Annotated in this window: 94 protein-coding genes and 2 pseudogenes (1 of these 96 running past the window's edge); 64 read left to right on the top strand and 32 right to left on the bottom strand. The window is 65.3% G+C overall.

Features of this window, described 5'->3' with window-relative positions; all coding sequences use genetic code 11:
- Positions 1–487: 487 nt before the first annotated feature.
- Positions 488–976: an asparaginase domain-containing protein gene (locus ACDC67_RS09955; protein ID WP_376692752.1), complete on the bottom strand. Its 489-nt coding sequence runs from the start codon at positions 974–976 to the stop codon at positions 488–490.
- A 74-nt stretch (positions 977–1,050) separates the two neighbouring features.
- Here ACDC67_RS09955 and ACDC67_RS09950 point away from each other — a divergent pair, with 74 nt between their 5' ends.
- Entirely contained in the window at positions 1,051–3,657 is a 2,607-nt protein-coding gene (locus tag ACDC67_RS09950; RefSeq protein WP_376692751.1) for a hypothetical protein, read from the top strand.
- A gap of 7 nt (positions 3,658–3,664) precedes the next feature.
- On the opposite strand, the gene ACDC67_RS09945 is transcribed toward ACDC67_RS09950, so the two are convergent.
- The 3 genes from ACDC67_RS09945 to arsC are packed head-to-tail and all read right to left on the bottom strand — an operon-like array spanning position 3,665 to position 4,946.
- Positions 3,665–4,003, bottom strand: a complete 339-nt coding sequence (locus tag ACDC67_RS09945; RefSeq protein WP_376692749.1) for a DUF2069 domain-containing protein — start codon at positions 4,001–4,003, stop codon at positions 3,665–3,667.
- Complete coding sequence (wrbA, locus tag ACDC67_RS09940) at positions 4,003–4,599, bottom strand: NAD(P)H:quinone oxidoreductase (protein ID WP_376692747.1); 597 nt, start codon at positions 4,597–4,599, stop codon at positions 4,003–4,005. Before wrbA ends, ACDC67_RS09945 begins: the two co-directional genes overlap by 1 nt.
- Positions 4,596–4,946 (bottom strand): arsenate reductase (glutaredoxin), encoded by a 351-nt coding sequence (arsC, locus tag ACDC67_RS09935; protein ID WP_376692745.1) that lies wholly within the window; start codon positions 4,944–4,946, stop codon positions 4,596–4,598. The genes wrbA and arsC overlap by 4 nt, the downstream gene beginning before the upstream one ends.
- A gap of 82 nt (positions 4,947–5,028) precedes the next feature.
- Here arsC and ACDC67_RS09930 point away from each other — a divergent pair, with 82 nt between their 5' ends.
- From ACDC67_RS09930 to ACDC67_RS09920, 3 genes are read left to right on the top strand one after another with little or no spacing between them, the layout of a single operon-like run.
- Positions 5,029–6,279, top strand: a complete 1,251-nt coding sequence (locus ACDC67_RS09930; RefSeq protein WP_376692743.1) for a virulence factor BrkB family protein — start codon at positions 5,029–5,031, stop codon at positions 6,277–6,279.
- A 2-nt stretch (positions 6,280–6,281) separates the two neighbouring features.
- Positions 6,282–6,725: a TlpA family protein disulfide reductase gene (locus ACDC67_RS09925; protein ID WP_376692754.1), complete on the top strand. Its 444-nt coding sequence runs from the start codon at positions 6,282–6,284 to the stop codon at positions 6,723–6,725.
- Positions 6,712–6,987 carry an acylphosphatase gene (locus ACDC67_RS09920; protein ID WP_376692742.1) on the top strand — a complete coding sequence of 92 codons (276 nt, stop codon included), beginning with the start codon at positions 6,712–6,714 and terminating at the stop codon, positions 6,985–6,987. Before ACDC67_RS09925 ends, ACDC67_RS09920 begins: the two co-directional genes overlap by 14 nt.
- Positions 6,988–7,060: 73 nt before the next feature.
- On the opposite strand, the gene ACDC67_RS09915 is transcribed toward ACDC67_RS09920, so the two are convergent.
- The 16 genes and pseudogenes from ACDC67_RS09915 to rpsB all read right to left on the bottom strand — a co-directional run.
- On the bottom strand, positions 7,061–8,359 hold the full coding sequence (locus tag ACDC67_RS09915) for a DUF4785 domain-containing protein (RefSeq protein WP_376692740.1): 1,299 nt from the start codon (positions 8,357–8,359) through the stop codon (positions 7,061–7,063).
- 18 nt (positions 8,360–8,377) lie between these two features.
- A complete protein-coding gene (locus tag ACDC67_RS09910; protein ID WP_376692738.1) occupies positions 8,378–9,238 on the bottom strand; it encodes a hypothetical protein in 861 nt (286 codons plus the stop codon).
- Between the two features lie 112 nt (positions 9,239–9,350).
- The gene (rnhB, locus tag ACDC67_RS09905; protein WP_376692737.1) at positions 9,351–9,938 is read right to left on the bottom strand and encodes a ribonuclease HII; all 588 of its coding nucleotides are present in this window, start codon (positions 9,936–9,938) and stop codon (positions 9,351–9,353) included.
- Positions 9,925–11,085, bottom strand: a complete 1,161-nt coding sequence (gene lpxB / locus ACDC67_RS09900; RefSeq protein WP_376692735.1) for a lipid-A-disaccharide synthase — start codon at positions 11,083–11,085, stop codon at positions 9,925–9,927. The genes rnhB and lpxB overlap by 14 nt, the downstream gene beginning before the upstream one ends.
- 10 nt (positions 11,086–11,095) lie before the next feature.
- Positions 11,096–11,866: an acyl-ACP--UDP-N-acetylglucosamine O-acyltransferase gene (lpxA, locus tag ACDC67_RS09895; RefSeq protein WP_376692734.1), complete on the bottom strand. Its 771-nt coding sequence runs from the start codon at positions 11,864–11,866 to the stop codon at positions 11,096–11,098.
- Positions 11,863–12,330 (bottom strand): 3-hydroxyacyl-ACP dehydratase FabZ, encoded by a 468-nt coding sequence (gene fabZ / locus ACDC67_RS09890; protein ID WP_376692733.1) that lies wholly within the window; start codon positions 12,328–12,330, stop codon positions 11,863–11,865. The genes lpxA and fabZ overlap by 4 nt, the downstream gene beginning before the upstream one ends.
- Positions 12,331–12,350: 20 nt before the next feature.
- Entirely contained in the window at positions 12,351–13,367 is a 1,017-nt protein-coding gene (gene lpxD / locus ACDC67_RS09885) for a UDP-3-O-(3-hydroxymyristoyl)glucosamine N-acyltransferase (protein ID WP_376692731.1), read from the bottom strand.
- Between the two features lie 13 nt (positions 13,368–13,380).
- Positions 13,381–13,944 (bottom strand): OmpH/Skp family outer membrane protein, encoded by a 564-nt coding sequence (locus tag ACDC67_RS09880; RefSeq protein WP_376692729.1) that lies wholly within the window; start codon positions 13,942–13,944, stop codon positions 13,381–13,383.
- A 12-nt stretch (positions 13,945–13,956) separates the two neighbouring features.
- Positions 13,957–16,407 (bottom strand): outer membrane protein assembly factor BamA, encoded by a 2,451-nt coding sequence (gene bamA, locus ACDC67_RS09875; protein WP_376692727.1) that lies wholly within the window; start codon positions 16,405–16,407, stop codon positions 13,957–13,959.
- Between the two features lie 55 nt (positions 16,408–16,462).
- Entirely contained in the window at positions 16,463–17,836 is a 1,374-nt protein-coding gene (gene rseP, locus ACDC67_RS09870) for an RIP metalloprotease RseP (protein WP_376692725.1), read from the bottom strand.
- Between the two features lie 116 nt (positions 17,837–17,952).
- Positions 17,953–18,774 carry a phosphatidate cytidylyltransferase gene (locus ACDC67_RS09865; protein ID WP_376692723.1) on the bottom strand — a complete coding sequence of 274 codons (822 nt, stop codon included), beginning with the start codon at positions 18,772–18,774 and terminating at the stop codon, positions 17,953–17,955.
- Complete coding sequence (gene uppS, locus ACDC67_RS09860) at positions 18,767–19,495, bottom strand: polyprenyl diphosphate synthase (protein WP_376692721.1); 729 nt, start codon at positions 19,493–19,495, stop codon at positions 18,767–18,769. Before uppS ends, ACDC67_RS09865 begins: the two co-directional genes overlap by 8 nt.
- An 8-nt stretch (positions 19,496–19,503) precedes the next feature.
- Positions 19,504–20,061, bottom strand: a complete 558-nt coding sequence (gene frr / locus ACDC67_RS09855) for a ribosome recycling factor (RefSeq protein WP_376692719.1) — start codon at positions 20,059–20,061, stop codon at positions 19,504–19,506.
- 98 nt (positions 20,062–20,159) lie between these two features.
- Positions 20,160–20,876, bottom strand: a complete 717-nt coding sequence (gene pyrH, locus ACDC67_RS09850; protein WP_376692717.1) for a UMP kinase — start codon at positions 20,874–20,876, stop codon at positions 20,160–20,162.
- Between the two features lie 48 nt (positions 20,877–20,924).
- Positions 20,925–21,794, bottom strand: coding sequence for a translation elongation factor Ts (gene tsf / locus ACDC67_RS09845; protein WP_376692715.1), 870 nt, complete (start codon positions 21,792–21,794; stop codon positions 20,925–20,927).
- A gap of 343 nt (positions 21,795–22,137) precedes the next feature.
- Positions 22,138–22,923, bottom strand: a pseudogene (gene rpsB / locus ACDC67_RS09840) (30S ribosomal protein S2); the annotation flags it as partial.
- A gap of 349 nt (positions 22,924–23,272) precedes the next feature.
- Here rpsB and ACDC67_RS09835 point away from each other — a divergent pair.
- Both ACDC67_RS09835 and ACDC67_RS09830 read left to right on the top strand, forming a co-directional pair.
- Positions 23,273–24,385 carry a mechanosensitive ion channel family protein gene (locus tag ACDC67_RS09835; RefSeq protein WP_376692714.1) on the top strand — a complete coding sequence of 371 codons (1,113 nt, stop codon included), beginning with the start codon at positions 23,273–23,275 and terminating at the stop codon, positions 24,383–24,385.
- Positions 24,386–24,527: 142 nt separating this feature from the next.
- Positions 24,528–25,832 (top strand): hypothetical protein, encoded by a 1,305-nt coding sequence (locus tag ACDC67_RS09830; RefSeq protein ID WP_376692713.1) that lies wholly within the window; start codon positions 24,528–24,530, stop codon positions 25,830–25,832.
- A gap of 22 nt (positions 25,833–25,854) precedes the next feature.
- Here ACDC67_RS09830 and ACDC67_RS09825 read toward each other — a convergent pair.
- Positions 25,855–25,971, bottom strand: a pseudogene (locus ACDC67_RS09825) (His/Gly/Thr/Pro-type tRNA ligase C-terminal domain-containing protein); the annotation flags it as partial.
- 196 nt (positions 25,972–26,167) lie between these two features.
- Here ACDC67_RS09825 and ACDC67_RS09820 point away from each other — a divergent pair.
- Positions 26,168–27,475: a hypothetical protein gene (locus ACDC67_RS09820; RefSeq protein WP_376692711.1), complete on the top strand. Its 1,308-nt coding sequence runs from the start codon at positions 26,168–26,170 to the stop codon at positions 27,473–27,475.
- A 139-nt stretch (positions 27,476–27,614) separates the two neighbouring features.
- A complete protein-coding gene (locus ACDC67_RS09815) occupies positions 27,615–27,995 on the top strand; it encodes a hypothetical protein (RefSeq protein ID WP_376692710.1) in 381 nt (126 codons plus the stop codon).
- Between the two features lies 1 nt (position 27,996).
- On the opposite strand, the gene ACDC67_RS09810 is transcribed toward ACDC67_RS09815, so the two are convergent.
- Both ACDC67_RS09810 and ACDC67_RS09805 read right to left on the bottom strand, forming a co-directional pair.
- Entirely contained in the window at positions 27,997–29,706 is a 1,710-nt protein-coding gene (locus tag ACDC67_RS09810; protein ID WP_376692709.1) for a proline--tRNA ligase, read from the bottom strand.
- A gap of 178 nt (positions 29,707–29,884) precedes the next feature.
- Positions 29,885–30,337 (bottom strand): DUF4124 domain-containing protein, encoded by a 453-nt coding sequence (locus ACDC67_RS09805; protein WP_376692707.1) that lies wholly within the window; start codon positions 30,335–30,337, stop codon positions 29,885–29,887.
- Positions 30,338–30,453: 116 nt separating this feature from the next.
- On the opposite strand from ACDC67_RS09805, the gene pssA reads away from it, so the two are divergent.
- From pssA to rimI, 3 genes are read left to right on the top strand one after another with little or no spacing between them, the layout of a single operon-like run.
- A complete protein-coding gene (pssA, locus tag ACDC67_RS09800; protein ID WP_376692705.1) occupies positions 30,454–31,236 on the top strand; it encodes a CDP-diacylglycerol--serine O-phosphatidyltransferase in 783 nt (260 codons plus the stop codon).
- Positions 31,233–31,721 carry a hypothetical protein gene (locus ACDC67_RS09795; protein ID WP_376692704.1) on the top strand — a complete coding sequence of 163 codons (489 nt, stop codon included), beginning with the start codon at positions 31,233–31,235 and terminating at the stop codon, positions 31,719–31,721. Before pssA ends, ACDC67_RS09795 begins: the two co-directional genes overlap by 4 nt.
- A complete protein-coding gene (rimI, locus tag ACDC67_RS09790) occupies positions 31,721–32,185 on the top strand; it encodes a ribosomal protein S18-alanine N-acetyltransferase (RefSeq protein ID WP_376692702.1) in 465 nt (154 codons plus the stop codon). The genes ACDC67_RS09795 and rimI overlap by 1 nt, the downstream gene beginning before the upstream one ends.
- Before the next feature lie 18 nt (positions 32,186–32,203).
- On the opposite strand, the gene ACDC67_RS09785 is transcribed toward rimI, so the two are convergent.
- Entirely contained in the window at positions 32,204–33,823 is a 1,620-nt protein-coding gene (locus ACDC67_RS09785; RefSeq protein WP_376692700.1) for a M12 family metallo-peptidase, read from the bottom strand.
- Positions 33,824–34,002: 179 nt separating this feature from the next.
- Between ACDC67_RS09785 and ACDC67_RS09780 the strand changes: the two genes are divergently transcribed.
- Genes ACDC67_RS09780 through ACDC67_RS09770 form a run of 3 tightly spaced genes read left to right on the top strand, consistent with a single transcriptional unit; the run spans position 34,003 to position 41,464 of the window.
- A complete protein-coding gene (locus tag ACDC67_RS09780; RefSeq protein WP_376692699.1) occupies positions 34,003–35,115 on the top strand; it encodes an efflux RND transporter periplasmic adaptor subunit in 1,113 nt (370 codons plus the stop codon).
- Positions 35,112–38,417, top strand: a complete 3,306-nt coding sequence (locus tag ACDC67_RS09775) for an efflux RND transporter permease subunit (RefSeq protein WP_376692697.1) — start codon at positions 35,112–35,114, stop codon at positions 38,415–38,417. The genes ACDC67_RS09780 and ACDC67_RS09775 overlap by 4 nt, the downstream gene beginning before the upstream one ends.
- Complete coding sequence (locus ACDC67_RS09770; protein WP_376692696.1) at positions 38,414–41,464, top strand: efflux RND transporter permease subunit; 3,051 nt, start codon at positions 38,414–38,416, stop codon at positions 41,462–41,464. The genes ACDC67_RS09775 and ACDC67_RS09770 overlap by 4 nt, the downstream gene beginning before the upstream one ends.
- 10 nt (positions 41,465–41,474) lie before the next feature.
- Here ACDC67_RS09770 and gloA read toward each other — a convergent pair whose 3' ends face one another.
- From gloA to ACDC67_RS09750, 4 genes are all read right to left on the bottom strand, one after another.
- Positions 41,475–42,017, bottom strand: a complete 543-nt coding sequence (gene gloA / locus ACDC67_RS09765) for a lactoylglutathione lyase (RefSeq protein WP_376692695.1) — start codon at positions 42,015–42,017, stop codon at positions 41,475–41,477.
- A 16-nt stretch (positions 42,018–42,033) separates the two neighbouring features.
- Entirely contained in the window at positions 42,034–44,802 is a 2,769-nt protein-coding gene (locus ACDC67_RS09760; RefSeq protein WP_376692694.1) for a valine--tRNA ligase, read from the bottom strand.
- A gap of 109 nt (positions 44,803–44,911) precedes the next feature.
- Entirely contained in the window at positions 44,912–45,313 is a 402-nt protein-coding gene (locus tag ACDC67_RS09755; RefSeq protein ID WP_376692693.1) for a DNA polymerase III subunit chi, read from the bottom strand.
- A 57-nt stretch (positions 45,314–45,370) separates the two neighbouring features.
- A complete protein-coding gene (locus ACDC67_RS09750; RefSeq protein ID WP_376692692.1) occupies positions 45,371–46,867 on the bottom strand; it encodes a leucyl aminopeptidase in 1,497 nt (498 codons plus the stop codon).
- Positions 46,868–46,941: 74 nt separating this feature from the next.
- On the opposite strand from ACDC67_RS09750, the gene lptF reads away from it, so the two are divergent.
- The gene (gene lptF, locus ACDC67_RS09745; protein WP_376692690.1) at positions 46,942–48,009 is read left to right on the top strand and encodes an LPS export ABC transporter permease LptF; all 1,068 of its coding nucleotides are present in this window, start codon (positions 46,942–46,944) and stop codon (positions 48,007–48,009) included.
- A complete protein-coding gene (gene lptG, locus ACDC67_RS09740) occupies positions 48,006–49,079 on the top strand; it encodes an LPS export ABC transporter permease LptG (protein ID WP_376692688.1) in 1,074 nt (357 codons plus the stop codon). The genes lptF and lptG overlap by 4 nt, the downstream gene beginning before the upstream one ends.
- A gap of 20 nt (positions 49,080–49,099) precedes the next feature.
- Here lptG and ACDC67_RS09735 read toward each other — a convergent pair whose 3' ends face one another.
- Positions 49,100–49,570 (bottom strand): RDD family protein, encoded by a 471-nt coding sequence (locus tag ACDC67_RS09735; RefSeq protein WP_376692686.1) that lies wholly within the window; start codon positions 49,568–49,570, stop codon positions 49,100–49,102.
- A 180-nt stretch (positions 49,571–49,750) separates the two neighbouring features.
- Here ACDC67_RS09735 and ACDC67_RS09730 point away from each other — a divergent pair, with 180 nt between their 5' ends.
- The 32 genes from ACDC67_RS09730 to ACDC67_RS09575 all read left to right on the top strand — a co-directional run bounded on the left by ACDC67_RS09730 (position 49,751) and on the right by ACDC67_RS09575 (position 82,848).
- On the top strand, positions 49,751–50,518 hold the full coding sequence (locus ACDC67_RS09730; protein ID WP_376692685.1) for a DUF3450 domain-containing protein: 768 nt from the start codon (positions 49,751–49,753) through the stop codon (positions 50,516–50,518).
- A complete protein-coding gene (locus ACDC67_RS09725) occupies positions 50,518–51,873 on the top strand; it encodes a MotA/TolQ/ExbB proton channel family protein (protein WP_376692683.1) in 1,356 nt (451 codons plus the stop codon). The genes ACDC67_RS09730 and ACDC67_RS09725 overlap by 1 nt, the downstream gene beginning before the upstream one ends.
- The gene (locus tag ACDC67_RS09720; protein ID WP_376692681.1) at positions 51,857–52,381 is read left to right on the top strand and encodes a MotA/TolQ/ExbB proton channel family protein; all 525 of its coding nucleotides are present in this window, start codon (positions 51,857–51,859) and stop codon (positions 52,379–52,381) included. The genes ACDC67_RS09725 and ACDC67_RS09720 overlap by 17 nt, the downstream gene beginning before the upstream one ends.
- Positions 52,382–52,414: 33 nt before the next feature.
- On the top strand, positions 52,415–52,822 hold the full coding sequence (locus ACDC67_RS09715; protein WP_376692679.1) for an ExbD/TolR family protein: 408 nt from the start codon (positions 52,415–52,417) through the stop codon (positions 52,820–52,822).
- Between the two features lie 2 nt (positions 52,823–52,824).
- Positions 52,825–53,463 carry an energy transducer TonB gene (locus tag ACDC67_RS09710; protein ID WP_376692678.1) on the top strand — a complete coding sequence of 213 codons (639 nt, stop codon included), beginning with the start codon at positions 52,825–52,827 and terminating at the stop codon, positions 53,461–53,463.
- Positions 53,460–54,731 (top strand): tetratricopeptide repeat protein, encoded by a 1,272-nt coding sequence (locus tag ACDC67_RS09705; RefSeq protein ID WP_376692676.1) that lies wholly within the window; start codon positions 53,460–53,462, stop codon positions 54,729–54,731. Before ACDC67_RS09710 ends, ACDC67_RS09705 begins: the two co-directional genes overlap by 4 nt.
- A 34-nt stretch (positions 54,732–54,765) precedes the next feature.
- A complete protein-coding gene (locus ACDC67_RS09700; protein WP_376692675.1) occupies positions 54,766–55,419 on the top strand; it encodes a hypothetical protein in 654 nt (217 codons plus the stop codon).
- 68 nt (positions 55,420–55,487) lie between these two features.
- Positions 55,488–56,342, top strand: a complete 855-nt coding sequence (xerD, locus tag ACDC67_RS09695) for a site-specific tyrosine recombinase XerD (protein WP_376692673.1) — start codon at positions 55,488–55,490, stop codon at positions 56,340–56,342.
- 114 nt (positions 56,343–56,456) lie between these two features.
- Positions 56,457–57,191 carry a DsbC family protein gene (locus tag ACDC67_RS09690; RefSeq protein ID WP_376692672.1) on the top strand — a complete coding sequence of 245 codons (735 nt, stop codon included), beginning with the start codon at positions 56,457–56,459 and terminating at the stop codon, positions 57,189–57,191.
- Between the two features lie 94 nt (positions 57,192–57,285).
- Positions 57,286–61,122, top strand: a complete 3,837-nt coding sequence (gene purL / locus ACDC67_RS09685) for a phosphoribosylformylglycinamidine synthase (RefSeq protein ID WP_376692670.1) — start codon at positions 57,286–57,288, stop codon at positions 61,120–61,122.
- A gap of 10 nt (positions 61,123–61,132) precedes the next feature.
- Positions 61,133–61,774: an exosortase H-associated membrane protein gene (locus ACDC67_RS09680; protein WP_376692669.1), complete on the top strand. Its 642-nt coding sequence runs from the start codon at positions 61,133–61,135 to the stop codon at positions 61,772–61,774.
- Between the two features lie 38 nt (positions 61,775–61,812).
- Positions 61,813–63,570 (top strand): type II secretion system ATPase GspE, encoded by a 1,758-nt coding sequence (gene gspE / locus ACDC67_RS09675; RefSeq protein WP_376692668.1) that lies wholly within the window; start codon positions 61,813–61,815, stop codon positions 63,568–63,570.
- Positions 63,571–63,690: 120 nt separating this feature from the next.
- Entirely contained in the window at positions 63,691–64,902 is a 1,212-nt protein-coding gene (locus ACDC67_RS09670) for a type II secretion system F family protein (protein ID WP_376692666.1), read from the top strand.
- A 55-nt stretch (positions 64,903–64,957) separates the two neighbouring features.
- Entirely contained in the window at positions 64,958–65,371 is a 414-nt protein-coding gene (gspG, locus tag ACDC67_RS09665) for a type II secretion system major pseudopilin GspG (protein ID WP_376692664.1), read from the top strand.
- Positions 65,372–65,468: 97 nt separating this feature from the next.
- The gene (locus ACDC67_RS09660; protein ID WP_376692662.1) at positions 65,469–65,939 is read left to right on the top strand and encodes a GspH/FimT family pseudopilin; all 471 of its coding nucleotides are present in this window, start codon (positions 65,469–65,471) and stop codon (positions 65,937–65,939) included.
- Positions 65,932–66,399, top strand: coding sequence for a type IV pilus modification PilV family protein (locus tag ACDC67_RS09655; RefSeq protein ID WP_376692660.1), 468 nt, complete (start codon positions 65,932–65,934; stop codon positions 66,397–66,399). Before ACDC67_RS09660 ends, ACDC67_RS09655 begins: the two co-directional genes overlap by 8 nt.
- On the top strand, positions 66,396–67,187 hold the full coding sequence (locus tag ACDC67_RS09650; protein ID WP_376692658.1) for a prepilin-type N-terminal cleavage/methylation domain-containing protein: 792 nt from the start codon (positions 66,396–66,398) through the stop codon (positions 67,185–67,187). Before ACDC67_RS09655 ends, ACDC67_RS09650 begins: the two co-directional genes overlap by 4 nt.
- Positions 67,184–68,077, top strand: coding sequence for a type II secretion system minor pseudopilin (locus ACDC67_RS09645; protein ID WP_376692656.1), 894 nt, complete (start codon positions 67,184–67,186; stop codon positions 68,075–68,077). The genes ACDC67_RS09650 and ACDC67_RS09645 overlap by 4 nt, the downstream gene beginning before the upstream one ends.
- Complete coding sequence (locus ACDC67_RS09640; RefSeq protein ID WP_376692654.1) at positions 68,074–69,237, top strand: PilN domain-containing protein; 1,164 nt, start codon at positions 68,074–68,076, stop codon at positions 69,235–69,237. Before ACDC67_RS09645 ends, ACDC67_RS09640 begins: the two co-directional genes overlap by 4 nt.
- On the top strand, positions 69,209–69,814 hold the full coding sequence (gene gspM, locus ACDC67_RS09635; RefSeq protein ID WP_376692652.1) for a type II secretion system protein GspM: 606 nt from the start codon (positions 69,209–69,211) through the stop codon (positions 69,812–69,814). Before ACDC67_RS09640 ends, gspM begins: the two co-directional genes overlap by 29 nt.
- 2 nt (positions 69,815–69,816) lie before the next feature.
- Positions 69,817–70,590: a hypothetical protein gene (locus tag ACDC67_RS09630; protein WP_376692651.1), complete on the top strand. Its 774-nt coding sequence runs from the start codon at positions 69,817–69,819 to the stop codon at positions 70,588–70,590.
- Positions 70,583–72,805 (top strand): type II secretion system secretin GspD, encoded by a 2,223-nt coding sequence (gene gspD / locus ACDC67_RS09625; RefSeq protein ID WP_376692649.1) that lies wholly within the window; start codon positions 70,583–70,585, stop codon positions 72,803–72,805. The genes ACDC67_RS09630 and gspD overlap by 8 nt, the downstream gene beginning before the upstream one ends.
- Positions 72,806–72,844: 39 nt before the next feature.
- Complete coding sequence (locus ACDC67_RS09620) at positions 72,845–73,270, top strand: hypothetical protein (RefSeq protein WP_376692648.1); 426 nt, start codon at positions 72,845–72,847, stop codon at positions 73,268–73,270.
- 124 nt (positions 73,271–73,394) lie between these two features.
- Positions 73,395–74,948 (top strand): hypothetical protein, encoded by a 1,554-nt coding sequence (locus ACDC67_RS09615; protein WP_376692646.1) that lies wholly within the window; start codon positions 73,395–73,397, stop codon positions 74,946–74,948.
- Positions 74,949–75,114: 166 nt separating this feature from the next.
- On the top strand, positions 75,115–76,422 hold the full coding sequence (locus tag ACDC67_RS09610; protein WP_376692644.1) for a hypothetical protein: 1,308 nt from the start codon (positions 75,115–75,117) through the stop codon (positions 76,420–76,422).
- Positions 76,423–76,466: 44 nt separating this feature from the next.
- Positions 76,467–77,438, top strand: coding sequence for a peptidylprolyl isomerase (locus ACDC67_RS09605; RefSeq protein WP_376692642.1), 972 nt, complete (start codon positions 76,467–76,469; stop codon positions 77,436–77,438).
- Between the two features lie 10 nt (positions 77,439–77,448).
- Positions 77,449–78,225 (top strand): ABC transporter permease, encoded by a 777-nt coding sequence (locus tag ACDC67_RS09600; RefSeq protein WP_376692640.1) that lies wholly within the window; start codon positions 77,449–77,451, stop codon positions 78,223–78,225.
- Positions 78,222–79,403, top strand: a complete 1,182-nt coding sequence (locus tag ACDC67_RS09595; protein WP_376692638.1) for an ABC transporter ATP-binding protein — start codon at positions 78,222–78,224, stop codon at positions 79,401–79,403. Before ACDC67_RS09600 ends, ACDC67_RS09595 begins: the two co-directional genes overlap by 4 nt.
- Complete coding sequence (locus ACDC67_RS09590) at positions 79,388–80,209, top strand: glycosyltransferase family 2 protein (protein ID WP_376692637.1); 822 nt, start codon at positions 79,388–79,390, stop codon at positions 80,207–80,209. Before ACDC67_RS09595 ends, ACDC67_RS09590 begins: the two co-directional genes overlap by 16 nt.
- Positions 80,210–80,279: 70 nt before the next feature.
- On the top strand, positions 80,280–81,155 hold the full coding sequence (locus ACDC67_RS09585; RefSeq protein WP_376692635.1) for a class I SAM-dependent methyltransferase: 876 nt from the start codon (positions 80,280–80,282) through the stop codon (positions 81,153–81,155).
- A complete protein-coding gene (locus tag ACDC67_RS09580; protein ID WP_376692633.1) occupies positions 81,128–82,015 on the top strand; it encodes a glycosyltransferase family 2 protein in 888 nt (295 codons plus the stop codon). The genes ACDC67_RS09585 and ACDC67_RS09580 overlap by 28 nt, the downstream gene beginning before the upstream one ends.
- Entirely contained in the window at positions 82,012–82,848 is an 837-nt protein-coding gene (locus tag ACDC67_RS09575) for a Rossmann-fold NAD(P)-binding domain-containing protein (protein WP_376692631.1), read from the top strand. The genes ACDC67_RS09580 and ACDC67_RS09575 overlap by 4 nt, the downstream gene beginning before the upstream one ends.
- A 211-nt stretch (positions 82,849–83,059) precedes the next feature.
- Here ACDC67_RS09575 and ettA read toward each other — a convergent pair whose 3' ends face one another.
- Positions 83,060–84,730: an energy-dependent translational throttle protein EttA gene (gene ettA, locus ACDC67_RS09570; RefSeq protein WP_376692629.1), complete on the bottom strand. Its 1,671-nt coding sequence runs from the start codon at positions 84,728–84,730 to the stop codon at positions 83,060–83,062.
- Between the two features lie 341 nt (positions 84,731–85,071).
- Here ettA and ACDC67_RS09565 point away from each other — a divergent pair, with 341 nt between their 5' ends.
- Entirely contained in the window at positions 85,072–86,046 is a 975-nt protein-coding gene (locus ACDC67_RS09565) for an NAD-dependent epimerase/dehydratase family protein (protein ID WP_376692627.1), read from the top strand.
- On the opposite strand, the gene ACDC67_RS09560 is transcribed toward ACDC67_RS09565, so the two are convergent.
- The gene (locus ACDC67_RS09560; protein WP_376692625.1) at positions 86,041–86,694 is read right to left on the bottom strand and encodes a protein kinase family protein; all 654 of its coding nucleotides are present in this window, start codon (positions 86,692–86,694) and stop codon (positions 86,041–86,043) included. The genes ACDC67_RS09565 and ACDC67_RS09560 overlap by 6 nt on opposite strands.
- A gap of 136 nt (positions 86,695–86,830) precedes the next feature.
- Here ACDC67_RS09560 and ACDC67_RS09555 point away from each other — a divergent pair, with 136 nt between their 5' ends.
- From ACDC67_RS09555 to ACDC67_RS09545, 3 genes are all read left to right on the top strand, one after another.
- The gene (locus ACDC67_RS09555) at positions 86,831–87,145 is read left to right on the top strand and encodes an FmdB family zinc ribbon protein (RefSeq protein WP_376692623.1); all 315 of its coding nucleotides are present in this window, start codon (positions 86,831–86,833) and stop codon (positions 87,143–87,145) included.
- A 3-nt stretch (positions 87,146–87,148) separates the two neighbouring features.
- On the top strand, positions 87,149–88,912 hold the full coding sequence (gene aspS, locus ACDC67_RS09550; RefSeq protein ID WP_376692622.1) for an aspartate--tRNA ligase: 1,764 nt from the start codon (positions 87,149–87,151) through the stop codon (positions 88,910–88,912).
- Between the two features lie 192 nt (positions 88,913–89,104).
- On the top strand, positions 89,105–89,737 hold the full coding sequence (locus ACDC67_RS09545; protein WP_376692620.1) for an esterase/lipase family protein: 633 nt from the start codon (positions 89,105–89,107) through the stop codon (positions 89,735–89,737).
- 172 nt (positions 89,738–89,909) lie between these two features.
- Here ACDC67_RS09545 and ACDC67_RS09540 read toward each other — a convergent pair whose 3' ends face one another.
- Complete coding sequence (locus ACDC67_RS09540) at positions 89,910–90,944, bottom strand: hypothetical protein (RefSeq protein ID WP_376692619.1); 1,035 nt, start codon at positions 90,942–90,944, stop codon at positions 89,910–89,912.
- Between the two features lie 309 nt (positions 90,945–91,253).
- Between ACDC67_RS09540 and ACDC67_RS09535 the strand changes: the two genes are divergently transcribed.
- From ACDC67_RS09535 to galU, 12 genes are all read left to right on the top strand, one after another.
- On the top strand, positions 91,254–91,991 hold the full coding sequence (locus ACDC67_RS09535; protein ID WP_376692618.1) for a YebC/PmpR family DNA-binding transcriptional regulator: 738 nt from the start codon (positions 91,254–91,256) through the stop codon (positions 91,989–91,991).
- A 156-nt stretch (positions 91,992–92,147) separates the two neighbouring features.
- Positions 92,148–92,636, top strand: coding sequence for a crossover junction endodeoxyribonuclease RuvC (ruvC, locus tag ACDC67_RS09530; RefSeq protein WP_376692616.1), 489 nt, complete (start codon positions 92,148–92,150; stop codon positions 92,634–92,636).
- Positions 92,633–93,217: a Holliday junction branch migration protein RuvA gene (gene ruvA, locus ACDC67_RS09525; protein WP_376692614.1), complete on the top strand. Its 585-nt coding sequence runs from the start codon at positions 92,633–92,635 to the stop codon at positions 93,215–93,217. The genes ruvC and ruvA overlap by 4 nt, the downstream gene beginning before the upstream one ends.
- Positions 93,217–94,254, top strand: a complete 1,038-nt coding sequence (ruvB, locus tag ACDC67_RS09520) for a Holliday junction branch migration DNA helicase RuvB (protein WP_376692612.1) — start codon at positions 93,217–93,219, stop codon at positions 94,252–94,254. Before ruvA ends, ruvB begins: the two co-directional genes overlap by 1 nt.
- Positions 94,251–94,676: a YbgC/FadM family acyl-CoA thioesterase gene (locus tag ACDC67_RS09515; protein ID WP_376692610.1), complete on the top strand. Its 426-nt coding sequence runs from the start codon at positions 94,251–94,253 to the stop codon at positions 94,674–94,676. Before ruvB ends, ACDC67_RS09515 begins: the two co-directional genes overlap by 4 nt.
- On the top strand, positions 94,673–95,362 hold the full coding sequence (gene tolQ / locus ACDC67_RS09510; protein WP_376692609.1) for a protein TolQ: 690 nt from the start codon (positions 94,673–94,675) through the stop codon (positions 95,360–95,362). The genes ACDC67_RS09515 and tolQ overlap by 4 nt, the downstream gene beginning before the upstream one ends.
- 18 nt (positions 95,363–95,380) lie before the next feature.
- Positions 95,381–95,815, top strand: a complete 435-nt coding sequence (gene tolR, locus ACDC67_RS09505; protein ID WP_376692607.1) for a protein TolR — start codon at positions 95,381–95,383, stop codon at positions 95,813–95,815.
- Positions 95,816–95,985: 170 nt separating this feature from the next.
- Entirely contained in the window at positions 95,986–96,975 is a 990-nt protein-coding gene (tolA, locus tag ACDC67_RS09500) for a cell envelope integrity protein TolA (RefSeq protein ID WP_376692605.1), read from the top strand.
- Complete coding sequence (gene tolB, locus ACDC67_RS09495; protein ID WP_376692603.1) at positions 96,953–98,263, top strand: Tol-Pal system beta propeller repeat protein TolB; 1,311 nt, start codon at positions 96,953–96,955, stop codon at positions 98,261–98,263. The genes tolA and tolB overlap by 23 nt, the downstream gene beginning before the upstream one ends.
- Positions 98,264–98,313: 50 nt before the next feature.
- Positions 98,314–98,844: a peptidoglycan-associated lipoprotein Pal gene (pal, locus tag ACDC67_RS09490; RefSeq protein ID WP_376692602.1), complete on the top strand. Its 531-nt coding sequence runs from the start codon at positions 98,314–98,316 to the stop codon at positions 98,842–98,844.
- Positions 98,845–98,873: 29 nt separating this feature from the next.
- Positions 98,874–99,701, top strand: a complete 828-nt coding sequence (gene ybgF / locus ACDC67_RS09485) for a tol-pal system protein YbgF (RefSeq protein ID WP_376692601.1) — start codon at positions 98,874–98,876, stop codon at positions 99,699–99,701.
- 176 nt (positions 99,702–99,877) lie between these two features.
- Positions 99,878–100,162: the beginning of a UTP--glucose-1-phosphate uridylyltransferase GalU gene (gene galU / locus ACDC67_RS09480; protein ID WP_376692600.1), read on the top strand. It continues 576 nt past the right edge of the window; only the first 285 of its 861 coding nucleotides appear in the window; its start codon is at positions 99,878–99,880; its stop codon lies beyond the right edge, outside the window.

The raw sequence follows: 100,162 nt of genomic DNA, 5'->3' as shown, positions 1-100,162 counted from the left end.
CTTCACGCATCCTACGCGCCTGGATCAAGCCCCCGCGCGCGCAGCGCGCCACCTTCGAAGCCGAGCCGTCCTCGTGCGGGCTTCGTCCCATTCCCGCTAGCGCCACCGGATCCTCCGACCGAGTCTTCGCGAAGCCCGCTCCGCGAAGGGGCCAGCCACCTCGCGGTTCCAGTCCTGAAACCCCGGATCGTGGGATTTTGACGTTGAAAAGCGATTTTTCGTATCTTTTTTCGCTTTGGAAAAAAGGTACTCGCCGAAAGCGCCTGCGAAGCAGGCCGGGCGAAACAGATTTTGACGTGTCGAGCCCCCACAGCCGGCAGTGGCTCCGACCAAAGAACACGCCGGCCGACCCGACGCACCCCCAGCCAACCAGCCAACCAGCTAACCAGCTAACCAGCTAACCAGCTAACCAGCTAACCAGCCAACCAGCTAACCAGCTAACCAGCTAACCAGCTAACCAGCTAACCAACCAACCAAGCCAGCCACCTCAGCCCACCGCCTCGAACCGATTCTCCGAGCGGTTCTTGCGCACCGTCTTCGGATCCCAGATGCGGCCGTTCATGGCGATCCATACGCCGGCGGGCAGGGCCTGGACCGCGCCGACGGCGCAGCCGATGTTGAACACGGCATCCGAGTCGATGAAGCGCGCCGGATTGAGGGCTCCGGTCAAGACGATCACGCGCTCGCCGACGTCACCCAGTGCGGCGGCGGTGTCGACCATCGTGTCGGTGCCGTGAGTGATCAGGAAATAGCCGTCGGTACTGGTCATCACCGCCTGGCATATCAGGTCGCGGTCCGCCTCGCTCATGTTGAGCGAGTCCTTGCGCATCAAGGCGCGGATCTCCCAGTCGAACGCGACGTTCATGGCCTTGAGAATGCGCCCGATCTCCGGTTCGCCGATCTGGTAGTCGGATTTGTCGTCGTAGTAGATTTTGTCGATCGTGCCGCCGGTGGTGAGGATGTTGAGCTTGTTCAATGCTGATTCCTGATGTTGTTCCGGGTGGTGGGTCGATACCCGGGCCGGCCGGGCGTTCGGGTAGTATAGCGGCCATGAAAAGCGGCCCGACAAGCGCTTGCCTGTGGCTGGTTGTCGCGATCCTCGCGGCGCCGTCGCAGGCACGATCATTGCCCGAAGACGTGTTGGCCCTGCACTGGCACCCCGCCACCGCCGAAGCCGCGCGCAACCGGACGCTGGCGGCCGCCGCCTGGCTCGAGCGCGAGGCCGAGGTGGATGGATGGGGCCAGGCGGTCGATACCCTCGCCTTGCGATTGCAGCCATCGATCGACCGCATCGGGCCGGTTCGGGTTTCGCTGGTCGACGGCCTGATGGCCTGGCTGGTTGGTCAGCGCGAGGTCAACCTGGGGCCTGCCGGAACAGGCTTTCCCGCTCCCGAACTGGCCGGCGTGGCCGACTTGCTCGAGCGCGATCATGCCGCCGGCGAGGTGGCCCGCCTGCGGGTTGTGGCCGCCTACCGCGCCCATGACATCTGGCGCCGAGTGGCCGATGCACTGGGCGAGGAGGAAACCGACTCGCTGGCGGCGTTCTGGGCGCCGCTGCTCGAGCAATTCGAAGCGGCCGGAGGTGAGGAAGCGGAGGCCGTTGCAGGTCATGCGCGCGAGCAGGCTGGGCGGGTCCGCGAGCTGTCCGACACCGAATCGCCCATCGCCCGGGCCCGCGTGCTGGACGACATGCTGCGCGCCGAGGCGGCGCAGGCACAGCAGACCGGTCAACTTCTGGATGCGCTGTGGCTTGCTTTCGAAGCCCTGGCGCGTTTGACACAGATCGACGGCTCGGCCTCGGAGATGGCCGCCGAGTGGGCCGACTGGCTCGAAACCCTCGAATCGGAGCAACGCGGCGCGCTTCGCCTGATCGACATCGATCTACCCGTCGTGCTGGCGCTGCTGGGGGATGCCGCCGACGCCATGGCCGCTCCCGGCGAGGCGAGCCGATCGGCGATAGTCGAACTGGCCGACATCTATGCCCGGCTTGCGTTGTTCGCGCCCGACCTGGCCTTCTATCTCGACCAGCCGGTTCGCGAGCCCGTCCGGGGCGTGGTCTCGGCCTGCAATCCCGATCCGCTCCTGGTCGGGCCGTTGCCCAGAGACGTGTTCGAACGCTGCGCGCGCAGCCTCGAGCAGACGCTCGCCGGCGAACTCGGCAGCGAGGAGCTGGTTGGCGGTGCCCAGGGCCCATTTGCCGCGGAGTTTCTCCGGCGTGAACTGGGCCTGATCAGCTGGCAACGCGCGGCCTACCTGGACGGGCATCTCAACTGGTTGCTGGAAACGCAGTGCCAGCCGCCGGAGTGGATCAATGTCCTGGAGTGGTCCCTGCTGGCCCATCACCTGGTGCGCTGGGTATCGCAACGACCGGTGTTTTTCACCGGCAGCGGGTGGCGCGACACGGTCGATCGCCTGTCGGTGCAGATGCGCGGGCAGGCCGCCGCGCACGTGGAGTGGCTCGACTGCCTGACCGGACGCGGAAGCCAGCGGCGCGATCCCGTGATGCGTCTGCTGAGTCTGCATCGAGGGGCCCTGGCGGAAGTCGACCGCCGACTGTCGCAGGCCCGCGACGCCTTCTACGAAGCCAGCACGCGGCCCGGTGCGGACGTCGACCTGGACGGCCCGCCCGACCAGGTGACGGCCTATCGTCCGCAGGATCTCGTGGTCGGACCCTGCCCGTCGTCCAATACCTGCGGCGCAAAGATCGAGCTGCCGGCCAGCCGAGCCCTGCTGGGCCAGTTTCCGAATGCGTTCCTTCTGGCCGACCAGGTGGGAATGGGCGAACTCGGTCTTTGCTATGAGCAGGTGCGCTGGGTCGAGCGCTCGATGGAGCCGGCACGGCGGCGTGCCAGCGGGGTCGCCAACTACCACGGCCGCTTGAGTTTCGACCTGGTCGGCACGTTCCGGCGCGGGGGCGAGAATCAAACCGTTTTCCGCGATCGCCTGACTGACGGTGAAACGCACCAGTATCTCTTCGCCGCCGAGGATGAAGCGCTGCTGGCCAGCGATTGCCCCATCGGCATGGTCGGCAAGTCCGTGGCCAGCAGCCTGCCGGATGACCAGCCCGGCCTGGTGCCCAACCGCTTGACTTATTTCACCAGTACCCCGACGACGGCGGAAGCCGAGTTGCTGGCCAACTGGGATCGGGGGGCGGAATGGCGCGACTGGTTCGTCACCGGGCGACGCGTGGCGCGCGTCGAGTCTGCTGATTCGACGGATATGGAGCGAGCGGTTCAGGCCGAACTGGCCGATCTCGTTGCCCGACGCGAGCGGCAGCTGGTGGCGCCCTTGATCAATCCGCCGCGCGCCGGCGACGAAGACCCGCTGGTCATGGCAATGGCCGGGGTGGCCGACTCGGCCGCCCTGCTGCGCCGTGTCCTGGAGTTGCACTATCCGCGCATTGTTCGCCAGCACGCGCCGGTGCGCGCCTTGCTGACCGGCGAAGAGGGGTTGATCACGCGTGACCGCGTGCGCTTCCTGCGCGACGCTGGCATGGCCGCCAGCCGCATGCCCGAACTCGGAATGGAACGCGCCGAGCGCTTGCTGAACGCCTGGCTGGAACTGCCCGAACGGCTCCGCGAACAGGGCCAGCGGGCGCCGGAAGTGGATTTCAGCCTCGAACGTCTGTCGGCGCTGCAGCGCCGGATGACGCCTTGAAGCAGGGTCAGTCCCTGTCTTTGCGACGCCCGAAGCGAAGCGACGACATCGCGGTGAAGTAGATCCCGATGAGGACGACCTGCGCGACAGCGGGCAGGCGGGCGGCCGGGTTGACCCAGGCTTCCGACACCGCCAGGCAGAAGTGAACCAGCAGGATGCAGCCGGTCACGACCAGCGCGGTCTTGCCCAGGCGCCACACGAACGGCAGGGCCAGCAGAAGCGGCAGTCCCATCATCGTCATCGCCAGCCAGGGGGGTGTCAGTTCAGGCGGAGCGAGCCAGCCGAACCAAAGCGGCTGGAGCACGATCAGGCCCACCAGGGTCCAGCGGCATGCGCCCGGCCCCATCACGAGCGCCCGCCCAGCAGCGCGGCGGTCTCGGCCAGCCGGCGACCCAGGGCGCGGCACAGGCGGCTTTCGTCTTCGTCCAGGCCGCGATCGGAATCGCTGCCGGCCAGGTGGCTGGGGCCGTAGGGGGTCCCGCCGCTCGTCGTGCGGCCCAGTTCCGGCAGGGTGTAGGGCAGGCCGACGATCAGCATGCCGTGGTGAAGCAGCGGAATCATCATGCTCAGCAGGGTGGCTTCCTGGCCGCCGTGCAGCGTGGCCGTGGAGGTGAACACGCCGGCGGGCTTGCCCACCAGGGTGCCCGAGAACCATTCGCCGCCGGTACCGTCGAGAAAATACTTGACCGCCGATGCCATGTTGCCGAAGCGCGTCGGGCTGCCCAGGGCCAGCCCATCGCACTCGGCCAGGTCTTCGGCGGTGACCCGGGCGGGCCCGTTGTCCTCGCGCTCGCGCGCCGGGGCGTCGGCCGCCGACACCGGCGGTACGCTGCGCAGTCTTGCCTGGCAGCCGTCGATCGCCTCGATGCCGCGGGCGATTTCGCGGGCCATGTCGAGAGTGTTGCCGTGCACGGAATGGAAAAGCACCAGAATTTCGGTCACGGCAGGATCTCTTCGACGGTTTCCGGCGGGCGACCGACTCGCGCCCGATCCCCGCGGACCACGATCGGACGCTGGAGCAGTTTCGGGTGCGCGCAGACGGCCTCGATGAGGGTGTCGTCGTCGAGGGATTCGTCTGCCAGGCCGAGTTCTTCATACTCGGCTTCCCCCGTGCGCAGGATGTCGCGAACGGGGACGCCCAGGCGATCGATGATACGCTTGAGCTCATCGGGCGACGGTGGCCGCTCGAGATATCTCACGATCTCGGGTTCGATGCCGCGGTCGCGGATCAGTGCCAGGGTCTGGCGGCTTTTCGAGCAACGTGGATTGTGATAAATCGTGATGGACATGCAGTCATCCGAAAGTCGGCGCAAAACGAAGGGTAGCGTACCCGCTCAGGGCGGCGTGTCAACGCAGGCGGCACCAACCTGGATGGATGCCATCGTCGATCCGGGCTGGTTGCGGGCCTTCGGCGGCCACCTGTGGCGTCATTTTCGCGAGGATCGCAGCTTCGAAGCGGCCGCGGCCCTCAGCTACACCAGCCTGCTGGCGGTGGTGCCGCTGATGGCGGTGATGCTGGGCGTGATCTCGGCCTTCCCGGTCTTCGATCAGTGGGCGAACGAGCTCGAGAGCTACATCTTCTCCAATTTCGTGCCCGCTGCCGGTGATGCCGTGCAGGAGCACCTCAACCAGTTTGTCGAGCGCACCGCCGGCCTGACCAGCGCCGGCACGGTGTTTCTGATCATCACCGCCTTGTTGCTGATGTCGACCATCGAGCGAAGTTTCAACCGGATCTGGCGCGTGGCCAAGCCGCGTGGGGTCACCGGGCGCCTGCTGACCTACTGGTCCGTACTCACGCTCGGCCCGCTGCTCATGGGGGCATCGCTCGCGTTGACCTCCTACCTTGCCGCGTTGCCGCTGCTGGCGCCCGAGGCCGTGCGCGGCTTGCTCCAGGCCTTCTTCCTCAACCTCACGCCCTTCTTTGTCGCCCTGATCGGCTTCGCCATGGTGTTCCTGGTCGTGCCCAACCGCCGGGTGCGCCTGCGCCATGCCCTGTTCGGCGCGCTGGTTTCGGCCGTCTTGTTCGAACTGGCCAAGCGGGGCTTCGTCCTGTACGTGACGCATTTCCCGACCTACGAACGGCTCTATGGCGCGCTGGCCGCCGTGCCCATTTTCCTGGTCTGGATCTACGTCTCCTGGGTGGTGGTGTTGCTTGGCGCGAGCGTGGCCGCGGCCCTGACCACTTTCAATTACCGCAAGAGTGACTGGCGCTGGTCGCAGCGCCACGAGCTGGTGCTGGCGCTGCGCCTTCTGGGGCATTTCTGGCATGCACAGCGCCAGGGTCGTGCGCTGTCCCAGGCGGGCCTGCTCTCGCGCGAGCCGGCCGCCAATGATGCCCAGATCAGCCGGATTCTGGATTGGTTCCATCGGGCGGGGTTCGTTCACCCCGACGAGGACGGCGAATGGTTGCTCTCGACCGATCTCGAGGACGTGACCCTGGCGGAACTCTATCGCGCCGGACCGTTCATACTGCCCATCGGTGAACTCGATTCCGTGCCGGTGGAAAGCTACTGGGATCGGGCCATCATCGAGACTCTGAGGCCGATCGACGAGGCCGGCCGACCCGCCATGAACCGGCCCGTCAAGGCGCTGCTGAAGTTCCAGAGAGGAGACGTTTCGTGAGGATGATGTTGCTGGCTTTGACGATCGCCGCCTTCCCGGCCGTCGCGGAGATCGACTTCGAATTGAACGCGCTCGACGGCGCGTCCCATCGCCTGTCCGACTATCGCGGCCAGTGGGTCGTGGTCAACTACTGGGCGACCTGGTGCAAGCCCTGCCGCAAGGAGATTCCCGACCTGTCCGACCTGCACGACAGCCGCGAGGACATCACCGTGCTGGGACTGGCCTTCGAGGACACGGAACCGGCCGACTTCGAGCAGTTTCTCGAGTCCTGGCCGGCCAGCTATCCGATTCTCGTGGTGGATGTCTACGATCCGCCGGCCGATCTGGGTTCGCCGCGCGTGCTGCCCACGACGCACCTGGTCGACGGCAGCGGCGAGTTGGTCGAGACCTGGCTGGGCCCGGTAACCAGCGAAATGATCACGGAGTGGATCGATGAGCGAGACTGAAACACGCAAGTGGCTGATCGAAGGCCGCGTACAAGGCGTTTTCTTTCGTGAGTCAACGCGTCGCCAGGCCGAGCCCCTGAGGCTGTCCGGCTACGCCGTCAACCTTTCCGATGGACGCGTCGAAGTGGTCGCCGCCGGCCCGGCACCGGCGCTCGACGAGCTCGAGCGCTGGCTGCAGGACGGCCCGGATGCCGCACGGGTGGACGCGATCGAGCGCGCCGCGCCGCCGGAGCGGGTTGCGAGCGGTTTCAAGACCGCTTGAGAAAGACCGGGCCGAAACGAAACCGGCCGGCGCAGTGGCCGGCCGGTTTCGCGACTCGTAATCGTGCGTCTTGCTACGGATCGATCGTGTCGAACGGCCGGCGCGAATCGTCGTCGCGACCCGCGATGCCGAAGCCGCGGCTGCGCGCTTCCAGGACAGCCATGCGGCCCTGGTCGATCAGCTGGACTTCACGCACCTCGAAAGGCGCTGACAGGCCGGATTCCAGCACGAGCGAGGCCGGCACGTCGAGGCGAAGCCGGCCTTCGCCGGGCTCGAGCACGGCAGCGGACTGCGCCATGGCCAGCGGCTGAAGGCTACCGTCCGAGTCCGTACCCCAGACCTGTCCACTGACCTGGTAGCGGCCTGCCGCGGCGACCTCGACCCCGAGATCAATCTTCAGGCCCGATTCGTCGAGGCTGTTGATGTCGTCGGACAGGCGTGCGGTCGGCGCGGCGATATTGACCGCCACCTTGAGGTCTCGGCGGATTACCGCATCGTCGCGGCGGCCTTCGAGGTAGGCGTGCACTTCGTACAGGCCCTCGCCGGCATCCGGCAGGTCTTGCGGCGCATGGCCCACGAGCGTGAAGCCGTCGCCGGCAACTTCCAGCGGCCAGGCCTGCTCGGCATCCGGGCTGACCAGGACGGCCTGGACCGATTGTGCGGCGAATCGCTCGTCGCCGCCGGCAAGGCCGACATCCAGCTTCAGCTCGCCGCCGGCGAGGAAGTTGTGACGCTCGGCCGAGAGCTGGCCGACCCACTGGCTTTCGGGCTCGAACACGTGCACCACCAGCGGCTGTTCTGCGGGTGCGCCGGCCAGCTGCAGTTGGAGGCTGCGCGCCTGGTCCTGCCCGGGCAGCTGAAAGGCCAGGCTGTCGGTCGGAACCGACATGCCCTGCGCCTGCAGGTCGCTACCGGTAAACAGCTTCAGGCCGCCGGATTCGCGCGTGGTCGGCAAAGCCTGTCCGTCGACGCTGACCTGCAGGTTCTGTGCGTCGAGCAGGACGCCGCTGTCGGCGTGCAGGGCCGAGATGCGCACGATGGCGCCCGGTGAGCTCAGCGGCAGCTTGAGGCCTTGTTCGAGGCCGCGACCGGTCGTGTCGACCCAGTACTGGCGGCTTTCCATGGCCGGACCTTGCGGCGCGGTCGAGCCGCGGTCGAGGTTCAAGGGCCAGGCGTAGCTGACCGGCTCGGCCTCGACGTGACGGCTCGGCGGCACGGCCGGGGCGGTGGCGGGCAGGCTCTCGATGCGAAGATCGCTGCTGCCCGGCGGTGCCCACTCGGCCGGACCGGCGGCGGATGCGGTTGTTGCGATGAGCGCAACGGCCGGCAGCAGGGCGGAGATGCTCGTGTACTTATTCATGTACTTGTTCATGTCGGCTCCTGAGTCGATTCACAGATCGTTGCGAAGAATGGTGTCGAGACCGAAACAGTCGCGGCGGCTCTGGTGGTGCGAGAGCACGCGGCTGCTGTTGGTGCGCGAGGTGTCGTAGAACCACAGGCTGCCGGCGCCGTCCTGGCTGCTGCATTCGAGGAAGCCGTCGGAGCAGCTGTCGAGCCAGTTCTGCGTGATCTCGAGCCCGACCTGGTACTGGTAGCCGCCGCAGTAGGCGTTGCCGCTCCAGAACCCGGAGACGACGTCGGAGCCGACCACGTTCCAGAAGCCGACCGGCAGGGCGGGTCGACCGGATGTGCCCAGCAGCCAGTTGGCGTTGTAGCTCTGCATCCAGCTTTCCTGCTGCATGCGCACCGCATCGGACTGGTAGCCGAGCAGCCAGCCGAGCGAGGCTTCGAACGCGTTGCCCTGCATGACCGCGTCGGCCAGCGGCGTGCCCAGGCTCGACGGGGCGACTGCGTTGACCCAGCGGATCGAGTCGATGATGGCGGGGTAGCGGCTGTCCCAGGTCGGGTTCGACAGGATCCAGCGCATCACGTTGCCGCCGTTGGAGTGGGTGATCACGACCAGGTCGTCGATGCCGCGGCTGGTGATGAAATCATGCAGCTGGCCGGCCAGGCAACCGGCCGCGCCGGCGGTCCACATGTACTCCTCGAACTGGCAGTTGACGACCACGTAGTTCGAACTGTTGGGCAGGCCCTGGCGGACCGAGTTGACCATGTCGCTGGTCCAGTAATCGTTGAACGCGTCGCTCTGGTTGCCGGTTCCGTGCACGAAGGCCACGCCCGTGGCGCTCCATACGGAACCGAATGTAAGCAGCGCGACCAGGGCCACGATGGCTCGCATCATTCGGGTCATTGGGAATCTCCTCTCTTTGGTTGTGGTTACAGTCCCCGCGAAAGACTATAGCCCAGCAGTGTGACCCGATTCAAATCGCCGCCCCGCCGACGCGGACTTCAGCCCCTTCCTGTCAGAAAAGGCTGGCCTGGTGCACGGGGCGGAAACTGCGGCGGTGGGCCTGGCAGGGGCCGTGCAATTCCAGGGCGGCCAGGTGCGCCCGGGTGGGGTAGCCCTTGTGGCGGTCGAAGCCGTACTGCGGCCAGCGCTGGTGGAGTTCGAGCATCAGCTCGTCGCGGTGCACCTTGGCCAGGATGCTGGCGGCCGAAATGGCGCGATCGAGGCGGTCGCCGCCGACGACGGTCTGAACCGGCCAGGGCAGTTCGGGCCCGCGGTTGCCGTCGATTCTTACCAGCACGGGATCGAGTGACAATGCGTCGAGCGCCTCGTGCATGGCCCGGAAGGTGGCCTGGAGGATATTGAGCCGGTCGATGTCGTCAGGCCCGACGACGGCCAGGCCCCAGGCCGTGGCGCGCGCCCGGATGGCTTCGGCCAGCGATTCGCGACGGCGGGCGGACAGCTGCTTGGAATCGGCCAGTCCGGCAATCGGCCGGTGCGGGTCGAGGACCACCGCCGCGGCCACCACCGGCCCGGCGAGCGGGCCGCGCCCGGCCTCGTCGACACCGGCGACCGGGCCGCTGCAGATGTCAGTCGTGGTCACGCTCGATCAGCTCCAGCAGGGCGTCGGCGGCGTTTTCGCTCGCGCCGGCGGCCAGTTCCGAGCGGCAACGCTGCGAGGCCTGTCGATAGGCGTCCAGGCGATGTGCGTCGTCGAGCCAGGCCAGTGCCTCGCGGCCCAGTTGCTCCGGCCTTGCCCTTTCCTGGACGAACTCCGGCACCAGCGCGTGCCCCTGGAGGATGTTGGGCAGGGCGATGAACTGCGAGCGTACCAGCCGCAGGCTTCGCAGTAGCCAGTAGGTCGCGGGGGCCAGTCGGTAGTACACCACCAGCGGGCAGGCCAGCAGGAAGGCTTCCAGTGTGGCCGTGCCCGAGGCGCTGATGGCCGTGTCGGATTCGGCCAGGCCCTGTCGGGTCCGGGCGCAGACGATCTTGACGCCGGCCTGTGCCAGGCGCTCACCGGCCAGTGTCTCGACCAGCTCGCGATGGCTGTCGCGCGCCAGCAGCATGGTCAGTTCCAGTTCCGGGCGCTGCTGTGCCAGCCAGGTGGCGGTATCGGCCAGCAGGCCTGCATGCCGTTCGATTTCGCCGCGTCGGCTGCCCGGCAGCAAGGCGACGCGTGCGGGGCGCGTCGTCGAACGCTGATCGCGCAGCTGCAGCAGCGCCGGGGTCGACACGATCTCGTCGGCCAGCGGGTGGCCGACGAAGCGACTGGCCAGTCCGTGGGCGCGGAACAGGGCCGGCTCGAAGGGGAAAAGGGTCAGCAGCAGGTCGCTCGAGCGCGCGACCGTGGCGGCTCGCCCCGGCCGCCAGGCCCACACGGTGGGGGCGACGTACTGCGCCGTGCGCTGATCGTGTCGCCGCAGCTGGCGTGCCAGGCCGAGGTTGAAATCCGGCGCGTCGATGCCGACGAACAGGTCGGGTTGCCAGGCAAGGATGCGCTGCCTCAGCTCGCGCCGGAGCCTGAAAAGTCGCGGCAGGTGGCGCAGGACTTCGGTCAGCCCCATGACGTTGAGGACGTCGAGGTCGAACCAGGGCGTCACGCCGGCCTCCTGCATCGCTTCGCCGGCAACGCCGGCCAGTTCGATGTCGGGGCGCCGCGATTTCAGGCGAGCGGCCAGGCTGGCGCCCAGGGCGTCGCCGGAGGCTTCTCCGGCAACCAGCACGATGCGCGGGGGACGGCCGCTCACTGTCCGGGGATCAGCGCAGCAGGCCGCGCTGGCTGCGTTCGATCGAGGCGATCATCAGCTCGAGTTCCGGCTGCTCGGCCGCGCGGGCGCGCAATTCGACGACCGCTTCGTCGCGCGGCATGCCCTTGCGGTAGATCAGGCGGTAAGCCTCGCGAATGTTGCGGATCTGGGCATTGTCGAAACCGCGGCGCTTGAGGCCCTCCGCGTTGATGCCGCGCGGCCTCGGCGGCTGCCCCGAGACCATGACGTAGGCGGGCACGTCCTGGTTGACGCCGCCGTACATGCCCAGAAAGGCGTGTGCGCCGATGTTGCAGAACTGGTGGGCGCCGGAGTAGCCGGCGAATATCACCCAGTCGCCGACGGTGACGTGACCGGCCAGGGTCGCGCCGTTGGCGAAGATCGTGTGCGAGCCCACCTGGCAATCGTGGGCGACGTGGCTGTAGGCCATCAGCCAGTTGTCGTCGCCGATTCGCGTCACGCCGATGTCGTCGGCCGTGCCGCGATTGATGGTCACGTACTCGCGGATGGTGTTGTCGCGCCCGATTTCGACGGCCGTGTCCTCGCCGGCGTACTTCTTGTCCTGAGGCGCTTCGCCGACGGAGGCGAACTGGTAGATGCGGCAGTTCTCGCCGATCCTGGTGCGGCCGTTGATGACCACGTGCGGACCGATCCAGCAGTTGTCACCGAGCACGACCTCGGGCCCGATCAGGCTGTAGGCGCCGACCGAGACATTGGCGCCGATCTGCGCGCCGTCTTCGACGATGGCGGTGCGGTGGATCATGGCGTCGGATCGGGGCGGGCGGCGCACAGCAGCTCGGCGCTGGCCACCGGCTTGTCGTCGACCAGGGTGGTGGCCGTGTACAGGCCCATGTTGCGCATCAGCCGCTTCTGGGTGACGTCGAAGATCAACTGGTCGCCGGGTACCACCACGCGGTTGAAGCGGGCCTTGTCGATCTTGACCAGGTAGAACAGCCGGTTGTCGCCGCCGGTGGCTTCACGCGCCAGGTGCGCCAGGCAGCCCGCGGCCTGGGCCATGGCCTCCAGAAGCAGCACGCCGGGCATGACCGGGTGTCCGGGAAAATGCCCCTGGAAGAAAGGTTCGTTGATGGTGACGTTCTTGAGCGCGCGGATGCGGGGCGGGTCTTCGAGCGAGTATTCCAGCACTCGGTCGACCAGCAGGAACGGGTAGCGGTGGGGCAACAATTCGAGGATCTTCTCGATGTCTACCTGTGTGGTGTCGTTCATGGATGTCGTGTCTTGTTGAATCAGGATTGTTTGCGTTCGAGCCGGCGCAGACGACGCGCCCAGTCGTCGAGCTGTCCCAGTCGAACCAGGATGCGTTTCCAGCGCGCGTGCGCCCGGGCCGGGATGCCCGATCCGTACTCGCCCGGCTCCGTGATGGAATCGAGCACGGTGCTCATGGCCGTGACGATCACCTTGTCGCAGATGCTCAGGTGCCCGCCGATGCCGCAGGCGCCGGCGATCATGCAGTAGCGCCCGATGGTGGTCGAACCGGCGATGCCGACGCAGCCGGCGATGGCCGTGTGGGCGCCGATGCGGACATTGTGGGCGATCTGGACCTGGTTATCCAGGCGCACATCCTCGGCCAGCACGGTGTCTTCGATCGCGCCGCGGTCGATGGTCGTGTTGGCGCCGATCTCGCAGTCGTCGCCGATGACGACCGCTCCCAGCTGCGGCACCTTGATCCACTGTCCGGCGTCCATCGCCAGCCCGAAGCCGTCGGCGCCGACGACCACGCCCGGATGAACCAGCACCCGCTGTCCCAGGCGGCAGTTCGTCCCGATGTAGGCGCGTGCCACCAGGCGGGAATCGTCGCCGATGCTGACGCCGTTCTCGATCACGCAACCGGCCCCGACGACAACGTTGCGGCCGATGCTGGCGCGCTCGCCGACGCTCACGTGCGGGCCGATGCTTGCGCTCGGGTCGATCCGGGCGTCCGCGGCGATCACGGCCGTGGAATGGATGCCGGGGGCCGCAACCGGGCGCGGGTTGAGATGGTCGGCGATTCTCGCCCAGCTGGCATAAGGGTTTTGGCTGATCAGCGCGTTGCCCGACCAGCGTTCAGACAAGGCTTCGCCGATGATGACTGCGCCGGCGCGGCACGCGGCCAACTGCGGGGTGTAGGCGGCATTGGCCAGGAAGCTGACGTCGCCCGGTCCGGCGGTCGTCAGGGTGGCGAGCGAGTCCACACGGTGCTCGGGATCGCCGCGAAGTGTCAGGCCGAAGCGCTCGGCCAGCGCCTTTAGCGTGGTCTCTTGCATGCGTGTTTCCGGGTTACGGTTCGGCGGGTTCGGCGCCCGATTGCTCGCTGCGGTAGTCTTCCTCCAGCCAGCGAAGGATACGGTCGGTGACGTCGATCCGGTCCGAGGCGTAGGCCACCGGGCTGGTGAGGATGAGGTCGAAATCGCCGGTCTCGGCGACCTGCTCCACCGCCACTTCGATCGTTTCCTCGAGCGCCTTTTTCTCGGCGTTGGTTCTGAAGTGCAGTTCCTCGGTCAGGTCCTCGCGTCGTCTTTCGATCGAGCGCTGCAGGTTGCGAATCTCCCGCTCGATTTCGAACCGTTCCTCTTCGGACAGGTTCGAGGACTCGGCCAGGTCGGCCTCCATCCGCTCCAGCCGGGCTTCGTCGGCCAGCAAGGAATCGTTGCGCGGACTGAACTCGCGGTCGAGGGCCTGGCGCGCGTTGACGACCTGCGGCGCGGATTCGAACAGCCGTTTCATGTCCACGTAGCCGATGTTCAGATCCTGGCCGAGGGCGGCGGTGCACGCAAACACCAGCCCGAGCGCGACAAGCCGCGCTGGCTGCATGCGCCCCCTGGCCGTCGTCTGCTCCATCATGTCTCCAAAGGGTCAGAAAGTCTGGCCGAAGGAAAACTGGATGATCTGAGTTTCATCGCCTTCGCGCTCTTTGAGCGGAGTCGCCACGTTGATGATAATCGGACCGACCGGCGCTTGCCAGGTCAGCGACAGGCCGGTGGACGCGCGCAGCAGGTCGGTTTCGAAGCTGTCGTAGTCGCGGAAGACGTTGCCGACATCGACGAACCAGGCCAGGCGCGTGCCGCTGGACTCGACATTGGGCAGCGGGAAGGCCAGTTCGAAGCCGCCGATCACCTTGAAGTCACCGCCGACCGAGCGGCAGAACTGATCCTTGGGGCCGAGCGAGTTGTCGTCGAAACCGCGGATATCCGACACGCCGCCGCCGTAGAAGTGCTCGTAGAACGGCAGGCCCTCGTCGTAGGTGACGACCTCGTCGAGCTGGCAGTTGCGCCTGAGGTTTTCATTGAGCTCCGGCTCGATCGGTTCGATGCCCAGATCCTCGTCGTAGTTGTCGTAGGAATCACCGTAGGCCAGGTCGCCCTTGAGGCTGAAGGCCATGCCGTTGTTGCCGATCGGCCAGTACTTGCGGAAGCGGTAATTGAGCCGGTAGAACTCGCGGGTGCTGCCGGGCAGGGCGATTTCGGCACCGAGGCGGTGCAGCGAGCCGTCGGTCGGGTTGAGGTAGTGGTTGCGGCTGTCGCGCGACCAGGTACCGTCCATCCGGTAGGTGGTGATCTGGCGCTCGTCCGGGGTCAGGCGTCCGTCGAGGTTCTCGTCGAGCGTGATGGCCAGCGGGCGCTCGGCCGGAATGCAGAACTCGAAGTTGTCGGGGTCTTCCGGGTCGCCATCGGGGTCGATCAGGCAGTTGCCGCCGCGCAGGTTGATGTCGATGCGCTGGGCGCCCAGCCCGAAGCGCAGGTAGTCCACCTCCGACAGCGGAAAGCCGAAGTTCACACCGCCGGCTGCCTGGCTGGTGGAGAACGAGGAGATGTTGGCGTCGCCGCGCTCGAATTCGGTATAGCGCGCGTAGAAGCCGCGCGAGACGCCGTTGTCGGTGTAGTAGGGGTTGGTGTAGTTGACCGAAGCCTGGGTGTAGATGTCGCTGTGGCTGACCGAGAAGCCGACTTGCCGCCCCGAGCCCAGGAAGTTGTCCTGCTGGACCGAGATCGAGGCGATCAGGCCCTGCACCTGCGAATACCCGAAGCCGACCTGGAAGCTGCCGGATGGCTGCTCGTCGACGCTGACGATGATGTCGACCTGGTCTTCGGTCCCCTCGACCGCCGGCGTTTCGATATTGACGTTGTCGAAGTAGCCGAGCCGCTCGAGGCGCACCCGGGAACGGTCGATGGCCGATTGCGAGAACCAGGCGCCCTCGAACTGGCGCATCTCGCGCCGGAGCACTTCGTCCTTGGTCTGGGCATTGCCGCGGAACTCGACCCGGCGCACGTAGACGCGCTTGCCCGGATCGATGAAGAAATTGAGCTCGGTTTCGAGCGTGTCGCGATCGATGCGCGGCACCGGGTTGACGTTGGCGAAGGCGTAGCCGATGTTCGACAGAACGGCGGTGATGTTGTCGACGCTCTGCTCGACCTGCTTGCGCGAGAAGGTGTCCCCGGGCTCGATCATGATCAGGCGCTTGAGGGTTTCCTCGCCGAGGATCAGCTCGCCCGTGAGCAGGACATCGCTGACATTGTAGACCTCGCCTTCGCGGATATTGGCGGTGACGAAGATGTCGCGCTTGTCGGGGCCGATCGACACCTGCGTCGATTCGATCGAGAAATCGAGGTAGCCGCGGTCGAGATAGAACGAGCGCAGCGTTTCGAGGTCGCCGGAGAGCTTCTCGCGCGTGTACTTGTTGGCGCCCTGCCAGAAGAACAGTCCGAGCTTGCTGTCGGACTCGAAGTCGTCGCGCAGCTCGTCTTCGGAAAAGGTCTCGTTGCCGACGATGTTGATGTGCCGGATCCGGGCCTGGGCGCCTTCCTTGACCACGATGCTCAGGTTGACCCTGTTGCGGGAAAGTTCGCCGACCTGGGTGTCGACCTCGACGGCGTAGTAACCGCGGCTGTAGTACTGCCGGATCATCTCCTGCCGCACCCGGTCGAGTTCGAGCTTGTTGAAGATTTCGCCCTCGGCGATGCCGATGTTGGCCAGCGCCGGCATCAGGTCCTCGGTCTTGATCTGGCGGTTGCCGGCGATGCTGATGGCGGAAATCGCCGGGCGCTCATCCACGCTGACGACCAGCACGTCGCCCTCGCGCGAGAGGCTGACATCGTCGAAGAAACCCGTTTCCCACAGGTCGCGCATGGTGCTGCGCGCCAGCGACGGGGTCATTCGGTCACCCACCTCCAGCGGTACGTAGCTGAAGACGTTGCCTTCGGACAGTCGCTGCAGTCCGTCGACACGGATGTCGCTGATGCGGAATGTCTCGGCTGACGCGAGGCCGGTGAAGGCGAGCAGCACCAGCAGGAGGCAGATTCGTTTCATGTCGGATGCGTTCCGGTTACTTGTTGCAGCATGACCCAAGCGGGCGTGCCGCAGTTTAGGAAAAAAGTCGTAACAGATCGTTAAATATCGCCAGGCTCATCAAGCCGACGACCATCAGGATGCCCAGATACTGGCCCATGATCTGGGTCTTTTCGGAAACGGGCGACCCCTTGAACAGCTCCACAAGGTAATACATCAGGTGGCCGCCATCCAGTACCGGGATCGGCAGCAGGTTGATGATGGCCAGCGACAGGCTGATCAGACCGAGAAAGAACAGAAAGCGCGAAAAGCCCAGCAGGGCCGATGAGTGGGCCATTTGCGCGATCGTGATCGGTCCCGAAAGGTTAGACAGGCTGGCGTTGCCGGTCACCATCCGCCCGAGCATGCCGAAGGTGGCCGCCGTCAGGCGACCGGTCTCGGCGAAGGCCTGGCCAACGGCTTCGACCGGGCCATGGCGCAGAATCGTGAAGGCGCGCTCCATATCGGCGCGAGCGGCCTCGTCCGGCGGCGGCGACTGGATGCCGATGACCGGCCGGCCGTCGCGCAACTCCGGCGTCAGGTTCAGAGCCAGCTGCCGACCGTCGCGCTCGACCGTGATCGCGATTTCCCGGGGCTGGCCGCGCTCGTCCAGGCCGTGGGCCGGAATCAGGCGGGCGACATCCCGCCAGCCATCCACCGCCTCGCCGGCGATCTCCAGGATCCGATCGTTTGGCTCCAGCCCGGAGCGCTCGGCAGGGGTGTCGGCGCCGACGCCGTCGATCACCGGGGGCAGGTCGGGCCGCCAGGGCGACAGGCCGATGGCCTCGAGCGCGCGCGACTCGTCGAAATCCGCTGCGACGCGCTGCAGCGGCAGCTCGAGCGTGCGACGGTTGCCGCCCGGTCGCTCGGCCACCACGCTGACCGCTTCGCGGTCCAGCGCCCTGGGCAGCAGTTCGAGCAGGACGTGGGTCCAGGTTTCGGTGCGGGCCTGCCCGACCTGGACGATCATGTCCTCGCGCTCGAGCCCGGCCTCGGCGGCGATGCCGGTGCTTTCGCCCACCACCGGCCGGGTTTCGGGAATGCCGACGACGAACATCAGCCAGAACGCCGCCAGGGCGAAGATGAAGTTGAAGGCCGGACCCGCGGCAACGATGGCCACGCGCTGGCCGAGCGGCTTGCGATTGAAGGCCTGGCCGAGCTGATCCTCCGGCACGGCGGCCTCGCGTTCGTCGAGCATGCGCACGAAGCCACCCAGTGGAATCGCCGCGATGCGGTATTCGGTGCCGTCCCGGCCCGTGCGAGAGAACAGGGCGGGGCCGAAGCCGATCGAGAACTGCAGCACCCGCACGCCGCAGCGCCGGGCGACCCAGAAGTGGCCGAACTCGTGAAACGTCACCAGCAGGCCGAGGGCGACGGCCAGCCAGAGAATGGGTCCGAAGATGTCGAGCATATTGGGTCGGTTATCCGTGCCGGTCGTCGACCGGGGCTGCAGGGCTGTAGTCAGTCAAGCCGCACATTGTACCGGCTGCAGACCGACTCTGCGCCGAACGAACCGCGGCGAGTCGCTCATCCCGCCAGCGGCGTGCCGCCGGCATGAAGCACGGCCAGCGAGAAGAACGGTACGGCCGCGGCCATGCTGTCGAAGCGATCCAGGATGCCGCCGTGACCCGGCAGCAGATTCGAGGTGTCCTTGAGCTGGCGCTGGCGCTTGAGCAGGCTGATGAACAGGTCGCCGCCGATGGAGATCATGGCGATGCCGAAAGCCAGTGCCGCGAGCATGAACGGGGCGAATGGGCTGAGCGGAATCAGTTCCCCGGCGATTGGCGTCAGGACGGCCGCGCCGAGCAGGCCGCCGAGGGCGCCGGCCCGCGTCTTGCCCGGGCTGATCGTCGGTGCGAGCTTGGCGCCGCCGAAATGCCGACCGCTGAAGTAGGCCGCGGTATCCGCCGCGGCGATGATGACCAGCAGCAGGAAGACGAGCCAGGGCGAGAGCGACTGCAGCAGGCTCAGACCCAGCCAGGCCGCCAGCAGCACGCCGCCGAGCACGATCAGCTTGATGGCGATCACCGGTGGCTGGCCCGAGCGTCCCAGGTCGGGCCGCGACAGCCAGGCCAGGTTGATCAGCCACAGAAGGCCCGCCAGGCTGAGCAGCCAGGCCGGATCCATGGCGAGATAATGAATCAGAACGGCCAGTGCTCCGAGGCCAATGCCGTAGAGCCAGCGCGCGAGCGGTTGATCGATGCCGGCCAGGCGCGCCGCCTCCCAGCCGCCGACAACCGGCAAGGCCAGGCCGACGAGCACGGCAAAGCCGGTCGCCGGCATCCAGAACACAGCGGCCAGGCCGACTGTGACCATGACCAGCGCGGTCACGACCCTGAGCTTAAGCACTCTGCACCTGGCTGAGTCCGCCGAAACGGCGCTCGCGCCTCGCGTAGTCGGCCAGGGCGGCCTGGAAGTGCTCCTCGCCGAAATCGGGCCAGAGCACGTCGGTGAAATACAGTTCGGTATAGGCGAGTTGCCACAGCAGGAAGTTGGACAGGCGCTGCTCGCCGCCGGTGCGAACGAACAGGTCGGGTGGGGGCAGTCGCTCGAGCGACAGGCCCGACTCGACGCTGGCGTCGTCGACGTCCTCCGGTCGCGTGCGACCGGCGGCAACCCGCTCGGCCAGGGATCGGGCCGCGTGGACGATGTCGGCACGGCCGCCGTAGTTGACGGCGACGTTCAGCTGCAGGGCCTGGTTGCCCGCCGTGCGCTTTTCGGCCTGCTGCATGCCTTCACGCAGGGTTCGGCTGAACGCCGTGCGGTCGCCGATGAAGCTGAGGCAGACACCGTGCTCGTCGAGCTCGCGCACTTCGCGGTTGAGCGCGCGCAGAAACAGGTCGAGCAGCTTGCGCACTTCCGATCGGGGGCGGCTCCAGTTCTCGCTCGAGAAGGCGTAGACCGTCAGGATCGGAATGCGATGTGAGAGCGCGGCGCGAATCGTGCGCTTGAGCGCGTCCGAGCCGGCCTCGTGACCGGCCGAGCGCGACAGGCCCTGGCGCAAAGCCCAGCGGCCGTTGCCGTCCATGATGATGGCGACATGTTGTGGAAGAGATGAGAAATGCGCCAAGGGGAACCTCAGATTTCCATCAGCTCCCGTTCCTTGGCCGCGACTAGTTCGTCGACCTGTCCGACGTACTTGTCGGTGAGTTCCTGCACCTGCGTTTCGCCGAGCCGCACGTCGTCTTCGGTCAGCTCTTTTTCCTTGAGGTATTCCTTGAGCTGGTGGTTGGCGTCGCGGCGGATGTTGCGAATGGCGACCTTGGCCTGTTCGCCCTCGGCGTGGACCACCTTGGCCAGTTCAGTACGCCGTTCCTCGTTGAGCGCCGGCAGCGGCACCCGGATATTGGCGCCGGAGGTGGCGGGATTGAGACCGAGATCGGAAGTCATGATGGCCTTCTCGATCTTCTGCACCATGGACTTGTCGAAAGGCACGACGCTGAGCGTGCGGGCGTCTTCGCTGTTGATGTTGGCCGCCTGGTTGAGCGGAACCTCGCTACCGTAGTAATCGACCGTGACGTGCTCGAGCAGGCTGGGGTGGGCACGGCCGGTTCGAATCTTGGCCAATTCGGTCTTGAGCGCGCCGACGCTTTTCTGCATGCGGTCGTCGGCATCCTTCCTGATCTCGTTAAGCATGTCTCACCTCTTGGTTCGCGCCGCTGTGGGGCCGGGAATTCGGCCCGGGCGCCGATTGTAAGTGCTCGTGGGGCCCGCTTGTAGTCCGAACAGCCGGATCAGCTCACCAGTGTGCCCACGTCCTCGCCGCGGATGACTCGGCCGAGTTCACCCGAGCGATTCAGGTCGACGATGCGGATCGGCATGGACTGGTCACGGCACAGGACGATGGCATTGGTATCCATCACCTGGAGCTTGCGTTCGATGACTTCATCATAGCTGATGCGGGCATAGCGGGTGGCTTGCGAGTCGGTCACCGGGTCGGCCGAGTAGATGCCGTCGACCTTGGTGGCCTTGATCATCACGTCCGCGCCCACTTCGATGGCGCGCAGGCTGGCCGCCGTGTCGGTGGTGAAGAAGGGGTTGCCGGTGCCGGCTGCGAAGATCACCACCCGGCCTTTTTCAAGGTGCCTCACGGCCCGCCGGCGAATGTAGTCCTCGCACACGTCGCGAACCGAAACGGCCGACATCACGCGGGTATCGACCCCCACCTTCTCGAGGGCGTCCTGAACCGCCAGGGCGTTCATGACGGTCGCGAGCATGCCCATGTGATCGCCGGTGATCCGATCGATGCCGGAAGCCGCCAGGCCCTTGCCCCGGAAGATGTTGCCGCCGCCGATCACGATGCCGATCTGCACGCCGGCGCTGATCACCTCGGCCACCTCGCGCGCGATGCGCGAGGAGACCTTGGGGTCGATGCCGTAGTCGAGCTCGCCGAGCAGGGCTTCGCCGCTGAGCTTGAGCAGAACCCGTCGGTGCTGGGTGTTCTCTTCCATGTTCAGCCGCCTCCCTGTTTGCGATGCCCGACTACGGTTGAAGCGCGATCAACTGCCGCGTGCCTGCTCCATGACCTCTGCGGCGAAATCGGCCTCGTCCTTCTCGATGCCTTCGCCGACTTCCAGCCGAACGAAGCCCTTGACCGAGGCGCCCTTGCTCTCGAGCAGCTTGCCCACGGTCTGATCGCCGTCCTTGACGAAGGGCTGGCCGGTCAGGGTGATCTCGGCCAGGCGCTTGTTCAGCCGTCCGGTGACCATCTTTTCGATGATCTCGGCCGGCTTGCCGCTGTCTTCGGCCTGGGCCACGAGAATCTGCTTCTCGCTTTCGATCGTCTCGGCCGGTACGTCCTTGACATCGGCATAGGCGGGATTGAGTGCGGCGATGTGCATGGCCAGGTCCCGGGCCAGCGCTTCGTCGCCGCCTTCCAGGGCCACCAGTACACCGATGCGGCCGCCGTGGATGTAGCCGCCCAGGATGCCGCCTTCGGCCGACAGATGGGCCAGGCGGCGCACCTGGATCTTCTCGCCGAGCTTGGCCACCAGCTGCTTGGCGGCCTCGGCCACGCTCTGGCCGCCTTCCATGGTCGCCTCGTTGAGGGCGTCCGCGTTGTCCACCGTCAGCGCAAGGGCGGCGACTTCGTCGGCAAAGCGCCGGAAGTTATCGTCCTTGGCGACAAAGTCGGTTTCGCAGTTGATCTCGACCAGCACGGCGCGGTCGCCGGACTCGGCCATGACCACTGCGCCCTCGGCGGCGACGCGAGCGGACTTCTTGTCGGCCTTGGCCAGGCCGGTCTTGCGCAGGTGTTCGATGGCGGCATCCAGGTCGCCGTCGGTCTCGACCAGCGCCTTCTTGCATTCCATCATGCCCGCGCCGGTGCGGTCGCGCAGTTCCTTGACTTGTGCTGCAGAAATACTCATCGCTTTTTCAAAGCTCCTTGCAAATCGGGTTCAATCAGGACTCGCCGTCCCCGTCGTCCGCCTTGGCCGCGGTCTTCTTGGCGGCCTTCTTCTTGGTCGCCTTCTTCTTGGCAGCCTTTTTCTTGGTCGCCTTCTTGGCGGCCGGTGCGGCTTCAGCTTCCTCGTCGGTGGACTTCTCGGTCGACTTCTCGGTCGATTTCTCGGCCGGAGCTTCCTCGGTCGCCGCGGCTTCAGCCTTTTCGGGCTCGGCTTCGGCCGGCGCTTCCGCTGCGGCAGCCGGAGCCTTTTCCGCGCTGTCGCCGGCCTCGGCCTTGGCGGCCGTCTTCTTCTTGGCCGTTTTCTTGGACGCGGTCTTCTTGGCGGCCGGCTTGGCGGACTTCTTGACCGGGTTGCCGTCGGCGTCGAGCTCGACGAACTCGTCGGCATCGCCTTCGCCCGGCTGGGGCACGGAGGCGCGGCCTTCGAGGATGGCGTCTGCGGCCAGCTGCGTATACAGGCGGATGGCGCGGATGGCGTCGTCGTTGCCCGGGATCACGTAGTCGATGTTGTCCGGGTTGTGGTTGGTGTCGACCACGGCGACGACCGGGATGCCCAGCTTGCGGGCCTCGGCCACGGCGATGTCTTCGTGTCCGACATCGATGACGAACATCGCGTCGGGCAGGCCGTTCATGTCCTTGATGCCGCCGAGGCTGCGTTCCAGGCGGTCGCGCTCGCGGGTCAGATCGAGCACTTCCTTCTTGACCAGCTTGTCGAACGTGCCGTCGACGCCTTGCTGCTCGAGGTCCTTGAGACGGTTGATCGAGCCGCGCACGGTGCGGAAGTTGGTCAGCATGCCGCCGAGCCAGCGGTGCGAGACATACGGCATGCCGCAGCGCTGGGCTTCCTCGGCAATGGCCGTGCTGGCCGCGCGCTTGGTGCCGACGAACATGATGTTGCCGCGTCGGGAGGCGAGGCTGCCGAGGTAGTTGAGCGCGTCCTTGAGGAGCGGTAGGGTCTCCTCGAGGTTGATGATGTGGATCTTGCCGCGGGCGCCGAAGATGTAGGGTTCCATCTTCGGGTTCCAGTAGCGGGTCTGGTGGCCGAAATGCACGCCAGCTTCGAGCATCTGGCGCATGGTGACGTCAGGCATGTCAGTACTCCAATTTTGATGGACAAGGCACCCGCCCGCCGTTTTCCTTCGGGTCGGTCGGCAGGGCGCGAATTGTCCGGGGTTTAAGCCTCCGCTGATCCCATGTGACGATCCGCGCTCCGAATCGAAGCGGGACAACCCCGTCGCATGTGTCGACCAGCGTGTGTTTTAGGTTCTTTACCCGGCTTGGCCGGGCAAATCCCGTCAATTATACGTGAGCGGCGCGGCTCGATGCAATCGCTGAATGCTCTGCCGCGGCGAGTCGTGATGCGGTGGCCGCGCCGCGGTGTAGTATGCGGGTCAGCGACAGCGGCGCGGAGGCGGGCCGCGTTCATTCGGGAGCATTGAGATGGAAGAAACCGAGACCATGACAGCCAGCGCGCCGGACTGGCTTCCGGGTCAGCTGCAGGCGGCCTGGGACTTCCTGGCGGCCTATCCGCCCGTGCTGGCCCTGGCGGTGGCGCTCATCGGCGTCGGGCTGGCGGTCATCGGCCGCGGCATCGTCCTGTTCTGGGGCCGCAAGCTGGGTGCGCGCACTCGCGGCGACCTCCATCACCGCCTGCTGCGAATCGCCGCCAACGTCTCGGCGTTGCTCGTTGCCTACCTGTCGATCGTCCTGGCCGTCCAGGTGCTCGGCTTGAGCGATCGGGTCGAGCAGATCGTCATTCGCTTGCTGCTGAGCCTGCTCGTCGTTCGACTGATGCTCTCGGCGCTGCGCGCCGGCCACATCGGCCTGGAGATTCTCGGCCACCTGCGCCAGCGCTTTGCCATCGTCGAGGAAAGAACGATTCCCCTGTTCGACCTGATGCTCACGGTGATCGTCGTCGGCGCGGCCGCCTATGCGCTGCTGATGGTGTGGAGCATCGATCCGACCGCCTGGCTGGCCTCGGCCGGGGTCATCGGCATCGCCGTGGGTTTCGCCGCCCGCGACACGCTGGCGAACCTGTTCGCCGGTTTCTTCATCATCGCCGATGCGCCCTACAAGCTGGGCGACTACGTCGTGCTCGACACCGGCGAGCGCGGCGAGATCACCAAGGTCGGCATTCGCTCCACGCGCATCCTCACGCGCGACGACGTCGAGATCACCGTGCCCAACTCGATGATGGCCAACTCGCAGATCTACAACGAGTCGGGTGGGAAGTGGGAACGATTCAGGATTCGGATCAAGGTGGGCGTGGCCTATGGCAGCGACGTCGACGCCGTGTGCGAGCTGCTCGAGGCGATCGCATTCGAGCACGATACCGTCTGCAAGGATCCGAAACCGCGCGTTCGCATGCGCGGCTTCGGCGACTCGAGCCTGGATTTCGAGCTGCTGTGCTGGGTGGCGCAACCGGTGCAGCGCGGCCTGGTCGCCCACGAGCTCTACATGGCCGTCTACAAGGCGCTCAACGAAGCCGGCATCGAGATTCCGTTTCCGCAGCGCGACGTGTGGATGCGCAGCGACGCCGCTGGCGAAGGCTGATTTGCCGCGAGGCGTTCCTGGCGTGTAGGCTGACGTGGAACCGTCAGCGGGCGCACTCGGTCCGTAGCCAGTAGTCGTTTTCGGCGCCGGTTTGGATTGCACCCGCTGGTATTTCCAACCTGCCAGCCAAAGGGGAGAGTCCGTGCGAATCGCGACGATTATCCTGCTCTGTGCGTGTGCCGCTTTTGCCTCGCACTCACATGCCGACACCGCCTTTACCTACCAGGGTCAGCTTCAGACCGTGGAGGGACCGGTCACTGACACCGTGGACCTCGAGTTTTCGCTCTACGAGACCGAGGATGGCAGCAATCAGGTGGGCAGCACGATCAGCCGTCCGGGCGTCGAGGTCGATGACGGCCTGTTCCGCGTCGAACTGGATTTTGGTGCCGGCGTGTTCGACGGCAGCCCGCGCTACCTCGAGATCTCCGTGGGCGGCGAGCCGCTTGCGCCGCGCCAGCGCGTGACCGGCGTGCCGCTGGCCGGGTACGCCCTCGATGCCCCTGATACCCTGGACGGCTTGAGCTGCGCCGAGAACGAAGTACCTAAATGGGACGGCGCATCCTGGCAGTGCGCGAGCGACGAATTCGAACCGGCGGTCTGGTCGCTGGTTGGTGACGGTGCGGTATTCGACAGCGGTAGTGTGGGCATCGGTGTACAGCCGAGTTCCAGCAACAAGTTGTATGTGCAAGACGCATCGGGTTCCGGGAACGGACTGCGGGTTGACGTCGATGCAGCCGACTACAACGCCGTGTATGCAACAAATGCTGCGGAGACCGATTGGTCCTGGGGCGTTCGCGGCGATACCCATTCAGTCAACTCTAACGCCCGCGGGGTCATGGGCTACGCGCACGCCATTGACGGCGCCGGGCAGGGTGTAGCCGGTCAAACGTTCGGCACTGAGGTCGGCGCTGCCGGCGTTTACGGTCTTGCCAGCTCCTCCACCGGTGAAGTTCATGGCGTCGTTGGGGAAACCGATTCGCCCGATGGCTACGGCCTGTATTCGCGAGACGCTATGCGTTCGGAGGGCATGGTCGAGGCGGATCGTGGCGTTCTGTATCGCCAGCGCGGTCAGCCAACGGCGAGTGAACTGGCCGACGGCGAGGTCATGGTCTACAGCTCCGACGGGACCGACGGCTTCAACGCCGGCGACCTGGTCTACGCAGTCAACGACGGTGGCAGCATCCTCACACAGGCGCTCGCGCAGAGAAACAACGCAACGAGTGTCCCCGCCAGCGCCGATGCTGCGTCCCAGGCGGGCACCGTGCCTGTGCCGGACGGGGCTTCGGATTCGGGGCAGGAAAGTCGCATGGCGTCGCTGGAAAATGAGAACGCGCGCAAGCAGGCCCGGATCGAGGCCCTCGAACGGCGGCTGGCCGAGCAGCAAGAGCGCCTGGCGGCGCTCGAAGCCGTGTTGCTTGAAGACGAGCGCGTCGCCCGATCCGAATGAAGCCGCAGCCCCGGCGGTGCCTCTTGCGCCGTCGGTACTCGACGATGCCCTGATCCAGTCCGCGCTCGCCGATGACCAGCTGATGCGGAATGCCGATCAGCTCGGCGTCGGCGAACATCACGCCCGGGCGTAGGGAGCGGCATCGAGTTCCCGTTTCCGCAGCGCGGCGTTTGGCCGCGTGCAGGTGACGCTCCCGCCGATCCCAAGCGGCCGGACTGGTATCCCCCAGGAAATTGGCTGTTCTGTCGTGTGTCGTGCGGATGTCTCCGCCTGGCAGGTTTGTGCGTAACCCTCACTACGGCCACCCATCATTCCTGACTGTTCGAGGTGAAAACATGCGCTTCCTGCTTCTGATAACGATCCTGTCGATGACAGCCGTCCCGGCATCTGCCCAGACCGAAACCACCATTACCTACCAGGGCCAGCTCCAGGACGCCGGCGGGCCGTTCACCGGCACGCCCGGCATGGAGTTCCGGCTGTTCGACAGCCTGATCGATGGTAATCAGATCGGCGCCGCAACCGTTTTGTCCGCTGTGCCGGTAACCGACGGCCTGTTCCAGGTCGAACTGGATTTCGGGGCCACTTACGAGTCCGGCCCGCTCTACCTGGAGATCATGGTCAGCGGCAACACGCTGACTCCGCGTCAGCGCATTGGATCGGCCCCGCTGGCCGTGGCGGCGCTGAATGTGCCGGAGATCAGCCTGGCGGACCTGGCCTGTTCGGCCGAAGAAGTGGCCAAATGGAACGGCAGCGCGTGGGATTGCGCCAGCTCGGTGAGTGCGCAGGACCTGCAGGCCGAACGAGACCGGATCGACGTACTCGAAACCGAGAATGCCGCGCTGACCTCCCGGGTCGATGACCTGGAAGCAACGGTCGATGGCATGGCCACGCAGCTCTCAGCCTTGACCAGCGCTTCTCAGGACCACGACACCCGCCTGGCCACGATCGAGAACAGCGAGCTGCTCGCACGCGAGGACTTCGTGGTCGACCTCGACGAATTTCTGGAACTGCACCGCACGCCGCCCGCCGATACCGCGGTGCAGGGCCCGATCCTGCGCCTGACCGGCGCCAATTTCCAGATCATCAATGCCGCCCAGGACCAGACCACCCCCGACGGCACCGGCAATCTGGTGGTCGGCTTTGCTGAAGCTCGAGACTTTAGTGAGGTCTGCTCGAAAGGACCGTTCGACAATCAAGTCGATTGCGAAGCTGACGGTCATATCTGGGCGCAAGCCCACAACTCGGGCTCGCACAATATTGTCGGCGGAGAACAAGCGGCCTATTCGCAAACGGGGGGGATAGTATTGGGCGGCCAGAACGCGATTACCCGTCTCAGGGCGGGAGTCCTTTCGGGCATTGGCAATCTAGCCAGCGGAGTACAAAGCAGCGTCAGCGGCGGACAATTGAACACCGCCAGTGGAGACATGAGCAGTGTCAGTGCTGGAAGCTCAAACGCTGCCAATGGAAATCTAAGCAGCGTGAGTGGAGGAGTCGGAAACACAGCCAGTGAAATTGGAAGCGGCGTGAGTGGTGGACGCGACAACACCGCAAGCGGACTGTACAGCAGTGTCAGTGGAGGCCGGGATTGCCAAGTTGATTCATCATACGGCTGGGGTGCGGCGACTCTAGGTGACTGCCAATGAACTTCGGAATTCGCACCGAAAGTGATCGAGCAAAGTCCGCGTCTGACAGTTTGCACCCCAACTCGACGATCCACTGCCCGATCGGCCGGGATGCCATGCCGAAGTGGCCTCTTATCAACAGACCGTAAGGATAAAAATCATGAAGACACGACACACCATCCTCATACTGTGCGCGGCCGTCATGCTCGCCGCCGCATCGACTGCCGTGGCCGCACAGGACCGGGCTGCCCCGTCAGGTTCTTACGGACAGCAGGAGCGCTCCGGGGGCGATCGATTGCAGCGCGAAGAGCGACCGTCGGCCAAATTCGATGCGGCTACTTCGATCAGGGAGTTTCCGTCGGAAACCTTCTTCCCCAGCGAAACGTTCAATGAGCGCACCATCCAGGGCCTGGAGCGCGCCGGAATCCGAACGGTCGGTGAGCTGGTCAAGGCCGACCCGCGCCGGGTCGGCGAGATCCTGCGGATGGATCCGCGCGCCGTTCGGGACGCACAGAGGAAGATATCGGAAGTCCTGCGCTGATTCAGACCAGGTTCGACTTGACGAACTCGATGACCTGATCAATCTCGATCTCGCGCTTGTCGCCGCCGCGACGACGGTACTCGACGATGCCCTGATCCAGTCCGCGCTCGCCGATGACCAGCTGATGCGGAATGCCGATCAGCTCGGCGTCGGCGAACATCACGCCGGGGCGCAGTGGCCGGTCGTCCATCAGCACTTCGATGCCGGCGGCGGTCAACTCGTCGTAGAACTTCTCGGCCTGCTCGCGCGCGCGGTGGGACTTGTGGCCGTTGACCGGCAGGATGGCGACCTGGAAGGGCGCCATCGGCTCGGGCCAGATGATGCCGGCCTCGTCGTGGTTCTGCTCGATGGCGGCCGCGACGATGCGCGACACGCCGATGCCGTAGCAGCCCATGGTCGGGTGCACGCCCCGGCCGCCTTCGTCCATGACCACGGCGTTCATCGATTCGGAATACTTGCGGCCGAGCTGGAAGATGTGGCCGACCTCGATGCCGCGGATGATCTCGAGCGTGCCGTCGCCTTCCGGGCTGGGGTCGCCGGCGAGGACATTGCGCAGGTCGGTGACTTCGGGCAGGGCGACGTCGCGGTCCCAGTTGATGCCGAAGTAGTGCTTGTCGTCGACGTTGGCGCCGGCCCCGAAATCGCTCATGACGGCGACCTGGCGGTCGATGATGCAGGGAATCGGCAGCTCGACGGGCCCGAGGCTGCCGGGACCGGCGCCGATGGCCGCGCGGATTTCCTCTTCGGCGGCCATTCGCAGCGGCGCGGCCACCCAGGGATGCTTCTCGGCCTTGACGTCGTTGAGTTCGTGATCGCCACGCACCAGCAGGGCGACGAAATCGGCCTCGCACTCGTCGCTGGCCTCGACCACCAGGGTCTTGACCGTCTTCTCGATCGGCAGTTCGAACTGCTCGACCAGCTCGGCGATGGTCTTGGCGTCGGGCGTGTCGACCAGGCGCATTTCCTCGGCCGGCTCGGCGCGTTCGCCCACGGCGACCGCCTCGGCCAGCTCGACGTTGGCGGCATAGCTGCCGCCGGGGACGTGGGCGATGGCGTCCTCGCCGGAGTCGGCCAGCACGTGGAACTCGTGGCTGACCGCGCCGCCGATGGCGCCGGAGTCGGCCTTGACCGGCTTGAACTTCAGTTCCAGGCGCTCGAAGATGCGCGAATAGGTGTCGAACATCACCTGGTAGTACTCGGCCAGGCTTTCATCGTTCAGGTGAAAGGAGTAGCCGTCCTTCATCAGGAACTCCCTGGCGCGCATCACCCCGAAGCGCGGGCGGATCTCGTCGCGGAACTTTGACTGGATCTGGTAGAAGCAGATCGGCAGCTGCTTGTAGGATCTGAGCTCGGCACGAGCGAATTCGGTGATCACCTCTTCGTGCGTCGGGCCGAAGGCGAACTCGCGTCCGGCGCGGTCGGTGATCTTGAGCAGCAGCGGGCCGAAATCGTCCCAGCGGCCGGTCTCTTCCCATAGCTCGGCCGGCTGGATCGCCGGCATCAGCATTTCCAGCGCGCCGGCGGCGTCCATTTCCTCGCGTACCACCTGCTCGACCTTCCGCAGCACCTTCAGGCCCAGCGGCGTCCAGTCATAGATGCCGGAGGTGAGCTTGCGGATCATGCCGGTCCGGAGCATTAGCTGGTGGCTGACGATCTCGGCGTCGGCAGGAACTTCGCGCTGGGTGGCGAGGTGGAAGCGAGAGGTCTTCATGAGGGGAGCCCGTTTGCGTGCTGCGTGAAGTAAACACGCGATTCTAGCAGCCGGGCGCCGCGATTGGCACCGGCGCGAGCCACGGTGCCCGACCTTCGCGACCATCGTGCGGATTCAGGGTCCGGAACCTGAAACCTGAAACCTTAAACCTGAAACCTGAAACCTGAAACCTTCCTTCCTAACACCACTCGTCGATAAACGCCTGCGCTTCCTCGATCATGCGCATCCGTTCCTCGTCCGAAACTGAGCGCTGTTCGCCGTCTTCGCCGCGGACGGTGACATTCTCGTACTGGTTGAGGTTGTCGATGTTGCTGCGGGCCTGGGCACAGCGTTCGGCCACCAGCTCCGGGTCCGGTTCTTGCTGCGTCATTTCCGGCTGCTCGGGCGGCTCGTTCTCGGCCGGGACGTCCTCACTGGGCTCCGGGTCGTCGTTCTCGGTTTCGACCGGTTCACGGCTCTCGATGCCGACTTCCTCGAATTCGACGTCTTCCGGCGGGCGCGCGGTGTAGTGTACGACCCCTTCTTCATCCATCCACTTGTAGATCGTCTGCTCCTGGGCAGCGGCATCGGGCTGGAACGCCAGGCCGGCGAACATGGCCGCCAGCAGGGCACTTGCGACAAGCTTGTTCATGCAATCAGTCCTCGAAGGGGCTTGTCGATGAACTTTGCCGTACTCGCCGCCGCAACGCAAGCTCGAGACGGGATGCTATTCTTGTGCCCGGCCAAAAACACGATCCGCCTCGAGGCATGTCAGAAGACGACCCCTCCGAACAGACTCCGGCACGCGGCGCTTTCCTGCTGCCCAATGCCCTGACCACCGGTGCGCTCATGGCCGGCTTCTTCGCCGTTGTCTCGGCCATTGGCGGCGAGCCCGTTTCGGCCTGCATCGCGATCATGATCGCCGGCCTGCTCGACGGCCTCGACGGGCGCGTGGCGCGCCTGACCGGCACGCAGTCGGAGTTCGGCGTGCAGTACGACTCGCTTTCGGACATGGTCTCGTTCGGCATCGCCCCGGCGATCCTGGTTTTTACCTGGACGCTCGATTCCCTCGGTCATCCAGGCACCGTTGCGGCCAAGGCCGGCTGGCTGGGCGCGTTCTTCTTTGCCGCCTGCGCTGCGCTTCGCCTGGCGCGCTTCAACACCCAGGCCGGCGTGGCGGACAAGCGCTATTTCCAGGGCCTGGCCAGCCCGGCGGCGGCCGGCATGCTGGTGGCCATCGTCTGGTTTTCCGACGACCGGCAGATCAACCCCGAGCTGCTGTCCTGGCCGCTGCTGGTGGTCACGATCCTGCTCGGCACGCTGATGGTCTCGCGCGTTCGTTACTACAGCTTCAAGGCCGGCCCGCGCGGCGACCGGGTGCCCTTTGCCTGGATTTTCCTGTTGCTGGTTCTGCTGGTTCTGCTCGCCATCGACCTGCCGGCCGTGCTGCTGACGGTGGGCGTTCTCTACGTCTTGTCCGGGCCCATCGTGACCATCCGCGGTCGCAACCGGCAACGCATCCGCCGACGCCGCGAGAACGACAGGTCATGATGCCCTCGGCCGCCTCAAGAGAGCGCCTGGCCGCGCTGGGCATCGATATCTGGGTGCGCCGGGACCGGCGCCTGGATGAGTCGTCCCCGTCGCCGCAACCGGGCCGTTCCGACGACCGCGAGGCGGCCGGGAGCGGCACGGACGGCCTCGTCCCGCGGGTCCGCATGGCATCGGGCGACGGCGACTGGCTGCTCGTTCAGGATGCCCCCTGGGACGGTCGCTACGACACCCTGCTCGGTGATATCCAGGCGGCCATCGGATCGACCCGTTGCCGCTTCGGGCAGTGGGCGCATTCGGAATCCGCCGGCGTGGCGCTCGATGAACTCGAATCCCGCGGCGTCCAGCGGGTGCTGGTGTTCGGAGCTGTTCCGGCTGGCGCGCGTTCCGAGGGTGTGCTTGCCGCAGCCGAGCTGCACGAACTGGCCCGCAGCGCCGGGGCCAGGCGTCATCTATGGCGCCTGCTGGCCGAGGCGCTCGAAAGCTGATGGCAGCGGTGGTGTCTCCGCAGGTGGCGATTCGCGCCATGCTGCGCGGCGACCTCGACGCCGTCAGCGCGATCGAAACGGCGTCCTACCCCTATCCCTGGACCCGCGGCATCTTTCAGGACTGCCTGCGCGTGGGCTATTGCTGCCACGTGCTGGAAGTCGCCGGTGAAGTGGCCGGCTACGGCATCGTCTCCAACGCCCTGGAAGAGGCCCATCTGCTCAACCTGTGCATCCGCAGCGAGCAGAGGCGCAGCGGCCTGGCGGCCCTGTTGCTCGAGCACCTGGTGCGCGAGGCGCAGGTTGCTGCCGCCACGCGCCTGTTTCTCGAAGTCCGCCCCAGCAACAAGGCCGCCGTGGCCCTTTACAAGCGCAACGGCTTTCGCGCCATCGGTCGGCGCCCGGGCTACTACCCGGCCGAGGAAGGGCGCGAGGACGCCCTGGTGATGGTCCTGCACCTGAGTTGAGCGGGCAGCCGCTCTGATTCAGGGCAGCGCCTCGAAACGGTCTTCAAGAATCGCCGGCCCGAGCACCTCCAGGGTGATCGGTACCGCGGTCTCCGGTTGCTCCGGATCGTTGCTGTCGATGTCGATCCGGCCCGGGTACTCGCCGATGTCGAGTTCTGCGGCGTCGAGGCTGAGCGTGATCACTTCCTGCGCCCCGGCGGCGAGACTCCCCGATTCCATGTCGACATCCAGCCACGGGAGCGCGCCGTTCGAGGTCCCGTCGACGCGACCGCTCCGGCCTTCAGGGGCGGCGCTGATCGTCCAGTCCAGCGCCGCCGTGCCGTTGTTGCTCAGGGTCATCTCGACCGCGGCGGTCTGCCCGGCCAGAACCGCCGGCTCCAATGCCGCCGGATCGACCGACAGCTCGGGTTCCTGCACGGGGCGCTCGCGGAACTCGGCAATGATCGGCGCCGTGAGCGCGGCGGTCAGTGCGTTGTGGCGTTCGCGATCGATGCCCGTGGGTATGTTGTTGAAGGAAATGTCCGGGTTGGAGAAGTAGGGCTGCCTCGGGCAGCCGGACGAGCAGGGATTCGAGTAGGACATCACGGTCCGGAACAGGCGGTCGGCATAGTGCCCGAACGACCAGTCGTAGGAAGCGGCGCCTGGTGACGCACCGTTGGCGGGATCGTGCTCCATGCCCGAGTTGTGCCCGTGCTCGTGGGCGTAGGTCAGGTTGCCGACCGCACAGTTGTTGGCGGTGACCTGAAAGGCGCTGGCGGCGAACTCCGGCCCCGGGTTGCGCATGACGTAGCCGCAGCCGCAGGCACTGCCGCCGTCGGCCAGCAGCATGCCGACCATGTCGGCGCCGTAGCGGTCGCGCAGGTCCTGCGCCTGGGCGTTGACACGCAAGGCGCCCAGCCGGTCGCCGCAGGTTCCCGTTTCGGTGAAGTCGATCTCGGCGATATGCGCGATGTTCCAGGATGTTTCAGTCAGGCTGTCCCGCAGGGCCAGGTTGCCGTTGTCGATGGCCGCCTGGGCGTGCGCCTCGATCTGCGCCGTTCCGCCGAGCTGCTCGCGCGCCGCTTCGCTGTAGACCACCAGCAGATCGATTGCCGTCTTGTCGCCGTTGACCCCGGCGGTGTCACCGCCGATCTCTTCGGGTGCAGCGACGGTGGCGTTGCTCGATTCCGGCGGCATCGTTTCACCGGGATCGATGCCGCCGCCGCAGGCCGGAAAACCGGCCGGATCGATGCGCATCAGGATCTGGCCGTGCTCGGCATCCGGGCGGATCTCCCAGCTCTCGGTGGCGGTATTCACCACGCCGCTGATCCATTCGCCCCGCCGGGCCAGCAGCACGTGACCCGCTTCACCCTCGATCGTTCCGGTCCAGGTGAGCGCGTCAGGGCCGTGGCGGAAGACGTGCTTGATGCGGGCTTCGAGCGTCGCTCGTCCCGGCAAGGCGATCGTGAGCGTTGCCCGACCATCGTCGACCAGGCCGCTGCGCGGGTTGATCCGCCAGGCTTCGACCGCGGCCGGAGACAGCGAGGCCAGCGACTGCTCGATCGGCTCGGCCGATGACCAGAGCCCGTCTTGTGCCGTGGCGCTGGCCATGAGGGTGGCGGTCATCAGCAGCGCAAGGATGCGAGCGGCATGGGGCATGTCGTTTCTCCGAGAAATACAGGGCTGCAGGGATGATATTGGTTCCTGAGTCCATACTACGTGTTCATGGATCCGAAGACGCCGGTTCGCGGGTAACCATGACTTCCGGCCCATGTCGGCTCGCCATGCTGGTGTTATAGTTCACCAACACACCAGATTGCCGTTTCGAGGCGAGACCAATGATGAACAAGAAGCTGCTATTGCTGCTGGCTGCGAGCCTGGGCCTGGCGACGGCCTGCGGCTCGGACGATGCGTCCGATGAGGGCGAGAAAGGTGAGGAAACGCGCGCGGTTCCGGTCGAAGCGGTCGCCGCCCGTCAGGACGCGATCGAGGCTTTCTACTCGGCCACGGCCACGCTCGAGGCCGACGGTGAGGCGGCGGTGGTGCCGCGGGTCGGTGGGCGTATCACGGCGATCGAGGTGGAGGAGGGCGACCGGGTCGCCGCCGGCGATGTGCTGGCGCGCATCGACGATGAGCGGCTCGGGCTCGAACTGGCCCGGGCCGAGTCGGACCTCAAGCGGCTGCGCCAGGACGTGAACCGGCAGCGCGAGATGCACGAGCGCAACATGATCGCCACCGAGGCGTTCGAGCGGCTGGCGTTCGAACTCGAGTCGCAGCAGGCCGCCGTGGATCTGGCCCGCTTGCAGCTGTCGTATACCGCCATCACGGCACCGATCGACGGCGTCGTGTCCGAGCGCATGATCAAGGTCGGCAACATGGTCTCGACCACCGAGCCGGTCTTTAGGGTCACCACCATGGATCCGTTGCTGGCCACCCTGCACGTGCCCGAACGCGAACTGGCGCGGCTGGCGCCCGGGCAGGTGAGCGTGCTCAGGGCCGATGCCCTGCCCGGCGAGCGCTTCGCGGGCGTGGTCGATCGCATCAGTCCGGTCGTCGACGCCGCTTCGGGAACCTTCCGGGTGACCGTCGAGCTGCGCGATCCGTCCGGTCGGCTGCGCCCGGGCATGTTCGGCCGCTTCGACATCGTCCACGACCGGCGCGAGCAGGCCGTGCTGGTGCCGGTCGAGTCGGTGTTGATCGAGGATGGCGAAGCTTCGATCTTCGTCGTCGACGACGGCGAGGCCCAGCGGCGCAGTGTGGAGGTCGGCTACCGCAACAACGGCGACTACGAGATCGTCGCCGGCATCGAGCCGGGCGAAGCGGTGGTGGTCACCGGCCAGGCCAGCCTCAGAAGCGGCGCACGCGTGCAGCTGATCGGTGACGAGCCGCCGCAGGCGAATGCCGAGCAGGCGGTGGCCGAACACATCGAAGCGGTGGACGTCTCGTCATGAACCTGATCCGTTTCGCCACGCGCCGGCGGGTGACCGTTGCGATGTTCACCCTGGCGGTGCTGCTGTTCGGGCTGGTCTCGCTGTCGAGGCTCGACGTCAGCCTGCTGCCGGACCTGGCCTACCCCACTTTGACCGTGCGCACCGAGTTTGCCGGCGCGGCGCCGGGCGAGATCGAGAATCTCATTACGCGGCCGATCGAGGAGGTCGTGGGCGTGGTCCAGGGCGTGCGACGGGTGCGCTCGACCTCGCGCACCGGCCAGTCGGACGTCACCCTCGAGTTCGCCTGGGGCAGCAACATGGACCGCGCCGCCATCGACGTGCGCGAGCGCATCGAGCGCCTGACCCTGCCGCTCCAGTCCGATCGCCCCCTGCTGCTGCGCTTCGATCCCTCGAACGAACCGGTGATGCGCTTCGCCCTGGCGCGCGACACCTCCGAAGTGGCTCGCGAGGCCGATGCCGCCAGCCGTATCCTTCCGGCCGACGCCGACGATGACTTTGCCACCCTGCGCATCCTGCGTCGGCACGCCGACGAACGGCTCAAGAAGGACATGGAGTCGATCGAGGGCGTGGCGGCCATCACGGTGTCCGGCGGCCTGGAGGACGAGATCCAGGTGCTGCTCGACCAGTACCGCCTGGCCCAGCTGAACCTCGAGCCGGCCCAGGTGGCCCAGCGCCTGCGCGCGGAGAACATCAATCTCTCCGGCGGGCGCCTGGAAGAGGGCACCCGGCAGTTCCTGGTGCGAACGATCAACGAATTCGAGTCCGTCGATGAAATTGCCGGCCTGATCGTGGCCAGCCGCGACGGCGAGCCGATCTACCTGCGCGATATTGCCGAGGTGCGCGAAGGCTGGCGCGAGCGCGACGCCATTACCCGCGTCGACGGACAGGAGATGGTGGAACTGGCGCTGTACCGCGAAGGCGACGCCAACGTCGTGTCCGTGGCCCGCTCGGTCGAGCGGCGCCTGGGCGAGATCCGCGCCGACCTGCCCGCCGACCTGGCGCTGACCCGCGTCTACGACCAGTCGGTCTTCATCCGCAGCGCGATCAACGAAGTGGTTCAGGCCGCGCTGTTCGGCGGTCTGCTGGCCATCGGCGTGCTCTACCTGTTCCTCAAGAGCGCGCGAGCGACGGTGGTGGTCGGGCTGGCGATCCCGATATCGGTCGTCGCCACCTTTGCGGCCATGTATGGCGCCGGGGTGACGCTCAACATCATGTCCCTGGGCGGGATTGCGCTGGCCATCGGCCTGCTGGTCGACAATGCCATCGTGGTGCTGGAGAACATCGCCGCCAAGCGCGAGCGTGGCTTGGGCCTGATCGCGGCCGCCCGCGAGGGCGCCGGCGAGGTGTCCGGGGCGGTGGTGGCGGCGACGCTGACGACCATTGCCGTGTTCCTGCCGCTGGCCTTTGTCGACGGGATTGCCGGGCAGCTTTTTCGCGACCAGGCGCTGACCGTCACTTTCGCCCTGCTGGTTTCGCTGGCGGTTGCGCTGACCCTGATCCCGATGCTGGCTTCCGTGGGAGAGCAGCCGCGCAATCGTGTCGGCGGTAACTTGCCGCAGGGGGATGATGATGCGAAGAGCGAGCCGCCCCGTGGTCGCTTGGCCCGGCTTCGCGGGCGCGGGCAATCCGCGCTCACGTGGCTGGCCGTGCTGGTTACGCGCCTGGTTGGCGGGCTGTTTCGCGGGCTCGGCAAAGGGCTCGGCCTGGCGCTGCGGCCGCTCGTGGCCGTGTTCAACCGCGGCTATGACGTGCTTTCACGCAGGTACCCACCGGTTCTGGAAGCTTCCCTGAGACGACGCGGACGCACGCTTTTCCTGGCCCTGGGCCTGTTCGCGCTCGCCCTCGTGCTGCTGCCGCGGCTGGGCATGGAGCTGGTGCCGGCGCTGGATCAGGGTGAGCTTCGCGTCGAAATCGCGCTCTCGCCCGGTACACCGCTGGCCCAGACCGGGCAGATGGTTGCCGGCCTGGCTGCCGCCGCGGGTGAGTGGCCCCAGGTCGAGCGCACCGATGCCCTGGTCGGCACCGGCGATCGCATGGACGCCAATCCCGAGGAAGCCGGCGAGCACCGGGCCACGCTCAACGTCGTGCTCAAGCCCGGCTCGGATGCCGACGCGGTGCGCTCGGCCCTGCGCAGTTACCTGGACGAGCGCCCGGGCGTGGACTACAGCATTGGCCAGCCCGAACTGTTCACCCTGGCCACGCCGCTGGAAGTTGAAGTGGCCGGCTACGAGCTCGCGGAGCTGCGCGCGGTGGCGACGCGGATTGCCGCCGGCATGGCCGAGTCGCCGCGCTTTGCCGACGTGCGCTCCTCGGCCGAGCAGGGCTATCCCGAGATCCGGATTCGCTTTGACCACGAGCGTGCCGCGCGGCTGGGGCTCAGGTCCGACCAGATTGCCGACACGGTCGTGCGCCAGGTGCGCGGCGACGTGGCCACGCGCTATAGCTGGCGCGAGCGCGAGATCGACGTGCGCGTTCGCGTTCTCGACGCGCAGCGCGCCTCGCCCGAGCGCATCGGCCAGCTGGTGGTCAATCCCGGCGCCGAACGTCCCGTGACCCTCGACGCCGTGGCCGATATCGACATTGCCGTCGGTCCCGGCGAGATTCGCCGCGTCGGTCAGCAGCGGGTAGCGGTCATCTCGGCCGAGGCCAGCTTCGGCGACTTGGGCTCGGCCGCAGAGGAAGCGCGCGAGATCATCGCCGGCGTGCCCATGCCGCGCGGCGTCAGCGCGCGCGTTGCCGGCCAGAGCGAGGAAATGCAGCGCGCCTTCCGTTCGCTGATACTCGCCCTGGCCCTGGCGGTGTTCCTGGTCTACCTGGTGATGGCCTCGCAGTTCGAGTCGCTGCTGCACCCCTTCGTGATCCTGCTGAGCATCCCGCTGGCGCTCACCGGCGCGGTGTTCGCGCTGTGGCTGACCGGCACGACCCTGTCGGTGGTGGTGTTCATCGGCGTGATCATGCTCGCCGGCATCGTCGTCAACAACGCCATCGTGCTGGTCACGCGCATCAACCAGCTGCGCGCCGAGGGCATGGTTCGCGAGGCGGCTATTGTCGAAGCCGGCCGCGCGCGCCTGCGTCCGATCGTGATGACGACTTTGACCACGGCCCTCGGCCTGCTGCCGCTGGCCGTCGGCCTGGGCGAGGGGGCGGAGATGCGCGCGCCGATGGCGATTGCGGTCATCGGTGGCCTGCTGCTGTCGACCGCGCTGACCCTGGTCGTGATTCCGGTGGTCTACAGCCTGCTCGACCGGCGCCGAACCCAGGCCGATATGCACTCGGGCGAAGTCGCCCGGTCGACGCCATGAACCGGCTGCCTCGCCTGGCCATCCGCCGTCCGGTCACCACCTGCATGGTGTTCGTGAGCCTGGCCGTGTTCGGACTGATCGCCGCGCGACTGCTGCCGCTGGAGCTCTTTCCGGACATCGACTTCCCGGGCATGATGATCGAAGTGCCGTATTCCGGCAGTTCGCCGGAGGAGGTCGAGCAACGTATCGCCCGGCCGGTGGAGGAAGCGCTGGCGACCATGGCCGGCATCAAGCGCATGATCACCAACGTCGGTTCCGACCAGGTGCGGATGTTCGTGTTCTTCGGCTGGGACGCCGACATGGACGCGCGCGGGGTCGAGGCCAAGGACAAGATCGACGGCATTCGGCATCGCTTGCCCGAGGACGTTGACCATGTCTTCGTGCGTCGCTTTACCAGCACCAACGATCCCATCCTGGGCCTGCGCATCGGTTCCAAGCGCGACCTGAGCGACGCCTGGGAACTGCTCGACCGCAACGTCCGCCGCCGGCTCGAGCGCGTCGAGGGCGTGGCCAGCGTGGGCATCGACGGCGTCGAGCCGCGCGAGGTGCGCATCCTGCTGCACGCCGACCGCGTCGCCGCGCACGGCATCGATCTCAACGCGCTGCGCGAGCGTCTGCGTGGCGCCAACTTCTCGGTCTCGGCCGGCTACGTCGACGACGAAAGGGCCGGCCGGCGCATCCGGGTGACGCCGCTGGGCACTTTCACGGACATCGACGAGATCCGCCGCCTGCCGATCAACGAGCGCGGCCTGCGCCTGGGCGATATCGCCGAGATCAGTATCGAGTCGCCGCCGCGCCGCTACGAACGCCTGCTCGACGGCCAGTTCGCCGTGGGCGTCAACGTCTTCGCCGAAAGCGGCGCCAACCTGGTCGAGGTCAGCCGCGCCGTGCTGGCCGAGGTCGAAGCGATCAATGCCCTGTCCGAGATGGAGGGCATCAACCTGTTCGTCCTGTTCAGCCAGGCCGAAGGCGTGGTGCAGTCGCTCAAGGACCTGGCCTTGGCCGGCCTGCTTGGCGCGCTGATGTCGATGGTGGTGCTCTACGTCTTCCTGCGCCAGTGGGCCACGACCCTGATCGTGATGCTGTCGGTGCCCACGGCCATCCTGATCACGCTCGGGGCGATGTACTTCCTGGGCCTGTCGCTCAATATCCTGACCATGATGGGGCTGATGCTGGCCATCGGCATGCTGGTCGACAACGCGGTGGTGGTGACCGAGAGCATCTACCGCTGCCGCCAGCGTTTTCCCGACCAGCCGGGCCGGGCCACGTTGATCGGCGTGCGCGAAGTCGCCATGGCGGTCACGGCCGGCACGCTGACGACGATCATCGTTTTCCTGCCCAATATCTTTGGCGCGCAGAACGAGATCACGTCCTTCCTGTCCTTTGTCGCCTACGCCATCACCATCGCGCTGATCGCCTCGCTGCTGATTGCCCAGACGATCATTCCGCTGCTGACGCTGAAAGTACCGCCCCCGCCGCCGCCGAAGGCCGGCGGCTGGCTCGACCGCCTGACCGATGCCTATGCCGGCGTGCTGTCGTTCAGCCTGCGGCGGCGCTGGATCACGGCGCTGGGGGTGGTCGTGCTCCTGGTCAGCGCGGTTGTTCCGATGGGCCAGGTCAAGACCAACATGTTCCAGCAGGCCGAAGGCGACCGGCTAATGCTGCACTTCAACGTCGAGGGCACCTACTCGCTCGATCGGGTGCGCCGGGACGTGGACCGCGTCGAGGACTACCTGCGCGACAACCAGGCGCGGTTCGGATTCGAGTCGCTGTACAGCTACTACAGCGAGGATCGCGCCGAGACCACGCTGATTCTCGACCCCGAGCGCAGGATCTCCAACGAGCGCATCCGCGAACGGGTCCGCGAGGGCTTGCCGGCGATCGCCATCGGCCGTCCGAGCTTCGATTCACAGCAAGGCGGCGGGGGCGGGCGCGACTCGCTGAGCCTGAGCCTGCACGGCGAATCCAGCGAGCGCCTGTTCGAGCTGTCGGAAGAGCTCGCGCGCGTGCTCTCGAGCGTGGAAGGACTGGTCGACGTGCGTTCGGAAGCGACCGCCGGCGCGCAGGAAGTCCAGGTGCGCGTCGATCGCCAGCGCGCCATCCGCCAGGGGCTCTCGAGCGAGCAGGTCGCCCAGGCGATCGCCGTGGCCATGCGCGGCGAACGGCTCAACGAGTTCCGTGGCCCCGAGGGCGAGCTGACCATGCGCCTGGCCTTCCATGGCGGCGACCGACAGAGCGCCGCGCAGCTGGCCAACCTGCCGCTGGTCAACGACCGGGGCGAGCGAGTCCGCCTGGCCACCGTGGCCGACTTCGAAACAGTGAGCGGGCCGGCCAGCATATCTCGACTCAACCGGCGCACCAGCGTGAACGTGAACATGAACCTCGCGGACCTGTCGATGGGCGAGGCGCGCGAGGCCATCGACGCCGTCATGCAACAGGTCGCGCTGCCGCCGGGCTACGGCTGGAGCTATGGCGAGGCTTTCCAGCGCGAGGACGACGCCATGACCCAGATGGCCTTCAACATGCTGCTGGCCGTCGCGCTGATCTTCATCGTCATGGCCGCGCTGTTCGAATCGACCCTGTTCCCGGCCTCGATCGTGACCTCGATCGTGTTTTCCTTCGTCGGCGTGTTCTGGTTCTTCTTCATCACCGGCACGGAGATGTCGCTAATGGCGATGATCGGCATGCTGGTACTGATGGGGATCGTGGTCAACAACGGCATCGTGCTGATCGACCACGTCAACAATCTGCGCCGCAGGGGAATGGCGCGCGACGAGGCCGTCATCCAGGCCGGACGCGACCGACTGAGACCGATCCTGATGACCGCCGCGACCACCATCCTGGCGATGATTCCCCTGGCGCTCGGCCAGACCCGCATCGGCGGCGACGGCCCGCCGTACTTCCCCATGGCGCGGGCGGTGATCGGCGGTCTGGGCTTTTCGACCGTGATCAGCCTCGTCGTCGTGCCCTTTGTCTACGTGTTGCTGGATCGCCTCAGGCAGTGGGTCTCGACGGTACGCTACCGGGCCGCCGGCGAACGCTCGTGACTGATCTCGATCAGCCGTTCTGGCGCTCGATCATGTCCGGCTGAAGAACTTCGATCCAGTAGCCGTCGGGATCCTTGATGAAGGCCAGGCCCTTCATCTTGCCGTCGTCCGGCCGCTTGACGAACTCCACGCCCAGCGCTTCCATCCGCTCGGCCGCGGCATGGATATCCGGCACCGAGATGGCGATGTGGCCGAAGCCCTGCGGCTCGGCGTTGCCGTCGTGATAGGCCACTTCGGGGTCGTCTTCCGTGCCCCAGTTGTGCGTCAGTTCCAGCACGCCCCGGCCCGAAAAGGTGAAGGTGGTGCGCTTGTCGTCTTCGGTGGGCACGGCCGCGGCCTGCTCGTCGCCCAGGTAGCCGAGGAAGTAGAGCGTGAAGCGCATCTCCTCGAAATCGAGCCGGCGCAGCAGCCGCATGCCGAGCACGCGGCTGTAGAAATCCAGGCTGCGCTCGGGATCCTTGACGCGCAGCATGGTGTGGTTGAACACGTAATCGGCAGTCTCGCGATCCGGCTGTTCGCACAGGCCGGGCGCGTTCTCGAAGTGTCGGGACATGGTTATTTCCGGATGCTCATTGCAGTGCGGACAGTTTATCGATCTGCGAGGAAAGCTCGGCCACCTTGCCCTTGTGTTCTTCCAGCCGCCGGCGTTCCTTCTCGACCACCTCGGCCGGGGCGTTGTCGACGAAGCGTTCGTTGGCGAGCTTCTTCTCGACCTGGGTCAGGCCCTTTTGTTCGCGCTCGAGCTGCTTTTTCAGGCGGGCCAGTTCCTCGCCGATGTCGACCAGGCCGGCGAGCGGAATCAGCAGGCGCAGGTTGCCGGCCAGGGCGACCGCGCAATCGCCGCTGTCGCGGTCGTCGGCGACGCGTTCGATCGACTCGATGCGCGCCAGGCGCTTGATCAGGGTGTCGAAGCGTTCCAGTCGCTCGTGATCGTTTTCGGTGCCCAGCTGGACCATCAGCGGCATGGGCTTGCCCGGCGCCAGGCCCAGCTCGGTGCGGGCTGAACGGATGGCGGAGATCACCGTCTTGAGCCACTCCGTGTCCTGTTCTGCCGATTCGTCGATGGCGGCGGCCTCGGGCCAGCGGGTCGCCATGATCGTGTCGGCGTCCACGCCGGCGGGTACGCGCACGCGCTGCCAGATTTCCTCGGTGACGAAGGGCACGAAGGGGTGCAGCAGCTTGAGCGTGGCTTCCAGCACGGTCGCCAGCGTGTAGCGGGTGGCCCGGGCGGTGGCCTCGTCGGCATCGTCTGCGAGTGCGGGCTTGGCCAGCTCCAGGTACCAGTCGCAGAACTCGTGCCAGACGAATTCATACAGCGCTTTTGCCGCCAGGTCGAAGCGGTAGTCGGCCAGGGCGGCGTCGACTTCATGGATGGTGCGGCCGAGCGCCGAGCGGATCCAGCGCGAGAGCACGTCGTAGTCGGACTCGGCCGGCACCGGTAGCGTCTCTTCGCCGGTGTTCATCAAGGTAAAGCGCGCCGCGTTCCAGAGCTTGTTGAGGAAGTTGCGGTAGCCCTCGCAGCGGCCCAGGTCGAACTTGATGTCGCGGCCGTGTCCGGCCAGGGTGGCGAAGGTGAAGCGCAGCGCGTCGGCGCCGAAAGCCGGAATGCCGTCGGGGTACTCGTCGCGCGTGGCTTTGGCAACGGCCTTGGCTTTTTGCGGCTGCATCATCGAGGCGGTGCGCTTTTCCACCAGGGCCTCGAGCTCGATGCCGTCGATCAGATCGATCGGGTCGAGCACGTTGCCCTTGGACTTCGACATCTTCTGGCCGTCGCGGTCGCGGATCAGGCCGGTGATGTAGACCTGCTCGAAGGGCACCTGGCCGGTGAAGTGCTTCGTCATCATGATCATCCGCGCGACCCAGAAGAAGATGATGTCGAAGCCGGTGATCAGCACCGAGGTGGGCAGGTAGCGGTCGAAGCCTTCCGACTGCATTCTTTGCTCGTCCGGCCAGCCCAGGGTGGAGTGGGCCCACAGCGCGGAGGAGAACCAGGTCTCGAGCACGTCCTCGTCCTGCGTGAGCTTCGCGTCGGCCGGCAGCTCGCTTCCGGCGCGCGCCTCGTCTTCCGTGCGGCCGACGTAGACCTGGCCGGCTTCGTCGTACCAGGCGGGGATGCGATGCCCCCACCAAAGCTGGCGCGAGATGCACCAGTCCTGCAGGTTTTCCATCCAGTGGCGGTAGGTGTTGATCCAGTTGCCGGGCACGAACTCGATCTCGCCGGACTCGACCGCATCGAGGCCGATCTTGCCGAGTTCGTCCATCTTCACGAACCACTGGTCGGTCAGGAAGGGCTCGATGATCTGGCCCGAGCGATCGCCGCGGGGCACCATCAGGGTGTGGGCCTTTTCCTCGACCAGCAGGTCCTGTGCTTTCAGGTCTTCGATCACGCGCTTTCGCGCTTCGAAACGGTCGAGGCCGCGGTAGGCTTCCGGCGCCTGGTCGTTGATCTCGGCCGTGGGCGTGAAGATGTTGATCGGTTCGAAATCGTGACGGTTGCCGACTTCCCAGTCGTTGAAGTCGTGCGCCGGCGTGATCTTGACGCAGCCGGTGCCGAATTCCATGTCCACGTAGTCGTCGGCGACGACGGGAATCTGCCGGCCCGTCAGCGGCAGCTCGACGGTCTTGCCGACCAGGTCGGCGTAGCGTTCGTCATCGGGATGCACGGCCACGCAGACGTCGCCGAGCAGGGTTTCGGGTCGCGTGGTGGCGACGATGACGTCGCCTTCGCCGTCGGTTCTCGGATAACGGATCGACCAGAGCTTGCCCTGTTCTTCGCTGTTGACCACTTCGAGATCCGAGATCGCGGTCTGCAGTACCGGGTCCCAGTTGACCAGGCGCGGGCCGCGGTAGATCTTGCCCTCCTTGTACAGGCGAACGAAGGTCTCGTTGACCGCCTCGGACAAGTCCGGGTTCATGGTGAAGCGCTCGCGCGACCAGTCGGCCGAGGCGCCCAGGCGGCGCATCTGGCCGGTAATGGTCGAGCCGGAGTGTTCCTTCCAGTCCCAGACCTTGTCGACGAATTCCTCGCGCGTGTAGTCATCACGCTTGCCGCCCTCGGCCTCGATCTGGCGCGTGACGACCATCTCGGTGGCGATACCGGCGTGATCGACCCCGACCTGCCACAGCGTGTCGCGCCCCTTCAGGCGCTGGTAGCGAATCAGCGCGTCCATCAACGTGTGCTGGAAGGCGTGCCCCATATGCAGCGTGCCGGTGACGTTCGGGGGCGGCAGCAGGATGGTGAAGGGCTTGCCTTCGCCGGAGGGCTTGAAGCAGCCTTTCTCTTCCCAGTACGGGTACCAGCGCGCTTCGATATTTTCGGGGCTATATGTTTTATCCATGACGTTCGGGTTCTGTTTGTCTTGTAAGGTTTCAGGTTTCAGGTTTCAGGTTTCAGGAAAGACCAATCGAAGCCCGCTCCTGAAACCTGAACCCTGAAACCTGAACCCTTCATTTAAGAACATGATGCTGCAACTCCGCCCCCCGCTCCTTCCACGCCATCCACCGCTCCCGCAACTTCTGCTTGAGCGACTCGTCCGGCGGCACGATCTCGAGGATGCGCTGGTAGCGGCCGGCGGGCAGGGGAGCGCTTGGGTCCAGGTTGATCAGGAGGCCGGCCTGCTCGGGCGCGTTCTCCAGCAACCGGATCGGCGCTTTCGACTCGCCGCGCTCGTGCGGCAGGAAGCGGCCCTCGGGCTGCTCCCACAGCTGCTCGTCGAGCTTCGCCAGGTCGCCGGAAGATCCGACGATGGCAATATCCTTCGTCGCCGGCCAGGCCTTGGAGACCAGCACCCCGGCGACATACAGCGGATCACTGAAGCGCCCGCCCATTTCGTAGAAGTCTACGCGCACGGGACTCGGGACTCGGGACTCGGGACTAGGGCCATGACCTGCATATGGACTCGGCCCTCAGCGTGCAATTTTGTCCCAGCCGCCGGCGCGGTCCACCAGCCAGTCGACGAGCATGCCCACGGGCCGGCCGGTGCCGGATTCGGGTTTGCCCCATTGCCAGGCCGAGCCGGCGCAGTCGATGTGGGCCCAGCGCTGGCCTTCGGCGAAGCGCGACAGGAAGCAGCCGGCGGTGATGCTGCCCGCGGGCATGCCGCCGATGTTCTTCATGTCGGCAAACGGTGATTCGATCTGTTCCTGGTAATCGTCCCACAGCGGCAGGCGCCAGGTGCGATCGACCGAGCGCTGGCCGGCGGCAAGCAGTTCGTCGGCCAGCTCGTCGTCCTGCGTCATGACCGCGCTGGCGTGGTGGCCCAGGGCGATGACGCAGGCCCCGGTCAGGGTGGCCATGTCGACGGTTGTCTGCGGCTTCAGGTTCTGCCCGGTCCAGCACAATGCGTCGGCCAGGATCATGCGGCCTTCGGCGTCGGTGTTGTGCACTTCGATGGTCTTGCCGTTCATCGCGGTGATCACATCTCCCGGCCGATAGGCCTTGCCGTCGGGCATGTTCTCGACCGCGGCGACCACGCCTTCGACGTTCATCGGCAGTTTCAGCCGCGCCACGGCTTCCATCGCGCCGATGGTGGCGGCCGCCCCGCCCATGTCGAACTTCATCTGCTCCATCATGTCGCGCGGCTTGATCGAGATGCCGCCGGTGTCGAAGGTCACGCCCTTGCCGACCATCGCCAGCGGGGCGTCGCCGTCCTTGCCGCCCTTCCAGCTCAGGCGGATCAGGCGCGGGCGGTTGGCGCTGCCGTCGGCAACCGCCATGAGCGCGTTCATGCCCAGATTGCGCATCTCTTCTTCTTCGAGGATCTCGACCTCGAGGCCCGCGTGGTCGGCGGCCATCTTCTCTGCCGTCTCGGCCAGGTGGATGGGCGTGCAGATATTGGGCGGCAGGTCGGCCAGGTCGCGTGCGCGCCGCACGCCGGCGGCGATGGCCGAAGCCAGCGCGAGCTGTTGCTCGACGCCGTCGCCGGCGGGGAAGCTGACCGATTCGATCGCCGGCGGCGCGTCGTCCTTCGGCTTCTTGGTCGCGCTGTAGACGTAGTCGGCGTAGATCAGGGCGATGCCGGCCTGGCGAAGCTTCCAGTCGCTGCCGCGGTCATTGACCTCGGCGGCGGCGAGCAGGCAGTGTGCGCTCGTCGCCCGTGACTGCCTGAGCGTCTTGCCGGCGGCCTTGACGGCCTTGTCGAAGGCGACGCCGTCGAACTTTTCAGCCTTGCCGAGCCCGACTACCAGGAGCCGATCAGCCGCGATGCCGGGTACGGCGTGCAACAGCACGGTCTGGCCGGCCTTGCTCGGCAGGTCGCCGCTGTCGCGCAGGCGTGAAAGCAGCCCGTCGCTGGCTTGGTCGATATCGGCCAGGGCTCCGCTCAGCTTGTTGTCGGCCAGTCCGGCAATGAGACAATCGGTTTCGACCGCCGTGACGGCGGCATCGGTGGTTGTAAACTGCATATCGCTTCGTTTCCCGCGTTGACGTGCATGATAATGACAGCCTGCCATTGTAACCCTCGAAGGCGAAGGCCTGAATGCTGATCCTCCAGCGCTACATCCTGAAGCAGGGCCTGCTCGCCAGCATGCTGAGCCTGTTCGTGTTTCTCGGCGTGGTCAGCGCCCTGTTTCTCGCCGAACTGTTGGGCGAGGCGGCGCAGGGCGACTTGCCCGGCGGCAGCGTGCTGCTCATGCTCGCGTTGCGGCTGCCCGAAGCGATCATGCTGGTCGGTCCGCTCGCGCTGCTGACGGGGCTGTTGATGACCCTCGGGCGCCTGCAGGAAGAAAGCGAGCTGGTCGTGATGCGCAGCGGCGGCCTGGCGTACCGGCGGCTACTGCGGCCGATCCTGGTCGTGGCCGCTCTGTGGGCCGGCGGGCTCTTGCTGGTTTCCGGCTGGGTCTCCCCCATGGCCGTGGAGCGGTCGGCCACGCTGCTGGCGGATGCCGCCCGCAACGCGATGGTCGCGGGCCTGAGGCCGGGTCAGTTCGATCGACTCAACCAGGGACGGACCACCATTTACGTCGGCGGCATCGATCGTCGCGACGACGAGCTGCGGGATATCTTCATCCAGCACATGGAAGAAGGCAGCACGCAGCTCGTGGCGGCCAGCCGGGGGCGCCTGTGGCTGCCGGGGGAAGACGAGGGCCGCTACCTGCTGCTGCGCGACGGCTACCAGTTGCAGCACGCCTCGCAACGGCTCGACGGCGCGGTGCGCGAAATGCGCTTTGCGCGCAATGAGTTGAGGCTGCCGACACCGAAGGATGCGGCCGTCGAGAGCGAGTCAGCGTATCGACTTCCGGCCCTGTGGCCGGCCGACTCGCCCGCCGAACGGCGGGAATGGCACTGGCGCCTGGCCGCCCCCATGGCGGGGCTCTTGCTCGGCCTGCTCGCGCTGCCCTTGTCGAGCCGCAGGCCGAGGCAGGGCCGGCACGCGAGCGTCGTGGCCGCACTCGTCCTTTACCTGGTCTACAGCAACGCCGTGCACGGCGGGCTGATCCTGATGGAGCAGCACGATGCCATGCGGGGCCCCGGGCTCTGGCCGGTTCACGGCGCCCTGACGCTACTTGTTGCGCTGCTTTTCTGGCGCCACTGGAGGTCGTGGTGATCGCGGGCGTGCTGGGCCGCTACGTCAGCCGCACGGTGCTGGTCTGGGTGCTGATCGTCGCCATCCTGCTCGTCGGGCTCTACACGCTCATCGAGTTCGTGCGCGAAGCGCAGGACCTGACCGGTGACTACGGTCCCGCGCAGATGCTCGTCTACATTGCCCAGACGACCCCCAGTCGCCTGTACGACATTTTTCCCTTTGCCGCGCTGATCGGCACGATGCTCGGGCTCGGCGGTCTGGCCGGCACCAACGAGCTCGTGGCCATGCGCGCGGCCGGCTACGACCGCGGCCGGATCCTGGCCAGCGTGATGCTGTCGGTGGGTGTGTGCCTGCTGCTGCTGTTCCTGCTGGCGGAGTTCATGATTCCGGGCCTGGATGCGCGCGCCAGCGCGCAACGCGACCAGCTTCGAAGTGGCCAGGTTCACCTGGGCAAGTACGGCGCGCTGTGGCTGAGGGATGGCCGGATGATGATTCGCATCGGCTACTCGGCCTGGGGAGACGACAACCGCCCCGAGTTCGGCGACGTGCTGGTCTATCGGATCGACGAAGGCATGCAGCCCGACCGGATCATGCACGCCGTGTCGGCGACCCACACCGGTGACGCGTGGCAGCTGCGCCGCGTGGCCGAGCGCGGCGTTTTCGACGAGCTGCAATCGCGTCGCCGGCCTTCAGTGACCCTCGAGTCCACGCTGAGCTACGATCTGTTCGCCTCGGCGGTGAGCAAGCCGCGCATGCTCGCCATCGGCGACCTGCTGGGCATGATCTCTCTGCTCGATGCCAACGAGCTGGATACGGGGCGCTACCGGCAGGCGCTCTGGAACCGGGTCTTCTTTCCGCTCAACGTGTTGGCGATGATCCTGGTCAGCCTGCCCTTCGCGTTCCGCGGCGGCCGGCAGGGCGGTCGCGGCCTGAGCACCTTCGTCGGGCTGTCGCTGGGCCTGATGTTTTTCGTGATGAGCCGGCTGATACGCGGCACGGCCATGCTCTGGCCCGGCCCGTTGTGGCTGTTGATGATCCTGCCGGCGCTGTTTTTCGGCGCCCTCGGGCTGGTCTTGCTGAGGCGTCTGTGAGCGGGCTGCGGCCGGCGCGGTCAGCCGCGACGTTTCGCGACCCTTGGCTCGACGACCAGGCGTGTCGAGCTGATCAGGTCGTGCCAGGTTCGCCGTTGCGGTTCGAACAGGCTCCAGATATAACCGAGCCCGGCCGGGGCCGCCGAGAGCGCGGCCGCCAGGAAGCGAAGGGCGGAGCTCGACCAGCCGATCTTCCCCCCGTCGTCCGTCAGGAGCCTGATTCGCCAGGCCTTCATGCCCACGGTCTGCCCGCCCATTCGCCAACACACGGCGAAGTAGGCCCAGCACACGATCAGCAGATAAAACTGGAACCAGAGCGTTCCCGACGGAATCCCGTCGCCGTAGGGCACGACAAGAAGAGCCGCCGCGGCCATGAGCAGTGCCACGACCAGGAGGGCGTCGTAAACCATTGATGCCAGACGGCGGAACAGTCCGCAGGCGGGCAATCGATCAGGGTTCGGCGGCGGGCTGGAAGTCGATTTTTCTGACACAGGATTTGACGTCGCGCCTGGATGCGGGTAGGTTCCGCATTCCGGCAAGCCGGTGCGGGATCGCGTTCACCTATCGTCTTTCAATTCGATGGTGTGCGCGGTATTCTAGTTTGATTGCCGGTCTAGGCCAATGCCGAGACATTTGCAAAGCCACGAATTTCAAGCATAGCGGATACGACAATGCCACAACATTCAACGCCAATTTCACGCCTGCTGGTGCTGGGCTCCGGGCTGTTGCTCGGCGCCTTCGCCGTCAATGCGCAGGTACTTGACCGCAGTATCGACGTCGAGAACCAGATCACGCGTCAGGCTGCGCAGACGCAGGAACGAATCAATCAGCTCGACGAGGAAACCCAGCAGCTGGTCGACGAGTATCGGCAGGTGCTGGCCGAAACCGAGAGCCTTCAGCGCTATAACGAGCAGATGCAGTCGGTGGTCGACAATCAGGAAGATGAGATTGTCTCGATCAACGACCAGCTCGCCGGCCTGGAGCAGACCAACCGCGACGTCGTCCCGCTGATGATCGATATGGCCGAGACGCTCGAGCAGCTGGTCAGGGCTGACGTGCCTTTCCGCCTTCAGGAGCGCGTCGAGCGCGCCGAGAACGTGGTCGACACGCTGGATCGCTCGGATATCACCAACTCGGAGAAATTCCGCCTCATCATCGAGGCCTACCAGGCCGAGCTGGAATACGGGCGTACGATGGAAGCCTATCGTGGCGCGCTTCCCGACGGTCAGCAGGTGGAATTCCTGCGCGTCGGTCGCACCCTGGTGTTCTGGCAGTCCCTTGACGGGAATACCACCGGTTGGTGGAATCCGAACAGCCGCCAGTTCGAGCAGCTTGACGACAGCTACGGGCTGCCGGTCAGCGACGGCCTGGCGATTGCCAGAAACCAGGTCGCACCCGACTTGATTCGGCTGCCCGTGCCCGCCCCGGAGAGTGAATGATGACCAAGAATAGAGTTCTTATCGCACTTCTGGCGCTGGCGATGCCGTTCGCGGCCAGCGCCCAGGAAACCCTCGACGAATTGCTGCAGCGCGTCCAGCAGGCCGCCCAGGAAGAACAGCGCGTTGACCAGCAGCGCCTGCAGGAATTCATCGACCAGCGCAACAACCAGCGCCAGCTCCTCGAGCAGGCGCGGGCCGAGTTGCAGGCCGAGGAGGAGCGCTCCGACCGTCTGCAGAACGAGTTCGACGAGAATGAGCTCGAGCTGGTTGAACTCGAGACCACCCTTGACGAGCGCATGGGCAACCTCGGCGAACTGTTCGGCGTTGTCCGCCAGGTCGCCGGCGACATGCGGGGCAACCTGCAGGAGTCGATGGTCAGTGCCCAGCTGCCGGGTCGTTCGGAGTTCTTCGCCGAGCTCGCCCAGGCAAGCGAATTGCCGACTGTCGGTGAGCTGCGCCAGATGTGGTATGAGATGGTGCGCGAGATCACCGAGTCCGGCAAGGTGGTCGAGTTCAACTCCGATATCATCAACGCCGACGGCGTCAAGGAAGAAGACCGTCAGGTCATTCGGGTCGGCGTATTCAACGTCGTTTCCAACGGCAAGTTCCTGCAGTGGGACGGCGATCAGGGCCTGCTCGTCGAGCTGCCGCGCCAGCCGGCCGGCCGCTTTCAGCGCCTGGCGCAGAACCTCCAGGACGCCTCCGGAGACGAAGTGGTCGACATGGCCATCGACGGCACCCGCGGCGCCATCCTCGCGCAGGTCGTGCGAGCGCCGACGCTCGGCGAACGTGTCCGCCAGGGTGCCGAGGTGGGCTACGTGATCATCGCCTTGGGCATCTTCGGCGTGTTGTTCGCGCTCTGGCGCGGCATCGTGCTGGGTCTGAAGGGCAACGCCATCAAGCGCCAGCTCAAGCGCGAGGAGGCCGACGAGGGCAACGCCCTGGGCCGCGTGCTGAAGGTCTACCAGGACAACCCGGATCAGGATGTCGAAACCCTCGAGCTCAAGCTCGACGAAGCCATCCTGCGCGAAACCGCGCCACTGGAATCCGGGCTGCCGCTGATCAAGGTGCTCTACGTGGTCGCGCCGCTGATCGGTCTGCTGGGTACGGTCGTCGGCATGATCGTCACCTTCCAGCAGATCACCCTGTTCGGCACGGGCGATCCGCGCATGATGGCCGGCGGTATCTCGATGGCCCTGATCACCACGGTCCTGGGTCTGACGGTTGCCATTCCGCTGACGATTCTTCACAGTCTGCTGCAAAGCCGCAGCCGCGCGCTGATCCAGATCCTGGAAGAGCAATCGGCCGGCATCATTGCACGACTCGCAGAGCGTCGCCATGGTAGCGCTAGCTAATTTCTTCGAATCAATCCGGGCCTTCATCGAGCTCGGCGGGGACGTCCTCTGGGCGATCCTCGTCGTGCTCCTGATGATGTGGACACTGATCCTGGAGCGCTTCTGGTACTACTTCCGTGTTCTGCCTGCGCGTCGCAAGGACATTCTCGACCTTTGGCAAGAGCGGAAGGATCACCAGTCCTGGCACGCCAGCCGGATCCGCGAGGAGTTGATCAGCCAGCTGTCGGTGGAAATGAAGGGCAACGTCCGAACCATCCAGACGCTTATCGCCATTTGCCCCCTGCTTGGGCTTCTCGGAACGGTGACGGGCATGGTGGCGGTGTTCGACGTCATGGCCTTCTTCGGCACGGGCAACGCCCGCGCCATGGCCGCCGGCGTCTCGCAGGCCACCATTCCCACCATGTCGGGCATGGTCGCGGCCCTGTCGGGGCTGTACTTCGGTTCGTACCTCGAGCGCAAGGCCGAAATCGAGACCGAGCGTCTCGAGGATTTGCTCCGATTCGATTGACACCATCGGCGTCGAAAACAGGTTGACTAGAACATGGCACGCAGACACGCAACAAAGGACGAGCCCGAGATCAACATCACGCCGATGTTGGATATCGTGTTCATCATGCTGATCTTTTTCATCGTAACGACGTCGTTCATTCGCGAGACCGGGGTGGAGGTCGACAAGCCCATGGCGATCACCGCGGAACCAAGACCCCAGGGCAATGTTCTAATTGCCATACGGGACAACGACGAGATCTGGATGAACAAGCAGCAGATCGAAATTCACGAAGTGCGGCCCGAAGTCGAGCGCGCCCGGGCGGAGAACCCGGAATCGGCGGTTGTCCTGATCGCCGATCGGGGCGCGAGAACCGGAATGCTCGTTGAGGTCATGGACCAGGTGCAGGCCGCCGGCATCAGCCGGATCTCGGTCTCTGCCGAGCCGGAAGGCGGGAGGTAATCATGGGCACTGGAATTCGATACGCTGTCGCCGTTGTGCTGGCCGTCGTGGTCACGTTGGTGACTTTCTACGTCATGCATTTGCTGATCTCCGGTACATCCGGGGAGCGCGAACAGCTGGAGCCGCCGCCGGGCATTCGCTTCGGCCCCGTGGATATCGACGAAACGGTCGAAACCCGCGACCGCCGCCGTCCGCCGCCGCCGCCGCCGCCGGAAGAGCCGCCGCCGCCGCCGGATATGGAAATCGCCGAGATGGAGCAGCAGCCCCAGGACATGCCCAATCTGGATATGCCCGATCTTGACCTCTCGATGTCGGGAACCGGGCCTTTCCTCGGCTCCATGAGCCAGGGTGATCGCAACGCCGAAGGCGATGTCGTGCCCCTGGTACGCATTCAGCCCCAGTATCCGCGCGACGCCGCCGTGGCGCAGCTGGAAGGCTACGTGACGATTCAGTTCACGATCGACGAAACGGGGTCGGTCCGGTCGCCGCGGGTGATCGATTCCAAGCCGCCGCGCGTATTTGATCGCGAGGCCATTCGCGCAATTCTGCGCTGGAAGTTCAAGCCGCGCGTGGTCGACGGCCAGGCGGTCGAACGCCAGGCAACCCAGACCATCGACTTCTCCCTGGACGACCTACGATGAAGACTGCCAATCTCCTTTTGTTGAGCGCACTTTTCGTGGCTTCCGGTCAGGCGCTGGCGCAGACCGAGGTGGCGGGATACCAGTGTGGCGTTGAACGCGAAGTGTCTGCCGGGGCGTTGACCGAGCGGACCTACAACCGCCTCAGTGATATCTACGAGATGATCGGCGAGGACAATTACGCCGAGGCGTATCCCGCGCTGGAATCCCTGCTGGAACGCAATCGCACCGACGAGTACGCCCGGGCCACGATTCTCCAGGCGATGGCGTTCGTGCGTGCCCAGCAAGAGAACTACGAAGAAGCGATCAACCTGTTCAAGCGCGCCATCGACCTGAATCAGCTGCCCAATAACCAGCATTACGAGATGATTCTCCAGGTCGCGCAGCTGTACTACACCACCGATCGCTTCCAGGACGCACTCGATCAGCTCGATATCTGGTTCTGCGTCACCCCCGACGACCAGCGCAACAAGGTCGATGTCTGGGTCATGAAGGCCAGCATCCACGCGCAGATCGACGAGTTCCGCAACGCGATCGAAGCGATCGACCGGGCCATCACGATGTCGGACGAGCCGAAGGAAAACTGGTACCAGCTCAAGCTCGGCATGCATTTCGAGCTTGAAGAGTACGACCAGGCGTCCGACGTGCTCCAGACCCTGATTCGCATGAATCCGGACAAGAAGGACTACTGGACCCAGCTCGCGTCGGTCTACGTTCAGCTCGATCGCAATCGCGACTCCATGGCTGTGCTCTCGCTCGCGCATCGTAAGGGCCTGCTGAACAAGCAGGGTGAATACATGCAGCTGGCCAGTCTTCAGCAGGAGTTCGATTTTCCGCGCAAGGCCGCCGAAGTGCTGCTCGAAGGCCTCGAAGAGGGCATCGTCGAAGACACCCGGCGCAACTGGGAGATGACCGGTGGCGCATGGTACGAGGCCCGGGAGCTCGAAAGAGCACTGGATGCATACGAGCGAGCCGGTGCCCAGTCCAGCGATGGCAAGATCGATTTGCAACGTGCCTTCATTCTGACCGACCAGGAACGTTGGGATGAGGCGGTCGAAGCGCTGGACCGAGCCGTCGAGCTTGGAGGCCTTTCAGACAATCAGACTGGTAACGCTTATCTGCTGCTTGGAACGGCTCGCTATAACTCCGGCGACCGTGAAGGTGCTCTTGAAGCCTTTAACGAAGCCACGGATTATGGCAGAGTAGCAACTGCTGCGAGGGAGTGGATCAATCATATCCGCAATGAAGACTCTCGCCGGGCGAGTAGTTAGATAATCCTGATCACGACCCAGGGAGGTCAGTATCATGCAAATCAACGAAGAAACCCAGCTGGACCAACAGGCGCCTGACGAGGGAAATGCCGCGGCATCGACTCCGACGTCCCCGGGCGTAGCTTCGCCAGCGAGTGCGACCAAGGTCGCCAAGAAGAAGGCTTCCAAGAAGAAGGCTTCCAAGAAGAAGGCCTCCAAGAAGAAGGCCTCGAAGAAGAAGGCTTCCAAGAAGAAGGCCTCCAAGAAGAAAGCCTCCAAGAAGAAGGCCTCCAAGAAGAAAGCCTCCAAGAAGAAAGCCTCCAAGAAGAAAGCCTCCAAGAAGAAGGCTTCCAAGAAGAAGGCCTCCAAGAAGAAGGCTTCCAAGAAGAAGGCCTCCAAGAAGAAGGCTTCCAAGAAGAAGGCCTCCAAGAAGAAGGCTTCCAAGAAGAAGGCTTCCAAGAAGAAAGCTTCCAAGAAGAAGGCTTCCAAGAAGAAGGCTGCCCGAAAGGCGGACGCAACCGACGGCGATATGGCGCATGTCCTTGCCGCGGTGGATCAACTGCGCGATGCGCTGCATGATCTCGCCAGCCACCAGATCAACCAGCGCCGACAGCTGGTCGAAGAGCTGCGCACGGCGGCCCGTTCCGGCTTCTCTGAGGTCGAATCGGCCGCACGCAATACCCTTAACCGCCTGACCGGAAAGGGTTGAGCGACCCGGGTACGCGCTCGGGGGCGGAACATGCCGCCCCCGAATCCCCCCATCATCCGGATCGATCGATGATCGATTCCTTCCTCGACGCTCTGTGGGCCGAGCGCGGCGTCTCGCCGGCAACCACGGATGCCTATCGGCGCGATCTGAAGCAGTTTTTTGGCCAAGTGCCCGGGGCTACGGCCGCCTCCCGGGCTGAAGTGCTCGACTTCCTCGCCTCCAGAATGCGCTCCGGCGCCAACACCAGCAGTATCGTTCGCCAGTTGTCCTGCCTGCGCCAGTTCTTTGCCTGGGCACGGCGCGAGCGGCTGATTGCCGTCGATCCGATGCTTGATCTCGAGGGTCCGCGCCGCCCAAGGGCCTTGCCCGGGACAATGAGCGCCAGCGAGGTCGAGGCGCTGCTGGCGGCTCCGGACATGAAGGCGCCGCTGGGTCTCCGCGACCGAGCCATCCTCGAGACGCTCTACGCCTCCGGCATGCGGGTTTCCGAACTCGCCGCGCTCACCCTGGCGCGATTGAATCTCGGTCAGGGCGTGGTTCGAGTTGTCGGCAAGGGTGGGCGCGAGCGCCTTGTGCCGCTGGGCGAGACGGCCTGCGAAGTCCTCAGGTGCTGGCTGTCGATGCGACCTGAGCTCAAACCGCAGGGAGACTGGGTATTTGTTTCCCGCACGGGGCGGGCTTTGTCCCGGCAGGCGATCTGGGCGCGCATACGGGACCTGGCGGTCCGCGCCGGTATTGATGAGCCGGTGCACCCCCACCGGCTCCGGCACAGCTTCGCCACGCATCTGCTCGACAACGGCGCCGATCTGCGGGTGGTCCAGATGTTGCTCGGTCACGCCGACCTGGCGACCACGCAGATCTACACGCACGTGTCCCGCTCCCGCTTGAAGTCCCTCCATCAACGCCATCATCCGCGCGGATGAATTGGTTGAAACTTGTCGGACACGTCGCGTTCCAATGAAGCAATCGCCGTGCTCGGCTATCATGCGCGATGCCGAACCATCGGCCCGACAGAAACTGTTTTTTAGGAGATCCCAATGAAAAGCCTTACAGGAGTGATTGCCGCGATGGGCATGGTGCTGGCCCTGCCGGTCACGGCCGCCGACGAAAGCGCCATCGAGGAACGGGTGCGTTCGCTGGTGCCGGAGATCGAGACGCTCTCCATCGCCGAGACGCCGGTGCCGGGGATGATGGAGGTTCAGCTCAACAACGAGATCCTCTACATGAGCGAGGACGGACGCTACCTGGTGCAGGGTCGAATGATCGACCTGGAGACCCAGACCGACCTGACGGACTCCGCCAAGGCCGTCCTGCGCCGGGAGAAGCTCGCTGACCTGGACGAATCGCAGATGGTGTCTTTCGGTCCCGAGGATGCCGAGTATGAATTGATGGTTTTCACGGACACGGATTGTGGCTATTGCCGTCGGCTGCACGAGCAGATCGATGAATACATCGACGAGGGCATTCGCATCAACTATCTCGCCTTTCCCCGCGCCGGCGCGGGCTCGGAGACCTTTGACACGATGGTCTCGGTCTGGTGCGCGGACGACCGGCAAAGCGCGATGAACACCGCCAAGGCCGGCCAGCAGCCGCCTCAGGCGAAATGCGACAACCCGGTGGAGGAACACTACCGGCTGGGCAAGTCGCTGGGCGTGACCGGCACGCCTTCGATGATGACGGCCAACGGCGACATGATTCCCGGTTACGTGCCCCCGCAGCAGCTTCGACAGCGCCTCGAAGGCCTCGGTAACGGACAGGCCTCGGCCGAGTGAGCCTCCCGCCCGGGCCGCGCCGTCGGTCCGGGCATTCAACCGACCGCGTGCCCTATAATGGCGCGTTCACTTGAGCGTTCTCACGGGGTCACGAATGATTGTCCTGCTCGGCAGGGACTCGCTGCCGCCGTTTCGTCTTTCCCGGCTCGCGGCCGAGCTGTCTTCGCTCGAACGGCGCGATATCGGCCTGAAGGCCCGGGCGTTGTTCCTGGTCGATGCCCCGTCGCTGCCGGCCGAGCCGCAGCACAATCACCTGCTATCGCTGCTTTCGGCTGAGCCGTTCGCCGCCGCTGCGCTATCCGCGAACCAGCTGCTAGTCGTCCCGAGGCCGGGAACGGTGACGCCCTGGGCCAGCAAGGCCGGCGATATCCTGACCCGCTGCGGTCTGGAGGGGTTTTCCCGCCTGGAGCACGCCACGGTCTACGAACTTACCGGTATCGACGCCCGCGAGCTGTCAGGGCCGGCTCGCCGCTGCCTGCACGATCGCATGACACAGGTCATTCTCGATGATCTGGCCGGCCTCCGGCATTGGTTCGACCAGCGCGAACCCGGCGGATTGGGCGTTATCGAACTCGGCGCCGACGCCGCTGCCACGCTTTCAGATCACAACCGTCGGCTCGGGCTGGCCCTGAGCGACGACGAAATCGATTACCTGGTCGACGCCTACCGGCGCATGGGTCGCGACCCCAGCGATGCCGAGCTGATGATGTTCGCCCAGGCCAACTCCGAACACTGCCGTCACAAGATCTTCAACGCCGACTGGAGCGTCGACGGCCAGCCCGTCGAGGGTTCGTTGTTCGGGCTCATTCGAAGTACCCATGCGGCCACGCCGGACGCCACCCTGGTGGCCTACGACGACAATGCCGCCGTAGTGGAGGGTTTCGACGTACAGGTCCTGGCGACCGCGTCCGATCGGCCCGCCTACACCCATCGTCCCGGGCGCGCGCATATCCAGATCAAGGTCGAAACGCACAACCACCCCACGGCGATTTCTCCCGATCCCGGCGCGGCCACCGGATCGGGCGGCGAGATCCGCGATGAGTCGGCCACCGGGCGCGGCGCGCGACCGATTGCCGCGCTGTGCGGCTTTTCCGTCTCGGATCTGCGTATACCCGACTGGGTTCAGCCCTGGGAGCGTACAGGGAGCCAGCCCGATCGCATGGCCTCGGCGCTGGAGATCATGCGCGACGGGCCGATCGGCGCGGCGCGTTTCAACAACGAGTTCGGCCGCCCCCTCCTGCTGGGCTACTTCCGGACGTTCAGCGCCCGTATCGGCGACAGGCTGTGGGGTTACCACAAGCCGATCATGATCGCCGGCGGCAGCGGCATGATTGCCGACGGGCAGACGCACAAGAAGCCCCTGGCCGCCGGCGATCGCGTGATCGTCCTCGGCGGCCCGGCCATGCTGATCGGGCTCGGCGGCGGCGCGGCTTCGTCGATGAGCTCGGGCCAATCCGACGCCGACCTGGATTTCGCCTCCGTGCAGCGCGGCAACCCGGAAATGCAGCGGCGTGCCCAGGAGGTGATCGATCGCTGCTGGTTGCAGGGCGAGGCCAACCCGATCAAGTCGATTCACGATGTCGGCGCCGGCGGCCTGTCCAATGCGCTGCCCGAACTGCTCCACGATGGCGGCGTTGGCGGCCGGCTCGAGCTGCGCGAGATTCCCACCAACGATCCCGCGCTCTCGCCCGTGGAGCTGTGGTGCAACGAGGCGCAGGAGCGCTACGTACTGGCGGTCGCGCCGGATGATCTCGATCGATTCGCCGCGCTGTGCGAGCGCGAGCGCTGCCCCTGGGCCGACCTGGGTGAAGCCACCGAGGAGGGCCGGTTACTGCTGTCCGACCGGCTGGGCGAGCGACCCGCCGTGGACATGCCGCTGGAGGTGCTGCTCGGCAAGCCGCCGCGAATGCACCGCGACGCGTTCAGCGATCGACTGGCGCTGGAGATCGGCAGCCTCGACGATGTCTCGATCGACCAGGCGGCCGAGCGTGTGCTGGCGCTACCGTCGGTCGGCAGCAAGCAGTTTTTGATCACCATCGGCGATCGCACGGTCGGCGGCCTGAGCGTACGCGACCAGATGGTCGGCCCGCACCAGGTGCCGGTGGCCGATTGCGCGATTTCCCTGCTCGACTACGACGGCCACGCCGGCACGGCCATGGCGATGGGCGAGCGCACGCCACTCGCCGTCCAGGATTCTGCCGCCGCCGCCCGCGTGGCCGTGGGCGAGGTGCTTACCAACCTCGCCGGGGTCTGCGTGCGCGCGCTCTCGCACGTCAAGCTGTCGGCCAACTGGATGGCGGCCGCGGGCGCGCCCGGGCAGGATGCGGCCCTGCGCGCCGCTGTCGAAGCGGTCGCCTCGCTATGCCCGCAGCTGGAACTGTCCATCCCGGTCGGCAAGGATTCCCTGTCGATGCAGACGGTGTGGTCCGAGGGCGAGGAGCAGCGGCGCATGATCGCGCCGGTTTCGCTAATCGTTTCTGCCTTCGCGCCGGTCAGCGACGTCCGGCGCCATGTCACGCCGCAACTGCAGGCCGGGCCAGGTAGTCAGTTGGTTTTGATCGACCTCGGCCGCCAGCGTCTGGGCGGGTCGGCGCTGGCGCAGGTCTTCTCGCGCCAGCTCGGCGAAGTGCCCGACGTCGACGACCCGGCGCTGCTCAAGGCGGCCTTCGAAGCCGTACAGCACCTGGTCGGGTCGGGCCAGGTCCTGGCCTGCCACGATCGTTCCGACGGCGGCTTGTTCACGACCGTGCTCGAGATGGCCCTGGCGGGTCGCCGGGGCCTGCATCTGGACCTGGGGGACAGCGCTGCCGATCCGCTTGCCGTGCTGTTCAACGAGGAACTCGGGCTGGTCATGCAGGTGGCCGATGGCGAGCTGGCGTCGGTCGAGGCAGCGCTGGCCGACGCCGGGCTGGGTGCATGCACCTCGGTCATCGGCCGGGTCGGCGACGGCACGCGGCTGGAGATCATGGCCGGCGACCGTACGCTGTTGTCGCGCGACCTGTCCGATCTGGCGCGGCGCTGGGCCGAGACGAGCTACCGCATGCAGCGCCTGCGCGACCACCCGGAATGCGCCGAGGAGGAATATCGCGCGGTGGCCGACTTCGACCGAACCGGCCTGGTTTCGAAGCTCACTTTCGAGCTGCCGTCGCCGGTGGCCGTCCATACCGGTGCCCGGCCGCGCGTCGCCATCTTGCGCGAGCAGGGCGTCAACGGCCAGCGCGAGATGGCGCGTGCTTTCATGGCGGCCGGTTTCGAAGCAGTCGACGTCCATATGAGCGACCTCGAGCACGGGCGCCAGTCCCTGGCCGACTTCCACGGCCTGGCCGCCTGCGGCGGCTTTTCCTTCGGCGATGTGCTGGGCGCCGGCCAGGGCTGGGCCCGTTCGATCCTGTTCAATGCGGCCCTGCGCGACGCCTTTCAGGCTTTTTTCGAGGATCCGGGCCGTTTCGCCCTGGGCGTGTGCAACGGTTGCCAGATGCTTTCGGCCCTGCGCGAGATCATTCCGGGCACCGCCGACTGGCCGGATTTCGTCGTCAACCGCTCGCGCCAGTTCGAGGCGAGGCTCAGCCAGGTCGAGATCGAGGACAGCACTTCGCTGTTCTTTGCCGGCATGGCCGGCTCCCGGCTGCCGATCGTGACCGCGCACGGCGAGGGTCGGGCGCGGTTCGCCGGCGAGTCCCTGGCGGGTTTGCCGGTTGCAGTTCGTTATGTGATGGCCGACGGCGCCCCCGCGCTTCGCTATCCCGACAATCCCAACGGATCGCCGGACGGCATCACCGGCCTGAGCAGTTCCACCGGTCGGGCGACGATCATGATGCCGCACCCTGAGCGACTGCTGCGGGCCGTGAACTATTCCTGGGCGCCCGCCGAATGGGGCGAACTTTCCCCGTGGATGAAGATGTTCCACAATGCCAGGTCATGGCTGGAGTGATATCGAGGCAATGAGCGAACAAGAGCAGCGAGACGACGACCGCGCCACGACCGAAGAGGAAACCGGCGCCAATCCGGTCAAGGAGATGTTCATCCTGGCCGCCCTCTACCTGCCGCTGGGATTCTTCCTGTGGTTCTTCATGGCCAGCGGGCTGATGTTTCCGACCTCCCAGCTGGTAGAGTGGCTGCTCACCGGCCTCTACCCCGACCTGTTCGAGCAGGTCGTGCAGCTGGGCTTTCACTTCGAGGTTCAGACCTCGGTGGTCCTGCCGCAGGAGGTCGACGGCCAGTCGGTGGCGTTGAATCTCGACATCAATCCGATGATCTATGCCTGGGGCCTGGCGCTGCTGTTCGGCCTGATCATGGCGACCCCGGCGCGCGGGCTGCGGCGTATCGTCCAGCTGCTTATCGGCTTCGTCGTGGTCACCCTGGTTACCACCTGGGGCGTGTTCTGGGAGATCTGGCGCGACATGGCCTTCCTGATGGGCCCGCAGGCCGCGGCGGCGGTCCAGTCGACCAACCTCTCGGCCACGGCCATTGCCCTGTGCTACCAGCTGGGCTACCTGATGTTCCCGGGGGTGATTCCGATCGCCGCCTGGATTCTCATGAATCGTCCCTTCATCGAGTTGCTGGTCGAGAACCGGCGCAGCTGAACCGATGCCAACGGGGACTGTCTGTTTGAAGCGTGACTATGGAAACTGAAGCACTGACTGCCACCGACGAGACCGAGCTGCTGCCGAGCATCGGCGAACACCTCGAGGACCGTGCCGCCGATCTTTGCCAGCTGATGATCGAGCAGGAGCGTCTGCGCGAGGAAGACCTGCAGCGCGCCAAGGCCTACCGCGAGCAACACGGCGGCAACCTGCTGACCCTGCTGGTGCGCCTGGGCCTGGTTTCCGAGCGCGATCTGGCGCGGGCCCAGTCCGAGCTGCTCGAGATTCCGATGGTCACCGAGAAGGACTACCCGGAGACGGCACCGCAGATCGACGCCATTTCGGTGCGCTACATGAAGCAGCAGCACCTGGTGCCGGTGCGTATCGACGACGAGGTGCTCGAGGTCGTCATGGCCGACCCATGCGACGAGTTTGCCCTGCGCGCCCTGGCCATGGCCACCGGGCGTGAAGTCAGGCCGCGGGTGGGCGTGACCTCCGAGATCGACAACACGATCGAGCGCTACTTCGGCGGCGGCAAGTCCGCCATGGGCCAGATCGCCGAGCATCTCGGTGGCGAGGGCGACTCGGGCGAGGACGAGGAGGATGTCGAGCACCTGCGCGACCTGGCCTCCGAGGCGCCGGTCATTCGCCTGGTCAACCTCCTGCTCCAGCGCGCGGTCGAGTCGCGTGCCTCGGACATCCACATCGAACCCTTCGAGAACCGCCTCAAGGTTCGCTACCGGATCGATGGCGTCCTGCAGGAAGTCGAGGCGCCGCCGGCGCGTTCGACCGCGGCGGTCATCTCGCGCGTGAAGATCATGGCGCGGCTCAATATTGCCGAGCGTCGCCTGCCCCAGGACGGCCGCATCATGCATCGCGTCGGCGGCAAGGAACTCGACCTGCGTGTGTCGACCGTGCCGACCGCGCACGGCGAGTCGGTGGTCATGCGTATCCTCGACCGCGAAGCGGTGGTGCTGGATTTCGCCAGCCTCGGCTTTGCCGACGACGTCCAGGAGAGGTTCATCCGCGAGCTGGAAGTGCCGCACGGCATCATCCTGGTCACCGGCCCGACCGGCTCGGGCAAGACCACCACGCTCTACACCGCGCTCAGCCGCCTCAACACGCCCGAGCGCAAGATCATCACGGTCGAGGATCCGGTCGAGTACCAGCTCGAGGGCGTCAACCAGATCCAGGCCAAGTCATCCATCGGGCTCGACTTTGCCCGCGCCCTGCGCTCGATCGTGCGCCAGGACCCGGACGTCATCATGATCGGGGAGATGCGCGACCTGGAGACGGCGAAGATCGCCATCCAGTCGGCGCTGACCGGTCACCTGGTGCTGTCGACCCTGCATACCAACGATGCTGCCGGTGGCGTGACGCGAATGATCGACATGGGCGTGGAAGACTACCTTCTGACCTCGACGGTCAACGCCATCATGGCCCAGCGCCTGGTACGCCGCCTGGATCCGGCAACGATGGAAGCCTACGAAGTGCTTCCGGAGATGGTCGAAGAGCTGGGCCTGGAGAAACTCACCGACGAGCGCCCGATCAGGCTGTATCGTCCGGGCAGCTCCGAGGCCAGTCCGACCGGCTATCGCGGAAGAACCGGTATTCATGAACTGCTGGTGCTGTCGGAGGAAATTCGTCGCATGGTCATGAAGCACGCCATTTCGACCGAGATCGAAAGGCAGGCGCGCGCCGAAGGCATGCGCACCATGTACGAGGATGGTCTGACCAAGGCCCTGCAGGGACTGACCTCGGCCGAGGAAGTGCTTCGTGTGACGCAGGAAGCCTAATGAGAAAGAGCAAGCACGAAATCCGAAGCACCAAATCCGAAACAAGGTCGGGCAAGTGCCCGGAGCCGCGTTTCGGATTTCGGATTTCGGATTTCGAATTTCACCCGGAGGGTGTTTAAGTTGCCTCTTTTCGAATACAAAGCCGTCTCGCCGGCCGGAGAAACACTGACCGGCGAAATGGATGCCCCCAGCAAGGACCTGGTGATCGCCCACCTGCAGGAGTCGGGCAATATCCCGGTTTCGGCCCGCGAGGTCGGCTCCGGCTTCCGGCTCTCGACCCTGTTGCGTGGCCGGCGCGGCCTCAAGCAGGGCGAGGTCGGTGACCTCACCCAGCAGCTGGCTACCCTGCTCAGTGCGGGCCTGCCGCTGGACCGCTCGCTCGGCATCCTGGCCGAGCTGGCCGAGAACGAGCGGGTGCAGGACACCGTCGAGAAGATTCGCAACCGCGTACGCGAGGGTGGTTCGCTGTCGGAGGCGCTGGAAGAGCGTCACGGCGTTTTCTCGCGCTTTTACATCAACATGGTGCGGGCCGGCGAGATTGGCGGCTCGCTCGACCAGACGCTCTCGCGCATGGCCGAGTACCTGGAGCGATCCAAGGAGCTCAAGGACTCGGTCGTCTCGGCGATGATCTACCCGGCCCTGCTGGTGGTGCTGGCGATCGCCTCGCTGATCCTGCTGATGGGCTACGTCATCCCCCAGTTCACGCCCATGTTCGAAGAGTTCGGCGCCGAGCTGCCCCTGCTGACCCAGGTCGTGCTGGCGGTCGGCAACGCGCTCCAGAACTACTGGTGGGCGATGATTGCCGCGTTCGTGATCGCCCTGCTGTGGTTTCGTAGCCAGCTCAGGCGGCCGGCATCGCGTCGGCGCTGGGACGCCCGCTTCCTGCACATGAAGGGCATCGGCGACGTAATCGCCAAGATGGAAACCGCGCGCCTGGCCCGTACGTCCGGCACCCTGCTGGTCAACGGCGTGCCGCTGCTTTCGGCACTTTCGATCGCAAAGAATGTCATGAGTAATACGGTGCTCGGCGACGATGTGGCCGAGGCGGCCAAGCAGGTCAAGACCGGCACACCCATGGCCCGGGCGCTTGCAGCCAACGACAATTTTCCGCGCCTGGCGCTGCAGATGGTCAACGTGGGCGAGGAAACCGGCAAGCTCGACGAGATGCTGCTGAAGGTGGCCGATACCTACGATCGCGAAGTGCGAACGACCATCGATCGGCTGATGGCGCTGCTGGTTCCCGCGCTCACGCTGGGACTGGCGGTGCTGATCGGTGTGATCGTCATGTCCGTGCTCGTTGCCATCCTCGGCATCAATGAAATGGTGGCCTGAGGGCCGAAGCATCAATTCAAGACAAACAGGGCCCGATCGGGTCGGAGGAAAGGAAATGATCAACAAGATGGGTAGCAGTAAAGGCTTCTCCCTGATCGAGTTGCTGGTGGTACTGATGATTCTGGGGCTGATTGCCGGCCTGGTGGTTCCGAACGTCCTTCAGCGCGGTGAAGACGCCAAGCTCAAGGCGGCCGACGCCGAGGTCCAGCGCCTTTCCATGGCGGTCGACGAGTATTACCTGGACAACGGTCGTCCGCCCGAGGAGTTGCGCCAGCTGGTCAGCAAGCCGGGCAATGCCAGCAACTGGAACGGTCCCTACGTCAACGAGTCCAACCTGACCGATCCGTGGGACAACGAATACCAGTACCGCTATCCCGGTCAGCATCGTTCCTACGACGTGTGGTCGCACGGCGCCGACGGCTCGCCCGGCGGTGAAGGTGCCAACGCCGACATCACCAATTGGGATTGAGTTGAACCCAGGTTTCAGGTTTCAGGTTTCAGGTTTCAGGGGCGGGCGTCCTTGGCGCAGTGGTGGCCGGCGCCGCTCTGAAACTGATTGCGGGCGCTTGCGAAGATCGCCCGCACGCTCTCGTTCCGGCGGTTTCAGCCTGATCGAGCTGATGGTCGTCATGCTGATCGTTTCGATGCTGTTCGCGGTCGTCGGCGTGTCGGTCAGTCGCTCGGTTCGCGGGGCGGAGATTCGCAACGCCTCGCGCGACATCGTGGCCGGCATTCGCCATACCCGTGGCCAGGCCATCATCCAGCGCCAGCAGCAGGTATTCCACGTCGATGCCGACGCCAGGAGCTGGACCGCGGCTGGCCGCGACGCCGTCGAACTCCCCGAAGGACTTGATATCACCATCGAAACTGCACGCTCGGAGCTGACCGGCGAGAACGCCGGCGGCATCCGCTTCTATCCGGACGGCGCCTCCACCGGTGGCAGCGTGGAGCTGCTGGCCGGCGAGCGAACCTGGACGGTCGAGGTGTCCTGGCTTACCGGCGAGGTCAGCCTCAAGCAGGCTTCCGACGATGTGTAATCGGGGCAGGCAATCCGCGCCGCCGCGTGGCCGCGAAGGCGGCTTTACCCTGATCGAGATCATGGCCGCGTTCATGGTCTTTGCGCTGCTGTTCGGGGTGACCCTGCAGATTCTTTCCACCTCGGTCGGCAATACGCGGCTATCGGGCGAGTACACCCAGGCCGCGCTCTGGGCGCAGTCGAAGCTCGACGGGCTCGGGCTCGAACAGATGATCGAGCCGGGCGTGACCCAGGGCAGCTTCAGCGATTCCTACGACTGGACGCTGGAGATCAACGAAACCGAGGTGGTCGACGAGCGCGGCCTCGACGCGCAGGACGAGCTGCCGATCGCCCTCTACCACGTTCGCCTGGTCGTCGAGTGGGGCGAGGGCCGGCGCGAGGCCGTGTTCGAGACCCTGCGTTCGGTCGATATCAACTGGGAGGAGCGCCAGATGCAGATGGGCGACGGGATGCGACCATGAGTCCGCGTGTGCCACCCCCGGTCGGCGGTCGTCGTGAGCGGCTGTTGCGCGCGACTTCGGGCCGTCGCGGATCGGGCTCCGGAACGCGCCGACGGTTCGGCCGCCAGGGCGGCTTCACCCTGATCGAGGTGTTGTTGGCCATCGCGCTGGTGTCGATCATCATGGCCATGGCCTACGGCGGCTTTCGCGCCAGCGTGCGCGCGACCACCTCCGGCGAGGAGGTGATCGAGCAGACCAATCGCCTGCGCGTGGTTCAGCAATTCGTCCGGCGCCAGCTGATGCAGTCGCGAGCGCTCATCATCGAGCAGTTCGAGGACGGCGAGATCGTGCGCTTCCAGGGCGATGGCGAGCACGTGCGTTTTGTATCCCCCATGCCCGGCTACCTGAGCTACGGCGGTCCCTACGTGCAGGAACTGAGCCTCGAGCGCGGCTCGGACGGCATGGAGCTGGTCTACTACTACGCCATGCTCAACGGTTACGAACCCGGCATGCTGCGCGAGGTTTCCGACGGTCGTGTCCTGATGGAGGGGCTGGCCGGCGGCGAGTTCATCTTCCTCGACTACGACGAGGAAACCGGCGAAACTTTCTGGATCGACTTCTGGGAGGAGCCCGAGCGCCTGCCCCTGGCCGTCGGGGTGATGCTCGATATGGATTCCGATCGCGGCCTGGCCTGGCCGGACCTGATCGCACCGGTGATGGTCGATACCAGTCAGTCCCGGGGCCGCACCGTGCGGAGCGCCCGGGACATGATGCTGCAGAGAAATCGCCCGCGGGATTCCGACCGATGAAGCCCGCTTCGAGCAGCCAGCGCGGCATCGCGCTCATCGTCGTGATGTGGATCCTGGTCCTGCTGACTATCGTGGTGGGCACCTACGCCGTGCTGGCGCGCACCGAGAGCATGCAGTCGCGTTTCCTGTTCGACACGACCCGGGCGCGCTACGCCGCCGAGGCCGGGGTTCACCGGGCCGCCTACGAGATGCGCAACACCGATCAGGAGACGCGCTGGGTCCCGGACGGTCGTCCCTACCTGATCGATTTCGGGGCGGCAGAGGTGGAGATTCGCATCACCGACGAGTCGGGCAAGATCGACCTCAACAGCAGCGGCGCGGAACTTCTGTCCAACCTTTTCATCTCACGAGGCATGGATGAGACCGAGGCCTGGCACCTGGCCGATGCCATCGAGGACTGGCGCGACGAAGACGAGTTGCCCCGACTCTACGGTGCCGAGCTGGAAGAGTACGAGGCTGCCGGGTATCCTTACGGGCCGGCCAACGAGCCGTTCGGATCGGTCGACGAGCTGCAGCAGGTCATCGGCATGAACTGGGACCTGTACAAGGAGCTCGAGCCGATGCTGACCGTCCATTCCCGCGGACGCATCAACCCGGCGTTCGCCTCCGCCGACGTGCTGGCGGCGAACCCGGAGATCTCGGCCGAGGACGCGGCGGCTTTCGTGGATGAGCGGCAGCAGTTCCATCCCCGTGATCAGCAGGCCCTTTTTCTGCCCGACGGAACCATGGTCAGCTTGCAAGGGGGTGGCCGCACCTTTAGCATTCGCTCGCGGGCGACGCTGGATTCCGGTACCTGGAGTGAAATACGCGCCACCATTGAACTCGGTGGCGACCAGCGCGGCCGTCCCTTTCGGGTGCTGAGCTGGCGTGACAATGTCGAGGATCGATGAACCAAAGTGCCATCAACGAATACTGGGGCAGCCTCGTTGCCCGCTATCGCGCCGGCCCGCTTCCAGGATTCCTGAAGTGGTGGCGCGGCGAGCTGGCCGGGCTTTTCCCGCAGGGGCTGCGGCGACGGATGATTCCGCCGCGCCCGGTGCTGTGGCTGCTGCCCGAGGCGGAGGGTCGCAAATTCACCGTCTGGCAGGGCGGTGAAGCGCCCGAACAGCGCGATACCTTTGGCGCGGGCGAGGATGCCGGTCTGCTGCGCGATCGCTGGCAGGAGCTGGTCGACGGTTTCGAAGACGGTCAGCCCGAGGTGCGCCTGTGTCTTCCGCTCGAGGACACGCTGCGTTGTCCCGTCGAGCTGCCGCTGGCGGTCGAGGCGAACCTGTCGGAATCGCTGCGTTATCAGCTCGACCAGCTGACCCCGTTCAGCGCCGACCAGGTCTATTTCGACTACGCTATCGCCGAGCGCGATGCCCAGCACGGTCGCCTGAATGTCGACCTCAGGCTGGCCACTCGCGCGCGTGTCGACGCCCTGCGCGAGCGTCTGGCCGCCATCGGGATTCGCCCCCATGCCATCGATTGTCTCGGCGGCGATGTCGAGAACCCCGAGGGTGAGGGGTTCAACATGTTGCCGCTGCATGAGCGGCCCCGCCACGTCTACCGGCGTGCCCGGATCAACTGGCTGTTGGTCGGTGGCCTGGTGCTGGTGCTGGCGATTGTCATGACCGAGTCGCTGTTCCTGCATCAACGCTCCGTCGAGCGTCTCGATCGCGAGGTCGAAGCCCTGCGCCAGGATGCCGATGAAGTGCTCGCCCTGCAGAACGAGCTGCAGGACGCCCTGGCGGCGGCCAATTTCCTGGCCGAGCGCCGTCGTCGCCAGCCGGTGAGCGTGGAAGTGCTCGACGAGATCACTCGCATCATGCCCGACGACATCTGGCTGACGCAGCTGCGCATGCAGGGCACCGAGCTGATGCTCCAGGGGCAGGCCGACCAGTCGCAGCGCCTGATCGAGCTGATCAACGATTCCGAACTGCTGTCCGACGCGGAGTTCCGCGGTTCGGTCAGCATCGATCCCGGCAGCGGCAAAGAGCGCTTCAACGCCCAGGCCCGCATCGAAACCAAAGGAGGGGCGCGTGCAACTGCTGCCGGATCTGGAGAATAATCGACCGCTGGCCGTCGGCCTGCTGGTCATCGTGCTGGTGCTGGTCTACTTCATCGGTTTTCACTGGTTCGTGATGCGTCACGTCGAGCTGGCCGGGCAGGTCGACTCGCTCGAGGAACGCGCGGCGCGCTTCAAGGCCGCCTCCGCCCGCCGTCCCCAGCTAGAGACCCAGCTCGACAGGCTCCAGGCCGACCGGCTCGACAACGCGCTGTTCCTGCCCGAGCCCAGCTTCAACGTGGCGGCGGCCGGGCTGACGCGCCGACTTCGGGATATCATTCAGCGCGAGGCCGACGATGCCGAGCTGTGCCGCATCGTGTCGACGACCAACCGGCCCGACGACGAGCCTGAACGATTCGAGCAGGTGACGGTCAATGTGCGCATGAACTGTCCGCTGCCCGACTTCACGCGGATCCTCTACCAATTGGAAGATAACGTGCCGCTGATCTTTGTCGACAACCTGATCATCAACCAGCGTATCGCCGCGGATCGGGCGGACCGGCGCGGCAGCTCGGGATACGGCCAGCTGGATGTGCGTTTCGACATCTACGGTTTCCTCTCCCAGCAGGCGGAAGGCTGAGCGTGTTGGATTTCCAGCGCAATCTCCTCACTTCCCTGCTGGCCGTCGGCATTGGCGCCCTGGTGCTGGCCGGCGGCGTGGTGGCGCTGCTGATGGGGCGTCCGGACGTGGACTCGATTCCGCCCCGGGGTGATACCGAGGCGGCCGAAGTGCAGGTGGACGTGCCGCAGACCGGGCTGGAGGAGTTTTCGTCGTACTCGGCCATTGTCGAGCGGCCGGTCTTCTTCTCCGACCGCCAGCTGCCGGTGGTCGAGGCCCCGGGCGACGAAGAGCAAATGGCGCTCGAGGACGAGGAAGAAGAGGTCGAAGAGGTCAAGGATCTCGAGGCCGCAGTGGCCGGCATCGTTATCACGCCGGAGCTGAAGCTGGCCATGGTCTCCGACGAGCAGGCCGGCAAGACCTTCGTGCTGCGTGAGGGCATGAGCCTGGAAGGCGAGCAGGCGGCCTGGAAGCTGGAGGCCATCGAGCCCCGGCAGGTCAGCTTCGTCTCGGTCGACGGCCGCAAGACCGATCTGGAGCTGCGGGTCAACACCAGCGGCCTCACCGTTCCGCCGTCGGCATCGAGCTCGAGCGACGAAGATTCCCAGCAACAGCAACAGCAACAGCAGGAAGCCGGGCAGCCCGACCAGCCTGCCGACGAGCGCCAGGCCAGCGACGAAGCGCGGGCCCGGGCCGAGGAAATCCGACGCCGCGTCGCCGAGCGCCGGGCCGAGTTGAGGGCCGAGGCCGAGCGGCGTGCGCAACAAAGACAGCAAGAACAGGATAACAATGGCTGAATTGAATCGACCGAGCACCATCCGTTCCCGCACCGTGTTCGCCCTGCTGACCCTGCTCAGCCTGGCGCTGGCCGGCTGTGCATCGACGAGCGAGAATGCCGAGGAACAGGGCGACACGCGCCTGCGGCCGGGCCAGAGCGCCGTCAGCACCGCGACCCGCGAGGCCGATCGCGAAGGCATTCGCCTCGGTAGCGGTGAAGACGACGGTGACGCCGACGCGGACTTCGAGGAAACCGAGATCTACCCCGGAACCGGTGTCTTCATCGACGATAGCGCTTCCAGGCCGCGCGCCGAAGCACCCAGCGACGACGGCGACATCACCCTCAATTTCGAAGGCCAGGGCATCCAGGAAGTGGTGCAGGCCATCCTGGGCCACATGTTCGAGGAAAACTACGTCATCGCGCCGGGCGTGAGCGGCGAAGTCACCTTCTCGACCGCCAAGCCGATCAAGCGCGACCAGGTCATGTCCGTGCTCGAGATGCTGCTGCGCTGGAACGGCGCGACCCTGATCTGGCGCGAGGGCCGCTATCACGTCGTGCCCGTGTCCGACGCGGTGGCCGGCAACCTGGTCCCGCGCACCGACTCGGCCAGCAATGCCCGCGGCTACGAGGTGCTGGCCGTGCCGCTGGAGTTCGTCTCCGCCGGCAAGATGGCCGAACTGCTCGAGCCCTGGGTCAAGGAGGATGCGGTCTTCAACGCCGACAACGCGCGCAACCTGCTTTTCCTGGCCGGTACGAAGTTCGAGTTGAGCAACTACCTGCAGATCATCGAGACCTTCGACGTCGACTGGCTCGAGGGCATGTCGGTGGGCATTTTCAACCTCGAGCGCACCGAGATCGACGACCTGTTGCCCGAGCTCGAGGCGGTCTTCGGCGAGGAGGGCGAGACGCCGCTGGCCGGCATGTTCCGTTTCATGCCGCTGGAGCGGCTGAACGCCATCATGGTCATCACGCCCAACGAGCACTACCTGGACGAAGCCGAGAAGTGGATCAAGCGGCTCGACCGCTCCAGCGCCCAGGGCGGCGCCCGGCTCTACGTCTACCGCGTCAAGAACCTCGAGGCCGACGTGCTGGCCGGCTACCTGGGTGACCTGTTCGGCACCGGTGGTGGTCGAAGCGGCCGTTCGCGGGAGTCGGGCAGCTCCCTGGCGCCGGGCCTCGAGCGCGCTTCGGCGAGCAGCGTGAGCGACTTTCAGCAGTCGCGCGGGCGCGACAACAACGAGAGCCAGTCCGGCAACGACAACCGCAACCGGAATACCGCCGGCGGCATGGAACTGGGCGAAGACGGCGGCGTGCGGGTGACCGCGGTGATGGAAACCAATTCCCTGCTCATCCAGGCCTCGCCGAGCGAGTACGACGGCATCCTGTCGGCGATCGAGCGGCTCGACGAAGAGCCGCTGCAGGTCCTGATCGAGGCGCAGGTGCTCATCGTCGAGCTCAATGACCGGCTGCGCTACGGCGTCAACTGGTTCCTGTCCAACCAGCATCCCGACGAGGGCGGCGCATCGCTGCCCGACGGTTTCGCGGGTTCACGCGATGAGAACTCCCTGCAGATCAGCGGGTCCGACGTGCTGGGCACCATCACGCGCCGCGGTGTGGACCGGACCTTCGTGGCCGCCACCATCGATGCGCTGGAGACGGTATCGGATGTGCGCACCATTTCGTCACCCAGCCTGGTGGTCCGCAACAACTCGGAAGCCAGTATCAACGTGGGCGAGCAGGTGCCGGTGCAGTCCACCAGTTTCATCGGCGGCAGCGGCAGCGACGGCGGTCGCTTCGGGAGTGTCCAGTACATCAATACCGGTACGATTCTGGAAGTGACCCCGCGAGTCAATCCGGGCGGCCTCGTCTACCTGAAGCTGCGCCAGGAAGTCTCCTCGCCGGGCGAACGTCCCACCGAGGGAAGCAACACCAATCCCCCGGTCAATACCAGGACGCTCCAGACCGAGGTGGCGATCCAGTCCGGGCAGACCATCATGCTCGGTGGAATGATCCGGGAGGAAACCGGCAATACACGGAACGGTGTCCCCGGGCTGCAGCGGATCCCCTTCCTCGGCGGCTTGTTTCGAAGCACCAGCCGCGACAGCGTTCGTACCGAAACGCTGGTTCTTATCACGCCGACGGTCGTCGAGACCACCGAGCAGCTCAGGCGGGTATCCGACGATGTCCGCAGCCAGTTCGAGGCTCTCAAGCCGCTTCGTGAAGGCGGACTTTAAGTTTTTGGTTTATTTTCAACAAGTTAAAGGATATTAGACTTGAGTGACATCAGAGCAGCAACGATTTCCGCCATCCTGCTTTCGGCGATGGTTCTCGCCGGTTGCCAGCAGGAGGCCGAGCAGCGCCCCGCGCCCGAAGTGGTGAAAGAGCGGGCCCAGGCGCGCTGGGATGCCCTCGTCGACGAGGAGTTCGCGACCGCCTGGGACTACTACACGCCCGGGTTCCGGCAAATGGCCCCCCGCGACGATTTCGAGGCGGACATGGGCGCTCGCCCGGTCCAGTGGAACGCCGCCAGCGTGATTTCTGTCGAATGCCAGGAAGAAGACTCGAAATGCGAGGTCCTGACCGAAGTGACCTATCAGCCATCGGGTGGGCCGAAGGAGCTCCAGAGTGTCGAGGTCACCCGCGATTTGCGCGAGGAGTGGCTGTTCATGGACGGCCAGTGGTGGTACTCGGCCCAGTGATTGCTTTACATTTCGATATCAATTAGCATAGAATGGCACACGCTAGGACAGGTTCGGTAAGAACCGTTCTTGTCCTGCTGTGTTTGCACAGAGCCCTGTGTCCAACAACTTTAGGAGTGTTGTAATGAAAAGAAACACCTTGACGACGGCTGTTCTGGCTGGTCTGACGGGTATGGCGGGCATGGTCAGCGTCGCTAGCGCTGTCAACGTCAACCCCGAAGGTCTCGGTCAGGTTCTGCTGTATCCGTACTACACCGCCCGAGGCGGCAACGATACCGTCATCTCGATCGTCAACACGACCGAGCGCGGCAAAGCTGTCAAGATCCGCTTTATCGAAGCCCTGAACTCGCGCGAAGTACTTGACTTCAACATCTACATGTCCCCCTATGACGTGTGGACCGGTGCAGTCACCGCCGAAGGTGAAGGCGGCAAGCTGACGACCGGCGACAACACCTGCTACGTGCCGAACTTCGGCGGCGAGCAAGAGTTCCTGCAGTTCGGTTATGCCGGCGACGGTGGTCCCCAGGGCCGCGAGCGTACCGCTTCGGGCTACATCGAAGTGATCGAGATGGGTACCATGGTCGCTCAGCCTGGTGGTGAGCCGGGTGCTGGCGATCCGGGCATCATCCCGTGGTCTGCCAAGCACGTCGACGGCGTTCCGCGCGATTGTGCCCGTCTGGAAGCGGAATGGACTGAAGGTGCAGGACTGTTCTGGGAAGATGCCGGCGATTCGACCTTCGGCTTCGACACCGAGCTTGGCGCCAGCGGTGGACTGTTCGGCTCTGCCAACATCATCAACGTTGCAGAGGGCACCTTGCTGTCCTATAACGCGACTGCCATCGATGGCTTCTGGGCTGCCGGAGACATGAACCACAGTGAGCCGGACTCAGTGCTGCCGGACTTGTCGGATGGTTCCAATTCCGAAAGCTTCGTGTTCGACAACGGTGCTCTTGAACAGCACACGTGGCCGGCGCCTCTTCTCGCAGTCAACTCGGCCCTGACGCTGGACCGCCTGATGAACGAGTACGTCACGCAGGCCGATACCTTCGCTCAGACCGAGTGGGTGCTGACCCTGCCGACCAAGCGCTTCCACGTGGACCCGGAAATTGGCGACGCTACCGCCAATAACCCGATTCCGCCGTTCACGCGTACCTGGCACATCAACGGCGACGGTTCCCTGAACCTGCCCTGCGAGGACATGGAGTACAGCTTCTGGGATCGCGAAGAGCGTGAGCCCAGTCCGGAAACGGGTCCGCCGATCGTTTCGCCGCGCCCGCCGCAGGAAGAAACGCCGCAGTTCCAGCTGTGCAAGGAAGCCAACGTGATTCGCTTCTCCAGCGGTGGCGAAGATACGCCCGACACGACCGAGATCCTGAAGGAGACGGCACGTGAAGGTCAGTACGAGCGCCTGGGTTACACCAACTTCGAGCTGCCGTATGATGCTGGCTGGGTGCTGTTTGACCTGGCTGAGGTTCCGGCTGACTCGCCCACGTTTGGCGACTTTGGCCCGCGACGCCAGAGCGTTCCTGCAGATGACGGAACAGTCGTCGAAGGTCTGCCCGTCGTTGGTTTCCAGGCCACGACCTACACCAACGGTCAGCTCGAGGGCGGTAGCGTGCTCGCCAACTACGGTGGTGCCTTCAACCACCGCGGTTCGCGCTCGTTTGTTGCCGAGTAAGAGCTAGTTGGTTATCGGTCCGAAAGGGCTGCAACCAATATGCAGGGGTCATCCACCGGGTGGCCCCTGTTTTTTTTGATTGAACGGAACTTTTACCTTGTCTTCAGGCTCTACTAGCAACCGGGCGGCTATCCTGCGTCCACCAGATGATCTGACGGAAACACATATGAAAAACTCGCTTTCCATCGTCCCGCTACTGTTGATCGCTTTTGTCCTCACCATCTCGAGCCCGGCCGCCGCCGAAGGCAAGAAGCTGTTCGTGAACGGGCAGGAGTTCGATTGCAATCTCGAGGGCACTGCATTGATCGATTCCGCAGGGGATCTCCAGATCGAGGTTGATAACCTTGCCTGTCTCGGTGGCTTTGGATTGAGCTCCCTTTTACTCCAGCCGCCTGTTGTGTCGCCTGGAGATAGTTTCTATGCCGTATGGGCATCCACGGGTGCGGATACTTGCGACATCAACGCGCCGTCAGGTTGGACGGTGCCAAATGTGGGCCTCCAGGGCCCGATTACCATTGCTGTGCCTGAGTCTGCTGACAGCGGCTCTTACACGATCAACCTGGAATGCACCGATTCATCCGGTGCGACGCATCCTACCGACGCAACCCTGAACGTGGAGGAGTCCCTTCCCGAGAATCCTCCGGAATCACCGGAGATTGCGCGCGAAGTTCTTGAGCCTGTTGCCCCGGGCGAGATCAAGTTGACGTGGAGCAGTTCAGCGGATGCAACCGACTGCGAAGCTGAAAGTACACCGGAGATTGGTGAATGGGACGGGTCCGTCGGAATCGGCGAGAATCAGGAAATCGTGCTTTCTGACCTTGGTGTTGGCAGCTACACGTTCGCACTGCGTTGCTCTAACTCCGCCGGCGATTCACCCTGGGAATCAGTCAGCGCCACGATTGCTTCGTCCACCCAATGCGCCGATCGGCAGCCGCCCTCCGGATGGGCTCGTATGGGCGAGGCGGGAACGAGTGCCTGCTACTGGCAGGATGGATGGAAATCGAATGACTGCACAATCTGGGATGGCGGTATCTCCAATGTCCCGTTCTATGAAGAAACCGGAAACTCGCACCGACTGGCATATGCCGGGCGACCTGACGCCGAGCAGTATCTGGCAATTGAACTCAATACCAGTGGTATGAGTTCCAACGACAATGGCCGTCTGCAAGCTTCTTCCTCCGATCCCTTTGCAGCCTCGGCCCGTGCGCTGGTGACGATTTCCAGCTGCCCCGGTGATTTCCACGAGGCGGAAGTTATGCAGGACACCGGTTGCTATGGTTCGGTGTCCACGTTCTCGCAATCCTTGAACTGGGGGGGCGCGACCTCTGGCGAGACCTGTGTGCTTGAGTCTGGCAAAACCTACTATTTGAATATCATACCGACCACTTCTCCAGAGGGCACTGATCCGGAAATGATTGAGCCGCATCCAAACTGTGAAGAAGATGTCTGCGGCAGGGTCACAGCGTGGCAGTAAATTTTTTAGCGCAGTAAAGAATCAGAATTCAAGGATTTAACGAAATGGCAAGAGAGCTCAAGTTTCTGGTGTTCACCATTGGCCTCGTCCTGGTTGCTCAGTCCGTTGTAGCCGAAACCGTCGAGCGATCCCAATGTCTGGACTTTCGGTCGGAGATATTCGTGCAACGTGAAGGTGCCGTGGTTACACACGCTGATGTTGACGCCTTTCTTGCAGCTCGTGTGCCGGAAGAGCAGCTTCAGGTCTTCCTCGAGAGTCCGGCCCGAGTTGCCGAGATGCTCGAAACCCTATTGTCGACGTACGCAATGGCCGAAAGAGCGAAAGATGCCGACGTGACCGAAGACTCTAATGTTACGGCAGGTCTTCATATGACTGTTGCCCGAGAGCTGGCTTCGATCTATCGTGATCAGTACCTGGCCAGCAATCGGTTGGAAGACTATGCAGATGCCGCAAGGGAGCTTTACCTCAAGGATCCCGAGCAGTTCAAGGCACAAGAAACGTACAATCTTCACCACATCCTGATTGAAGAAGCGGGTGATCGAAACTCCCCCGACAAGATGAAGGAAGCGCTGGATGTTTACGAACGCCTGGCTACAGGAGCTGATTTTGAGGAAGTTGCCGAAGGCTTGGAAGGTGACAACGAAAGAGCGCAAGATGTAGTTTTGAACAACGTAAGCCCGTCAGAGCTCGTCAGCCCCGTCCGCGCTGTTCTCGCTGGTGCCGAGGAAGGCCAGCTGATTGCGCCCGTCAGGAGTCAGTACGGGTGGCATGTCGTTCGCCTTCAGTCACTTAATGTTCCGGAAGCTATGAGCTGGGAAGAAGCTCGACCAAGGGCAATCAGGCTGGCGAGGCAACGCCACGAGAGGGCTTTGCTTGAGCGTTTGCGGAAAGAAGTTCAGAGAGAAGAGAGCCAGATCGCTGAAGGCGCTGTTGCAAAGCTGCTTGGTCGCTTTGACGTAGAGTGGTCTGAGCCGATCGATTACGACAGTATCCAGGCACAGATGCGTTCCAACTAATTGCACTCCCTTGCAGGAGCGTAGACGGCAGGTTCTGTCCCAGTTGATCGCACGGGAAGTGCGGTCGCGTTTCGAGGGTAGCGGTAGTGGCTGGCTTTGGTTGATTCTCACGCCGCTTCTCTTGCTTGCCGTGTATTCGTTCGTTTTCGGGGTGATCTTCAAGGCACGAGTGCCGCCTGGTCTGGATATTCCATTCGTGGCTTGGCTTGCAGCTGCCCTTTGGCCTTGGCTGATGTTTTCGGAGGGAGTCCTACGCGGAGCTCAGGCAATACGAAATCACGCAGCTCTGATCGCCAAGGTGGCTCTCACGCGAGAACTGCTGGTGCTCGCAGCTGTTTCTGCCGTCTTCATCCTTCATCTTGCGGGCTATATCGCAGTAGTCGTGGTGCTTGTGCTGATCGGCGTAGAGCTGCATTGGCCAGCGTTTCCCCGCCTTCTACTGGCCCTGACCACGCTCTATATTCTTACATCTGGCATGGCCCTCGCCCTGTCCGCCATCCAGGTCTACGTTCGAGACCTTGAGCAGGCCCTGCCCACGGTTTTCATGCTGTGGTTCTTTTTAACGCCCATTCTCTACGCGCCGTCGCTTCTGCCTGAGCAGTACGCGGGCCTGCTGGACTTCAACCCCCTGACCTGGTGGATGAACGAGATCCGCTCGGCGCTGCTTCACGGTGAGTCCATGCCCAGCTGGCCGGCGCTGGCACTTGCAGGCGGATCGCTCGCCGTGCTCTGGCTGGGCCGGAGCATCTTCCGCCGCCTTAGTCCGTACTTCGAGGACTTCCTGTGAGCGAACCGCTGCTGAGCCTCCAGGGTGTCTCCAAGCGCTATCCGCCCACGGTGCGTTCGTCGCAGCGACTGCGGGCGTTCTGGCAGCTCCTCTGGCACGGACGCGCCGAAGGCGGTACGAGCGTGCTCGACGATGTCAGCTTCGATATCGTTCCCGGCCAGTCGCTGGGCGTCATCGGTTCCAATGGGGCTGGAAAATCCACCCTCCTGAAGGTCATTACCGGGGTGCTCGAGCCCACCACCGGTGTCATCCGCAAGCGTGGCAGCGTGGCGGCGCTCCTCGAACTTGGCGCCGGCTTCGACCCGGAGTACACCGGCCTGGACAACCTGCGCATGAACGCGGCCTTCCTGGGGCTCTCGCGCAGGCAGGTCGACGAGAGCCTGGACGACATCCTGGCATTCGCGGACATCGGCGATTCGATCGACGAACCGGTCAAGCACTATTCCTCGGGCATGGTGGTGCGGCTCGGCTTCGCCGTGGTCGCCTCGGTCCGGCCCGACCTGCTGATTACAGATGAAGTGCTGGCGGTCGGGGACGAATCCTTCCAGAAGAAGTGCATTCGCTGGATCGAGCGCTACCTGGCCGACGGCGGCACCCTGCTGATGGTTTCGCACAACATGTACCAGGTGCAGAAGCTGTGCCGGCATGCCCTGTGGCTCGAGGCGGGCAGGGTGGCGCGCTACGGCGACGTATTCGACGTCTCCCAGGCCTACCTGGCCTGGCACGAGCGAAAGCACGCCCGCCAGGACGCCCGGGCCGGCACGCGCAACTCCAACGCGCCCTACCGCATCGAACGGCTGGCGCTGGCACCGGCTGAGGACGACAATACGGTCGTGGCCATGGGCGATCGCCTCGATGTCGAACTCGAACTCTCGGCTCCCGACGATCGCCCGCCCGTGGCCGTGGTCGGAATCGTTCGCGCCGACGGCACGCCGGTCTATGGCGTGGGCACCGACCACGACAACGTGGAGCCGGTCGAGACCGCGCCGGGCCGATACGCGGTCGCGATCGGATTCACCGGGCTCAACCTCCTGCCTGGGGGCTACGCGGTGCGCGCACACGCCCTGGACTCCGAGGGCTTGCGCATGCACGACACCGTCGAGATGACCTTTACCGTCACCGGCAAGACGCGCGAAGTCGGCCTGGTGCGGCTCGCGCACGAATGGCAGCGCCCGTGACCGTCGTCGTCGTCCCCGTTTTCAACGCCCCGGAAGCCACCCAGCGCTGTATCGAAGCGCTCCGGGCCACCCTGGATTCGCGCCAGCCGGTCATCGTGGTCGACGACGCCTCGGACGACGCGCGAGTCGGGCCACTGTTCGAGTCCCTCCCGCGCCAGTGGACGCAGGTGAGAAACCAGGCGAACCTGGGCTTCGTGGCCAGCGCCAACCTGGGCATGACCATGGCCTCCGGCCAGGACGTGGTCCTGCTCAATGCCGATACCCGGGTCACCGATGGCTGGCTGTCGTCGATCGAGGAGTGCGCCGCATCCAGCGAGGAAATCGCTTCGATCACGCCCCTGACCAATAACGGGGAGATCGCCTCGATCCCGGAATTCTGTCGGCCCAACCCCTGGCCCGACCATCCCGAGCGCTGGGCCCGGGCCTGCCGGGACTCCGGCGCGCCGCAATATCCCGAGGTGCCCACCACCGTGGGATTTTGCATGTACATGCGCCGCGCCGCGATCGACCAGGTCGGCCTGTTCGACGAAGCGGCGTTCGGACGGGGCTACGGTGAGGAAAACGACTGGTGCATGCGGGCGATCCGGGCCGGATGGCGCCACGTGCTCTGCGACAGCGCCTTCGTGGCCCACGAGGGCGGGGCGAGCTTTGGCCCGCTGGGCCTCAAGCCCGGCGGAGAGGCGATGCAGACCCTGCTCTCGCGCTATCCCGACTACATGGAGCGCGTCCGCGACTTTATCGAAGCCGACCCGATGGCCGAGCGGCGTCGCGAGATCGTCGAGGCCTACCGCTCGTTGGGTGGGTAAGGTGCAAGCGAAAGCCGCCCCGTGGCCCCCCGGGTTAAACTGGCAGCCGCACTTGATCGACGCCCGCTAAATGTCAGAGCAGCACCAACTGGATTTCACCGGCGAGCGCTTTACGCCCGAATGCGTGCGCGAGATGGCCTACGAGCATTGGCATCGCTATGCCTGGGCCGCCGAGCTGGTCGCGGACAAGGAGGTTCTCGATGCGGCCTGCGGGGAAGGCTACGGCAGCAACCTGCTGGCGGCGCGGGCCCGATCCGTCACGGGGCTGGATATCGGCGAGGCGGCCGTGGCCCACGCGCGCGAGCGCTACCGGCGCGACAACCTGCAATTCGACCAGGGTAACGCCACGAAACTGCCCTACGATGACGGCAGCTTCGACGTGGTCGTTTCCTTCGAAACCCTCGAGCATCTCGAGGCGCAGGAGACACTGCTGGCCGAGTTCCGGCGCGTGCTGCGGCCCGATGGATTCCTGGTGATCTCCTCGCCCGACCGCAAGACCTACAGCGACGAGACTGGCTACGACAATCCCTTCCACGTCCGCGAGCTTTACCGCGATGAACTCGAGTCGTTGATCGAATCGAGCTTTCCGGCCTTTCGGCTCTTCGGTCAAAAGCTGATGTTCGTCTCCGGCCTCTGGAGCCTGGCCGATGCGCAGGGCAGGCAGTTCCTGACCGACGAAGGGGGTTCGGTCAGCGCGGCGAGCTCGCCGGCGTATCCACCGCTGTACTTCATCGCCGTGGCGGCCGCCGAGGCGTCCATGCTGCCCGACGTGCCGGGTTTGTCGCTGTACGGCGACAGCGAGGAATCGGTCTATCGCCACTACGATGATGAGGTGGCCAAGCATATCCGCGCCGGACAACTTCTGGCCGAGCGCGAGGCGGAGATCGAGCGCCTCAGGGCCCGACTGGCGGCGCCCTGGTGGCGAAGACTGTTCGGCGGCTCATGAGCGGCGCGGGCGACGCCTATTCCCGCGTGACCGCGGTCATCGTCAACTACAACTCCGGCCGCTGGCTGGGGCGCTGTATCGACAACCTGCGCGGCCGGGGCGGCACCTCGCCGGAAGTGATCGTCATCGACAATGCCTCCGGCGACGGCAGCGTCGATATCCTGCCCGCGATGCCGGGCGTGACCGTGCGCCGGGCCCATCGCAATCTCGGCTTCGGGCGCGGCGTCAACCAGGCGCTGCGATCGGTTCAGACCGACTACCTGCTGGTCATCAACCCCGACTGCCTGCTGGTTCCCGCCTCGCTGGCGCGACTGGTCGAGGAGCTCGACCAGCAGCCCGATGTGGCCATGGCATCGGGCCGGGTCTTCGACATGCGCGGCGTGGAGCAGCGCGGCAGCCGTCGCCGCCTGCCCACCCGCCGCCAGGTTCTGTCGGAGGTGCTGCCCTTCAGCCGGGTCAACGGCATCGACCTGACCCACGAGCCCGCACCCGACGAGGCGACCGACGTCGAAGCCGTCTCCGGTGCCTGCATGCTGATTCGGACCAGGGCGCTGGAGCAGATCGGCGGCTTCGATCCCGGTTTTCACATGCACTTCGAGGACCTCGACGTGATGGCCCGCTTGCTCGAGTCCGGCTGGCGCATTCGACTGGTGCCGTCGGTGTTCGTATCGCACGCCGGCGGTGTATCGTCGCGACGGCGACCGGTTGCGGTGATGTGGGCCAAGCACAAGAGCCTGTGGCGTTATCTCAACAAGCACTGCAGTGACGGTTGGTCCTGGATGAGCCGCGCCATGTGGTGGCTGTTCATCCATCTTCATGCCGTGATCATGACCCCCGTTTGCGTGATCGTGCGGCGATGAGTGAAGGCGCGATCATCCTGCTGCTCGGCGCCAGCGGGGCGGTCGGGCGCTGCTTTCTCGACCGCACCGCCGGTCAGAACGTTCGCGTGATCGCGATTTCACGCCGCGACCCGGCTCGGGCCTGGTCACACGTGACCTGGATGCGGCACGACCTCGAGCGCGCGAGCGCCGACGTGCGTGCCGGCACCCTGGTCAGCTTCGGCCCGATCGCCCATGCGCTGTCCCAGGTGGAGCAGGGCATCGGGCTCGGCCGCGTGATTGCGTTGAGCTCGGCCAGCACCCTGTTCAAGAAGCACTCGCCGGATCGCTCCGAGCGTCGTCAGATGGCGGGGCTGGCGCGCTGCGAAGCGGCGCTCATCGAGGCCTGCCGGGAGCGCGATATCGTCCTGACCCTGCTCAAGCCCACGATGATCTACGGCGGCGGTGACGACGCCAACGTTCGCCGCATTGCCGGGCTGCTTTCCCGCCTGCCGATCGTGCCGGTCGCCGGGCGAGGCCTGCGTGCCCCCGTGCACGCCGACGACCTGGCCCGCCTGGCGGTCGAATCCGTCATTTCGGGACCGAAGAGCGCCGGCACCTGGTTGCTCGCCGGCGGCGAGACCCTGGTCTATCCGGACATGGTGCGCCGGGTCGCGGCGGCGGACGGCCGCAGCATCCGCGTGTTGCGCCTGCCGGCGGCGCTGATGAAGCTCGCCATCCGAGCCGCCCACCTCGGCAGCCGGATGCTCGACATCAAGCCCGCGATGATCGATCGCCAGGGCATGGATCTCGTGGTCGACGATACGCCGGCGCGGGAGCAGTTGGGGTGGGATCCGAGGCCGTTCAGACCCTGATTGGGTGAAACTCCAAGTTCCAAATTCCAATTTTCAAACAAATTCGAAATCTCAATGTTCGAATGACCAAAACAAAGGCCCTGGGGATCCAGCGGATGGTGGCCGTTTCGATCATTCGAACATTGGAGTTTGTTTGGGATTTGGTGCTTGGAACTTGAAAATTCCGGCGTCGGCCGGCGCCACCGACCGGTGACGCCGCCCCCAACATAAATCAGGTCTTCAACCGCTTGTACTTCAGCCGATGCGGTCCGGCCTGGTCGCCGCGGCGGCGCTTGTAGTCCTTTTCGTAGTCGGTGAAGTTGCCTTCGAACCACTCCACGTGCGAATCGCCCTCGAAGGCCAGCACGTGGGTGGCGATGCGGTCGAGGAACCAGCGATCGTGGGAGGTCACCAGCACGCAGCCGGGGAAGGCCAGCAGGGCCTCTTCGAGGGCGCGCAGGGTTTCGACGTCGAGGTCGTTGGTGGGTTCGTCGAGCATTAGCACGTTGGCGCCGGAGTGCAGCACCTTGGCCAGGTGGACACGGTTGCGTTCGCCGCCGGAGAGCTGGCCGATGCGCTTTTGCTGCTCGGAACCCTTGAAGTTGAAGCGGCTGGCGTAGGCGCGCGCCGGGATACGGTAGTTGCCGACGTGGATCTCGTCGGCGCCGTTGGAGATTTCCTCCCACACCTGGCGGTCATCCTGCAGGCTGTCGCGCTTCTGGTCGACGTAGCCCAGCTCGACCGTGTCGCCGACCTCGATGCCGCCGCGGTCGGGTTCTTCCTGGCCCGAGATCATGCGAAACAGCGTGGTCTTGCCGGCGCCGTTGCCGCCGATGATGCCGACGATCGCCCCGGGCGGCACCTTGAAGCTCAAATCCTCGATCAGCAGGCGGTCGTCGTAGCCCTTGTAGAGGCCGTCGACATCGATCACCTTGTCGCCCAGGCGCGGGCCCGGCGGAATGTAGATCTGCTGGGTCTCGTTGCGTTTCTGGACTTCCTTGGAGTTCAGCTCCTCGAACTGCTTCAGGCGCGCCTTGGACTTGGCCTGGCGGCCCTTCTGGTTGGAGCGCACCCACTCGAGTTCGTGCTTGATTTCCTTCTGGCGGGCCTGCTCCTGCTTTTCCTCCACGGCCAGGCGTGCTTCCTTCTGCTCCAGCCAGGACGAGTAGTTTCCTTCGAAAGGAATGCCGTGGCCGCGGTCCATCTCCAGGATCCAGCCGGCGACGTTGTCGAGGAAGTAGCGGTCATGGGTCACCGCCATGACGGTGCCGGGGAACTCGTCGAGGTAGCGCTCGAGCCAGGCCACGGATTCGGCGTCGAGGTGGTTGGTGGGCTCGTCGAGCAGCAGCATGTCGGGCTTCGACAGCAGCAGGCGGCACAGCGCCACGCGGCGCCGTTCGCCGCCGGAGAGCAGTTCGATCTTCGAGTCCCACTCCGGCAGGCGCAGCGCGTCGGCGGCGACCTCCAGGGTGCGCTCGATCTCCCAACCGCCGGCCGAGTCGATCTTGTCCTGCAGCTCGGCCTGCTCGGCCAGCAGTTCGGTCATCTCGTCGTCGCTCATCGGCTCGGCGAATGCCTCCGAGATCTCCTCGAAGCGCACCAGCATGTCCCTGAGCTCGCCCACGCCGTCCATCACGGACTCGCGCACGGTCTGGTCCTCGGGCAGTTCGGGCTCCTGCGGCAGGTAGCCGATGCGGATACCCGGCTGCGGCCGCGCCTCGCCTTCGAACTCCTTGTCGACACCGGCCATGATGCGCAGCACCGTCGACTTGCCGGCGCCGTTGAGCCCCAGCACGCCGATCTTGGCGCCGGGGAAGAACGACAGGGACACGTCCTTGATCAGGGTGCGGTTGGGCGGCACCACCTTGGAGACGCGGTGCATCGTATAAACGTATTGGGCCATGATGCTTGCTGCTGGTTACTTGCCAGTGGGTGGATGTGGGGGCGAGTGTAGCGGATTGCCACCTGCAAAAAGGTTTCAGGGTTCAGGGTTCAGGGTTCAGGAGCGTGTGGCGGGGGCGGTGGGTTTGTTGCCGGCAACCCGTGGGCCGTGCGAGCCTTGCGCAGAAGAGAAACCGGGAGCTGAGGCTCGAACTCCGACCGGTGTGAGTTTCGGGCTCGTCCCGCCTCTGCCCGGCGAAGCCGGCCCCCAGCCCCCTCCGCGCCGCCTGAAACCTGAACCCTGAAACCTGAAACCTTTTTTCCGGCTAACCTGTGGCGATTGAATCGAACGAAGGCAAACCGATGCGAGTGCTTGTAACCGGCGGTGGCGGCTTCCTCGGCCAGGCGATCGTCCGCCAGCTGCTCGAGCGCGGCGACGCGGTCTCGACCATCAACCGATCGGACTATCCGGAGCTGGCTGAACTGGGCGTGACTTGTCACCGGGGCGATATTGCCGACCGCGAGGCGGTGATGGCCGCCGTCGACGGCGTCGACGCCGTGGTCCATGTGGCCGCCAAGGCCGGGCCGGGGTTGTATGCGCCGGATTTTGTCGCCGCCAACGTGGTGGGCACCGGCAACGTGATCGACGCCTGCCGCAAGCTTGGTGTGCGCTACCTGGTTCACACGTCTTCGCCCAGCGTCGTGCACGCCGGCGGCGATATCGACGGTGGCGACGAATCGCTGCCCTATCCGGATCATTTCCCGGCGCCGTACCCGGCCACCAAGGCCGAGGCCGAGCGTCTTGCGCTGGGTGCCAGCGGCGAGGAAATGAAGGTCTGCGCCCTGCGTCCCCACTTGATCTGGGGGCCGGGCGACAACCAGCTGCTGCCGCGCCTGATCGAGCGCAACCGGGCCGGTCGCCTCAAGCTGCCCGCACCCGAGAAGCTGATCGACACGGTCTACATCGACAATGCGGCCGAGGCCCATGTCCAGGCGCTGGACAATCTCGTCGGTAAGGGCACGGCCGCGGGCAAGGCCTACTTCATTTCCAACGGTGAGCCCAGGCCGGTCGGGGAGATGCTCTCGATGATGCTGTCGGCTGCCGGCGAGACGCCGAAGCTCGGCCGGGTGTCGCCGCGGGTGGCCATGGCGGCCGCCACCGTGGTCGAGTGGCTCTGGCGCGCGCTGCGCAGGCGCTCCGACCCGCCCCTGTCGCGCTTCGTGGTCGAGCACCTGGCTACCGCGCACTGGTTCGATATCTCGGCGGCGGCGCGCGATTTCGGCTACCAGCCCAGGGTCAGTATCGAACAGGGCCTTCGACGGCTGTCGGATTCATAGTCCCCTGCGCCGCGCCCAGTTGTTGATGCGCTCGATGCGCGAGCGGCGAACCAGGTGGCGGTCGAGCTCGTCGACGCGGTCGTAACTGCCGTACTTGAGCTTGACCCAGGCATTGAGGTCGATCTGGCGCAGGTAGTCGAACAGCCAGCGGTTGAGCGGGCGCCACCCGCTCTTGCGCACGATCGCGGTGCCCAGGTCGATGATCACCGGCCGGCCGTCGCCGGCGACCATGACGTTTCTTCGGCTCTTGAGGTCGCCGTGAGCGACGCCGCGTTCGTGCATGCCGGTGATCGCCTGCCTGAGCCGGTCGAAGAAGTGCTCCGGGTCGACGGGTACCGCGTGCTTGAGCAGCGCACCGTCGACGTACTCGACGGCCAGGTGGCAGCCCCCGAACAGCCCGTAACAGCGCGGGAAACCGGGCACGTCGGCGACGCGTCGATAGGCGCGGAATTCACGCCCGAGCGAGAAGCGTCGCGCCCGCCAGGCCAGGCCACGGCCGCGCGGTGTCTTGACGGCCAGGTCGAAATCGCCGGTCCGCACGCGTACGATTCGCCCCTGGTTGCTCTCGGCCACGACCGGCCAGTTCGCGGGCTCGAAACCCTCGAACAGTGCGGCGAGCTTGTCGGATGGAGGTGCTGCCAACGGCATACGCGAATCATAGCGGATTGGCACCGCGCTTCCGGGCGGGCGATAATACCGGGATTGGTTCGATCCGGGCTCGAAAACCGGGCCCGCGACCCCCACTATACGCACCAACCACGGACCCACACGGGGATTATGAACAATGCCGATCTACGAATATCGCTGCCAGTCCTGCGGTCATGAACTGGAAAAATTGCAGAAGATTGCCGACCCGCCGCTGGTCGACTGCCCCGAGTGCGGCGCGCCGGCGCTGACCAAGCTGATTTCGGCCGCCGGTTTCCGCCTCAAGGGCAGCGGCTGGTACGAGACCGACTTCAAGAAGGACAACAAGCGCAATCTCGCCGGCGACGGCAAGAAGGAAGGCAAGTCCGGCGGCAAGTCGGACTCGAACAGCGACAGCAAGTCTTCCTCGGACGGTTCCGCCAAGAGCAGCGCGTCGACCGGGCAGGCGGCCTGAGCGATGCGTTCTCATCTTTGCGGACAAGTCACCGAGAACCTCGACGGCCAGCAGGTCACCGTTTGCGGCTGGGTCAATCGCGCCCGTGACCTCGGCGGGCTGATCTTCATCGGCCTGCGTGATCACGCCGGCGTGTTGCAGGTCGTGGTCGAGCCCGACAACGAGCCCGCCTTCGCCGAGGCCGAGAAGCTGCGCAACGAGTTCTGCGTGCGCCTGACGGGCACCGTGCGCATGCGGCCCGAGAGCCAGTGGAATCCCGACATGCCGACCGGCAAGGTCGAGGTGGTCGCCGACTCGCTCGAGATTCTCAGCGCGGCGGCACCGCTGCCGCTGCTGATGAACGACGAAGACGGCGAGGAAGTGCGCCTGAAGTATCGATTCCTCGATCTTCGTCGCCCGCGGCTGCAGCGCAACCTGCGCCTGCGCTCGAAGCTGACCGGCGCGATCCGGCAGTTTCTCGACGCGCGCGATTTCGTCGATGCCGAAACACCGATCCTGACCCGCGCCACGCCCGAGGGCGCGCGTGACTACCTCGTGCCTTCCCGCGTGCAGCCGGGCAGCTTCTTTGCGCTGCCGCAGTCGCCGCAGATCTTCAAACAAATCCTGATGATGACCGGGCTCGACCGTTACTACCAGATCGCGCGCTGCTTCCGCGACGAGGACCTGCGCGCCGATCGCCAGCCCGAGTTCACCCAGCTCGACATGGAAATGGCCTTCGTCGAGGAGGCCGACGTGCAGGGCACGGCCGAAAAGCTCATCCGGCGGGTGTTTTCCGACGTGCTCGATGTCGAACTGCCCGATCCCTTCCCGCGCATGACCTACGCCGAGGCAATGCGTCGCTACGGTTCCGACAAGCCCGATCTTCGCATCGACCTGGAGCTGGTCACGATCTGCGAGCACGTGCGTCACGTCGAGTTCAAGGTCTTCTCCGGCCCGGCCAACGACCCGGCTTCGCGCGTGGCCGCGCTGCGCGTGCCCGGCGGTGCCGAACTCACGCGCAAGCAGATCGACGGCTATACCGAGTTCGTCGGCCGCTACGGCGCGAAGGGCCTGGCCTGGATGAAGGTCAACGACGCCGCCGCGGGTCTCGAGGGCGTTCAGTCGCCGGTGGCCAAGTTCCTCGACGAGCAGGCGGTCCGGGGCATCCTGGCGGACACCGGCGCCAGCGACGGCGATATCCTGTTCTTCGGTGCCGGCGAGAAGCCGGTGGTCAGCACCTTTCTGGGCGCGCTGCGCCTGCAGGTGGCCAAGGACCTCGACCTCGTGCAGGAAGGCTGGAAGCCGCTCTGGGTGGTCGATTTCCCGATGTTCGAATACGACGCCGACGACGGTCGCTACTACGCGCTGCACCATCCCTTCACCGCCCCGGCGGTCAATGACGGCGACGCGCTCAAGGCCGATCCGGTCAACGCCCTGTCGCGCGCCTACGACATGGTGCTCAACGGCTCGGAAATCGGCGGCGGCTCGATCCGTATCCACGACCCGAAGCTGCAGCAGGCCGCCTTCGACGTGCTCGGCATCGACGAGACCGAGGCCAAAGCCCGCTTCGGCTTCCTGCTCGAGGCCCTGAAGTACGGCTGCCCGCCCCACGGCGGCATCGCCTTCGGCATCGACCGCATCGCCGCGCTCATGGCCGGCGAAGACTCCATCCGCGAAGTCATCGCCTTCCCCAAGACCGCCAATGCCTCCTGCCTGATGACCGGCGCCCCGGCGGCGGTGGAGGCCGAGCAGTTGAAGGAGTTGAAGTTGCGCTCGGAGGCGGAATGACCAATGACCAAGCACCAATTTTCAAACAAATCTCAATGGGCCAATGATCAATGTCCGAAACAAAGGCGATTGGTGCCGGCTTTGGTCATTGAAAATTGATCATTGGTCCTTGTTTGAAAATTGGAATTTGGTACTTGGTCATTTCGCCAGAGGTGCTTGGTCATTGGATATTGAGGACGACGGCCACCGTAGATGAACTCAGCCACCGATCCCCGAACCGTCGTCCTGGTTCACGGCCTCTGGTGGGGGTCCTGGAGCATGGGCCTGGTCGGTCGGCGCTTGCGTGCGGATGGTTTTGACGTTCATGCCTTCGGTTACCCCACCATGCGCCGGTCGCTGCGGGCCCACGCGAAAGCCCTGCGCGATTTCATCAAGGGCCTGAACCTGGACCAGGTCGACCTGGTCGGCCATTCTCTCGGCGGGCTGGTGATCCTGCGTATGCTCGACGAGTACGCCGACCTGCCGCCCGGCCGGGTCGTCTTGCTGGGCTCGCCCGTCAATGGCTCGGCCGTCGGGCGGCGCGTGGCCGATCGGAGCCTTTTTCGACCGCTGGTCGGGCAGGCGCGCACGGCGCTCGAGGACGGTTTCTCGCACGCGCCGGCCGGCCGCGATACCGGCGTGATCGCCGGCAGCCGACCGGTCGGCATCGGCCGGATCTTCGGCCCCCTCGACAGCCCCAACGACGGCACGGTCAGCGTGGCCGAATGCCGGCTGGAGGGCGCGAGCGAGTGCATCCTGCCGGTGACGCATACGGGGTTGGTGACGGCGCCGGTGGTGGGGAAGGCAGTGGCCGCGTTTCTCGGGACAGGGAGTTTCCCAGACTGAAGAGTCGGTCATTGGAATGATCAAGAACCAAATTCCAATTTCCAAACAAACCTCAATGACCGAATGGCCAATGACCGAAACGGCGGCTATTGGCACCCGTTTCAGTCATTGATCATTGGTCCTTGTTTGAAAATTGGCGTTTGGCAATTGATCATTCGCGCATCAGCGCGTTTCACTCCCACGGATTGCAGTCGTACCCGGCGGTGCGGATGATGCGCTCGGCCACGAAATCTCCGCTGCCCAGCTGCCCCTCGCTGAAGTTGTAGCCGACCAGCAGCGTGTTGCAGTCGAGCGCCTCGACCGTCATGGTGCCAATCGAGAAGGCGTCGACGTCGTCCTCGCTGAAGCTGCCCGGCTCGACGGTGAAGAATTCGCCGCCGTAGAGTTCGAACATCTCCAGCGTTACCTGGTCGAAGCCGGGTTCGAGGCTGCCCTCGGCGCCGAGCACCCAGAACGGTTCGCCGTTGAGATAGGTAAAGAAGATGGCCGTGAGGTTGTTGGTGCCCTCGATCTCCTCGCCGATCTGCAGCACCAGGCCGCTGTTGGGAATTCCTTCGATGACGTACTGGCCCGACATGCGGCCGTGCAGGGTCGGGTAGGTGTTCTGCGGCGGATCCAGTTCCGGCGCGTAGGCGGGGATGTCGAACAACTCGTAATCGGCGTTGGAGGCCTGTGCGTACTGCCCCCAGAACATCTCGAGCGTGAAGGGGTCGTTATACTCGACCGGCCCGAACTCGGTTTCCCCGTCGACCGAGAAATAGTCGACGGCCAGCACGTAGGTCACACCCGCCTCGCCGATCGCGTTGCCGGTGGCGCCGACGTCGCCGGCGGCCGGGTGACGCTGGAGTTGGGCGACATGGCCGGGCAAGTCCACCGTGCCGGCCTCGGCGAACAGGCGCGGCACGAGCACCGGGCCGCCGCTGATCTTGCGCAGCCTGACCATCACGACGGAGTAGTCCTCGTCGTGGCAGCCCGTGCGCCAGATGTTCACGCGCACCCGCGCGGTCGGCGCGTCGGCGTCGACCGACGGCACGTAGACATCCTCGTCGAACAACATTTCACCGCCCGGGGGTTCCTGCTGCGGCAGCGAGACCGCCACACAGCCGGGCGGGAAGGGCGTGTCCAGGTCGGTGAGCACGTTGATCTCGCCGTTGGCCGAGGCGTGGCCGACGAGCACGAAGGTCAGGGCGAGCAGCAAACTACGCATGGTCTTGGGGATCCCGTCGAATGTGGCGTCAATTCTAGCGCCAGAATCTGACTTGAAGCTGAATAAAAGACAGGTTTCAGGTTTCAGGTTTCAGGGTTCAGGCGGTAGCCGCGAAGATGTGCGGGGCGGACAAGCCGCGAGAAGGGCTGGGCAGCCGAGAAGTGCGCCCTCAATGCGGGCGACAGCATATCGCGGCTCGTCCGCCCACCACGCGTGTCCGTTGCCGCCTGAAACCTGAACCCTGAAACCTGAAACCTTCTTCCCATCGGTTAAAATGCCCGATTAACCAAAATCGGAGGCAACCGTCCCATGGCCGGTCACAGCAAATGGGCCAATATTCAGCACCGCAAGAAGGCGCAGGACGCCAAGCGGGGCAAGATCTTTACCCGATTGGTCCGCGAGATCTCGGTCGCGGCCCGCGAGGGCGGCGGCGATGCGGACAGCAACCCGCGGCTGCGCCTGGCCATCGACAAGGCCAACGGCGCGAACGTGCCCAAGGACAATATCGAACGCGCCATCAAGAAGGCGACCGGCGACCTGGAAGGCGCGTCCTACGAGGAGCTGCGCTACGAGGGCTACGCGCCCGGCGGTGTCGCGGTCATGGTTGATTGCCTGACCGACAACCGCAACCGCACGGTCTCGGAAGTGCGCCACGCCTTCAACAAGCACGGCGGCAACCTGGGCACGGACGGCTCGGTGGCTTTCCAGTTCGAGAAGAAGGGCGTGATCACCTTCGCGCCGGATGTCGGCGAGGACAAGGTGATGGAGGCCGCCCTGGAAGCCGGCGCCGAGGACATCGTCAATCACGAAGACGGCGCCATCGAGGTGCTGACCGAGCCGGAAGCGTTCGAGGCCGTCCGCGACGCCTTTCGCGCCGCCGGGCTGGAATTCGAGGAAGCCGAGGTCACCGAACGGCCCAACAACTTGATCGAAGTCGATGCCGAAACCGGCCGCAAGGTGCTCAACTTCCTCGACGTGCTCGAAGACCTCGACGACACGCAGAATGTGTGGTCGAACGCGGATATTCCGGCTGAGGCGTATGAGTGATTTTTCGGGACTCGGGACTCGGGACTCGGGACTCGGGGAAGCCGCCCCGGCGCCAACTAATGCCGTGGCCACTCCCGATCGGAGTCTCCGATTCTGCAGAACCCACATAGCCATCAGTAGCGAGTCCCGAGTCCCGAGTCCCGAGTCCCGTCAACCATGAGAATCCTCGGCCTGGACCCCGGTTCGCGCAAGACCGGTGTGGGCATCATCGAGGGTGAGAGGCTCATCCATGCCGAGACGCTCAAGCTCGGTGGCGGGCCCATGCCCGAGCGGCTGGGTCTGATCTTTACCGAGGTTCAGCGGGTGATCGCCGAACATGCGCCGGAAGTGGCGGCCGTCGAGACGGTGTTCATGAGTCGCAACGCGCAGGCCGCGATCAAGCTCGGGCAGGCGCGGGGGGCGGCGATTTGTGCCGTCGTCGGCGCCGGCCTGGCGGTGCACGAGTACGCGCCGCGCGAGATCAAGCAGGCCATCGTTGGTCGCGGCGGTGCGGGCAAGGAGCAGGTCCAGCACATGATTCGCGCCCTGATGAGGATCGACGTGGACCTCGGGGAAGATGCGCACGATGCACTCGCCGTGGCCCTGTGCCATCATCACACCGCACAGACCGCCAGTAGATTGCCGCCCGGAGTGGTATTGCGATGATCGTTCGATTGCAGGGAATCCTCGTTTCGCGCCAGCCGCCCTCGCTGGTGGTCGACGTCGGCGGCGTCGGCTACGAAGTCGAAGCGCCGCTCAACGTCTTCGATCGCCTGCCCGCCGACGGCGAGCCGCTGACCATCCTGACGCACCTGGCGATCAAGGATGACGCGCACACGCTCTACGGATTTCTGGCCGAGTCCGATCGCAAGCTGTTCCGGGAGCTGCTCAAGGTCTCGGGCATCGGTCCGCGCCTGGCCCTGGCGATCCTGTCAGGGGTCTCCGGCGACGATTTCGCCCTGATGGTCGAGGCCGGCGACAGCCAGGCCCTGACCCGGCTGCCGGGCATCGGCAAGAAGACCGCCGAACGGCTGATCCTCGAAATGCGCGGCAAGGTCTCCGACCTGGGCGGGGAAAGCGGCGTGTCCGGCGGGGCGCTCAGCGCCGATGCCGAGGCGCGCGAGGCGCTGACCGCGCTGGGTTATTCCTCGTCCGAAGCGCTGAAGATGGTCAAGGCGGTGGCTGACAAGGATCTCACCGCCGAGGCCCTGATCCGGGCCGCGCTCAAGAAGAAGATGCAGGGCTGATGGACGAGGAAAGACTGGTCGCCGCCGAAGTCGACCGCGACGAGGCCCGCATCGAGGCGAGCCTGCGTCCCGACCGCCTGGGCGAGTACATCGGCCAGTCGGCCATGAAGGAACGCCTGGGCATCTACCTGGAGTCGGCCCGCGGGCGTCACGAGGCGCTCGATCACGTCCTGATCTTCGGTCCGCCCGGCCTGGGCAAGACCACCCTGGCGCACGTCATCGCCCACGAGATGGGCGTCAACGTTCGCCAGACCTCCGGTCCGGTGCTCGAGCGCGCCGGCGACCTGGCCGCGCTCCTGACCAATCTCGAGCCCGGCGACGTGCTGTTCGTCGACGAGATCCATCGCCTGAGCCCCGTGGTCGAGGAAGTGCTCTACCCGGCGATGGAGGACTACCGCATCGACATCATCATCGGCGAGGGTCCGGCGGCCCGATCGATCCAGCTTGACCTGCCGCGTTTTACCCTCGTGGGTGCGACCACCCGGGCCGGCCTGTTGACCTCGCCGCTGCGCGATCGCTTCGGCATCGTCGAACGCCTGGAATTCTATGCCCCCGACGAGCTGGCCGAGATCGTGACCCGCTCGGCCGGCATCCTCGGTATCGAGACCGAGGACGCCGGCGCGCTGGAGATCGCCCGGCGCTCGCGCGGGACGCCGCGTATCGCCAACCGCCTGCTGCGCCGGGTGCGCGATTTCGCCCAGGTGCGCGCCAACGGCCGCATCGTCGAGTCGGTCGCCGGCGAGGCGCTGGAGATGATGCAGGTCGACGCGCGCGGATTCGATGCCATGGATCGCCGCCTGCTGCAGAAGCTGGTCGAGGACTTCGGCGGCGGACCGGTGGGCGTGGAAAGCCTTGCCGCCGCGCTTTCGGAAGAGCGCGGCACGATCGAGGACGTGATCGAGCCCTACCTGATCCAGCAGGGATTCTTGATGCGCACCGCCCGCGGCCGCATGGCCACCGCCGCGACCTGGAAGCATTTCGGGCTCAATCCACCCGACAAACCCGACGACCTGTTCAGCGACCGCTCCGAGACATGATCGAGCCCTTTCGCTACCGCGTCTACTGGGAAGACACGGATGCCGGCGGCGTGGTCTATCACGCCCGCTACCTGGCCTTCTTCGAGCGCGCACGCTCCGACTGGCTGCTGGCCATGGGTTTTCCCCAGGTCCCCATGCGCGCGGAGCAGAACCGCCTGTTCGTGGTCCGACGGGTCGACACCCGATTTATCGCGCCGGGGCGGCTGGAAGATGAACTCGAGATCACGAACGGCGTCGAACATGTGCGAGCGGCCTCGCTGACCTTCAATCAGCGCATGGTTCGCGCGGCCGACGGCGAACTGCTGGCCACCGCGCGCGTGGACGCCGCCTGCCTGGCCGCCGACCGCTTCGTGCCGGCGCGCATGCCCGAAGCGCTGCGCGCGGCCATTCAAAAACTACAACAGGAACAGGAATCGCGATGAACGGCGAGTTGCAAGTCTGGGAACTCATTCTCGAAGCCAGCCTGCTGGTCCAGTGCGTCATGGCGCTGCTGGTGGCCGCCTCGGTGCTTTCATGGATGGTGATCTTCCGCAAGCGCCAGATGCTCTCCAGGGCCGAGTCACGCTCGCGCAAATTCGAGGAGAAGTTCTGGTCGGGCGCCGATCTCAACAATCTCTACGATTCGGTCGCCGGGAACCGGGAGCCGCGCGAGGGGCTCGAAGCCCTGTTCGAGGCCGGTTTCCGCGAGTTCTCGCGCCAGCGCGAGGAGGGCCGGATCGACGCCGACGCGCTCACCAACGGCGCCCAGCGCGCCATGCGCGTGACCCTCACGCGCGAGATGGATCGCCTCGAGCACCGCCTGAGTTTCCTGGCCACGGTCGGCTCGGTCAGCCCCTACGTCGGCCTGTTCGGCACGGTCTGGGGCATCATGAATTCCTTCCGCGGCCTGGCCGGCTCGCAGCAGGCGACCATCGCGATGGTCGCCCCGGGCATCTCCGAGGCGCTGATCGCCACCGCCATGGGCCTGTTTGCCGCCATTCCGGCGGTGGTCGCCTTCAACAAGTTCTCCACCCAGGTCGAGCGGCTGGAAGTGCGCTACGACAACTTCAAGGAAGAGTTTTCGTCGATTCTGCACCGGCAGGGTCGGCGCCTGCAGGAAAAGGGCTGACAGAGGTTCTCGCTGATTATGTCCGACCAACCCTATATCCGGCGCCGGCGCAAGCGCATGTCCGAAATCAACGTCGTGCCCTATATCGACGTGATGCTGGTTCTGCTGATCATCTTCATGGTCACCGCGCCGCTGATGAACCTGGGCGTGGAAGTGGAGCTGCCGAGCGGTTCGGCCGAGCCGCTGACCGACCAGGGCGACCCCCTGATGGTCACCGTCACCGCCGAGGGCGATCTCTACCTCGATACCGGCGATGCCGCCGAACTGGTCGACGATCAGACCCTGGTCGAGACCGTGAGCGCCATCGTGGCCCGCAATCCGCAGCTGCAGGTCACCGTCACCGGCGACAGGAACGTGGACTACCAGCACATCTATGGCGCCATGGTGTTGCTGCAACGCGCCGGCGTGGCCTCGGTCGGTCTCGTGGGCGACCCCGAGCCCGATTCTGAATAGAACCGCAGATGAATGCAGATCAGCTCAGATGATTTTTGTATCGATTTGGCGTGCCTCGCAGCCAACCGCCGCATTTCGAATCGCCCAGTCACTGCAATGAGATCCGGCTCTTTCCTTTATCTGTGTTCATCTGTGTTCATCTGTGGACAATTTTGTTTTTCCGGGCCTGAATGATGCTCTCCCCCCAGCGAAAACAGGCGATCAAGGACGCGCTGGCGGCCTTCGGGCTGGCGGTGGCCGTGCACCTGGGTTTCGTGCTGATCCTGGTTGTCGGCACCTGGAACTGGGAGGCGTTCGAACACAAACCACTGCCGGTGCAGGTCACCCTGGTCGACCAGGGGCCGATGGTAGAGCAGCGCCGGGAGGAAGAGCAACAGGCCGAAGCCGAACGCCAGCGTCGGGAAGAAGAAGCCGAGCGTCAGCGCCAGGCCGAGCAAGCGCGTCAGGAGCAGGCCGAGCAGGAACGTCAGGAACAGGCCGAGCGAGAGCGCCAGGCCGAACGTCAGCGTCAGCGTGAGGAAGAGCGGGCCGAGCAAGAGCGCCAGGAGCAGCTCGAGCAGCAGCGCCGGGAAGAAGCGCAGCGTCGTGAGCAGGAGGCCGAGCGTCGCCGCCGCGAGGACGAGGAAGCCCGGCGCGAGGCCGAAGAGGAAAGGCGGCAGATGGAGCGCGAGCGCCGCGAACGCGAACAAGCACAGCAGCGCGAACTCGAGGAATTGCGTCGCCAGAGCGAGGCGGCCCAGCGCGAGCGCGAGGAACAGCAGCGCCGGCTCGACGAACTGGCCGAGCGCCGTGAGCGCGAAAGTGAACAGGAACAGGCCGAGGAAGAGGCCGAGCGCCTCCGACTGGCCCAGGAACAGGCGGATGCCGATGCCCGGCGCGCGACCTTGCGCGAGGAGTACGTCGCAACCATCCGCGAACTGGTCCGGCGCAGCTGGATTCGGCCGCCGACGGCGTCACCGGGCGTAGAATGCGCCGTGCGCGTCATGCAGATTCCCGGCGGTGAAATCATCGATGCGAGTATCGTGTCACCCTGCAATGCCGACGACGCCACGCGCCGCTCGATCACCGCGGCGGTCATGCGCGTCGGAAATTTGCCCTACCGAGGTTATGAAGATGTATTCGAGCGCCAGATCACTTTTGACTTCCGTTACGACGGCTAGCGTCCTGCTTCTTGCCCTGCTGGTCTCCGCGCCGGCGGCGGCCGAGCTGCGCATCGAGATCGTCGACGGCGTCGAGGGCGCCATGCCGATCGCCGTCGCGCCGTTCGCCTGGAACGCCGATATGCCGGAACCCGAGGCGGGCGTGGCCGAGATCGTCAGCGCCGACCTCCATCGTTCCGGCCTGTTCGATCCGATGGACGAAGAGGAAATGGTCGATCGGCCGTCGGATCCGACCGAGGTCCGGTTCGGCACCTGGCGCCTGCTCCAGGTCGATCACCTGGTGGTCGGATCGGTGCGCGAGACCAACGACGGCATGGGCTACGAGATCGAATACCACCTGCTCGACGTGCACTCGGGGCGGATCGTGCTCTCGCAGGCGCTGACCGTCGGTCTCGGCGACCTTCGATTCGGCGCCCACCGGGTTGCGGACGCCGTCTACGAGGCCCTGATGGGCGTCCCCGGCGCCTTTGCCACGCGCGTGGCCTACGTGGTGGTTCGAGACGGCGACGACGGCAATGAAAGCTTCGAGCTGGTGGTCGCCGATGCCGACGGGCACAACCCGCAGACGGTCGTGCGCAACAGCCAGCCGATCATGTCGCCCACCTGGTCGCCCGACGCGCGCAAGCTGGCCTACGTGTCGTTCGCCACCGGGCGCTCGCAGGTCATCATCCAGGATCTCTATACCGGCCAGAACCGTGTGGTCAGCGCCGACAAGGGCATCAACGGCGCGCCGGCCTTCTCGCCCGACGGTGAAAAGCTGGCGGTCAGCCTGTCGCGCAGCGGCAGCCCGGAGATCTGGGTCATCGACCTGGAAACCCAGCGCAGCGAGCAGCTGACCCATCACTGGTCGATCAACACCGAGCCGACCTGGTCGCCCGACGGCGAACGCATCTACTTCACCTCCGACCGCGCCGGTCGTCCGCAGATCTACGTCATGGACGCCGCGGGTGGCGATCCCGAGCGCGTGACCTGGGAAGGTCGCTACAACGCCCATGCCAGCATCGGCCTGGAGGAACGCTACCTGGCCGTCATTTACAGCGATGGCGACCAGGACTATCGCATCGCGATCCATGATCGCGAAACGGAGCGTTTACGTGTATTATCTGACGGTCGGCTTGACGAATCGCCGAGCTTTGCACCGAACGGCAGCATGGTGCTCTATGCCACCCGCCGCGACGGCAACAGCGAGCTGGCGGCCGCTTCGGCCGACGGTCGGATTCGTCAGCGGCTGGTCCTGAGCGAGGGTGACGAAGTTCGGGAGCCCGCCTGGTCGCCACTGATTCGATAAACGATATGAAATTGCCCCTAACAATGCCTGTACGACTCCCAGGAGGTAGCATGAAGACTGCACTGCGATTCATCGCCCTTGTCATGCTGGCCGCCATTCTGGCTGCCTGCGCAAGGGAAACGGTTGAAGAACCCGAAGCCCCGGAACCCCCGCCGACGCAAGAGCCGGCTGAAGAGCCGGAAACCGATCGCCTCGACCCGCGTGATTTCAGCGATCCGCGCAATCTCGACAACTCCGACAGCCTGCTGAGCCAGCGCGTCGTCTACTTCGAGTTCGACCGTTCCAACGTTCGCTCGCAGTTCCGTCCGATCATCGAGGCGCACGCGGAATACCTGCGCAACAATTCCTCGGCTCGCGTGATGCTCGAAGGGCATGCGGACGAGCGTGGCTCGCGTGAATACAACCTCGGCCTGGGCGAGCGCCGCGGCAACTCGGTGCAGGATCTGCTGCGCGCCAACAACGTGCCATCGAACCAGGTCGAAGTGGTCAGCTACGGTGAAGAGCGCCCGGTTTGTCGCGAGAGCGACGACGACTGCTGGCAGCGCAACCGTCGCGTGGAGATCGTCTACACGGCCCGGTAATGGCGTTGAGACAGCTCACAAGACTGGTAATGATTGCGGCGGTCGGCCTCGTGCCGGCCGCCGTAATTCCCGTACATGCCCAGGACAACAGCAACCTGGTCTACGACGTCCAGGCGCTGAAGGAAGAAGTGCGCGAGTTGCGCGGCATGGTCGAGTCGCAACAGCGTGAGATCGAGAATCTGCGTCGCCGCCAGCGCGATCAGTACCTGGATCTCGACCGTCGGCTGCAGGCGCGGGAACAGGAGCAGGGCAGTGACGTCACGGCCCCGAATGACCGGGACTCTGCGTCCGAGCCTTCCGAGTCCTCTTCGGAACGAGCACCGGTTTCTCCGGCCAGCGATTCCGTACCTTCTTCGCGATCCGGAAATGACGCGCCGGAAGTGCGCGAGCCGCTCGACGCAGAGGCCGAGATCACGCCGCTGGCCGAGCCCTCGACGGGCCGGTCCCGGGACCTGGATTCGGTCGGAGAAGACGAGAAGAACGACTATGAGCGGGCTTTCCGCGCGCTCAGGGAGACCCGCTACGCCGATGCCGCCGAGGGCTTTTCGGCCTTCCTCGAACAGTATCCGGATTCTGCCTACGCACCCAACGCGCTCTACTGGCTGGCCGAAACCTACTACGTCACGCGCGACTTCCAGACGGCGCTGGACTACTTCGACGAGTTGCTCGAGCGATTCCCGGACAGCAGCAAGCAGGGCGATGCGCTGCTCAAGATCGGTTTCAGCCACTACGAGCTGGAGCGCTGGAACCAGGCGCGTGCCGCGCTCGAGCAGGTTCGCAGCGAGCACCCCGGCACCACGCTCGCGCGCCTGGCCGAGGGACGCTTGCGGGATATGCGGCTGGCCGGGCATTACTGAAGCGGTCGACGGTTTACGGACCACGGTTTACGGTTTACGTAACCCGTGACCCGTAACCCGTAACCCGTAACCCGTAACCCGTAACCCGGAACCCGGAACCCGGAACCCGGAACCCGGAACCCGGAACCCGATTTCCGCTACCATGCCCCTTTGGCAACCCAGGGGCTCTACGAACCATGATCGATACCGTCGTCTTCCCCGTCGCCGGGCTCGGCACCCGATTCCTGCCCGCGACGAAAGCCATCCCGAAGGAAATGCTGCCTGTCGTCGACAAGCCGCTGATTCAGTACGCGGTGGAAGAGGCCGTGGCGGCCGGTGCGCGTCGCCTGGTGTTCGTCACCGGGCGGACCAAGAACGCGATTGCCGACCACTTCGACATGGCCTACGAGCTCGAGACCGAGCTCGAACAGCGCGGCAAGCATGAACTGCTCGAACTCGCGCAGAACACGGTACCCGCCGGC

It is taken from the genome of Wenzhouxiangella indolica (assembly GCF_042310355.1).
Classification (GTDB): domain Bacteria; phylum Pseudomonadota; class Gammaproteobacteria; order Xanthomonadales; family Wenzhouxiangellaceae; genus Wenzhouxiangella.
The sequence above is the reverse complement of the archived record's forward strand: the minus strand, read 5'-3'. Positions and strand labels throughout refer to the sequence as shown.

Bases quoted from the DNA above. Each gene is read 5' to 3' on its own strand.
- fabZ (WP_376692733.1), bottom strand. From the start codon at position 12,330: ATGAACGACACCACACAGGTAGACATCGAGAAGATCCTCGAATTGTTG.
- ACDC67_RS09680 (WP_376692669.1), top strand. From the start codon at position 61,133: ATGAGCGAACAAGAGCAGCGAGACGACGACCGCGCCACGACCGAAGAG.
- pyrH (WP_376692717.1), bottom strand. From the start codon at position 20,876: ATGGAAGAGAACACCCAGCACCGACGGGTTCTGCTCAAGCTCAGCGGC.
- xerD (WP_376692673.1), top strand. From the start codon at position 55,488: ATGATCGATTCCTTCCTCGACGCTCTGTGGGCCGAGCGCGGCGTCTCG.
- ACDC67_RS09705 (WP_376692676.1), top strand. From the start codon at position 53,460: ATGAAGACTGCCAATCTCCTTTTGTTGAGCGCACTTTTCGTGGCTTCC.
- ACDC67_RS09760 (WP_376692694.1), bottom strand. From the start codon at position 44,802: ATGGATAAAACATATAGCCCCGAAAATATCGAAGCGCGCTGGTACCCG.
- ACDC67_RS09880 (WP_376692729.1), bottom strand. From the start codon at position 13,944: ATGATGGAGCAGACGACGGCCAGGGGGCGCATGCAGCCAGCGCGGCTT.
- ACDC67_RS09910 (WP_376692738.1), bottom strand. From the start codon at position 9,238: ATGACCCGAATGATGCGAGCCATCGTGGCCCTGGTCGCGCTGCTTACA.
- ACDC67_RS09715 (WP_376692679.1), top strand. From the start codon at position 52,415: ATGGCACGCAGACACGCAACAAAGGACGAGCCCGAGATCAACATCACG.
- ACDC67_RS09540 (WP_376692619.1), bottom strand. From the start codon at position 90,944: ATGCGTAGTTTGCTGCTCGCCCTGACCTTCGTGCTCGTCGGCCACGCC.
- ACDC67_RS09590 (WP_376692637.1), top strand. From the start codon at position 79,388: ATGGCAGCGCCCGTGACCGTCGTCGTCGTCCCCGTTTTCAACGCCCCG.
- ACDC67_RS09585 (WP_376692635.1), top strand. From the start codon at position 80,280: ATGTCAGAGCAGCACCAACTGGATTTCACCGGCGAGCGCTTTACGCCC.
- ACDC67_RS09785 (WP_376692700.1), bottom strand. From the start codon at position 33,823: ATGCCCCATGCCGCTCGCATCCTTGCGCTGCTGATGACCGCCACCCTC.
- ACDC67_RS09655 (WP_376692660.1), top strand. From the start codon at position 65,932: ATGTGTAATCGGGGCAGGCAATCCGCGCCGCCGCGTGGCCGCGAAGGC.
- ACDC67_RS09615 (WP_376692646.1), top strand. From the start codon at position 73,395: ATGAAAAGAAACACCTTGACGACGGCTGTTCTGGCTGGTCTGACGGGT.
- tolR (WP_376692607.1), top strand. From the start codon at position 95,381: ATGTCCGACCAACCCTATATCCGGCGCCGGCGCAAGCGCATGTCCGAA.
- ruvB (WP_376692612.1), top strand. From the start codon at position 93,217: ATGGACGAGGAAAGACTGGTCGCCGCCGAAGTCGACCGCGACGAGGCC.
- ACDC67_RS09575 (WP_376692631.1), top strand. From the start codon at position 82,012: ATGAGTGAAGGCGCGATCATCCTGCTGCTCGGCGCCAGCGGGGCGGTC.
- rseP (WP_376692725.1), bottom strand. From the start codon at position 17,836: ATGCTCGACATCTTCGGACCCATTCTCTGGCTGGCCGTCGCCCTCGGC.
- ACDC67_RS09555 (WP_376692623.1), top strand. From the start codon at position 86,831: ATGCCGATCTACGAATATCGCTGCCAGTCCTGCGGTCATGAACTGGAA.
- pssA (WP_376692705.1), top strand. From the start codon at position 30,454: ATGTCAGAAGACGACCCCTCCGAACAGACTCCGGCACGCGGCGCTTTC.
- ACDC67_RS09560 (WP_376692625.1), bottom strand. From the start codon at position 86,694: ATGCCGTTGGCAGCACCTCCATCCGACAAGCTCGCCGCACTGTTCGAG.
- ACDC67_RS09725 (WP_376692683.1), top strand. From the start codon at position 50,518: ATGACCAAGAATAGAGTTCTTATCGCACTTCTGGCGCTGGCGATGCCG.
- ACDC67_RS09710 (WP_376692678.1), top strand. From the start codon at position 52,825: ATGGGCACTGGAATTCGATACGCTGTCGCCGTTGTGCTGGCCGTCGTG.
- ACDC67_RS09780 (WP_376692699.1), top strand. From the start codon at position 34,003: ATGATGAACAAGAAGCTGCTATTGCTGCTGGCTGCGAGCCTGGGCCTG.
- ACDC67_RS09770 (WP_376692696.1), top strand. From the start codon at position 38,414: ATGAACCGGCTGCCTCGCCTGGCCATCCGCCGTCCGGTCACCACCTGC.
- ACDC67_RS09805 (WP_376692707.1), bottom strand. From the start codon at position 30,337: ATGAACAAGCTTGTCGCAAGTGCCCTGCTGGCGGCCATGTTCGCCGGC.
- ybgF (WP_376692601.1), top strand. From the start codon at position 98,874: ATGATTGCGGCGGTCGGCCTCGTGCCGGCCGCCGTAATTCCCGTACAT.
- ACDC67_RS09605 (WP_376692642.1), top strand. From the start codon at position 76,467: ATGGCAAGAGAGCTCAAGTTTCTGGTGTTCACCATTGGCCTCGTCCTG.
- frr (WP_376692719.1), bottom strand. From the start codon at position 20,061: ATGCTTAACGAGATCAGGAAGGATGCCGACGACCGCATGCAGAAAAGC.
- arsC (WP_376692745.1), bottom strand. From the start codon at position 4,946: ATGTCCATCACGATTTATCACAATCCACGTTGCTCGAAAAGCCGCCAG.
- ACDC67_RS09835 (WP_376692714.1), top strand. From the start codon at position 23,273: ATGGAAGAAACCGAGACCATGACAGCCAGCGCGCCGGACTGGCTTCCG.
- ACDC67_RS09545 (WP_376692620.1), top strand. From the start codon at position 89,105: ATGAACTCAGCCACCGATCCCCGAACCGTCGTCCTGGTTCACGGCCTC.
- ACDC67_RS09820 (WP_376692711.1), top strand. From the start codon at position 26,168: ATGCGCTTCCTGCTTCTGATAACGATCCTGTCGATGACAGCCGTCCCG.
- aspS (WP_376692622.1), top strand. From the start codon at position 87,149: ATGCGTTCTCATCTTTGCGGACAAGTCACCGAGAACCTCGACGGCCAG.
- ACDC67_RS09565 (WP_376692627.1), top strand. From the start codon at position 85,072: ATGCGAGTGCTTGTAACCGGCGGTGGCGGCTTCCTCGGCCAGGCGATC.
- gspD (WP_376692649.1), top strand. From the start codon at position 70,583: ATGGCTGAATTGAATCGACCGAGCACCATCCGTTCCCGCACCGTGTTC.
- gspG (WP_376692664.1), top strand. From the start codon at position 64,958: ATGATCAACAAGATGGGTAGCAGTAAAGGCTTCTCCCTGATCGAGTTG.
- lpxD (WP_376692731.1), bottom strand. From the start codon at position 13,367: ATGCAAGAGACCACGCTAAAGGCGCTGGCCGAGCGCTTCGGCCTGACA.
- lptF (WP_376692690.1), top strand. From the start codon at position 46,942: ATGCTGATCCTCCAGCGCTACATCCTGAAGCAGGGCCTGCTCGCCAGC.
- ruvA (WP_376692614.1), top strand. From the start codon at position 92,633: ATGATCGTTCGATTGCAGGGAATCCTCGTTTCGCGCCAGCCGCCCTCG.
- ACDC67_RS09920 (WP_376692742.1), top strand. From the start codon at position 6,712: ATGAGCGAGACTGAAACACGCAAGTGGCTGATCGAAGGCCGCGTACAA.
- gspE (WP_376692668.1), top strand. From the start codon at position 61,813: ATGGAAACTGAAGCACTGACTGCCACCGACGAGACCGAGCTGCTGCCG.
- ACDC67_RS09690 (WP_376692672.1), top strand. From the start codon at position 56,457: ATGAAAAGCCTTACAGGAGTGATTGCCGCGATGGGCATGGTGCTGGCC.
- ettA (WP_376692629.1), bottom strand. From the start codon at position 84,730: ATGGCCCAATACGTTTATACGATGCACCGCGTCTCCAAGGTGGTGCCG.
- ACDC67_RS09730 (WP_376692685.1), top strand. From the start codon at position 49,751: ATGCCACAACATTCAACGCCAATTTCACGCCTGCTGGTGCTGGGCTCC.
- rimI (WP_376692702.1), top strand. From the start codon at position 31,721: ATGGCAGCGGTGGTGTCTCCGCAGGTGGCGATTCGCGCCATGCTGCGC.
- ACDC67_RS09915 (WP_376692740.1), bottom strand. From the start codon at position 8,359: ATGAACAAGTACATGAATAAGTACACGAGCATCTCCGCCCTGCTGCCG.
- tolQ (WP_376692609.1), top strand. From the start codon at position 94,673: ATGAACGGCGAGTTGCAAGTCTGGGAACTCATTCTCGAAGCCAGCCTG.
- ACDC67_RS09610 (WP_376692644.1), top strand. From the start codon at position 75,115: ATGAAAAACTCGCTTTCCATCGTCCCGCTACTGTTGATCGCTTTTGTC.
- lpxA (WP_376692734.1), bottom strand. From the start codon at position 11,866: ATGATCCACCGCACCGCCATCGTCGAAGACGGCGCGCAGATCGGCGCC.
- pal (WP_376692602.1), top strand. From the start codon at position 98,314: ATGAAGACTGCACTGCGATTCATCGCCCTTGTCATGCTGGCCGCCATT.
- tsf (WP_376692715.1), bottom strand. From the start codon at position 21,794: ATGAGTATTTCTGCAGCACAAGTCAAGGAACTGCGCGACCGCACCGGC.
- ACDC67_RS09775 (WP_376692697.1), top strand. From the start codon at position 35,112: ATGAACCTGATCCGTTTCGCCACGCGCCGGCGGGTGACCGTTGCGATG.
- bamA (WP_376692727.1), bottom strand. From the start codon at position 16,407: ATGAAACGAATCTGCCTCCTGCTGGTGCTGCTCGCCTTCACCGGCCTC.
- ACDC67_RS09720 (WP_376692681.1), top strand. From the start codon at position 51,857: ATGGTAGCGCTAGCTAATTTCTTCGAATCAATCCGGGCCTTCATCGAG.
- ACDC67_RS09750 (WP_376692692.1), bottom strand. From the start codon at position 46,867: ATGCAGTTTACAACCACCGATGCCGCCGTCACGGCGGTCGAAACCGAT.
- ACDC67_RS09645 (WP_376692656.1), top strand. From the start codon at position 67,184: ATGAAGCCCGCTTCGAGCAGCCAGCGCGGCATCGCGCTCATCGTCGTG.
- ACDC67_RS09950 (WP_376692751.1), top strand. From the start codon at position 1,051: ATGAAAAGCGGCCCGACAAGCGCTTGCCTGTGGCTGGTTGTCGCGATC.
- ACDC67_RS09945 (WP_376692749.1), bottom strand. From the start codon at position 4,003: ATGGGGCCGGGCGCATGCCGCTGGACCCTGGTGGGCCTGATCGTGCTC.
- ruvC (WP_376692616.1), top strand. From the start codon at position 92,148: ATGAGAATCCTCGGCCTGGACCCCGGTTCGCGCAAGACCGGTGTGGGC.
- ACDC67_RS09810 (WP_376692709.1), bottom strand. From the start codon at position 29,706: ATGAAGACCTCTCGCTTCCACCTCGCCACCCAGCGCGAAGTTCCTGCC.
- ACDC67_RS09925 (WP_376692754.1), top strand. From the start codon at position 6,282: ATGATGTTGCTGGCTTTGACGATCGCCGCCTTCCCGGCCGTCGCGGAG.
- ACDC67_RS09795 (WP_376692704.1), top strand. From the start codon at position 31,233: ATGATGCCCTCGGCCGCCTCAAGAGAGCGCCTGGCCGCGCTGGGCATC.
- ACDC67_RS09515 (WP_376692610.1), top strand. From the start codon at position 94,251: ATGATCGAGCCCTTTCGCTACCGCGTCTACTGGGAAGACACGGATGCC.
- tolA (WP_376692605.1), top strand. From the start codon at position 95,986: ATGATGCTCTCCCCCCAGCGAAAACAGGCGATCAAGGACGCGCTGGCG.
- ACDC67_RS09815 (WP_376692710.1), top strand. From the start codon at position 27,615: ATGAAGACACGACACACCATCCTCATACTGTGCGCGGCCGTCATGCTC.
- ACDC67_RS09640 (WP_376692654.1), top strand. From the start codon at position 68,074: ATGAACCAAAGTGCCATCAACGAATACTGGGGCAGCCTCGTTGCCCGC.
- gloA (WP_376692695.1), bottom strand. From the start codon at position 42,017: ATGTCCCGACACTTCGAGAACGCGCCCGGCCTGTGCGAACAGCCGGAT.
- ACDC67_RS09930 (WP_376692743.1), top strand. From the start codon at position 5,029: ATGGATGCCATCGTCGATCCGGGCTGGTTGCGGGCCTTCGGCGGCCAC.
- ACDC67_RS09535 (WP_376692618.1), top strand. From the start codon at position 91,254: ATGGCCGGTCACAGCAAATGGGCCAATATTCAGCACCGCAAGAAGGCG.
- purL (WP_376692670.1), top strand. From the start codon at position 57,286: ATGATTGTCCTGCTCGGCAGGGACTCGCTGCCGCCGTTTCGTCTTTCC.
- ACDC67_RS09650 (WP_376692658.1), top strand. From the start codon at position 66,396: ATGAGTCCGCGTGTGCCACCCCCGGTCGGCGGTCGTCGTGAGCGGCTG.
- ACDC67_RS09700 (WP_376692675.1), top strand. From the start codon at position 54,766: ATGCAAATCAACGAAGAAACCCAGCTGGACCAACAGGCGCCTGACGAG.